The sequence below is a fragment of the Pseudomonas sp. W2-17 genome (assembly GCF_041060445.1).
Lineage (GTDB): Bacteria > Pseudomonadota > Gammaproteobacteria > Pseudomonadales > Pseudomonadaceae > Aquipseudomonas.
In genome coordinates this window covers 113016-227474 of sequence record NZ_JAUFNS010000001.1, presented here as the reverse complement: position 1 = coordinate 227474, position 114459 = coordinate 113016, and the positions used below count along the sequence as shown (strand labels likewise).

At 58.9% G+C, this 114459-nt stretch carries 104 protein-coding genes and 5 tRNA genes (1 of these 109 cut by a window edge); 59 read left to right on the top strand and 50 right to left on the bottom strand.

The genetic code is table 11. The annotated features are described in order from the left end of the window. Positions 1-650: the 5' portion of a diguanylate cyclase gene (locus QWI20_RS01130; RefSeq protein WP_369303787.1), read on the bottom strand. It extends 1015 nt beyond the left edge of the window; 650 of the gene's 1665 nt are visible here — the first part of the coding sequence; the start codon lies at positions 648-650; its stop codon lies off the left edge, out of view. A 348-nt stretch (positions 651-998) separates the two neighbouring features. Here QWI20_RS01130 and QWI20_RS01125 point away from each other — a divergent pair, with 348 nt between their 5' ends. From QWI20_RS01125 to QWI20_RS01105, 5 genes are all read left to right on the top strand, one after another. Then, positions 999-2099 (top strand): DUF2333 family protein, encoded by a 1101-nt coding sequence (locus tag QWI20_RS01125; protein ID WP_369303786.1) that lies wholly within the window; start codon positions 999-1001, stop codon positions 2097-2099. 3 nt (positions 2100-2102) lie between these two features. Then, the gene (locus tag QWI20_RS01120) at positions 2103-2648 is read left to right on the top strand and encodes an NUDIX hydrolase (RefSeq protein WP_369303785.1); all 546 of its coding nucleotides are present in this window, start codon (positions 2103-2105) and stop codon (positions 2646-2648) included. A 163-nt stretch (positions 2649-2811) separates the two neighbouring features. After that, a complete protein-coding gene (locus QWI20_RS01115; RefSeq protein WP_265387285.1) occupies positions 2812-3183 on the top strand; it encodes a translation initiation factor Sui1 in 372 nt (123 codons plus the stop codon). 183 nt (positions 3184-3366) lie between these two features. Continuing rightward, a complete protein-coding gene (gene speA / locus QWI20_RS01110) occupies positions 3367-5280 on the top strand; it encodes an arginine decarboxylase (protein WP_369303784.1) in 1914 nt (637 codons plus the stop codon). Positions 5281-5370: 90 nt separating this feature from the next. Continuing rightward, positions 5371-6264 carry an alpha/beta hydrolase gene (locus QWI20_RS01105; RefSeq protein ID WP_369303782.1) on the top strand — a complete coding sequence of 298 codons (894 nt, stop codon included), beginning with the start codon at positions 5371-5373 and terminating at the stop codon, positions 6262-6264. Here QWI20_RS01105 and QWI20_RS01100 read toward each other — a convergent pair. Further along, complete coding sequence (locus QWI20_RS01100) at positions 6254-7594, bottom strand: MATE family efflux transporter (protein WP_369303781.1); 1341 nt, start codon at positions 7592-7594, stop codon at positions 6254-6256. The two genes, QWI20_RS01105 and QWI20_RS01100, sit on opposite strands and share 11 nt — an antisense overlap. A gap of 516 nt (positions 7595-8110) precedes the next feature. Between QWI20_RS01100 and QWI20_RS01095 the strand changes: the two genes are divergently transcribed. Further along, complete coding sequence (locus QWI20_RS01095) at positions 8111-13036, top strand: alpha-2-macroglobulin (protein ID WP_369303779.1); 4926 nt, start codon at positions 8111-8113, stop codon at positions 13034-13036. Positions 13037-13220: 184 nt separating this feature from the next. Here the strand turns inward: QWI20_RS01095 and QWI20_RS01090 are convergent, their stop codons facing one another. After that, entirely contained in the window at positions 13221-13514 is a 294-nt protein-coding gene (locus QWI20_RS01090) for a hypothetical protein (protein WP_122535324.1), read from the bottom strand. A gap of 197 nt (positions 13515-13711) precedes the next feature. Between QWI20_RS01090 and pbpC the strand changes: the two genes are divergently transcribed. After that, positions 13712-16024 (top strand): peptidoglycan glycosyltransferase PbpC, encoded by a 2313-nt coding sequence (gene pbpC / locus QWI20_RS01085; RefSeq protein WP_369303778.1) that lies wholly within the window; start codon positions 13712-13714, stop codon positions 16022-16024. A gap of 244 nt (positions 16025-16268) precedes the next feature. On the opposite strand, the gene QWI20_RS01080 is transcribed toward pbpC, so the two are convergent. From QWI20_RS01080 to QWI20_RS01055, 6 genes are all read right to left on the bottom strand, one after another. Beyond that, entirely contained in the window at positions 16269-16838 is a 570-nt protein-coding gene (locus tag QWI20_RS01080; protein WP_369303777.1) for a DUF4136 domain-containing protein, read from the bottom strand. 42 nt (positions 16839-16880) lie between these two features. Beyond that, positions 16881-17510, bottom strand: coding sequence for a DUF4136 domain-containing protein (locus QWI20_RS01075; RefSeq protein WP_369303776.1), 630 nt, complete (start codon positions 17508-17510; stop codon positions 16881-16883). Between the two features lie 48 nt (positions 17511-17558). Beyond that, positions 17559-18308 carry a methyltransferase domain-containing protein gene (locus QWI20_RS01070; protein WP_369303775.1) on the bottom strand — a complete coding sequence of 250 codons (750 nt, stop codon included), beginning with the start codon at positions 18306-18308 and terminating at the stop codon, positions 17559-17561. Then, positions 18305-18610 (bottom strand): MazG-like family protein, encoded by a 306-nt coding sequence (locus QWI20_RS01065; RefSeq protein ID WP_369303774.1) that lies wholly within the window; start codon positions 18608-18610, stop codon positions 18305-18307. The genes QWI20_RS01070 and QWI20_RS01065 overlap by 4 nt, the downstream gene beginning before the upstream one ends. 246 nt (positions 18611-18856) lie before the next feature. Then, positions 18857-19714, bottom strand: a complete 858-nt coding sequence (locus QWI20_RS01060; RefSeq protein WP_369303773.1) for a MaoC/PaaZ C-terminal domain-containing protein — start codon at positions 19712-19714, stop codon at positions 18857-18859. A gap of 87 nt (positions 19715-19801) precedes the next feature. Then, positions 19802-21157, bottom strand: a complete 1356-nt coding sequence (locus QWI20_RS01055) for a 3-oxoacyl-ACP reductase (RefSeq protein WP_369303772.1) — start codon at positions 21155-21157, stop codon at positions 19802-19804. 202 nt (positions 21158-21359) lie between these two features. Between QWI20_RS01055 and QWI20_RS01050 the strand changes: the two genes are divergently transcribed. Next, positions 21360-22637, top strand: a complete 1278-nt coding sequence (locus tag QWI20_RS01050; protein WP_369303771.1) for an acetyl-CoA C-acetyltransferase — start codon at positions 21360-21362, stop codon at positions 22635-22637. Positions 22638-22764: 127 nt separating this feature from the next. On the opposite strand, the gene QWI20_RS01045 is transcribed toward QWI20_RS01050, so the two are convergent. Both QWI20_RS01045 and QWI20_RS01040 read right to left on the bottom strand, forming a co-directional pair. Beyond that, positions 22765-23463: a transposase gene (locus QWI20_RS01045; RefSeq protein ID WP_369303770.1), complete on the bottom strand. Its 699-nt coding sequence runs from the start codon at positions 23461-23463 to the stop codon at positions 22765-22767. 430 nt (positions 23464-23893) lie between these two features. Further along, positions 23894-26143 carry a hypothetical protein gene (locus tag QWI20_RS01040; protein WP_369303769.1) on the bottom strand — a complete coding sequence of 750 codons (2250 nt, stop codon included), beginning with the start codon at positions 26141-26143 and terminating at the stop codon, positions 23894-23896. 218 nt (positions 26144-26361) lie between these two features. Between QWI20_RS01040 and QWI20_RS01035 the strand changes: the two genes are divergently transcribed. Both QWI20_RS01035 and QWI20_RS01030 read left to right on the top strand, forming a co-directional pair. Continuing rightward, complete coding sequence (locus tag QWI20_RS01035; protein WP_369303768.1) at positions 26362-27168, top strand: helix-turn-helix domain-containing protein; 807 nt, start codon at positions 26362-26364, stop codon at positions 27166-27168. Between the two features lie 232 nt (positions 27169-27400). Next, on the top strand, positions 27401-28294 hold the full coding sequence (locus QWI20_RS01030) for a PA4780 family RIO1-like protein kinase (protein WP_369303767.1): 894 nt from the start codon (positions 27401-27403) through the stop codon (positions 28292-28294). Positions 28295-28334: 40 nt separating this feature from the next. Here QWI20_RS01030 and QWI20_RS01025 read toward each other — a convergent pair whose 3' ends face one another. After that, positions 28335-29189, bottom strand: a complete 855-nt coding sequence (locus tag QWI20_RS01025) for a hypothetical protein (protein ID WP_369303766.1) — start codon at positions 29187-29189, stop codon at positions 28335-28337. A 252-nt stretch (positions 29190-29441) separates the two neighbouring features. Here QWI20_RS01025 and QWI20_RS01020 point away from each other — a divergent pair, with 252 nt between their 5' ends. Together QWI20_RS01020 and QWI20_RS01015 are read left to right on the top strand one after the other, a co-directional pair. After that, positions 29442-30446: a hypothetical protein gene (locus QWI20_RS01020; protein WP_369303765.1), complete on the top strand. Its 1005-nt coding sequence runs from the start codon at positions 29442-29444 to the stop codon at positions 30444-30446. Positions 30447-30616: 170 nt separating this feature from the next. Then, entirely contained in the window at positions 30617-31564 is a 948-nt protein-coding gene (locus tag QWI20_RS01015; RefSeq protein WP_369303764.1) for a hypothetical protein, read from the top strand. Between the two features lie 117 nt (positions 31565-31681). Here the strand turns inward: QWI20_RS01015 and QWI20_RS01010 are convergent, their stop codons facing one another. Next, complete coding sequence (locus QWI20_RS01010; protein ID WP_192173408.1) at positions 31682-32062, bottom strand: hypothetical protein; 381 nt, start codon at positions 32060-32062, stop codon at positions 31682-31684. A 154-nt stretch (positions 32063-32216) separates the two neighbouring features. Here QWI20_RS01010 and QWI20_RS01005 point away from each other — a divergent pair, with 154 nt between their 5' ends. Next, entirely contained in the window at positions 32217-32417 is a 201-nt protein-coding gene (locus tag QWI20_RS01005; RefSeq protein ID WP_369303762.1) for a heavy-metal-associated domain-containing protein, read from the top strand. A 215-nt stretch (positions 32418-32632) separates the two neighbouring features. On the opposite strand, the gene QWI20_RS01000 is transcribed toward QWI20_RS01005, so the two are convergent. After that, entirely contained in the window at positions 32633-34492 is a 1860-nt protein-coding gene (locus tag QWI20_RS01000) for a DUF4105 domain-containing protein (protein WP_369303761.1), read from the bottom strand. A 72-nt stretch (positions 34493-34564) separates the two neighbouring features. Continuing rightward, entirely contained in the window at positions 34565-35053 is a 489-nt protein-coding gene (locus tag QWI20_RS00995) for a DUF3015 domain-containing protein (RefSeq protein WP_122535346.1), read from the bottom strand. Between the two features lie 280 nt (positions 35054-35333). Here QWI20_RS00995 and QWI20_RS00990 point away from each other — a divergent pair, with 280 nt between their 5' ends. From QWI20_RS00990 to QWI20_RS00970, 5 genes are all read left to right on the top strand, one after another. After that, positions 35334-37766 carry a Lon protease family protein gene (locus tag QWI20_RS00990; protein WP_192173405.1) on the top strand — a complete coding sequence of 811 codons (2433 nt, stop codon included), beginning with the start codon at positions 35334-35336 and terminating at the stop codon, positions 37764-37766. 185 nt (positions 37767-37951) lie between these two features. Then, positions 37952-38284, top strand: coding sequence for a hypothetical protein (locus QWI20_RS00985; RefSeq protein ID WP_369303995.1), 333 nt, complete (start codon positions 37952-37954; stop codon positions 38282-38284). A gap of 171 nt (positions 38285-38455) precedes the next feature. Further along, on the top strand, positions 38456-38944 hold the full coding sequence (locus QWI20_RS00980) for a TIGR00645 family protein (protein ID WP_065987683.1): 489 nt from the start codon (positions 38456-38458) through the stop codon (positions 38942-38944). Positions 38945-38974: 30 nt separating this feature from the next. Further along, a complete protein-coding gene (locus QWI20_RS00975) occupies positions 38975-39280 on the top strand; it encodes a DUF6482 family protein (protein ID WP_369303760.1) in 306 nt (101 codons plus the stop codon). Positions 39281-39363: 83 nt separating this feature from the next. Then, positions 39364-39981: an FKBP-type peptidyl-prolyl cis-trans isomerase gene (locus QWI20_RS00970; protein WP_122535350.1), complete on the top strand. Its 618-nt coding sequence runs from the start codon at positions 39364-39366 to the stop codon at positions 39979-39981. 82 nt (positions 39982-40063) lie between these two features. On the opposite strand, the gene QWI20_RS00965 is transcribed toward QWI20_RS00970, so the two are convergent. Both QWI20_RS00965 and QWI20_RS00960 read right to left on the bottom strand, forming a co-directional pair. Further along, complete coding sequence (locus tag QWI20_RS00965; RefSeq protein ID WP_346626772.1) at positions 40064-40306, bottom strand: hypothetical protein; 243 nt, start codon at positions 40304-40306, stop codon at positions 40064-40066. Between the two features lie 166 nt (positions 40307-40472). Next, positions 40473-41441 carry a polyprenyl synthetase family protein gene (locus QWI20_RS00960; protein ID WP_369303759.1) on the bottom strand — a complete coding sequence of 323 codons (969 nt, stop codon included), beginning with the start codon at positions 41439-41441 and terminating at the stop codon, positions 40473-40475. Between the two features lie 239 nt (positions 41442-41680). Between QWI20_RS00960 and rplU the strand changes: the two genes are divergently transcribed. From rplU to QWI20_RS00935, 5 genes are all read left to right on the top strand, one after another. Beyond that, entirely contained in the window at positions 41681-41995 is a 315-nt protein-coding gene (rplU, locus tag QWI20_RS00955; protein WP_003176051.1) for a 50S ribosomal protein L21, read from the top strand. Positions 41996-42028: 33 nt separating this feature from the next. Then, a complete protein-coding gene (gene rpmA / locus QWI20_RS00950; protein WP_037015434.1) occupies positions 42029-42301 on the top strand; it encodes a 50S ribosomal protein L27 in 273 nt (90 codons plus the stop codon). A gap of 241 nt (positions 42302-42542) precedes the next feature. Next, on the top strand, positions 42543-43766 hold the full coding sequence (gene cgtA / locus QWI20_RS00945) for an Obg family GTPase CgtA (protein ID WP_282367114.1): 1224 nt from the start codon (positions 42543-42545) through the stop codon (positions 43764-43766). Between the two features lie 85 nt (positions 43767-43851). Next, positions 43852-44970: a glutamate 5-kinase gene (gene proB, locus QWI20_RS00940; protein ID WP_369303757.1), complete on the top strand. Its 1119-nt coding sequence runs from the start codon at positions 43852-43854 to the stop codon at positions 44968-44970. A gap of 28 nt (positions 44971-44998) precedes the next feature. Then, positions 44999-45469, top strand: coding sequence for a CreA family protein (locus tag QWI20_RS00935; protein ID WP_369303756.1), 471 nt, complete (start codon positions 44999-45001; stop codon positions 45467-45469). A 68-nt stretch (positions 45470-45537) separates the two neighbouring features. Here QWI20_RS00935 and rpsT read toward each other — a convergent pair whose 3' ends face one another. Continuing rightward, positions 45538-45816: a 30S ribosomal protein S20 gene (rpsT, locus tag QWI20_RS00930; protein ID WP_037015424.1), complete on the bottom strand. Its 279-nt coding sequence runs from the start codon at positions 45814-45816 to the stop codon at positions 45538-45540. 250 nt (positions 45817-46066) lie between these two features. Here rpsT and murJ point away from each other — a divergent pair, with 250 nt between their 5' ends. The 6 genes from murJ to ispH all read left to right on the top strand — a co-directional run bounded on the left by murJ (position 46067) and on the right by ispH (position 53505). Continuing rightward, a complete protein-coding gene (murJ, locus tag QWI20_RS00925) occupies positions 46067-47611 on the top strand; it encodes a murein biosynthesis integral membrane protein MurJ (protein WP_369303755.1) in 1545 nt (514 codons plus the stop codon). 118 nt (positions 47612-47729) lie between these two features. Beyond that, positions 47730-48677: a bifunctional riboflavin kinase/FAD synthetase gene (gene ribF, locus QWI20_RS00920; protein WP_369303754.1), complete on the top strand. Its 948-nt coding sequence runs from the start codon at positions 47730-47732 to the stop codon at positions 48675-48677. Between the two features lies 1 nt (position 48678). Beyond that, positions 48679-51510: an isoleucine--tRNA ligase gene (gene ileS, locus QWI20_RS00915; protein ID WP_369303752.1), complete on the top strand. Its 2832-nt coding sequence runs from the start codon at positions 48679-48681 to the stop codon at positions 51508-51510. Continuing rightward, positions 51503-52015, top strand: a complete 513-nt coding sequence (gene lspA / locus QWI20_RS00910; protein WP_065987672.1) for a signal peptidase II — start codon at positions 51503-51505, stop codon at positions 52013-52015. Before ileS ends, lspA begins: the two co-directional genes overlap by 8 nt. 7 nt (positions 52016-52022) lie before the next feature. After that, a complete protein-coding gene (fkpB, locus tag QWI20_RS00905) occupies positions 52023-52475 on the top strand; it encodes an FKBP-type peptidyl-prolyl cis-trans isomerase (RefSeq protein ID WP_369303994.1) in 453 nt (150 codons plus the stop codon). A gap of 82 nt (positions 52476-52557) precedes the next feature. Further along, on the top strand, positions 52558-53505 hold the full coding sequence (ispH, locus tag QWI20_RS00900; protein ID WP_369303750.1) for a 4-hydroxy-3-methylbut-2-enyl diphosphate reductase: 948 nt from the start codon (positions 52558-52560) through the stop codon (positions 53503-53505). 21 nt (positions 53506-53526) lie between these two features. Here the strand turns inward: ispH and QWI20_RS00895 are convergent, their stop codons facing one another. Beyond that, positions 53527-54030 carry a GspH/FimT family pseudopilin gene (locus tag QWI20_RS00895; RefSeq protein ID WP_369303749.1) on the bottom strand — a complete coding sequence of 168 codons (504 nt, stop codon included), beginning with the start codon at positions 54028-54030 and terminating at the stop codon, positions 53527-53529. A 183-nt stretch (positions 54031-54213) separates the two neighbouring features. Between QWI20_RS00895 and pilV (QWI20_RS00890) the strand changes: the two genes are divergently transcribed. From pilV (QWI20_RS00890) to QWI20_RS00875, 4 genes are read left to right on the top strand one after another with little or no spacing between them, the layout of a single operon-like run. Continuing rightward, on the top strand, positions 54214-54654 hold the full coding sequence (gene pilV, locus QWI20_RS00890; RefSeq protein WP_369303748.1) for a type IV pilus modification protein PilV: 441 nt from the start codon (positions 54214-54216) through the stop codon (positions 54652-54654). Continuing rightward, entirely contained in the window at positions 54651-55352 is a 702-nt protein-coding gene (locus tag QWI20_RS00885; RefSeq protein ID WP_369303747.1) for a PilW family protein, read from the top strand. Before pilV (QWI20_RS00890) ends, QWI20_RS00885 begins: the two co-directional genes overlap by 4 nt. 4 nt (positions 55353-55356) lie before the next feature. Beyond that, positions 55357-55848, top strand: a complete 492-nt coding sequence (locus tag QWI20_RS00880; RefSeq protein ID WP_369303746.1) for a PilX N-terminal domain-containing pilus assembly protein — start codon at positions 55357-55359, stop codon at positions 55846-55848. Beyond that, a complete protein-coding gene (locus tag QWI20_RS00875; RefSeq protein WP_369303745.1) occupies positions 55845-56267 on the top strand; it encodes a type IV pilin protein in 423 nt (140 codons plus the stop codon). The genes QWI20_RS00880 and QWI20_RS00875 overlap by 4 nt, the downstream gene beginning before the upstream one ends. A gap of 3 nt (positions 56268-56270) precedes the next feature. Here the strand turns inward: QWI20_RS00875 and QWI20_RS00870 are convergent, their stop codons facing one another. From QWI20_RS00870 to QWI20_RS00845, 6 genes are read right to left on the bottom strand one after another with little or no spacing between them, the layout of a single operon-like run. Then, positions 56271-56684 (bottom strand): type IV pilin protein, encoded by a 414-nt coding sequence (locus QWI20_RS00870; RefSeq protein ID WP_369303743.1) that lies wholly within the window; start codon positions 56682-56684, stop codon positions 56271-56273. Between the two features lie 11 nt (positions 56685-56695). Beyond that, a complete protein-coding gene (locus QWI20_RS00865; protein WP_369303742.1) occupies positions 56696-61057 on the bottom strand; it encodes a pilus assembly protein in 4362 nt (1453 codons plus the stop codon). Positions 61058-61081: 24 nt separating this feature from the next. Next, complete coding sequence (locus QWI20_RS00860) at positions 61082-61666, bottom strand: PilX N-terminal domain-containing pilus assembly protein (RefSeq protein ID WP_369303740.1); 585 nt, start codon at positions 61664-61666, stop codon at positions 61082-61084. Beyond that, positions 61663-62463 (bottom strand): PilW family protein, encoded by an 801-nt coding sequence (locus QWI20_RS00855; RefSeq protein ID WP_369303739.1) that lies wholly within the window; start codon positions 62461-62463, stop codon positions 61663-61665. Before QWI20_RS00855 ends, QWI20_RS00860 begins: the two co-directional genes overlap by 4 nt. Next, positions 62460-63005 (bottom strand): type IV pilus modification protein PilV, encoded by a 546-nt coding sequence (pilV, locus tag QWI20_RS00850; protein WP_369303738.1) that lies wholly within the window; start codon positions 63003-63005, stop codon positions 62460-62462. Before pilV (QWI20_RS00850) ends, QWI20_RS00855 begins: the two co-directional genes overlap by 4 nt. Beyond that, the gene (locus tag QWI20_RS00845; RefSeq protein ID WP_369303737.1) at positions 63005-63541 is read right to left on the bottom strand and encodes a GspH/FimT family pseudopilin; all 537 of its coding nucleotides are present in this window, start codon (positions 63539-63541) and stop codon (positions 63005-63007) included. The genes pilV (QWI20_RS00850) and QWI20_RS00845 overlap by 1 nt, the downstream gene beginning before the upstream one ends. Positions 63542-63732: 191 nt before the next feature. Here QWI20_RS00845 and thiO point away from each other — a divergent pair, with 191 nt between their 5' ends. Next, positions 63733-64836: a glycine oxidase ThiO gene (thiO, locus tag QWI20_RS00840; protein WP_369303736.1), complete on the top strand. Its 1104-nt coding sequence runs from the start codon at positions 63733-63735 to the stop codon at positions 64834-64836. Here thiO and QWI20_RS00835 read toward each other — a convergent pair. From QWI20_RS00835 to QWI20_RS00810, 6 genes are all read right to left on the bottom strand, one after another. Then, the gene (locus QWI20_RS00835) at positions 64806-65252 is read right to left on the bottom strand and encodes a hypothetical protein (RefSeq protein WP_369303735.1); all 447 of its coding nucleotides are present in this window, start codon (positions 65250-65252) and stop codon (positions 64806-64808) included. The genes thiO and QWI20_RS00835 overlap by 31 nt on opposite strands. Before the next feature lie 14 nt (positions 65253-65266). Continuing rightward, on the bottom strand, positions 65267-65836 hold the full coding sequence (locus QWI20_RS00830; protein ID WP_369303734.1) for a nucleotidyltransferase domain-containing protein: 570 nt from the start codon (positions 65834-65836) through the stop codon (positions 65267-65269). 80 nt (positions 65837-65916) lie between these two features. After that, complete coding sequence (locus QWI20_RS00825) at positions 65917-67257, bottom strand: sigma-54 dependent transcriptional regulator (RefSeq protein ID WP_192173380.1); 1341 nt, start codon at positions 67255-67257, stop codon at positions 65917-65919. A gap of 2 nt (positions 67258-67259) precedes the next feature. Further along, positions 67260-68852 carry a PAS domain-containing sensor histidine kinase gene (locus tag QWI20_RS00820; RefSeq protein WP_369303733.1) on the bottom strand — a complete coding sequence of 531 codons (1593 nt, stop codon included), beginning with the start codon at positions 68850-68852 and terminating at the stop codon, positions 67260-67262. After that, positions 68842-69081 carry a PP0621 family protein gene (locus QWI20_RS00815; protein ID WP_369303732.1) on the bottom strand — a complete coding sequence of 80 codons (240 nt, stop codon included), beginning with the start codon at positions 69079-69081 and terminating at the stop codon, positions 68842-68844. The genes QWI20_RS00820 and QWI20_RS00815 overlap by 11 nt, the downstream gene beginning before the upstream one ends. A gap of 152 nt (positions 69082-69233) precedes the next feature. Then, a complete protein-coding gene (locus QWI20_RS00810) occupies positions 69234-70256 on the bottom strand; it encodes an outer membrane protein assembly factor BamD (protein ID WP_192173378.1) in 1023 nt (340 codons plus the stop codon). A gap of 151 nt (positions 70257-70407) precedes the next feature. On the opposite strand from QWI20_RS00810, the gene rluD reads away from it, so the two are divergent. From rluD to QWI20_RS00775, 7 genes are all read left to right on the top strand, one after another. Continuing rightward, positions 70408-71370, top strand: coding sequence for a 23S rRNA pseudouridine(1911/1915/1917) synthase RluD (gene rluD / locus QWI20_RS00805; protein ID WP_369303731.1), 963 nt, complete (start codon positions 70408-70410; stop codon positions 71368-71370). 8 nt (positions 71371-71378) lie between these two features. Then, a complete protein-coding gene (gene pgeF / locus QWI20_RS00800; RefSeq protein ID WP_369303993.1) occupies positions 71379-72107 on the top strand; it encodes a peptidoglycan editing factor PgeF in 729 nt (242 codons plus the stop codon). Positions 72108-72285: 178 nt separating this feature from the next. After that, a complete protein-coding gene (gene clpB / locus QWI20_RS00795) occupies positions 72286-74850 on the top strand; it encodes an ATP-dependent chaperone ClpB (protein WP_282367068.1) in 2565 nt (854 codons plus the stop codon). 349 nt (positions 74851-75199) lie between these two features. Beyond that, positions 75200-75275, top strand: a tRNA-Asn gene (locus QWI20_RS00790). A gap of 20 nt (positions 75276-75295) precedes the next feature. Then, positions 75296-75372 (top strand) — tRNA-Pro (locus QWI20_RS00785). Positions 75373-75378: 6 nt separating this feature from the next. After that, positions 75379-75454: transfer RNA gene (locus tag QWI20_RS00780), tRNA-Lys, on the top strand. 94 nt (positions 75455-75548) lie between these two features. Then, positions 75549-75625 (top strand) — tRNA-Pro (locus QWI20_RS00775). Between the two features lie 102 nt (positions 75626-75727). On the opposite strand, the gene pstS is transcribed toward QWI20_RS00775, so the two are convergent. Beyond that, positions 75728-76762, bottom strand: coding sequence for a phosphate ABC transporter substrate-binding protein PstS (gene pstS / locus QWI20_RS00770; RefSeq protein WP_369303730.1), 1035 nt, complete (start codon positions 76760-76762; stop codon positions 75728-75730). A gap of 212 nt (positions 76763-76974) precedes the next feature. Here pstS and QWI20_RS00765 point away from each other — a divergent pair, with 212 nt between their 5' ends. Further along, complete coding sequence (locus tag QWI20_RS00765) at positions 76975-78375, top strand: diguanylate cyclase (protein WP_369303729.1); 1401 nt, start codon at positions 76975-76977, stop codon at positions 78373-78375. 98 nt (positions 78376-78473) lie between these two features. On the opposite strand, the gene QWI20_RS00760 is transcribed toward QWI20_RS00765, so the two are convergent. From QWI20_RS00760 to QWI20_RS00745, 4 genes are all read right to left on the bottom strand, one after another. Further along, positions 78474-79772 carry an NAD(P)/FAD-dependent oxidoreductase gene (locus QWI20_RS00760; protein WP_369303728.1) on the bottom strand — a complete coding sequence of 433 codons (1299 nt, stop codon included), beginning with the start codon at positions 79770-79772 and terminating at the stop codon, positions 78474-78476. A gap of 254 nt (positions 79773-80026) precedes the next feature. Continuing rightward, positions 80027-80566 (bottom strand): MOSC domain-containing protein, encoded by a 540-nt coding sequence (locus tag QWI20_RS00755; RefSeq protein WP_369303726.1) that lies wholly within the window; start codon positions 80564-80566, stop codon positions 80027-80029. Beyond that, complete coding sequence (locus tag QWI20_RS00750; RefSeq protein WP_074888345.1) at positions 80563-81192, bottom strand: DUF1780 domain-containing protein; 630 nt, start codon at positions 81190-81192, stop codon at positions 80563-80565. Before QWI20_RS00750 ends, QWI20_RS00755 begins: the two co-directional genes overlap by 4 nt. Before the next feature lie 116 nt (positions 81193-81308). Then, complete coding sequence (locus QWI20_RS00745) at positions 81309-82211, bottom strand: helix-turn-helix transcriptional regulator (RefSeq protein WP_369303725.1); 903 nt, start codon at positions 82209-82211, stop codon at positions 81309-81311. Between the two features lie 348 nt (positions 82212-82559). On the opposite strand from QWI20_RS00745, the gene QWI20_RS00740 reads away from it, so the two are divergent. The 4 genes from QWI20_RS00740 to QWI20_RS00725 all read left to right on the top strand — a co-directional run bounded on the left by QWI20_RS00740 (position 82560) and on the right by QWI20_RS00725 (position 86571). Continuing rightward, positions 82560-83876, top strand: a complete 1317-nt coding sequence (locus QWI20_RS00740) for an MFS transporter (RefSeq protein WP_369303992.1) — start codon at positions 82560-82562, stop codon at positions 83874-83876. A 193-nt stretch (positions 83877-84069) separates the two neighbouring features. Beyond that, entirely contained in the window at positions 84070-84771 is a 702-nt protein-coding gene (locus QWI20_RS00735) for a fumarylacetoacetate hydrolase family protein (RefSeq protein WP_369303724.1), read from the top strand. A gap of 50 nt (positions 84772-84821) precedes the next feature. Beyond that, positions 84822-85586 carry an SDR family oxidoreductase gene (locus tag QWI20_RS00730; RefSeq protein WP_369303723.1) on the top strand — a complete coding sequence of 255 codons (765 nt, stop codon included), beginning with the start codon at positions 84822-84824 and terminating at the stop codon, positions 85584-85586. Between the two features lie 31 nt (positions 85587-85617). After that, positions 85618-86571, top strand: coding sequence for a 2-hydroxyacid dehydrogenase (locus tag QWI20_RS00725; RefSeq protein ID WP_369303722.1), 954 nt, complete (start codon positions 85618-85620; stop codon positions 86569-86571). Positions 86572-86818: 247 nt separating this feature from the next. On the opposite strand, the gene QWI20_RS00720 is transcribed toward QWI20_RS00725, so the two are convergent. Then, complete coding sequence (locus QWI20_RS00720; RefSeq protein WP_369303721.1) at positions 86819-87718, bottom strand: LysR family transcriptional regulator; 900 nt, start codon at positions 87716-87718, stop codon at positions 86819-86821. Positions 87719-87872: 154 nt separating this feature from the next. Between QWI20_RS00720 and QWI20_RS00715 the strand changes: the two genes are divergently transcribed. Further along, positions 87873-88517 carry a hydrolase gene (locus QWI20_RS00715; RefSeq protein ID WP_369303720.1) on the top strand — a complete coding sequence of 215 codons (645 nt, stop codon included), beginning with the start codon at positions 87873-87875 and terminating at the stop codon, positions 88515-88517. Positions 88518-88617: 100 nt separating this feature from the next. Here QWI20_RS00715 and yacG read toward each other — a convergent pair whose 3' ends face one another. From yacG to pilB, 5 genes are read right to left on the bottom strand one after another with little or no spacing between them, the layout of a single operon-like run. Next, complete coding sequence (yacG, locus tag QWI20_RS00710; RefSeq protein ID WP_074888353.1) at positions 88618-88821, bottom strand: DNA gyrase inhibitor YacG; 204 nt, start codon at positions 88819-88821, stop codon at positions 88618-88620. Next, the gene (gene coaE / locus QWI20_RS00705) at positions 88821-89441 is read right to left on the bottom strand and encodes a dephospho-CoA kinase (RefSeq protein ID WP_369303719.1); all 621 of its coding nucleotides are present in this window, start codon (positions 89439-89441) and stop codon (positions 88821-88823) included. The genes yacG and coaE overlap by 1 nt, the downstream gene beginning before the upstream one ends. After that, a complete protein-coding gene (locus QWI20_RS00700) occupies positions 89438-90310 on the bottom strand; it encodes an A24 family peptidase (protein ID WP_369303718.1) in 873 nt (290 codons plus the stop codon). Before QWI20_RS00700 ends, coaE begins: the two co-directional genes overlap by 4 nt. 2 nt (positions 90311-90312) lie before the next feature. After that, entirely contained in the window at positions 90313-91530 is a 1218-nt protein-coding gene (locus QWI20_RS00695; protein WP_192173364.1) for a type II secretion system F family protein, read from the bottom strand. A 2-nt stretch (positions 91531-91532) separates the two neighbouring features. Then, entirely contained in the window at positions 91533-93227 is a 1695-nt protein-coding gene (gene pilB, locus QWI20_RS00690; protein WP_369303717.1) for a type IV-A pilus assembly ATPase PilB, read from the bottom strand. Between the two features lie 220 nt (positions 93228-93447). Here pilB and QWI20_RS00685 point away from each other — a divergent pair, with 220 nt between their 5' ends. From QWI20_RS00685 to QWI20_RS00665, 5 genes are all read left to right on the top strand, one after another. Next, positions 93448-93858: a pilin gene (locus tag QWI20_RS00685; protein WP_369303715.1), complete on the top strand. Its 411-nt coding sequence runs from the start codon at positions 93448-93450 to the stop codon at positions 93856-93858. Between the two features lie 124 nt (positions 93859-93982). Further along, entirely contained in the window at positions 93983-95404 is a 1422-nt protein-coding gene (locus QWI20_RS00680) for an O-antigen ligase family protein (protein ID WP_369303714.1), read from the top strand. 30 nt (positions 95405-95434) lie between these two features. Then, positions 95435-95510: transfer RNA gene (locus QWI20_RS00675), tRNA-Thr, on the top strand. A gap of 193 nt (positions 95511-95703) precedes the next feature. Further along, entirely contained in the window at positions 95704-96939 is a 1236-nt protein-coding gene (locus tag QWI20_RS00670) for a polysaccharide biosynthesis C-terminal domain-containing protein (RefSeq protein ID WP_369303713.1), read from the top strand. Positions 96940-97133: 194 nt separating this feature from the next. Further along, positions 97134-97778, top strand: coding sequence for a hypothetical protein (locus QWI20_RS00665; RefSeq protein ID WP_369303712.1), 645 nt, complete (start codon positions 97134-97136; stop codon positions 97776-97778). 365 nt (positions 97779-98143) lie between these two features. Here the strand turns inward: QWI20_RS00665 and QWI20_RS00660 are convergent, their stop codons facing one another. From QWI20_RS00660 to nadC, 4 genes are all read right to left on the bottom strand, one after another. Then, positions 98144-98638, bottom strand: coding sequence for an Hcp family type VI secretion system effector (locus QWI20_RS00660; RefSeq protein ID WP_369303711.1), 495 nt, complete (start codon positions 98636-98638; stop codon positions 98144-98146). Positions 98639-99072: 434 nt separating this feature from the next. Continuing rightward, on the bottom strand, positions 99073-99201 hold the full coding sequence (locus tag QWI20_RS00655; protein WP_369303710.1) for a hypothetical protein: 129 nt from the start codon (positions 99199-99201) through the stop codon (positions 99073-99075). Positions 99202-99246: 45 nt separating this feature from the next. After that, complete coding sequence (locus QWI20_RS00650) at positions 99247-99477, bottom strand: hypothetical protein (protein WP_369303709.1); 231 nt, start codon at positions 99475-99477, stop codon at positions 99247-99249. Positions 99478-99557: 80 nt separating this feature from the next. Further along, entirely contained in the window at positions 99558-100406 is an 849-nt protein-coding gene (gene nadC / locus QWI20_RS00645) for a carboxylating nicotinate-nucleotide diphosphorylase (RefSeq protein ID WP_369303708.1), read from the bottom strand. A 383-nt stretch (positions 100407-100789) separates the two neighbouring features. Between nadC and QWI20_RS00640 the strand changes: the two genes are divergently transcribed. The 5 genes from QWI20_RS00640 to QWI20_RS00620 all read left to right on the top strand — a co-directional run bounded on the left by QWI20_RS00640 (position 100790) and on the right by QWI20_RS00620 (position 108664). After that, on the top strand, positions 100790-103030 hold the full coding sequence (locus QWI20_RS00640; protein WP_369303707.1) for a DUF1631 domain-containing protein: 2241 nt from the start codon (positions 100790-100792) through the stop codon (positions 103028-103030). Between the two features lie 124 nt (positions 103031-103154). Further along, positions 103155-103703 (top strand): 1,6-anhydro-N-acetylmuramyl-L-alanine amidase AmpD, encoded by a 549-nt coding sequence (gene ampD, locus QWI20_RS00635; protein WP_369303706.1) that lies wholly within the window; start codon positions 103155-103157, stop codon positions 103701-103703. A gap of 15 nt (positions 103704-103718) precedes the next feature. Then, complete coding sequence (ampE, locus tag QWI20_RS00630; protein ID WP_369303705.1) at positions 103719-104555, top strand: regulatory signaling modulator protein AmpE; 837 nt, start codon at positions 103719-103721, stop codon at positions 104553-104555. Positions 104556-104972: 417 nt separating this feature from the next. Next, positions 104973-106382: a putrescine-ornithine antiporter gene (gene potE / locus QWI20_RS00625; RefSeq protein WP_369303704.1), complete on the top strand. Its 1410-nt coding sequence runs from the start codon at positions 104973-104975 to the stop codon at positions 106380-106382. Then, positions 106379-108664, top strand: coding sequence for an Orn/Lys/Arg decarboxylase N-terminal domain-containing protein (locus QWI20_RS00620; RefSeq protein WP_369303703.1), 2286 nt, complete (start codon positions 106379-106381; stop codon positions 108662-108664). Before potE ends, QWI20_RS00620 begins: the two co-directional genes overlap by 4 nt. A 43-nt stretch (positions 108665-108707) precedes the next feature. Here the strand turns inward: QWI20_RS00620 and QWI20_RS00615 are convergent, their stop codons facing one another. From QWI20_RS00615 to QWI20_RS00605, 3 genes are all read right to left on the bottom strand, one after another. After that, positions 108708-108980, bottom strand: coding sequence for a hypothetical protein (locus tag QWI20_RS00615; RefSeq protein WP_074888396.1), 273 nt, complete (start codon positions 108978-108980; stop codon positions 108708-108710). A 239-nt stretch (positions 108981-109219) separates the two neighbouring features. Next, positions 109220-109501, bottom strand: coding sequence for a hypothetical protein (locus QWI20_RS00610; RefSeq protein ID WP_369303701.1), 282 nt, complete (start codon positions 109499-109501; stop codon positions 109220-109222). Between the two features lie 378 nt (positions 109502-109879). Further along, positions 109880-111058, bottom strand: coding sequence for a sugar transporter (locus QWI20_RS00605; RefSeq protein ID WP_192173350.1), 1179 nt, complete (start codon positions 111056-111058; stop codon positions 109880-109882). 392 nt (positions 111059-111450) lie between these two features. On the opposite strand from QWI20_RS00605, the gene QWI20_RS00600 reads away from it, so the two are divergent. After that, positions 111451-111654, top strand: a complete 204-nt coding sequence (locus QWI20_RS00600; protein WP_369303699.1) for a DUF6021 family protein — start codon at positions 111451-111453, stop codon at positions 111652-111654. A gap of 105 nt (positions 111655-111759) precedes the next feature. Here the strand turns inward: QWI20_RS00600 and QWI20_RS00595 are convergent, their stop codons facing one another. After that, entirely contained in the window at positions 111760-112680 is a 921-nt protein-coding gene (locus tag QWI20_RS00595) for a LysR family transcriptional regulator (protein ID WP_369303698.1), read from the bottom strand. A 142-nt stretch (positions 112681-112822) separates the two neighbouring features. On the opposite strand from QWI20_RS00595, the gene QWI20_RS00590 reads away from it, so the two are divergent. Further along, a complete protein-coding gene (locus QWI20_RS00590; RefSeq protein WP_369303697.1) occupies positions 112823-114376 on the top strand; it encodes an MFS transporter in 1554 nt (517 codons plus the stop codon). Positions 114377-114459 lie beyond the last annotated feature (83 nt).

The following is a 114459-nucleotide window of genomic DNA, read 5'->3' as shown; positions in this document are numbered from 1 at the left end:
CGCACGGCCGCAAGGCGCGTGGGTGTGTCCGTCTCGTGATGGCTGAAAAACAGCAGCGGCAGTTTTTGCTCCAGTCCTTCCTGCATTTGTGTGGCGAGCTTCAGGCCCTGGCCCGGGCCACCGAAGTCGACATCCATGACGACGGCGGCGGGCAAGCGCTCGGCCATGGTCATGTGGAAGGTGTCGACGTTTGCGAGCGACTGCGCGCTCAGGCCGAAGAACTCCAGCTGCTTGGCCAGACGTTCGCCGCGTTCATGATCCTGCAGCACGATATAGATCGGCTTGCGCAGGGGCGGCAGGGCGGTTTGCTCAAGGCGGTCGCCGTGCCTGAGGCCGGTTCGGGACAGGCGTTGCATCAGGCGATTGAGGTCGGTGATCAGCGCGCTGCTCAAACGGCCTCGGTTGGCCTCGACGTCAAGCAATGCCAGGTTGATAGCGGTCGCCAGTTGCACATGCTCGGCCTGCTCGAAGCGCTCTGCGAAACGCAGCAGGCGCTGGTTGGCCTCGCCGAGTTCAGCCATGTCCGTTGCCGACCATTCACTTTGCTGCAGGCGTTGCCACACCTCAAGAATCTGGCGAGCCTGATGGATAACGCGCTGGGCAAAGTGGTGTTTGAGCCGGTCGCGGCTCGGATCTTCTGCTTCGGTCATGTGCTGACTTCTTTATAGGGGAAACCCCGATATAAATGCTGGCGCTATGCTAGCACTACTTTTCCCGAGTCAGGATGCCGCAAGTCATTTTCTCGTCATTTTTGACGGTTTTATCCGTCAAATTTCTATCTTTAAACGCGTTTGAGTGTTCGAACCAGTTGGTTCGATTCAAGGCCCGAAGCGTGGCCGCGGATAGCGGGGTAGGAGAATGGATGAGGCGCCTTTGGCCGGGGACGTGCTCGACTCAGCTGCTAAACAATTGCACCTGCCACTACATTCCTGCCAAACGCACCTTGCTGTAAGGTTGCGGTCAGAAGCACTGAATTCCGTGATTGAAAGGACAAGGCCATGCTGGATTGGAAGAAGCGCTCGGGCAGCGCGGGAACTGAACGCGTTGACGAAAAGCCGATGGGCAAGGCGCCTCGGGGTTCTCGGGGGTATTGGGGCGGCCTGTTGTTCAGTCGTGCCGTCGGGGCCGTGGTGGGTATTTATCTGGTGGTCACCGTGGTGCTCGGCATCTGGTGGAGCAGCGAACCGCCCCTGTTTCCGGTCCAGCAGCAGGCCCAGGCCGCCGCACAAAGTGAAGGCAAGCAGATGGTGTTGGGTTACACCACTGTCGAAACCCTCAAGACCGTCGCGTCCACTCTGCTGGATAAACCGGGCGGTTACATTTCCAACGATCGCTCTCCGCCCGGCCTGTGGATGGACAACATGCCGAGCTGGGAGTACGGCGTGCTGGTCCAGGTGCGCGACCTGAGCCGCGCACTTCGCAAAGACTTCGCCCGCTCGCAGTCGCAGTCCGCCGAAGACGGCGATCTGGCGCGCGCCGAGCCACTGTTCAACTTCGACAATAAAAGCTGGGTGCTGCCTTCGAGCGAGTCTCAGTACCGCGACGGCATCGCTGCGTTGAGCCGCTACCAGGCGCGACTGTCTGACCCCAATCAAAAGGGCGCGCTGTTCTACACCCGCGCCGACAACCTGAATAACTGGTTGGGCGACGTGGGCACACGACTGGGTTCTCTGTCCCAGCGACTGTCCGCCAGCGTCGGTCGGGTCAAGCTGAATAGCACCCTGAAAACTGAGGCGCAGTCCATGGTCACGGTTAAACCGGGCGAAGTGCCGCAGGTTGACGAAGAAATCGTTGAAACCCCATGGATGCAGATTGACAACGTCTTCTACGAAGCACGCGGTCAGGCCTGGGCGCTGTCACACTTGCTGCGCGCGATCGAAGTCGATTTCGCCGATGTTCTGGCGAAGAAGAATGCAACCGTCAGCGTGCGTCAGATCATTCGTGAACTGGAAGCCTCGCAAGAGCCGATCTGGAGCCCGATGATCCTCAACGGCAGCCCGTTCGGCATTTTCGCCAACCACTCGCTGGTCATGGCCAACTACCTGTCCCGTGCCAACGCGGCGGTGATTGACCTGCGTCAGCTGCTGTCCCAAGGCTGATCGATGAGTGTTTCCGATCAAGAGGCCGCCCACCGTGCGGCCTCCGATGCCGAGCTGATTGCCTGGGTCGATCGTCACGATCAGTTCCTCGGCGCGCTGCCTCGGGCAGAGCTGCGTGAGCGCGGTCTCATCGGACGTGGCACCTATATCCTCCTGTTCAACTCGGCTGGCGAGTTGTGTGTGCATCGACGCACGCTGAGCAAAGCGATTTATCCCGGCTATTGGGATGTGGCGGCGGGCGGTATGGTGCAGGCCGATGAAAGCTACGAGCTCTCGGCGGCGCGTGAACTGGCGGAAGAGCTGGGCGTCTCCGGTGTGCAGCTTGCGGCTCATGAGCGGTTCTTCTTTGATCAGCCGGACAATCGGCTGTGGTGCGCGGTGTTCTCGGCGGTCTGGGACGGGCCACTGAACCTGCAGCCGGAAGAAGTGCTGGAAGCGCGCTTTCTTAGCATCGACCAAGTGCTGCGCGAAACCACTGAAAAGCCTTACTGCCCGGACTCGTTGGCCGCCTTGAAGCGCTATTTGGGAGGCGTCGCAAATGTCCCGTAAATTGGCGCATATTTGCACTTAGCATCAGCGCCTTTTGCCGTTACACTGCGCGACTTTTCACGCCGGACCGCCCTTGCGATCCGGTAGCGCTGCCCCTGCCTGAGTGGGGCTTCGCGGTCGGTTCCTGCCGGCCAGACTTCGCTCCTCAACAAGAGGATTGCCGGTGGCCAAAAAAGCCGCATCCTTCGCCGCCCTCGGTGGCCTGGTATTTTCAACCGATGCCGGTCGGCATTGTCCCGACTGCCGTCAGCCTGTCGACGCCTGCACCTGCAAAAGCACGCTCATCCCGGAAGGTGATGGCATCGCCCGCGTGCGCCGTGAAAGCAAAGGCCGCGGCGGCAAGACCGTCACGACCGTCACCGGCGTTCCGCTGGCCGAGGACGCGCTCAAGGACCTGGCAAAGACGCTCAAGCAACGTTGCGGAACCGGCGGCGCGCTGAAGGATGGCGTGATCGAGATCCAGGGTGACCACGTCGAAACGCTGTTGGCCGAGCTGGTCAAGCAGGGTTTCAAGGCGAAGAAGTCGGGCGGTTGAGCCGTCTGTTTCGAGCCCGTTGATTTTTGTCGTCGGTCTGGCCGCATTCATCCCGGCAAACTCTGCTGCACAATGCGGGTCTATTGCCCCACAGCGAGCAGGCGCCAAACCGTCATTTCCACGCTCTACACTGCGCCCAGCCGGTCAGGCCGGGGCTTTATGACTTTTCTATAGGGGACTTTGATGTCCGTACGACGCACACGCAAAGACGATGGCAGCCAATGGACCGTGGCAGACAGCCGCAGTGTCTACGGGATCCGTCATTGGGGGGCCGGTTATTTCGCAATCAATGAAGCCGGCCGCGTTGAAGTTCGCCCCAACGGGCCGACCAGTTCGCCCATCGATCTTTACGAGCAGGTCGATCAGCTGCGCAAGAGCGGCTTGTCCCTGCCACTGCTGGTGCGCTTCCCTGACATTCTGCAGGACCGCGTGCGCCAGCTGACCGGTGCGTTCGACGAGAACATCGCCCGCCTGGAATACCAGAGCAAATACACCGCGCTGTACCCGATCAAGGTCAACCAGCAGGAAGCGGTGGTGGAAAACATCATCGCCACGCAGGACGTTTCCATTGGTCTCGAAGCCGGCTCCAAGCCTGAGCTGATGGCCGTGCTGGCGCTGGCGCCGAAGGGTGGCACCATCGTCTGCAACGGCTACAAGGACCGCGAGTTCATTCGTCTGGCCTTGATGGGTCAGAAGCTGGGCCACAACGTCTTTATCGTCATCGAGAAAGAATCCGAAGTCGAACTGGTCATCGAAGAAGCCGCCGAGCTGAAGGTCGCGCCGCAAGTGGGTCTGCGTGTGCGCCTGTCGTCCCTGGCGTCGAGCAAGTGGGCCGACACCGGCGGCGAGAAGTCCAAGTTCGGGCTGTCCGCCGCGCAGTTGCTGTCGGTCGTCGACCGCTTCACCAAGGCAGGCCTCGATCAAGGCATTCGTCTGTTGCACTTCCACATGGGTTCGCAGATTGCCAACCTGGCTGACTACCAACACGGTTTCAAGGAAGCGATTCGCTACTACGGTGAGCTGCGCAACCTCGGCCTGCCGGTGGACCACATCGACGTGGGTGGCGGTCTGGGTGTGGACTACGACGGTACGCACTCGCGCAACGCCAGCTCGATCAACTACGACATGGACGATTACGCCGGTGTCGTGGTCGGGATGCTCAAGGAGTTCTGCGACGCGCAGGGCCTGCCGCATCCGCACATTTTCTCGGAAAGCGGCCGTTCGCTGACCGCGCATCACGCCATGCTGGTGATCCAGGTCACGGACGTCGAGCGTCACAACGACGAAGTGCCGGAAATCACTGACAAGGAAAGCCTGCCGGAAACCCTGCAGTGGCTGATCGATCTGCTCGGCCCGACCGACATCGAAATGGTCACCGAGACCTACTGGCGTGCCACGCACTACATGAGCGACATCGCTACCCAGTATTCCGACGGCAAGATCACCCTGGCGCAAAAAGCCCTGGGCGAGCAGTGCTATTTCGCGGTGTGCCGTCGTTTGCACAACTCGCTGAAAGCTCGTCAGCGTTCCCATCGTCAGGTGCTCGACGAACTCAACGACAAGCTGGCCGACAAGTACATCTGCAACTTCTCGGTGTTCCAGAGCCTGCCGGACACCTGGGCGATCGATCAGGTGCTGCCGATCATTCCGCTGCATCGTCTGGACGAGGAGCCGCTGCGTCGCGCCGTGCTGCAAGACCTGACCTGCGACTCCGACGGCAAGATCAATCAGTACGTAGACGAACAGAGCATCGAGACCAGCCTGCCGGTTCACTCGTTGAACGAGGGTGAGGATTACTTGCTGGGCGTGTTCCTGGTCGGTGCGTATCAGGAAATTCTGGGCGACATGCACAACCTGTTCGGTGACACCGATTCGGTGAACATCTATCAGAACCAGGATGGCAGTGCATATTCGGCCGGGATCGAGACCCACGACACCATCGAAGACATGCTGCGTTACGTGCACTTGTCGCCGGAAGAACTGATGACCCATTACCGGGACAAAGTCGCCAGCGCCAAGATCACACCGCGTGAACGCACCCAGTTTCTGGACGCATTGCGCCTGGGCCTGACGCGGTCGTCCTACCTGTCGTCGTGATGATGTAGCTACTCCAATAAACGGGCCCTTGTGGCCCGTTTTCGTTGTCTGCACAGTCAGGCGTCCTTCACGGTTCCGGGAGCATGAACGATGATCAAACTGGCGCTCAAGGCAGCGTTCGCCGCCTGGCTGATGACCCTGTTGATGGCCTGCACGCCGTTGAAAGTGCTGAACGCATTCACTCCAAGCAGCACGTTCAGCAGAACGTCCGATCTGGCGTACGGCCCGGACCCGCGCAATAAACTCGACATCTACACGCCTAAAGATGCAGCGCCGCACGCGCCGGTCGTCGTGTTCTTCTATGGTGGCAGCTGGACCAGCGGATCGCGGGGTGACTACGCCTTCGTCGGTGAGGCGCTCGCGTCCCGGGGCATCGTTGCCGTGCTGGCGGATTACCGGTTGTACCCGCAAGTGCATTATCAGGAGCTGCTGCAGGACAGTGCCCAGGCGGTGGTCTGGACCCGCGCGCACATTCGTCAGTTCGGCGGTGACCCGGCGAAGTTGTATGTGATGGGCCACAGTGCCGGGGCCTACAACGCGGCAATGCTGGCCCTCGATCCGCAATGGCTGGCTGCAGCGGGCGCCACGCCTTCCATCATCAAAGGCTGGATCGGTCTGGCCGGGCCCTATGATTTCCTGCCCATCGAAGACGCAGAAGTGAAGCCGGTGTTTTACTTCCCGAATTCGCCACCCGACTCCCAGCCGATCAACCATGTCAGCGCAGCGTCACCGCCGGCGCTGCTGATCGCTTCCGCCGACGATACGGAGGTGAACCCGCAACGCAACACGGGGGGCATGGCCAGTCGTTTGCGCGCTGAGGGCGTGTCAGTGCGCGAGGTGTATTTCTCTCGCACCAGTCACCGCACGCTGGTGGGTGCACTTGCCCGCCCGTTGCGCAGCTTGGCGCCGGTGCTGGAGGAAGTTGTAGCGTTCATCCACGCCCAGGATCAGGCGCAGGTGTCGAGCGCTTCGATCAGCCACTGAACCAGGCGCCGCTGCGGTTGAGCTTAAACGCCAGATACCCCAGCGTCAGCGCCCTCAATGCCATGAACAGCAAAAACACCCGCCACAGACCGTGATTGCCAAACCCGCTTGCCAGCCAGGCGAACGGTGCGGTGATCAAGGCCGTGACAACCATCGCGTTGCGCATCTCGCGAGCACGCGTGGCGCCGATGAAGAGGCCGTCGAGCAAATAACTCCAGACCGCGACAAAGGGCAGCACGGCGAGATAAGGCAGATAAACGAAGGCGATGTCACGCACTGGGGCGATGTCGGTCTGCATCTCGATGAACAGGTGCCCGCCGAGCAGAAACAGCCCCACAAACGCGACGCTGCAGATCAGCGACCAACCTCCGGAGACATTCAGCGAGCGCCGCAATGCCTCGCGATCCCGTGCGCCGATGGCGTGTCCGCAGAGGGCTTCAACGGCGTGGGCCAGTCCGTCCAGCGCATGTGCCATTAGCAACAGTCCGTTGAGCAGCAGCGCATTGGCGGCCACGGTCGCATCGCCCAGTCGCGCGCCTTGCACGGTGATCAAAAAGAACACCGATTGCAGAATCAGGCTGCGAATGAAGATATCGCGATTGACCGTGAGCAGCGGCCGCCAGCTCTGCCAGCGCTTGAGTGCGGACACTGCCAGCTGTCCCGGGTATGCGCGCAGACCTCTGTGGGTAAGGGCAAGGCCAAGCAATGCGCCGGTCCATTCGGCGATGACCGACGCACGGGCGCTGCCGACCACGTCCCAGTCCAGGCCCATGACGAACCACAGGTTCAGTGCGATGTTGACCAAGTTGGTGGTCAGCAGAATCGCCAGCGGCGCTCGGGCGTTTTGCAGCCCGAGAAACCAGCCTACCAGCGCGTAACTGGCCAGTGCGGCAGGTAAGCCGAACAAGCGGGTATGGAAGAAGTCGCGGGTCAGCTCGTTAAGGTCGTCCGAAGGCTGCATCATCTCCAGCGCCAGGTGCTGGAACGGCAAGCCGATCAGCCCCAGCAGCACGGAAAATCCCATCGCCAGCAGCAAGCCCTGCAACAGCACCTGGCGCAGCGCCGCGCCATCATTGCGGCCGGCGGCCTGGGCGGCAAACCCGGTCGTGCCCATGCGCAGGAAACCCATGGCCCAAGCGAGGAAGCTGTACAGCGTGCCGCCGACCGCCACCGCGCCAAGTTGGTGGGCGTGGGGCAGGTGACCGATCACCGTGCTGTCGACCAGTGAAACCAGCGGCACGGAGATATTAGACAGGATCATCGGTGCGGCCAGCGCCCACACCTGCCGATGCGTCGCGCGCTGACGCCAGTCGTTGAAGAAGTTGGACATGAAGGCTCCCGGGCAAGCGCGCGAGTGTAGCGATGACGACGCGTGAATGCAGGACTTCTGCATTCCCCCATATTGGGGCGCACCCTGGATATCGAGCCGACCCCCGATCATGTGGGAGCTTGCTCGCGAAAGCGTCAGTACATCCGACGCATCTCTATCTGTAGTGAAAATGTCTTCGCGAGCAAGCTCGCTCCCACCCGTCCTGGGGTGTGCTTGAGAACTCGAGCCGACCCCCGATAGTGTGGAAGTGAGCTTGCTCACGAAAGCGTCAGTACATTCAGCGCATCTCCATCGGGAGCGAAAATGCCTTCGCGAGCAAGCTCGCTCCCACCGGTGCCCGAGCGTGGCCGAGAATTCGAGCCGACCCCCACAAGGGTTGGCTGCAGCCATCGTTGAGTTTTCCTCCCTGAGAACAAACGCACAAACCCACGGTCTATCTGCGCGCCGCGCTTTACGATTGCAAAAGCGGTGCTATAACTTCTGCTCCCTCATCGCTGCCGTCCAAATGAGTGCCTCATGCTAAACAAAGGATTGTTCCTGGCCTGCGCGCTGGTACTGCTCAGTGCCTGCGATTCGTCTTCTTCCGATAAACCCGCGCCTGCCGTTGCCACCCCTCCTGCTGCCGTGGCCTCTTCAAGCGCCGAGTCGGCGAAGCCCAAACCGGCAGTGGACATTCCTGCGCTGAGCAAGCGCTACGCCGGCCGTGAGTTGACGGTGGTGGACGTCTCCGAAGTTCAGCTCGATGGCGCCAGCACGCTGTCGTTGAGCTTCTCGGTGCCCTTAAACCCCGATCAGAAATTCGCTGAAAAAGTGCACTTGGTCGACAGCAAGGATGGCAAGGTGGATGGCGCCTGGGAGCTGTCGGACAACCTCATGGAGCTACGCCTGCGTCACCTCGAGCCCAAGCGCAAACTGGTGCTGACCATCGACCCGGGTCTGGTGGCGGTGAACAACAACACCCTGGCCGCAGAATATTCCGCACGGCTGGAAACGGCTGACCTCCAGGCGACCGTGGGTTTCGCCAGTCGCGGCAGCCTGCTGCCCACCCGGCTCGCTGAAGGCCTGCCGGTGATCGCGCTGAACGTTGATAAAGTCGACGTCGAATTCTTCCGCATCAAGCCTGAGTCACTGCCTGCGTTTCTTGGCTCCTGGGAAGGCTCGTCCAGCCTTGAGAGCTACCAATCCAAAGAACTGCTGCCCCTGGCCGATCTGGTCTACAGCGGCCGTTTCGACCTGAACCCTGCGCGCAACACCCGCGAGACCGTACTGCTGCCAATTTCGGGCCTCAAACCGCTGCAGCAGCCGGGCGTTTATCTCGCCGTGATGCGCGCCTCCGGGACCTACAACTACACGCAGCCGGCCACGCTGTTCACCCTCAGCGACATTGGTCTGTCGGCGCACCGTTACGCCAATCGCCTGGACGTCTTCACTCAAGCGCTGGAAGGCGGCAAAGCCCTGAGCGGCGTTGACGTCGAACTGTATGACGAGAAGGGCCGCGTGATCGGCCAGGGCAAGACCGACAACGCTGGCCACGCCGAGCTGCCATTGCCGGCCAAGGCTGAAGTGCTGCTGGCGCATCAGGGCGAGCAGACCAGCATGCTGCGCCTGAACAGCGCCGCGCTGGATCTGGCGGAATTCGACATCACCGGGCCCAAGGCCCACCCGCTGCAATTTTTCATCTTCGGGCCGCGCGATCTCTATCGACCGGGCGAAGTGGTGCTGCTCAACGGCTTGCTGCGTGACAGCGACGGCAAGAGCGTGAAACCTCAGCCGATCACTGTGGAAGTGCGTCGCCCGGATGAGCAGGTCAGTCGCAAGTTCGTGTGGGACGCTGACGCCACCGGGCTTTATCAATATCAACTGCAGCTGTCGGAAGAAGCACCGACAGGTCGCTGGCAACTGGTGTTTGATCTGGGTGACGGCAAGCCGCAGCTGTATGAATTCCAGGTCGAGGACTTCCTGCCGGAGCGCATGGCGCTGGAACTCAAGGGCAGCGACACCCCGCTGGCGCCCGATGCGCCGTTCGATGTGGCGATTACCGGTCGATACCTCTACGGCGCACCCGCGTCGGGCAATCGCCTGAACGGTCAGCTGTATGTGCGTCCTCTGCGGGAAGCCGTGCCCGGTCTGCCGGGTTATCAGTTTGGTTCGGTGACCGAGGAAGACCTCAAGCAAGACCTGGAGATCGAAGACAGCACGCTCGATGCCAACGGCAAGCTCGACCTGAGTATCGACAGCCAGTGGGCCAAGGCCCGTTCACCGCTGGAGCTGGTGCTGCAAGCCAGTTTGCAGGAGTCGGGTGGGCGTCCGATCACGCGGCGACTGACCCAGCCGGTCTGGCCCGCCGATGCGATGCCGGGGCTGCGTGGTTTGTACGACGGCGAAGCCACCGACGGCGACGGGCCGGTTGAATTCGAAGTGCTGATGGCCGACGTCCAAGGCCACAAGCTGGCCGCCGACAACCTCAAGGTGCGGCTGGTGCGCGAGCGCCGCGATTACTACTGGAACTACTCCGACAGCGATGGCTGGAGCTACCACTTCAACGAGAAGTTTCTCAACCTGTCCGAAGAAACCCTGAGCGTGAAGAAGGACTCGACGGCGAAAATCAGCTTCCCGGTGGAGTGGGGCCCTTATCGCGTCGAAGTCGAAGATCCAGCCACCGGCCTGATCAGCAGCGTGCGTTTCTGGGCCGGTTATCGCTGGCAGGACAATGCCGAAGGCGGCGCTGTGCGTCCCGACCAGGTCAAGCTGGCGCTGGACAAACCGGCCTATGCCGACGGCGACACCGCGAAAGTGACGGTCACGCCGCCGTCTGCGGGCAAGGGCTATCTGTTGGTGGAATCGAGCGAAGGGCCGCTGTGGTGGCAAGAGATCGATGTGCCCGCAGAAGGCAAAACCTACGACATCCCGGTGGACAAGAAGTGGGCGCGGCATGACCTTTACGTTAGCGCGTTGGTGATTCGTCCAGGTGAGCGCAAGGCCAACGTCACGCCGAAACGCGCCGTGGGCGTGCTGCATCTGCCGCTGGACCGCTCGCAGCGCAAGCTGGCGCTGACGGTAACAGCACCCGAGAAGATGCGGCCCAAGCAGCCGCTCAAGCTGAAGGTCAACGCGAAAAACGCCGACGGTACGGTCCCGAAGAGCGTGCATGTGCTGGTCGCTGCGGTGGACGTCGGCATTCTCAACATCACCGAATACGCCACGCCGGATCCGTTCGCGGCGATGTTCGGGCGCAAGGAATATGGCGCCGATCAACTGGACATCTACGGGCAGTTGATCGAGGCCGGGCGTAATCGTCTCGCCAGTCTGGCCTTCGGCGGTGACGCGGCGCTGGCCAAAGGCGGCAAGCGGCCGGAAACCAGCGTCACCATCGTCGCCCTGCAAAGCGCGCCGGTGACTCTGAACGAGCAGGGCGACGCGGAAGTCAGCGTCGACATCCCGGATTTCAACGGTGAACTGCGGATCATGGCCCAGGCCTGGACCGACGAGCGCTACGGCATGGCCGAAGCCAAAACCGTGGTGGCGGCGCCGCTGATTGCCGAGCTGTCGGCGCCCCGATTCCTGGCGGGTGGCGACCAGACCAAGGTGGCGCTGGACCTGTCGAACCTGTCGGGCAAGGCGCAGAAGCTCAACGTGCAAGTCGTGGCTGAAGGGCAGTTGAGTCTGGCTGAAGGCGACGGCTCCAAAGCCGTCAGCCTGAATCAGGGGCAGCGAACCACGTTGCAGATTCCGGTCAAGGCGTTGGGCGGTTTCGGTCAGGGCGTCATCCGGGTCACGGTCAACGGCCTGGACCTGCCGGGTGAGAACCTGCCGGCCTTCAGCCGCGAGTGGACCATCGGCGTGCGCCCTGCGTACCCGGCGATGCTCAAGCAATACCGCGCAGTGCTCAAGGATCAGGCATGGAGCCTGCCGGACGGCGCGCTTGAGGCGTTCGAACCAGCGGGACGCGAGGCGCTGCTGTCGGTGTCGAGCCGTCCGCCGTTGAACCTCGGCGAACAGATCCGCGCGCTGAAAGCCTACCCCTACGGTTGCCTGGAGCAGACCACCAGCGGCTTGTACCCGTCGCTGTACGCTGACGCCGCAACGCTCAAGCGTTTAGGCCTGCAAGGCGAATCCGATGCCGACCGCAAGCGCAAGATCGAGCTGGGCATCGAGCGATTGATCGGTATGCAGCGCTACAACGGCAGCTTCGGCCTGTGGGCGGCGGACGGCGAAGAGGAATACTGGCTGACCGCGTACGTCACCGACTTCCTGCTGCGCGCCCGCGACCAAGGCTTTGCCGTGCCGCCGGATGCGCTGAAAAAGGCCAACGAGCGCCTGCTGCGCTACTTGCAGGAGCGCAATCAGATCGAGGTCAATTACAGCGAAAACGCCGATCACACCCGTTTCGCCGTGCAGGCCTACGCCGGTCTGGTGCTGTCGCGCAGTCAGCAGGCGCCGCTGGGTGCGTTGCGCAGCTTGTTCGACCGCCGCAGCGATGCGCGATCGGGTCTGCCGCTGGTGCAGCTGTCCATCGCGCTGGAAAAAATGGGCGACAAACCCCGCGCCGATCAGGCTTTGCTTGCCGGGCTCGCGGCCGGTCGCAAGGCCAACGACTGGCTCGCCGATTACGGTAGCCCGCTGCGTGATCAGGCGTTGATTCTGTCGTTACTGGAAGAAAACAAACTGGCGCCGGACAGGGTCGAGGAGCGGCTGTTTGCGCTGTCCGATCAGGTCGCGGCGAACCGCTATCTGTCGACCCAGGAGCGCAATTCGCTGTTCCTCGCCGGTCGCGATCTGCTTGGCAAGCCGGAAGGCAAATGGGCGGCGACCTTGACCAGCGGCAGCAACAATCGCGAACTGAGCAACGATCAGCCGGGCGTCAAGCTCGACAGTTCGGTGCTGGCCGCGCCGTTGACGGTGCAGAACACCGGTGGCGACACGCTGTACCAGCAGATGACGATTTCCGGTTATCCGTCGCAGCCGCCTGCGGCCGGGGGCGAGAACCTGTCTATCAGTCGCGACTACTTGGGTATGGACGGCGAGGCGCTGAATCTCAATGGCTTGAAGAGCGGTGAACTGGTCCTGGTGCACCTTGAGATCAAGGCCAAGGAGCGCGTGCCGGATGCGTTGGTAGTGGATCTGCTGCCCGCAGGTCTGGAGATCGAAAACCAGAATCTGGCGCAGAGTTCGGCGAGTCTGGAAGACGCCAGCGAGTCGGTGAAGCAGTGGCGCGAATCGATGGAAAACGCTGGCGTGAAGCATCAGGAATTTCGCGGCGATCGTTATGTGGCTGCGGTGGATCTGGAGGGCTTCAACACCGTGCACCTGCTGTATCTGGCGCGGGCTGTAACGCCGGGCGTGTACCGCGTGCCGCCGCCGCAAGTGGAGTCGATGTATCGGCCGAACTGGCAGGCATTGGGCGAAGCGCCGGCGCAGTTGGTGGTGAAGGGCAAGAAGTAGTGATTACGCTGATGATCGCTCCCATGTTAAGGGGACTGATTTATTTACAACGCTTCACCGTAAATTAATCTGTCCCCGGCCTCCAATCGGGGACAGATTAATTTTTCAAAAAAGCCCGAAAAATAAATCAGTCCCCTTGTGCATGGATCGTGGGAACGATCATTCAGGGCGGGTCACGCGGACATCAATGAATAATCCAGCTCAACAGCCACAACCCCAGGAACAGCCAGATGATCCCCATGATGATCGAGGCGCGCATGAAGGCGCGGATCGCTGAATACAGCAGCATCAGCCCGACGACCAGGGCGACGATGCTGACGATTGAAGTGTCCATGCCCAGCGTGCGCGACAGGCCGTCAACGAAATTGCCGCCCGCGTGAGTGAACATGTTGAACAACCAGCTTAAGCCGTCGACGACGAAGCGGATCACGGCGCCAATCACTTGGCCGAGCCATTCGAAAACGCTTTCTACCTGCATATTTGCTTCCTGATGAGGGACGTGGACCAAAAACGGCACTGCTCGCTTTGGCTGTCGATTGTCCGGGCGAGTTCCCTGTCGGGTAAAGGCTTTCTGTGAAGATCACGCGATTATTGCGGCGAAGGAACCGCCCGGGATTCACAAGTCCATTGTGGGAGCGAGCTTGCTCGCGAATGGGACGACGGTGTACTCGCGTTTTGGCCTGGCTCATCCGCAGCCTGCTTATCGTGTGTCTGCTGCTCTGGCTCGCCGACCGGATATGGCCGCTGCCCTTGCCCAAGGATGATCTGGCCCGCGTGGTGCTCGCCGAAGACGGCACGCCACTGTGGCGATTCGCCGATGCCAATGGCGTCTGGCGCTACCCGGTGACGGTCGATCAGGTGTCGCCTTATTACCTTGAGGCACTGTTGACCTACGAGGATCGCTGGTTCTATCAGCATCCCGGCGTGAACCCCATGGCTTTGGCGCGCGCGGCCTGGCAAAACCTCGCCGGCGGCCACGTGGTGTCCGGCGGCAGCACGCTGTCGATGCAGGTGGCGCGTTTGCTCGACCCGCATTCACGCACGCTGGCGGGCAAACTCCGGCAGCTGTGGCGCACCGCGCAGTTGGAATGGCACCTGTCCAAACAGGACATTCTGGTGCTGTACCTGAATCGCGCGCCGTTTGGCGGCACGTTGCAGGGCGTCGCCGCTGCCAGTTGGGCGTATCTCGGCAAGTCCCCGCAGCAACTGACCCGTGCCGACGCGGCGCTGTTGGCGGTACTGCCCCAGGCGCCGAGTCGTCTGCGCCCGGATCGCCACGCACAACGTGCACAGGCCGCGCGGGACAAGGTGCTGCGGCGTCTGGCCGAGTTCGGCACGTGGCCTCAGAACGCGGTCGACGAAGCGCTGGAAGAACCGCTGCTGCTTGCGCCTCGCCAAGAGCCGAGTCTGGCGCCCTTGCTCGCCCGGCGCTTGAACCGCCCGAATAGCCCGCCGCTGATCCGCACCACCCTGGACGCCGGCCTGCAGCGTCGTCTCGAAGACCTGCTACTGGGCTGGCGCGCGCGTCTGCCCGAGCGTACGTCCGCCGCGATCCTGGTGGTGGAAGCGCAAAACATGGCCGTGCGCGCGTACGTCGGCTCGGTGGACATCGGCGACGCGAAACGCTTTGGTCATGTGGACATGGTCAGCGCGTTGCGTTCCCCCGGCTCGACGCTCAAACCCTTTCTCTACGGCAAGGCCATCGACGCTGGGCTCATCCATTCCGAATCGTTGCTGCAGGACGTGCCCCGGCGCTACGGCGACTATCGTCCCGGCAATTTCTCCTCGGGTTTCAACGGCGCGGTGGCGGCGAGTTCGGCGCTGTCGATGTCGCTCAACCTGCCGGCGGTGCAGTTGCTGGAAGCCTACGGGCCCAAGCGCTTCGCCGCCGAGTTGCGCAACGGCGGCGTGCCGTTGACCCTGCCGCCCCTGGCCGAGCCCAATCTGGCGCTGATTCTCGGTGGCGCCGGCAGTCGGCTGGAGGATCTGGTCGGCGGCTACAGCGCTTTCGCCCGGGGCGGGCGCAGTGCGGACATTCGCTTGCAGCCCGATGACCGTCTGCGTGACCGGCCGATGATGTCGCCGGGGGCGGCGTGGATCATCCGGCGGATTCTCAGCGGCCAGTCACGGCCTGACCTCGACCCCCATGCCGAGCTTGTCCAGCGGCCGCAACTGGCCTGGAAAACCGGCACCAGTTACGGTTTTCGAGATGCGTGGTCGATTGGCGTGGGGCCGAGGTTTCTGATTGGCGTGTGGATCGGCAGGCCGGATGGCACGCCGGTGCCCGGACAGTTCGGACTGGCCTCGGCAGCGCCGCTGATGCTGCAGGTTCACGATCTGCTGGTGAACCGCGATGCCCAGCGCAACATCCTGCCGCCCGTGTTGCCGGTGCCGCTCAACGTTGGCGTCGCGGCGATCTGCTGGCCGCTGGGGCAGCCGATGAGCAAGAGCGAACCGAACTGTCGGCGTCAGCGTTTCGCCTGGACCCTCGACGGCACGACGCCGCCGACCTTGCAGCCGACCGATCAGCCGCTGGGCTTGGGGCTTATGGAGAAAGTCTGGCTGAACGACAAGGGCCTGCGCGTCGCGGCAAGTTGTCCACAGGCTCAACCTAAAGAGATCGCCCTCTGGCCGGCGCCGCTTGAGCCTTGGCTGCCGAAGACTGAGCGGCGCGAGGCGCGTTTGCCAGACGTCGACCCGTCATGCCCGCCCCAAGGGTTGAGCCTGGCGCCGCCGTTGTCCGTGGTGGGGGTGCGAGAGGGCGATCAGTTGCGGTTGCCGGCTGGCAGTCAGCAGCTGTTACGCCTCAAACTGTCGGCGCTGGGCGGAAGTGGACGGCGCTGGTGGTTCATCGACGGTACGCCGGTCGGCGACACGGCGAGTCAGGACAGCTACACCCACACCTTCACACGCCTGGGGCGGTACCAACTGAGCGTGCTGGATGAAAGCGGGCAGACCGCCCGGGTGGAATTCAGTGTGGTGGAGTGAGGCAGGGTTTTGGACTCTGTCTGCGGGCGCTCAACTGGGCGCAATCCACTGTAGGAGTGAGCTTGCTCGCGAATGGGCGGTACATCCACTAAAGATTCAGCGGCTGTGATGCCGTCTTCGTGAGCAAGCCCACTCCCACAGGGGATGCGTCTGCTGCGAGTAAGTGCAGTGTCAGAAAACACTGCAGATGCATCTGCTGAAGCGCGGACCGTGGGAGCGAGCTTGCTCGCGAATGGATCAACCCTCAATGCGGCGGATATTGCTGCAGGATTTTCTGCACCGTCTGGCGCAAAGCCTGTTCGCGCGCAGCAGGGTTGGCGTTGCCTTCACTGACCATCTGCTCGGTGCTGCCACGCCAGACCAGCTTGCCATCCTTGCCGTCGAGCATGTCGATCTGCAGTGTCGAGACTTTGTAATCGATGTTGCGCGTCTCGGTGCCGATCGGGCCGCCCCAGTAGCCGCCCCATGGATTGCCCCAATAACCGCCACCGCCGCCATAGTTGGTGGTGACCGTCTGCTGGCGGTTTTCTACGATGAGCCATGCCTGCAGTTGAACGTCCGCTTTCACGCCGGGCCCCGCTATGCGCAGGCCGCGCTGCTCCAGTTGCTCGCCGACCGCCTGGCGAATGCGCTGCTCGGTGAGGTCACTTTTGATGCGCGGATCGTCCGGCTGATATTGCAAGCCGGGCTCCTTCCACGCCCACGACCGGTAGGCACCGAAATCGCGCTGGGCGTCGAAGTCGCGGTTGACCCGATCGGTCTGGCAGGCGCTGAGGAGCAGGGCGACACAAAGGACAGCAATGCGGCGATACATGGGTTTCTCCAGCGTGAAAACAAAACGCCAACGGGCGTGAAATCAGGACGGCGGGTAAGCCGTCAGGGCTTGTTGTACGGCCTGGCGCAGGGCTTTGGCGCGTGCTGACTGATCGCCGCCACTGGCGGTTTCGGCGCTGGCGCTCCACACCGGCTGGCCGCTGCGGGCATCGAAGAGACTGATGCGCACCACAACGACCTGCTCTTGATACGTGCGCACGATCGGTACGCTGGCATAACCGCCGTAACCGTTGCGGTAGCCATTGCCACCGTAATAACCCACACCTGAACCGCCGTAGTACGGATCGTAATAGTCATCGCGCACCTGACGAATCCGGGTCTCTGCATGGGCATCGGCGGCGACGCGCAGGTCTGCCGCCTGCGGGTTCTGCGAAGGCCGCAGACCGCGTTGATCCAGCCCGTTGCTGACGGCTTCAGCCAGCTGAGCCGAGTCAGCCCATAGGGTGCCCGGTGGCAACTGGTCGTTGAGCCAGGCCCAGTTGCGATAACGGCCGTAATCGCGTGGTGCCGCAGGGTAAGCGCTCATGTCGATGGCATTGGCGGCGTGAGGCGGCGCCGGTGGAATGGCCGCAGAAACGGCACGATAAGGGTTGGGACTCTGGCAGGCGGCAAGGCCCAGGCAGAGGGAAAGCAAAGCGAGACGGCGTTTCATGAGGGTCTCCGCAGCGAGTGTTAAGCAGCGTGTATCAACCAGCGTGGGTCAGACAGCCCGGCACATCCAGTGCAGATAGCGTCCCAGCCCGGCGAATGCCGGGTGACGACGGTGTGCGAGTTCCATTTCCAGCAAATCCGCAAGGTCGACTTTGGCCTGAAACTCGACCGGCATGTAGTCGTGAAAAACCCGAATGCCACTTTGCGTTTCGACTCGCCACAGGGAGCCAAGTTGCGCCGCCAATTCGCGGGGATCAAGCGGCTCCTGCGGGGTCAGGCTCTGTTTTTCGCCGGCCAGGGTGTTCTTGCGCATTTTACGGAAGTGGCCCTTGAGCAGATTGCGGTAAATCAGCGCGTCGCGGTTATAAAAAGCCAGTGACAGCCAGCCGTCGGGCTCGGTCAACTGATGCAGTACCGGCAGAATCGTGAACGGCTCGTCCAGCCATTCCAGCACCGCATGGCAGATCACCAGGTCGTACCGCTCGGTCAGAATATCGGGCAGTGCTTGCCACGGCGCCTGAATGAAGTTCGCCGTCTGCCCCGCGTCGGTAAAGCGCTGACGAGCGCCTTCGAGCATGGGTGCGGCGGGTTCGGCCAGCGTTACGTTATGCCCGCGCTCGGCCAGCCACAGCGACATGTGCCCAAGCCCGGCGCCGATGTCCAGCACGCGCAACGGACGATCCGGCAGGCTTTCGATCAGGTCAGCTTGTAGCACCGCCAAACGGATCGCACCCTTGGCGCCGCCGTAAATCTTTTCAGCGAAGCGCGTCGCCAGTTGATCGAAATGACGGTCACTCATTGGCTGAACCGCCGTTCGCCGTCCGCCAGTTTGGCGCGCACCACTTCATCCATGTCCAGACCCAACTCGCTGCACAACAACAGCAGGTACAACACGATGTCCCCGACTTCCTGCCCGGCGTGGGCCAGCTCATCTGCGGGCAGCTGACGTGACTGCTCTTCGGTCTTCCACTGGAAGATCTCCACCAGCTCGGACATTTCCACACTGGCTGCCATGGCCAGGTTTTTCGGGCTGTGAAATTGCCGCCAGTCGTTGTTATCGCGAATGCGATGCAGGCGTTGAGTGAGTTCGTCGAGGTTCATGGGCGGCTCCTGAAGGTGCGTAGCTTCAGGGGGATAGGCGATTGATGCAAGGGGTGCTGATCCACGCGGGACGCAGCTGATTGACATGCGACGGTGGTGGAGCGATTCCCGGCTAAAGCCGGTCCCACTTAACAGCCTGCGCCCCAACTTTACTGACACGACCCACGCTTTTTAGTGGGACCGGCTTTAGCCGGGAAGGCGACAGATGTCACACCGCAAACAACTGGCGCACGATAGGCGCAGCCATCACTCTGTCGCAGGCTGCCAACTCCCCACCATATGCACGATCCCTTCTGCACCTTCCAGCTTGAACTGCCCATGTGACCCTGCCGCGCTGGCCGACAGCGTCACGCCGCTCGGCAGCCGGACCGGCTTGTGAAACTCCACAGAGATCTGCACATTCGACGCCGGCAGGTGATCTTCAAGCGCAGCCAGCGCGCGGCTTTTTATCCACAGTCCGTGGGCGATGGCCTTGGGAAAGCCGAACAGCCTGGCGCTGCTGTCACTCAGGTGAATCGGGTTGTAATCACCACTGACCTTGGCGTACTGACGGCCAATGTCCGACGGCGCCGACCACGTCGCCAGTTCCGTCATCGGCAGCGGCACGGGTTCATAATCATTTTCGATCTCGCCGTCCACCTTGACTCCCCGGCACAGCATCGTGCTCTCTTCCTCCCACAGCAGGCCCAGCGCATCCTCGATCTGGGTGATCAGGCTGAACGTCGCGCCTTTGGCGTGGGGCTTGAGGTGGCCGACACGCACGCTGACCTGAACCTTGATCACGCTGCCAAGGGGCCGACGAATGCTGATCCGGTTATGCAGGTGGACCAATCCGAGGAGCGGGAAGGGAAAGTCCTTGTCGGTGAGCAGCTTCATTTGCAGCGGGAAGGCCAGCACATGGGGATACGTCGGCGGCAGCAGACTGCCGGGCACGAAGCCGCAGACATGGGCAAACGCTTTCACCTTGTCCGGATCCACCGACATCCAGCACCGCAGGCCCTGATCCGGCAGTTGCGTGCCGCTGACCTTGCGCCGCAGCGCCGCTTGCATGAACAGACCGGGCAGGGCCGGTGGCGTGTCCAGATACCGCCAGTGCGCACTCATCGAGCTTCTCCTGTGGTCATGCTGCAGATCAGGCACGCCTCGGATCGACGGGGCGGCTATTCAAACAGTGTTCTTCTTAATGCCGATTCAGGCGCCGAGCACGCTTTGGCCGCACACCCGCAGCACCTGGCCGCTCATTGCGCCGGAACCCGGTTGACCCAGCCACGCCACCGCTTCCGCCACGTCTTGCGGCTGACCGCCCTGGCCCAGTGAACTCATGCGTCTGCCCGCTTCGCGCAGGGCAAAGGGCATATGCGCCGTCATGCTGGTTTCAATAAAGCCCGGAGCCACGGCGTTGATACTGATGCCCCGCGCTTTGAGGGTCGGCGCCATAGCCCTGGCATAGCCGATCAAGCCGGCCTTGCTGGTGGTGTAATTGGTTTGCCCACGATTGCCCGCCAGACCGCTGATCGACGCCAGCAGAATCACACTGCCATTCTCGTGCAATGCGCCGCTGTCGATCAGCGCCTGGGTCAGCACCTGCGGCGCATTGAGATTCACGTCGAGCACCGAGTCCCAGAAGTCCGCAGGCATGTTGGCCAGGGTCTTGTCCCGGGTGATGCCGGCGTTGTGCACGACGATATCGAGCCCGCCGGGGAGGTGTTCAATCAATTGAGCGGCGGCGTCCGGTGCGCAGATGTCCAGGACCAGCGCCTGTCCACCAAGACGCGCAGCCAGCGCATCGAGATCGGATTTAGCTTGGGGCACGTCCAGCAAAACGACCTCTGCACCGTCGCGAGCCAAGGTTTCCGCGATGGCCGCGCCGATGCCTCGGGCTGCGCCGGTTACCAAAGCTTTGCGCCCGGCAAGCGGACGGGTCCAGTCCTGAACCTGTTGCCCGCAGGCACTCAGGCGAATGACCTGACCGGAGATGAACGCGCTCTTCGGCGACAGGAAAAAGCGCAGCGCGCCTTCCAGTTGGTCCTCGGCGCCGTCCTCTACTTGCAGCAGCTGAACCGTGCCGCCGTTGCGCATTTCCTTGGCCAGCGAGCGGCTGAAACCTTCGATGGCTTGCTGCGCGCTGGCGACCAATGGATCGGATTGAGCATCCGGCGCGCGTGCAAGAATCACGACGTGAGCGCTGTTAACCAGATGACGCAGGATCGGCTGGAAGAACTCGCGCAACTGACTCAGCTGAGAGGTGTGCAGCAGCGTGCTGGCGTCGAACACCACGGCCTTGATCTTCGCGCTCTGCTCGGCATTCCAGGGGTGGGCGCCGGTGACTTCGCCGCCATGACTGAGCAGCACATCGGTCAGGCGCGGCGCGAAGGTGCTGACTCGCTCGGCCAGTGGCCCCGTGCTCAGTAACAGCGCGCCCTCCACCGGACGCAGACGCCCCGCCTGCCAGCGCTCCAGACGTGCCGGCGCTGGCAAACCGACGGCGCCGACCAGCTTGCGACCGAGGTCGGAGTTGACGAAGTCAATGTAGCGATCGGATGCCATGGAACACTCTCCTTGAGTCTGGGTTCAAATCAGTGGACCGCATGGGCGGGTAATAGGTCCTACGCTATCAGCTGCCAAATCCTGTAGGAGTGAGCTTGCTCGCGATTGCTTTTCGTCAGGCGGCACACAAACGCTTGGCCTGCTGCGGTCGTGCTTTTGCAACCCATGCCCGCAAGATCCAAAAAAGAGAAAGGAGATTTCGATGACTCAGACAAGACGCGTGGCCATTGTCGGCGGCAATCGCATTCCGTTCGCACGCTCCAACGGCGCGTATGCCACCGCCAGCAATCAGGACATGCTGACCGCTGCGCTGGAGGGTCTGATCGAGCGTTTCAACCTGCATGGCCTGCGCATGGGCGAAGTGGCTGCCGGCGCGGTCCTCAAGCATTCCCGTGACTTCAACCTCACCCGTGAATGCGTGCTCGGCTCAAGGCTTTCGCCACAAACGCCGGCCTACGACATTCAACAGGCTTGCGGCACCGGGCTCGAAGCGGCGCTGTTGGTGGCAAACAAGATCGCCCTCGGCCAGATCGAGTGCGGCATTGCCGGCGGCGTCGACACCACGTCTGACGCGCCCATCGGCGTCAACGAAGACCTGCGGCAGATCCTGTTGCAGGTCAATCGCAGCAAAACCACCGCCGACAAACTCAAGGCGCTGACGCAATTGCGCCTGCATAACCTTAAGCCGGAGCTGCCGCGCAACGGCGAACCGCGCACCGGTTTGTCGATGGGCCAGCACTGCGAATTAATGGCGCAAACCTGGAACATTCCCCGCGACGCGCAGGACCAACTGACGCTGGAAAGTCACCAGAAAATGGCCGCCGCCTATGCGGAAGGTTGGCAGGACGACCTGCTCACGCCGTTCCTTGGCCTGACCCGCGACAACAACCTGCGGGCCGACGCCAGCCTGGAAAAACTCGCGTCGCTCAAGCCTGCATATGAGCGCAGCGCCAAGGGCACACTGACGGCGGGTAACTCGACGCCACTGACTGACGGAGCCTCACTGGTGTTGCTCGCCAGCGAGGAGTGGGCGCGTGAGCGGGGCTTGCCGATTCTGGCCTATTGGCGAGATGGCGAGGCCGCCGCCGTGGATTTCGTGCGCGGCAACGAAGGCCTGCTGATGGCCCCGGTCTACGCCGTCCCCCGCCTGCTGGCGCGCAACGGCCTGACGCTGCAAGACTTCGATTACTACGAAATCCACGAAGCGTTCGCCGCGCAGGTGCTGTGTACGTTGAAGGCGTGGGAAGACCCGGAATACTGCAAAACCCGCCTCGGGTCGGACGCGCCGCTGGGCTCGATCGACCGCAGCAAGCTCAACGTCAAAGGCAGCTCGTTGGCGGCGGGGCATCCGTTTGCTGCGACCGGTGGACGGATTGTGGCGAACCTGGCGAAATTGCTGAGCAAGAGAGGGGCAGGTCGCGGGTTGATATCGATTTGTGCGGCCGGTGGCCAAGGCGTGACGGCGATTATTGAGCGATAAGGTTTTTAGGGGGAACTGATCCAGGGAGTTCTTGATAAAGAGCGCTGTTTAAAGGGGACTGATTTATTTACAACGCTTCACCGTAAATTAATCTGTCCCCGTCTACCGCGATCAAATCCGTCCCTGTTTAATTACCCAAATCATGCGCGGGCCGCCCCCGCCCTCTGTACTCAACCCGCCTCCCTAGCACCCGTTCAACGTCCTCAGCAAACTGCTTTCCCCCGGTCAATTGCCCCCTTTGCAGCGCATCCCGAATCAGCTTCAGCTCGCCGTCGGCAACCGGCGCCTCAAAAAACGCCCGATACGCCTGTTGCCGGCCAAGCTGCGTCAGCCCCAGTAACTCGTAACAGGAATGAACATCCAGCCAGTCATCCTGTGCATTCGTGGTGAGCCGCAACCCAAAACTCGACCATCGATAATCTTCCACGCGTTCAACCATTCCGGCCCGCACAGGGTTGAGTTCGATATAGCGACAGCACGCCAGCAAATATCCATCGGACTGAACGACGCTGGATTTATAACGACTTTCCCATAACGTTCCAGACCGACCCTCCAGCTTATTACGATAACGCGTCATGCGCGCCGCCAGAGTTTTCATCAACTTCCCCAGTCCCTCAGTGCTTGAAGGAGCGAGCAATAAGTGCACATGGTTGGTCATCAGGCAAAAAGCAAAAACCTTTACGTCAAAAACGTTCTTCAGTTCCCGAAGATCATCCAGGTAACGCGCAAAATCGTCCTCATGGGCAAAAACCATCTGCCGATTATGGCCGCGCTGGACAATATGATGTGGGTGACCTGGCAAAACGACACGAGCAATGCGGGGCATGGCTGATCCTCCGTCCTTGGGAAGGATCAGCGTAGCCGTGGTGGGTGTGGGCGACCTGTGTGCGAGGGGGCCAATTGGTTGCAACGTTTGTAGCGAGCAGTGAAGCAAAGGGCTGATCGTGACATGGGGGCGACGCAATGAGACGGCGAGGCAAGGTGACAGGCAAGGGGACTGATTTATTTACAGCGCTTCATCGTAAATTAATCTGTCCCCGATTTTAATAAATCAGATCCCTTAATTTACTGCAAGATAGCTGCGACGTGCTCGAAGCCATGGATTCCCAAATGTGCAAACGCCGGGAAGATCGTGGCTAAGGACTGCATCAGGGGACTGATCAATTACAGCGCTTCACCCTAAACTGATCTGTCCCCGCTATAAAAAAATCAAACGCGCCTACCCTCCGCTATTTTAGGATTTTTCAAATGCAAATTTATCTGGCGTCTCGCCATACGATGTTGTCCAGCACAACAGTCATCTGCATTTCTACGCTGCCCGAAAGAATGGGTTTGGAGTTGAATGTAATACGGTTTATATCTATGTGGTCAAAAGCCAGTGTTTGATCTGACATTTCGTTCAAGACAACAATCTCTTTCTCTTCCGAGCTATAGCAAGTGGCTGTACATTCATTAGAACTTCCTCTCACGCTTATCTGCATTTCAACATAGGAAGGTTTCGGTTCGGTTTTGAATATCATTTCTGCTGGGAAGTTCGCCCCCATCCATTCGCTCTGAAGTGATATGGCCTTAGTTTTGTTCCAAAGTTTGATCTCATGTTTTAGGTTGGTGGAGGTGCCCGCAGGGCCGATAAAATTCCAGTTTTTAGTTACAAATGTGGCTGCAAATTGTCCAATCGGATATTCTTCAAAATTTTCCGATCCTGAACCGCTTCCTTTACCTATGGGAATCAATTGCAATTCCAATAGCGGAAAGTCATTAGCGCCATAGAGTGAATCGCTGCCATCTAGCTGAACTTTTGCCGGAAACTCTATCGTTGCGATGTCAGGAAATTGATCCAGATTGGCCCTGCTGATTAAACTGCTAATGCCCCTCGTGTCTTCACCGGGTGCGACCTGATGCTTGTCCAAAATAGGGTATGTGGCCGTGCCGTCAGTCATGTCAAGCCAAACTCTTTGCCCTTCTTTAATAAACGGCCATGGCTCAATAATAATTTCTGCATCACCGGTAAACGTCGACAAGTCCAGCACGCCCAATGTTCCATCGGTTGCCTGTGTAACTTTTGGCATTTTGAAATCTCCTTCCATGAGAGGCAACACATTCAGTTTGAGCGCGGGTGATGGCGACCACAGTGTGCCGCGCCGGACCGCATATTGAACATCAATGGTCTTACCCACTACCGGCCCAATCTCTGCGGGTGGAACAGTGAAAGTAATTGTCGCGGCGCCGTCCTGCCAAAGTACCGCGTCACCTTTGCCGTTCCAGAGCAGCGCGATGACGTCGCTTAGTAGCGGGTTTGGGTAGCTGATCTGAACAGTCACGCCGTTGATCACACTTATTGGAACCAGCACGCCGGCAGTCGCTTCGAGGACTGCTGGCAGCGGTAACGTTAGCGTCGCAGCCGTGACGTCGTACGTCGTCAGCGGAGAATTCTGCGTGCCGCCGCCCACCTTGATCACCTGATAACTCAACTGCAGCGTGCCACCGCCCAGCGGGTCCAGGTTCAGGCGAGGAACGGCGAACGTCACCTCGCCCGTTTCGCCACCCGCCTGCACGGTGTACTCGTCGGGGTAGTTGATCTGTGCTCCCGTTGCGCTGGTGCCGACCCATGACAACAAAATCCGGTCCCCGGCCGCTTGCCCCATATACGCGGGGGCGCGGACGACCACCGGGTCGCCGATGACCACGCTCAGGTCGACGACATCTCCCACCGCACCAACCAGTTCCAATGCGTTGAGCGCGTACGCCGGCGCGCTCTTGATTTGGTAAGTCTTGACAGGAAATGGCTGACGCGGCGGTCCTCCATCAAACGACACTTCCAGCACCAGCGTTAGTTGCGAGCCATCGGTAAGCCCCTGCAGATAACTCAGCGGAACCGTGGCGACTTGTGCGCTGGCACTGGCAATTTCATACCCTTGCCAATCGGGCAAGTTCAGATTGCTGGAGCCTTCAAGCCGCATCCACATCTTCTGTTTAACCGCGATCAGTGGCCAGGCGCGTACAAAAATATCGGCGTTGGTTATCAACCCCTCGACGTCCAGAACGGCCCCTACCGCCTGAACGATCTGCGGCTCGGTGAGTTGATCGAGGGGAATCAGGTGCACGACCAGATTGAGCGTTTGTGAGATAGCCGGGCCAGTATCCTTCACCACGACATAGGTCACCTCCACGGTTTTGCCGACAGCCTTCGCCACCTCTTCCTTGGGCACCTGGAAGGTGACTTTAAGTTCGCCGCTTCCGTTCTGCGGCACAAAAGTGTTGTTGCCGTTGAAGGTCAAGCCAATCACGTCGGTAACCAACATGGTGGGGTAGGTCACCTCCACACTGAGGCCAGAAGGGTCTGCCAGATGTGGGTTCAGCAGCACCCCGCCTGGCGCGGAAGGGACGTTGGGTGCAGGGAAGTCCGGGTTTCGTAGGGCGGCTGCCTTCGGATTCGAGCTGCCGGAACTCGCTAAAGCCAATGTCTGTGCGAGGAGTGCTCTTTGTTCTTCGGTTATCTGGGTCATTGCGGCGGTCCTTGGCTTGTCCACGTGGTAGAGCGTCATCCGTGGAGACAGAGTGCCGCGCGATATGCCGTGTTGACTACTGTCAGAAATGACAGTGACCATTTGTTCCCTTTAATTCTGCTCATTCAATCCAAGGTGTTATCAGGCGTTATCGCGGTGGGTTATTGATGTTATGAGCAATACATCTATAACTACCGTCTTTCACCATAGGCCAGTCCATGCCCACCACCGGACACACCTCCCCGCGTAACCCGGAGACCGAGCGACAAGTCCCTTCGCTTGAAGACCTTCCACGCCCGCTCTACGCCCGTGCCGAAAGCCTTGGCGCGGGCTCCTGGACACCAACTCACCGCCACGACTGGGTGCAGTTTTCCTACGCCATCAGTGGCGTACTCGGCGTGCACACGCCCCATGGCAGTTTCTTCGCACCGCCGCAGTGGGGCGTGTGGATTCCCGCCGGGCTGGAGCATGAAGTCGTCACGTCCACCCGCGCCGAGATGCGCAGCCTGTATGTGCGCAAGGACGACTGCACCTGGGCGCCTGATCGCTGCCGGGTGCTTGAAGTTACGCCGTTGGCCAAAGAGCTGATCAAGGCGTTCTGTCAGCTGCCAGCGGAGTATCAAGAGGGTCAGAGCGCCGAGTCTCGGCTCGTTCAGGTACTGCTTGATCAACTGGCGAACCTGCCGGAAGTCGGGTTCTCTTTGCCGCTGCCTCGTCATGCACGCCTGCTGTTGCTGTGCGCGGAGCTCGTCGAAACGCCGGATCAAGCGGTCACCCTGAATGATTGGGCGGCGCGTTTGAACATGTCGGAAAAGACCCTGACGCGATTGTTTCAGCGCGAAACCGGCTTGAGCTTTCGGGGCTGGCGGCAGAGGGCACGCCTGCTGTCTTCACTCAATGCATTGGAGGAAGGCGTGAGCGTTACGAGCACGGCGCTCAATTGCGGTTACGATTCGACGTCGGCTTTTATTGCTGCTTTCAAAGGGCTGTTCGGGAGGACACCTGGCGAACTGTTTCGCGGATGATGAGTGAAGATTGTCTGGTCGCGTTGTTTCCGCTCGTCGATAAGCGCTGCAGTACTGCGATCGAGCGCTGCAATTATGCGTCGGCACGAATGCTGCTTGGCCAAGTGTCAGGGATATCGTGAGACCGCTGGCATACAGTCAATCGACCTGACCCCCTACTCGCTGGCAGAAGATTGCCGTATAACGAGCAACAATCGCGTGTTTGGCAACGAAGGACCCCCAATAAAAGCTGATGAAGACTCCTAAACGCATTGAACCCTTGATCGAAGACGGTCTGGTGGACGAGGTGCTGCGCCCGCTTATGAGCGGTAAAGAGGCAGCTGTTTATGTGGTGCGCTGTGGCAATGAGCTGCGGTGTGCCAAGGTTTACAAGGAGGCCAACAAACGTAGTTTCCGTCAGGCAGCGGAATATCAGGAAGGCCGCAAGGTCCGCAACAGCCGCCAGGCCCGCGCCATGGCCAAAGGTTCGAAGTTCGGGCGCAAGGAAACCGAAGACGCGTGGCAGAACGCCGAAGTTGCGGCTCTATTCCGTCTGGCAGGCGCCGGCGTGCGTGTGCCCAAGCCGTACGACTTCCTTGAGGGCGTACTGCTCATGGAGCTGATCGCCGATGAATACGGTGATGCCGCGCCGCGTCTGAATGACGTGACGCTTGAGCCAGATCAGGCGCGCGAGTACCACGCGTTCCTGATTCAGCAGATCGTGCTGATGTTGTGTACCGGTCTGGTGCATGGTGACCTGTCCGAGTTCAATGTGCTGCTCACGCCCACCGGCCCGGTCATTATTGACTTGCCGCAAGCGGTGGATGCTGCGGGCAACAACCATGCGTTCACGATGCTGGAGCGCGACGTCGGCAACATGGCGTCGTACTTCGGCCGCTTTGCGCCTGAGCTTAAAGAAACGCGCTACGCCCGTGAGATGTGGTCCCACTTCGAAGCGGGCACGTTGTCCCCAGCGACCGTGCTGACGGGCGAATTCGCTGATCCGGACGAGATTGCCGACGTCGGCAGTGTGTTGCGCGAGATTGAAGCGGCACGACTGGATGATGCAAGGCGCCAGGCCGCGCGGACCGCGGACGATGCACCGCCGAACAAGTCCGAAGAACCGCCTCCGCCCTGGATGCAGTAATCGACCCAGAAGAACCCCGGCCACGGCCGGGTTTTTGCTTTCACACCGATGCTACTCTGAGCAGTTGCGAGAACAGGTAGTGAGGGTCTCCCGGATTGACCCTTACATTGCAATTGAAAACTGCCGGTTTTCCCCTGTTTCGAGCTAGCCAAGATGGATCAATCTTGAAGTTTAGATGAGGGTCGCTACCAAACGCAGGCGTTATGTCTGCGGACCATTCATCACCATCAGCGCCAATGGCGCGAACGCCAGCGGTGCTGTCGTCATTGAACTGGGGCTGCTTTTTTACCCGCAGATTATCGTGTCCATCGTTGATGGTCGGGGCATCCACTTGGAATGAATGCCCTTCTACGGTGAGGAGGAGTGTCAACGAGGTAAAAGTCTCTGTGTCGGGCGGGCGTTTTACGGTGTAGTAAAGAGATGCGTTGTGGCCTATGACATCAATGACCTCATATTTCGATATCGGAAACGGTTGCAGCGACGGTGGGCTTCCCACCGTCTGGATGGGTGAACCAATAGTGATGTTCCGACCCACCCAATACACTTTCACGGTATCGCCGGACTTCATATTGTAGTCAGGAACGATACAGTGAATAACATCGTTTACCTGGTAATAATCCAGGCGCTCCCTGTTATCCGCAACCAAGGTTGCCTCCCTCACATGAGGTGCCACCAGATTCATCGCTGCCTCGGTCACCGTAATACGCCACTCATTGGAGCGACCTGTGCTGGTGCGCGCGGTAAATGTGTGCAAGCCCGGTAGAAGATTTCGGGCGTTGAATGACCAAGTTGTACCGTCACTTGTAGCGGTGCCCAGCAGGGCTTCGCCGTCGTAAATATTAATCAGGTCAACGTTTTGTGACGATTGGCCATTAGAAGGTGTGGGCAGATTCATGAACAGCTCCTTGGCGGTTTGCAAACTATAAGGTGAGAAGTGGAGGCTAGTAAGAGGGATTTAAACCGTCAAGTTTACGCATCGTATTTATTTTTTCTTAGTATTTGGTCGCCTGTCTCTTATAGGTTAATAGTTTTGTCTTGCCCAGGTGCAGTTGCCAAGTGGCTAGAGCTATTTGCGATAAGCGCTGCATGGATTATTTCGAAGCGGTATCGATCACTGTCATATGTGTCAGTTGGCAAAGCCCGTCTAGTGAATGATGCTGGAACGGCCGAATATCATTTTTTGGCATGGATTGCCGTTGTTTATCATCAGGAGATCAACATGAATAGATTCAGGTCTTTCGCCCTTGCATTTTTCTATATCGGACTTGTCGCATGTGTAAGCGAGCAGCCTTCATCAAACGGGCTCCACGGTACTGATCCTCGCATTACGCAGAGTCCGGCTATTCAGCAAGACACGGGCGAAGATGTGGCGCGACATCTAGAAGATCGGTACAGCAAGACAGCTGCAGATTGCGGAACGCCTTCACAGCCTTCCTTTCTATGCAATGGAGTGATGATTAGAGGCACCAGCAGTGACCCGACTTACCACGTATGGGAGAACAGTGCGGCTTCTATTGAAAAGGGTGGCGTCTCTATCTCCTATTTAAGGTCGGACGTTAATTACAATAAGCTCGCCTACGGGTATAACAACGGCTATATCTTGACCGCTTATTTTTATGCGGCTGAGAAACTGCACCCCGAGGTGCTGTGCCTCTTTCCGATCGATGCGGGTACCTCGGCCCGTACAAACAAGGGATGTGGTGATTACCCTGGTTATGCCGGTAGCGGCCCCTGCCATCTACAGGGCATTACCACCGCAACGGAGTGGTGGACGCATTACAACTCACACGCCAGCAGTCGCCATAGCTACCAATGCGGATTTGATGTTACCGATGCCAGAAACTCGGCGGCAGGGCCTGCCTTCGCTGCGGGATTGGCGGCAATGGGTTTGATGGGGGCTGAGTCGTTTAGAGAGCAGAATGAGCTCATCCTTGCAGTCTGGGGAAATGGATTGGGCAAGACCCTTCCGCTTGAAGCGTTTTTCTACGTGGCTGGCCTGCCTGGATTGACTGTCGCACAACGTAATCAGCTCGATCTCAGTAATACCGATGGGGTATGGATACCCGTGATAAAGCTCACACTTCCGGCGAGTGAAGGGGGCAAGGCGACATTTACTTACAGTGCAGGAGATCAGGCTATTACGAAGTTGTAGTCATCATCGATTAATCCTGATGTTAGGTGACAGATCTTTGGCTGAATATTTGACGGAGTGTTCAGTTTTAAGTTGTTTCATAGCAGCTTGTGGCGTAACGAAACCGAGAAGGTGCAATGGTCTTTTTGGGTTTTTCTAGAAGTTGTCGTGTTTTGGCTTTGGAGGCCATTATGAGAAAGATTAATAAGGTGGCGTTTTTACTTGTGTATGCCGTCCTTGCTGCTTGTGTCGGTGAGCAAAGATCGGGCTTCGATACAGCTCAGCGTCCTATTCCGCATGTCGCGCACCGCGCTACGATACAACAAGACTCTGGGGAGGACGTGGTCAGGCATCTCACCAACCGTTACGCCGACACAGCTGCAAATTGCGGAGCGCTGTCGCAACCAGCGTTTTTGTGTAATGGGGTAATGATCCGCGGTACGAGCAATAATCCCGGTGCGTATCACGTATGGGACAACAGTCCAGCGAGCATTACACGGGGCGGCGTGTCCGCGTCTTACTTAAGGTCTGACGCTAACTTCAGGGGGTTGGCTTATGGGTACAACAACGGATACATCTTAACGGCTTATTTCTTTGCGGAGGGGAAATTGCATCCTGAGGTGCTGTGCTTATTTCCCGTGGACGCAGGCACGGGGAGCAGGGCGGACAGGGGGTGTGGTGAGTATCCAGGGAGAGTGGGCAGTCGGCCCTGCCACTTACAGAACATTACAACTGCAGCGCAGTGGTGGGCTCATTACACATCATTTGGCGATTCACACTACTCACAGTGCGGATTCGACGTCCGCGACGATCGAAATAACGATGCAGGCCCCGCGTTTGTTGCTGGATTAGAAGCAATGTCTTTGATGGGGTCTCAGGCTTTTATATTAAATAACGAGCTCGTCCTGGCCGTCTGGGATAGCGGCTTGGGTAAAACATTACCGCTTGAAGCGTTTTTCTACTTGGCAGGCTCAGCCGGATTGCCTGTCGCTCAGCACAACCAAAGCGATCTTATAAATACTGATGGAGTCTGGATACCGGTTATCAAAATTACCCTCCCCACTACCGCAGCCGGCAAGGTGACGTTTAGTTATAGCGCCGATGAGCAGACGCCTCTCTCCCCCCCAGTCCAGGGATGAAGGCTACATAACGTAGTCTTCCGACCATGTCCCCGCTTTCCGCTGACCCATTCGCTTTGCGTGAGCTTACGCGTTGGGTCAGTTGTTATTTGGGCATTGATGTCACCCGGAGGCGATTCAATAATTCAAATCCGCTTTCTTCAGGTACATACCGTTTGGTCCGGACGCAATGCGGTATTTCAGAACGTCGCCCGCATTGATGTGCAGACGCGTGTTGTTCTGCGCTTCGATGCCTGGCGAGCAGCCCGGCGTCTGGCCCGGCAGTACACGCAAGCGCACTGACACATCGCCGGCGGGCAAGTTGAAAGAGCGAGATTCTTCCTGATACAGGCGGCCGACGAGCTGGTCCTGCATGAAAATCCCGATTTCGCAGGAAGTGGAGACCTCAAGGCGCTCGCGGGAAATGATCAGCACGCCATAGTCCTGATCGGCGTGCGCCCAGGATGCGCAGGCCAACAGGCCGGCGAAACCTGCAATACGAAAGGCTGACCAGCGCATGGCTGATTCTCCTGATATGACGGTTGTAGGTGCACTCTGGCTGAGAGTGCGGATATATGCCAGCCCGGCAGATCCATCGGAAACTTGACCTTGCCCCGACGGGAAGGTCTTAGATGGCGTCATCAGGTTTTCCAATGAGACGAGGAGGCAGTACATGCAGGTATTCAACGTTCAAGGCATGACCTGCGCACACTGCGTGCGTGCCGTCACCAGCGCCATCCAGAGTGAAGACCCTGCGGCGCAGGTGCAGGTTGATCTGGCGAAGGGAGAGGTGAGCGTGCAAAGCCAGCTCGGGTCTGAGCAGGTCGTCGGGCTTATTGAGGAGGAGGGCTATACCGCAACGCGCGCTCAGTAGGACCGGCTTCGGCCGGGAAAGCGTCAGGGGTTGCTCCGCAAAAGTTGATGCTGACCCGACCGGCCTCTTCCCGGCTAAAGCCAGTCCTACCAAAACACCGCGTACACCTGTGGGATCGGCTTAGCTGGTCCCACTCAAACGCCGTGGACATCTGTAGGACCGGCTTCAACCGGCAAAACGTCGGGCATCACACTGAAAAACCAGAAACCCATCACTCAATAGTGATACCACTTCAGCTCCAGCATCACTTCATTCACCGGCGAGGTCAGCTGGCTGAAATCCCGCTGCGCACTGAGCCGCAGGCCGAGGTTGCGCGACAGCTCCCATTGTTGATTGAGGCTGATGTTGCGCCGCACTTCGCCATTGGTGAAGTAATCGCCCTTGGTTTCCAGGCTGAAATTACCCAGCGGATTGCGCCACAGCACACCGGTATTGAAACCCGCCGCTGGCGAAATCAACGCGGAGAAATCGTTATTGTGCTCAACCCGCACGGTGCCCAGTGCAAAGCCCAGCACGTCATCCCCCAACTTCCACGTGCCACCCGCGCCACCGTTGACGTGGCTCACCAGGTTCTCGTCGCCGTGCTTGCCCAGCACCCGCTCAAGGCCGCCCGCCACCTGCCACGACCACGGCTGCAACAGCTCGTTGCGCGGTGTTAGCGAACGGATGGTCGCCAGATCGAGCCGCTGCACCTGCCAATGGCTGTCTTCGTATTGACGCAGCTTGAGCTGCAGAATCTCGATCTGCGCGCCCAGCGGGAAGCCGTACGCGTTGTCATTCAGATCGTGATACGCCATGCGCAGGCCGTATTCGGCGAACGCCTTGTCATCCCGCGTGCCCGCACCCAGTTGCCACGTGCGCGACTCATGCCCGTCTTCCGGTAGCCCAGGGCGCTCAATCTCTAGCGCAGGCGGCGGATTGGTGCTGATTGCGCGCAGCAACTCATAGCTGCGTTGCGCGCTAGTGGGATCACGCTCCTGGCCGTTGGCGCGATACCGCTCCAGCCTGTAGGCCGCGTCCTGAATCAACGCGCGACGTTCCTTCGGCAGTGCGGTGTAATCGGCACTCTGCATCAGCTTCTGGTCCGCACTGACTTTCAACACCCATTGCTGCTCGTCGTGGTTCAACGGCTCGGCACGGCTCAGCAGCTCGCGCTCCCTGGACGGGCGATAGTCGATCTTCTCCACCAGACCCGCTTCCTTCACCGCGCGCACGGTGTCCGTGGGAATCGCCGTCAGACGAAACTGCGGCGTCAGGTCCAGGCTAGGGCGAGCCACCTGAAGCAGCTCAAGCAAACGGTAGGAGCAGTTTTCATCGAAGAAGAAATACCCGAAGCGGATCTGTTTGAGTTCCCACACGTGCTCGACCATGCGCCGGGTTTCTTCCGGTGTCAGATTGAGGCGGTATTCCCACAGGTCGCGGTTTTCCAGGCTACGGTACTCGGAGAGTTTTTCCTGGTACGGCACCAGAGCGAACAGGCCTGGGTAGCCGCCCGCCAAGCCTTTCCATGCGTACAAAATGCTGTTGTCGGAGCCCTCGATGTAGGCGCCAAAATTGATTGCGTAGCTGAGCAAAGCGGTCTTGTTCGCCTGCACGTCCGCCTGATCGATGCGCAGCAGGGTGTGCCCGAACATGGAGGACGGGCTGTTCAGGTACGCCGCCGGGAAAATCAGCACAGTGCTGTCCGGGGCCACATCGGAAAACCACTTGTTGAATTCTTTGCAGTCAACCGCAGGCAGATCGGTCAGCTTCAATTCGTCACGCAAAAAGCGCGTGCGGGAGGGGTAGACGCATTGCGGGTGGACGTTTTCCTGGCCTTGGGTGACAGGACGGTAGATCGCCTCAAGCGTCGCGGCCAGCTCGGATTTGGGATCATGGGCGCCGTTCTGAGCGAGGAAGAACTTCGGGTCATCGACATAACTGCGCCAGCCCCCCAGCTTACCGGCTTCGTAGTGACCGATGGAGATCCAGAATCTGGAATTGGCCAGTTGCTGCAAACGATCATTGTCGACGTGAGGCGCGGCGTACAGCGGGGCGCAGACACAGAGCACCAGCCAGGCAAGGCGTTTGAGCATAGATTGGCAACTAGTCAGAAGTGGGCAGGGCGGAGAACCTGCCTTCCGGGGAGGAAGGCAGGCGGCACGACTTTAAGCTTGGGTCGCGTATTTAGCCAGAGTCGGATCGTTCTTCAGGACGTCGATGGTGTTGGTGTGAACATCTTCAGCAGTGGCGTCAGCCTTGGTGAAGATCTGCTGATAGTGCTCGTGGGTGACTGCGGCGAAATGCGCACGGTCTTCCGGTGCAACGCCCAACACGACCGCGTACGTGGTCAGTGCTTCGCCTTGGCCCATGGCCATGTCTTTGGAGAGCTCATCCATCATGCCGTTCATGGCAATCCAGGACTTGCCGCCGTAAGTCAGCGCGCTGTTGGTGGAGCAGCCGTTGGTGCCCGAGGTCATGCCGAAGGTGGCGTTGCCCGAAGTACCGTTGGTGGTGGAAGCGAGGAAGTGAGCGGGAGTACCGCGTTGACCTTCAAACAGCATGTTGCCCCAACCGCAGTCCGGACCGCCAGGAGCTTGAGCCATGGCGTTGATGGACACAGCGGCGAAGAGAGTACCAAGAAGAATCCGTTTCATAGCTTTAGTCTCTGTTATTTCAACCAAGGGTCGGATTCCTGGCCGGTAGGGCGCCAGGGCGAACCGGTTATTTAAATTGTTACCGGTCGCGCAAGTTGGAGTTTAGGCACGATATGAACGTTCCGTGAGGAATTGCACATTGTTGCGTGTAATCCGCCTCCGCCGGGTGTGTAGGCCGGTTCCTCATACGGAAAAGCGATCAGGCGGTTCATGCCTTGCCAGTGCGGTGCGGCGAGCGCCAGAATGCGCCCATCTGCCCCGCCTGATGTAAGGATGTCCGATGCCCGATTCTGTTGCTGCCAGCTTGCGACTTGCGCCCGAAGCGCTGACCCGTCCCTTTTCCGCTGAACAGTTCAGCTTCACGACAACCAACGATCTGGAACCCTTTCGCGGCGTGCTCGGCCAGGAGCGCGCGGTCGAAGCCCTGCAATTTGGCGTCGCCATGCCGCGCCCCGGTTACAACGTGTTCGTCATGGGCGAGCCCGGTACCGGCCGCTTCTCCTTCGTCAAGCGCTACCTCAAGGCCGAAGCCAAGCGCATGCAGACGCCGTCGGACTGGGTGTACGTCAACAATTTCGACGACGCCCGTGAGCCGCGCGCCCTTGAACTGCCGCCCGGCAGCGCCAGTGCGTTCATTGCCGACATCAACGGACTGATCGACAACCTGCTGTCGACGTTTCCCGCGGTGTTCGAGCATCCGTCCTACCAGCAGAAGAAGAGCTCGATCGACCGCGCCTTCAATCAGCGCTACGACCGCGCGCTCGATGTCATCGAACGTCTTGCCCTGGAAAAGGACATCGCGCTGTACCGCGACAACACCAACATTGCATTCACTCCGATGCTCGAAGGCAAGGCGCTGGACGAGGCCGAGTTTTCGCAATTGCCGGAAGCCGAGCGCGAGCGTTTTCACACCGATATTTCGACGCTGGAAGAGCGGTTGAATGAGGAACTCGCCAGCCTGCCGCAGTGGAAGCGCGAGTCCAACAACCAGATGCGTGAGCTCAATGAAGAGACCATCATCCTCGCGCTTCAGCCTTTGCTGGCACCGTTGTCCGAGCAGTACGCCGAGAACGCAGCGGTGTGCGCCTACCTTCAGGCAGTGCAGGTCAACCTGCTCAGGACCGTGGTCGAGCAATTGGTCGACGACAGCAAAACCGATGCCCAGGCGCGCAAGCTGCTCGAAGAGCAATACTGCCCAAGCCTGATGGTCGGGCATTCCGCCAGCGGTGGTGCGCCGGTGGTGTTCGAGCCACACCCGACCTACGACAACCTCTTTGGCCGCATCGAATACAGCACCGATCAGGGCGCGCTATACACCACCTATCGTCAGCTGCGACCCGGGGCGTTTCATCGCGCCAACGGCGGTTTTCTCGTGCTCGAAGCCGAGAAGATGCTCAGCGAGCCGTTCGTGTGGGACGCCCTGAAGCGCTCCCTGCAATCGCGCAAACTGAAGATGGAAGCGCCGCTGGGCGAACTGGGTCGTCTGGCCACCGTGACCCTGACCCCGCAAACCATCCCGCTGCAGGTCAAAGTCATCATCATTGGCGCACGGTCGCTGTATTACACGCTGCAGGACCTCGATCCGGACTTCCAGGAAATGTTCCGGGTGCTGGTGGACTTCGACGAAGACATCCCGATGGTCGACGAGAGCCTGGAGCAGTTCGCCCAGTTGCTTAAAACCCGGACCTCGGAGGAGGGCATGGCGCCCCTGACGGCAGACGCGGTTGCACGCCTTGCCACGTACAGTGCGCGTCTCGCCGAGCACCAGGGGCGCTTGTCGGCGCGCATCGGCGATCTGTTCCAACTGGTCAGCGAGGCGGACTTCATCCGCAGTGTGGCCGGTGATGAGCGCACTGACGCCGGGCACATCGAGCGTGCACTGAAGGCAAAGGCCACCCGCACCGGTCGTGTGTCGGCCCGAATTCTCGACGACATGTTGGCCGGCATCATCCTGATTGACACCCAGGGCGCGGCGGTCGGCAAGTGCAACGGGCTGACGGTGCTGGAGGTGGGTGATTCGGCGTTCGGTGTACCGGCGCGCATTTCGGCTACGGTCTACCCGGGCGGCAGCGGCATCGTCGACATCGAGCGTGAGGTCAACCTGGGCCAGCCGATTCACTCCAAAGGCGTGATGATCCTCACCGGTTACCTGGGCAGTCGTTATGCCCAGGAATTCCCGCTGGCCATTTCCGCGAGCATCGCGCTGGAACAGTCCTACGGCTACGTCGATGGCGACAGCGCTTCCCTCGGCGAGGTCTGCACGCTGATTTCTGCACTGTCGAAAACCCCGCTCAAGCAGTGCTTCGCCATCACCGGCTCGATCAACCAGTTCGGTGAAGTCCAGGCGGTCGGCGGCGTCAACGAGAAGATCGAAGGCTTCTTCCGGCTCTGCGAAGCCCGAGGTCTTACCGGCGATCAAGGCGCGATCATTCCCCACGCCAACGTCGCCACGCTGATGCTGGACGAGCGCGTGCTGCAAGCCGTGCGCGCGGGCCAGTTCCACGTGTATGCCGTGCGTCAGGTGGATGAGGCGCTAAGTCTGTTGGTGGGCATGCCGGTCGGTGAAGCGGACGAGGACGGTCAATTCCCCGATGATTCGGTCAACGGCAGGGTGGTGGACCGTCTGCGCGACATCGCTGAAATGCTCAGCGACGACGACCTCAAAGAGCTCGAAAAGGAGGCGCCACAATTACAGCCCGAGCTGAAAAGCTAGGCCTTTGACGTCAATGAAACGGGGCGCTTGATGGCCAAATGACCATTCGGCGCCCTTTTCGTTTTCGCGCTTTTCCAACGGGGTAGTTGTTCGATATTGTCGGGTTGCAGCAGTTGTCAAAGGGACTGACGCGTTTCCTTCGTTATGCGAAGGAGATGAATACTGCAATCAATAAGGAGCTCGCCATGCCGCGCAGCCTCTGCCTTACTCGCCAATGCCTGGGTCTGGTGACCCGAATCGAATGTGTTGTTCGCCCGCTGTCAGGCGATAAAGGAATGTGGACCTTGTTGTTCGCCTCCGGGATGTCTGGCGAACAGCCCTCCGCACTCAAGGCTCAGGGGCCGTTTCATGGACCGGTTGCTGCCGAATCGGTCCTTGATGCCATTGCCGAAAGCCTCCTGCTGCATGGCTATCAAACGGCGGAGGAGATCCCGATCTGGGGGCTTCACCTCCAGGGGGAGCTGCGAAGAATCAACAGCGACGCCGCCGTGGGTCAGCGGACGTCTCCCGCCAACTGACCCCTTCGTTTCGAGGCGCTCCGCGTCTGCTTTCTACGGTCAGCAGACGCGGATTTGTCGAGCTTTCCCCTTGCCCGATCGGGCGTTATTGTTTCAACTCTTTTCGCGGTGGGTTGTGCTAATCGGCCTTCGTCCTATACTCGCGAGCTTTTAAATTATCAGTGAGCTTCAATGGAACGTTTTATCGAAAATGCCATGTACGCATCGCGCTGGTTGCTGGCGCCGATCTACTTTGGGTTGTCTCTGGGGCTTCTCGCTTTGGCGCTGAAGTTTTTCCAGGAAATCTTCCACATCATCCCCAATGTCTTCGCGCTGGCGGAATCTGATCTGATCCTGGTGTTGCTGTCGTTGATCGACATGGCGCTGGTTGGTGGTTTGCTGGTCATGGTGATGATTTCCGGCTACGAGAACTTCGTGTCCCAGCTGGATATCGACGAAGGCAAGGAAAAGCTCAACTGGCTGGGCAAGATGGATTCTTCGTCGCTGAAGATGAAAGTCGCTGCGTCCATCGTCGCGATTTCGTCCATTCACCTGTTACGGGTGTTCATGGACGCCAAGAACATCGAGCCGCAATACCTGATGTGGTACGTCATCATCCACATGACCTTCGTGGTCTCGGCCTTCGCGATGGGCTATCTGGACAAGCTGACTAAGCACTGATCGACTTGCTGCAACCCGCGAGGATTTGCCATGAACCTTCAGGAACTCATTTCCCACGCCAACACCGGGGGTGTTGAAGAGCTCAACCTGATCTCCATCGAAGGCGGCATTTACTTGCTGGAAGCCAGGATACAGGGCGTCGCGCATCGTTTGGTCGACGCGCAGAACAAGGCATTGCACCTGCGTTCTGTCGAGCACGCGCGCGAGCTGCTGCAGCCGGTTGCGCCGATGCCGTTCAATCTGGTCCACGCCGTGGTTCACGACGAGATGTGCGGCGTGAGCGACGACCTGAATCAGGACGTCAAAATCCCCCTGGCTTTTCGATCCGCCTGGTAGAGGTTACGGGTATTGCGCTTTGTGCTAGGCTGCCCGGCCTTTAAATACGGGCGCCCCAGGGCGCTCTTCAGCGGAGCAGTCTCATGTCCGAAGTCAATCTGTCCACCGACGAAACCCGCGTCAGCTACGGTATTGGCCGTCAACTGGGCGACCAACTGCGTGACAACCCGCCACCGGGCGTCGACCTGGACGCTATTCTGGCTGGCCTGACCGACGCTTTCGCCGGTAAGCCGAGCCGTGTTGGCCAGGAAGAAATGGGCGCGAGCTTCAAAGTCATCCGCGAAATCATGCAAGCCGAAGCTGCAGCCAAAGCTGAAGCAGCGGCTGGCGCAGGCAAGGAATACCTGACTGAAAACGCCAAGCGTGATGGCGTGACCACTCTGGCCTCCGGTCTGCAATATGAAGTGATCACCGCGGGCGAAGGCGCTCAGCCGACCCGCGAAAGCAACGTGCGCACTCACTACCACGGGATGCTGATCGACGGTACTGTGTTTGACAGCTCCTACGATCGTGGCGAGCCGGCTGAATTCCCGGTGGGCGGCGTGATTCCAGGCTGGACCGAAGCCCTTCAACTGATGAAGGCCGGCAGCAAATGGCGTCTGTACGTTCCTAGCGAATTGGCCTACGGCGCTCAAGGCGTTGGCAGCATCCCGCCGCACAGCGTTCTGGTCTTCGACGTCGAACTGCTCGACGTTCTGTAGGGTTTTGTAGCGAACGCTTCACGCTCGACAGATGCCGAGTCAGCCCCGCGCTGGCTCGGCATTGTCGTTTTAGCTGTTCTCATTAATGCAGTTCGCTGGCCGGACGCAACGCCCGCGCGTAGCAGAACAGAAACAGACTCCGCACCATCTCCTTCTGAACGCCGGGTTCGCTTGAGCTCAGGCTGCTGACATCCAGATCCCCCTGATCGCGCAACTCGTCGAGCGCCTCTTCCTCCAGCACTGCACAGACTTTGCCCGTCTCGCGATCCAGGATGCGAAGGTAGGGCTGTGGGCGATCAAGCCAGGCATCAATCAGATACGTCATGTGATTCTCCTTGAGTGTTTCAATGAGAATAATTCTTATCTGAGGAATAGCAAGGATCTATTTGAGATTAATTCGCATTAGGGTGCGAGGTCTATAAAACGGTCCAGAATCGCAGGCAACAAAAAGCCCGTCACGTGGACGGGCATTCGGTGGAGCAGGGCAGCGGTCAGTGCGTGCGCGCGACCGCAAACTCACTCAGCTCGACGAGGGCGTCGCGGTAGATGCTCGGCGGCAGCACATCCAGGCAGGCAATGGCGCGAGCAATGTAGTCGCGTGCAAGCTGGGCTGTGTACTCGAGGGAGCCTGACTTTTCCACAGCATCGCGGATGCTTTCGAGATCTTCCAGGCCGCCCTTCTGAATGGCCTGACGAACCAGCGCAGCTTGTTCAGGGGTGCCTTCACGCATCGTGTAGATCAGCGGCAGGGTAGGCTTGCCTTCGGCGAGGTCGTCGCCGACGTTCTTGCCGAGGGTTTCGGCATCACCACGATAGTCCAGCAGGTCGTCGACCAGTTGGAAAGCGACCCCCAGATGATCACCAAAGGTGCGCAGCGCTTCGCTTTGCTCGGGACCGGCATTGGCCAGTGCGGCGGCGCTGTGGGTCGACGCTTCGAAGAGCATCGCGGTTTTGCCGCGGATGACTTCCATGTAGGTTTCTTCGGTGGTGCTGGCGTCGCGCACTTTGGACAGCTGCAACACTTCGCCTTCTGCGATGACCCGGGTGGCCTTCGACAGAATCTGCATCACCTGCATCGAGCCCAGTTCGACCATCATCTCAAACGAGCGCGAATACAGAAAATCCCCTACCAGCACGCTCGGTGCGTTGCCCCACATTGCGTTGGCGGTCGAGCGGCCACGGCGCATGCCGGACATGTCGACGACGTCATCGTGCAGCAGGGTCGCGGTGTGCAGGAATTCGATGGTTGCGGCCAACAGGCGCAAGTCATCACCGCCAGAGCCCAGCGCTTTGCCGCACAACAGAACGAGCAACGGGCGCAGGCGTTTACCGCCAGCAGAAGTGATGTAGTCGCCGATTTTGGAGACCAGCGGCACGCGCGATGTCAGCTGCTTCTTGATAATGTGGTCGACGGCGGTAAAGTCGTCTGCCACAGCGGTGTAGAAGGCTTGGGGTTGCATCAGCGAGACGTGCTCCAGAAGGGTTGCGCGGCATGCTAGGTTGCAGGCCCCACCCTGTCAAGGCGTGACATAACGCAGCTTGCAAGGCGTTGATCGCTTGCGTACAATCGCGCACCCTAACTTCCTGGGCAGCACCTGCCTTACGCAATTGCATGTCGGCCTTCCAGCCTTGTGCAGCCATGCCAGCCAATACCTCTTCCTATAAAGAGCTGGGTGAGCAGGATTATCGGAGATACACCATGTCTTATGCAGTAATCGTTACTGGCGGCAAGCAATACAAGGTCGCCCCAGGTGAATACCTGAAGATTGAAAAACTGGAAATCGCTACCGGCGAATCCGTTACTTTTGATCGCGTTCTGTTGGTTGCCAATGGCGACGACGTGAACATCGGCGCTCCAGTTGTTGCAGGCGCTACCGTTGTGGCTGAAGTGATCTCCCAAGGTCGTCACGATAAAGTCCGCATCATCAAGTTCCGTCGTCGTAAGCACCACATGAAGCGTATGGGCCACCGCCAGTGGTACACCGAGATCAAAATCACCGGTATTCAGGCTTAATTTCAGCCTAATCCTCACTAGGAGAATTGACTCATGGCACACAAAAAAGCTGGTGGTAGTACCCGTAACGGTCGCGATTCAGAAGCCAAACGCCTTGGCGTGAAGATGTATGGCGGCCAGGTTATCGTTCCGGGCAACATCATCGTGCGTCAGCGCGGCACCCAATTCCACGCTGGCTACGGCGTTGGCATGGGCAAGGATCACACCCTGTTCGCTAAAGTCGAAGGCGTGATCAAGTTCCAGGTTAAAGGCGCCTTCGGTCGTCGCTATGTAAGCATCGTGCCAAAGACTGAAGTCGCGGCATAATCTTGCGTTCAGGGGGTGTGAGGGCCTGACCTTCACGCCTCCTGAGCTGAAAAGCCCTGTCGATGACAGGGCTTTTTCGTTTGTAGAAGGTCCTGTTTCTGGTGAGTCTCTTGCAAAGCTGTTTGTGTGGGCCGTTGTGGTGTGAAGTCGCTGGTTTTTGATCGGTATCGCAACGCTCATCTTTGCAAGAGCCTTATGAATCAATGTTGTTTGCTCGTCTTTGTGACGGGAGGCGTGCGCTATGAAATTTGTTGATGAAGTATCCATTCGAGTAAAGGCCGGTGATGGCGGTAACGGTTGCATGAGCTTCCGCCGCGAAAAATTCATCGAGAACGGTGGTCCCAACGGCGGTGATGGTGGTGACGGCGGCTCGATCTACATGATCGCTGACGAAAACCTCAACACCCTAGTCGACTACCGCTATACCCGCCACTTCGACGCCGAGCGCGGTTCGAACGGCGGCAGCACCGACTGCACCGGTCGCAAGGGTGAAGAGCTGGTGTTGCGCGTGCCGGTCGGCACCACCGTGATCGACGCTGGTACCCAGGAAGTCATCGGCGACCTGACCAAAGCGGGCCAGCGTCTGCTGGTGGCTCATGGCGGCTGGCACGGTCTGGGTAACACGCGTTTCAAATCCAGTACCAACCGTGCACCGCGTCAGACCACGCCGGGCAAGCCGGGTGAGCAGCGTGACCTCAAGCTGGAGCTGAAAGTACTGGCTGACGTCGGTCTGCTCGGTTTGCCGAATGCCGGCAAAAGCACGTTCATTCGTTCGGTATCGGCTGCCAAGCCAAAGGTCGCTGATTACCCGTTCACTACGCTGGTGCCGAACCTGGGTGTTGTCAGTGTCGATCGCTGGAAAAGCTTTGTCATCGCCGATATTCCCGGCTTGATCGAAGGCGCTTCCCACGGTGCCGGTCTGGGGATTCGCTTCCTCAAGCACCTGGCGCGTACGCGTCTGCTCCTGCACCTCGTCGACATGGCGCCGCTGGATGAAAGCAGTGCGCCGGATGCCGCCGAAGTCATCGTCAACGAGCTGGTCAAGTTCAGTCCTGCGCTGGCCGACCGTGATCGCTGGCTGGTGCTGAACAAGTGCGACCAGATCCTCGAAGAAGAGCATGAAGCCCGCAAGCAGGAGATCATCGATCGTCTGGAGTGGACTGGCCCTGTCTACGTGATCTCGGCCATCGCCAAAGAAGGCACCGATCGCCTGACCCACGACATCATGCGCTATCTCGAAGACCGCGCTGACCGTCTGGCCAATGACCCGGCCTACGCTGCCGAGCTGGCTGAGCTGGATCAGCGCATCGAAGATGAAGCCCGCGCTCAGTTGCAGGCGCTGGATGATCAGCGTGCCTTGCGCCGTAGCGGCGTGAAGAGTGTGCATGACATCGGCGATGACGATTGGGATGAGGAAGATGTGGAAGACGAAGATGGTCCGGAAATCATTTACGTCCGCGACTGATCGACTGAAGTAAACTACGACGCCGCTCTTGAAGCGGCGTTTTAGTATCTAGAATTCGGACTCTCTGGCTTAAGGTTGAAAGATCATGCGGAGCAAGGTGACAGGTGCCCAGCGTTGGGTGGTGAAGATCGGAAGTGCGCTGCTGACAGCGGACGGCAAGGGTCTGGATCGCAACGCGATGGGTGTTTGGGTCGAGCAGATGGTGGCCCTGCATGAGGCGGGTGTCGAACTGGTCCTGGTGTCGTCCGGCGCGGTAGCGGCCGGCATGAGCCGTTTGGGCTGGACTGCGCGACCGAGTGCCATGCATGAGCTTCAGGCCGCTGCAGCAATCGGTCAGATGGGTCTGGTGCAGGCGTGGGAATCCAGCTTCGCCGAGTATCAGCGGCACACCGCACAGATTCTGCTCACCCACGACGATCTGTCCGATCGCAAGCGCTACCTGAACGCCCGAAGCACGCTGCGCACCCTGGTTGAGCTGGGTGTTATTCCTGTCATCAATGAAAACGACACGGTCGTCACCGACGAGATCCGTTTTGGCGACAACGATACGCTGGCGGCGCTGGTGGCCAACCTGGTGGAAGCCGACCTGTTGGTCATCCTGACCGACCGTGACGGCATGTTCGATGCTGACCCTCGCAACAATCCTGAAGCGCAGCTCATTTATGAGGCGCGCGCCGATGATCCTGCCCTTGATGCTGTGGCGGGCGGTACTGGCGGTGCGCTGGGGCGTGGCGGCATGCAGACCAAATTGCGTGCTGCGCGACTCGCCGCCCGTTCCGGGGCGCACACCGTGATTGTAGGTGGCCGCATCGAGCGCGTTCTGGCGCGTCTGAAGGCCGGTGAGCGTTTAGGCACGTTGCTGTCCCCGGAGCGCGAAATGCTCGCGGCTCGCAAGCAGTGGCTGGCCGGGCATTTGCAAACCCGTGGCACGCTGGTGTTGGACGAGGGCGCTGTGAGGGCATTGACCGAGAGTCACAAGAGTTTGTTGCCGGTCGGCGTCAAGCTGGTGCAGGGCAGCTTCCGTCGTGGCGAGATGGTCGTGTGCGTGGCGGCTGACGGTCGCGAGATCGCCCGGGGTCTGAGCAATTACAGTGCTCTGGAAGCGCAGAAGATCATTGGCCTGCCCTCTGACGCCATCGTCAAGGAACTGGGTTACATGGCTGAGCCTGAGCTCGTGCACCGTGACAACCTGATTCTGGTCTGAAGTGCATTATCAAAAGAAGGAAGCATACATGCGAGTCATGAAAGGGCTGGTAGGCGCGTTGCTGATGCTGCCGTTGCTGGCGTCAGCTGAAGAGATCGGCCAGGTATCCACCGTGTTCAAGATGGTCGGTCCGAACGATCGGATCGTGGTCGAAGCTTTCGACGATCCCAAAGTCGAGGGCGTGACGTGCTATCTGTCCCGCGCGAAAACCGGTGGGGTGAAGGGCGGGCTGGGTCTGGCTGAAGATCGTGCCGAGGCGTCCATCGCTTGCCGGCAGGTCGGTCCCATTCATTTCAAGGAGCAATTGAAGGACGGGGACGAAGTGTTCAAGGAGCGAACCTCGCTGGTGTTCAAGACCATGCAGGTCGTGCGATTCCTGGACAAGAAGCGCAACACGCTGGTGTACCTCGTCTACAGCGACAAGGTGATCGAGGGCAGTCCGCAAAACGCCGTGACCGCGATCCCGATTCTGCCGTGGGCGCCTGCTCCCGCGCCTTGATGCTGAAGTGTCAAATCGAAGGCAATAAAAAACCGACCCTGAGGTCGGTTTTTTAACAAGCGAATCGCTTAGGCTGCAGCAGCAAGGTTCAGAGCCTTGATGTGGCCATTCAAGCGACCTTTATGGCGAGCAGCTTTGTTCTTGTGGATGATGCCTTTATCGGCCATACGGTCGATAACTGGCACGGCCAGAACATAAGCAGCTTGCGCTTTTTCAGCGTCTTTAGCGTCGATGGCTTTAACTACATTCTTGATGTAGGTACGAACCATGGAACGCATGCTGGCGTTGTGGCTGCGACGCTTCTCAGCCTGTTTTGCACGTTTTTTGGCGGAAGGTGTGTTGGCCACCGTCGAGCTCCTCGAAAGACTTGGGAAATAGCTAACAAAATAGGCCGCGAATCATGCCGATGAGATTGACGCTTGTCAAGGGCAGTTGATGCGTTCCGCTGAGTGGTCGCAGTGTGGTGCCGAGGTGATTTCTTTCCGGCGTGCGACCTGTAAACTCGCGGGCTTTGGCTCTGAGCTGTTTTGCGGCGCGGAGTATCGCATATATGGAACGCGCTTTGGCGCTTCCTTTGGTCAGGCGTACAACCTTTCGATGAATCTACTCAAATCGCTTGCCGCCGTTAGCTCTATTACGATGCTTTCGCGGGTGCTGGGCTTTGTTCGCGATACCATTATCGCGCGCGCATTCGGCGCCGGCATGGCTACTGACGCCTTCTTTATTGCCTTCAAACTGCCTAACCTGCTGCGCCGGATCTTTGCCGAGGGCGCCTTTTCCCAGGCATTCGTGCCGATCCTGGCGGAATACAAAAGCCAGCAGGGCGAGGAGGCAACCCGTACATTTGTTGCGTATGTCACCGGCTTGCTGACGTTGGCGCTGGCGATCGTCACTGTGCTGGGCATCGTGTTCGCACCTTGGGTCATTTGGGCGACTGCGCCGGGGTTTGCCGACACGCCGGAGAAATTCCAGCTCACCTCAGACCTGTTGCGGGTGACCTTTCCTTATATATTGCTCATCTCGCTGTCTTCGCTGGCTGGCGCGATCCTCAATACGTGGAATCGCTTCTCCGTTCCGGCGTTCGTGCCGACGCTGCTCAATCTGGCAATGATCTTCTTCGCCTTATTCCTTACGCCGTATTTCCACCCGCCCGTGATGGGGCTGGGCTGGGCGGTGCTGGCGGGCGGGCTGCTGCAGCTTCTCTATCAGCTGCCGCATCTGAAAAAGATCGGCATGTTGGTGCTGCCGCGACTCAACCTGCGCGACACCGGGGTCTGGCGGGTGATGAAGCAAATGCTGCCGGCCATGCTCGGGGTGTCGGTCAGTCAGATATCGCTGATCATCAACACGATCTTCGCCTCGTTCCTTGTCGCCGGATCGGTGTCGTGGATGTATTACGCCGACCGTTTGATGGAATTGCCTTCCGGCGTGCTGGGCGTGGCGTTAGGGACGATTCTTCTGCCGATTCTCTCGAAAACCTATGCCAGCCGGGATCGCCACGAATATTCGCGCATTCTCGACTGGGGCCTGCGCCTGTGTTTCCTGCTGGTGCTGCCGTGCACCCTGGCGCTCGGACTGCTCGCCGAGCCGCTGACGGTTTCGCTGTTCCAGTACGGCAAGTTCGACGCCGTAGATGCTGCGATGACTCAGCGTGCGCTGGTCGCTTATTCGGTCGGGCTGCTGGGCATTATCGTGATCAAAGTGCTGGCCCCCGGTTTTTATGCTCAACAAAATATTCGCACGCCGGTGAAAATCGCGATCTTCACCCTCATAGTGACTCAGCTGTTCAACCTGCTTTTCGTCTACGTCATTCATCTGGCCCACGCCGGTCTGGCGCTGGCGATCAGCGTGGGCGCGTGCCTCAACGCCTTGCTGCTGTTCTGGCAGTTGCGCAAGCAGGACCTGTTTCAGCCGCAGCCAGGGTGGCCGGTGTTTTTGGGCAAGCTGATTGTCGCCGTGGCGGTGATGTCCGGCGTGCTGCTGGGCCTGATGCATGTGATGCCCGCCTGGTCGGACGGTGAGATGCTGCAGCGATTCCTGCGCTTGGGCGGGCTGGTGCTGGCAGGTGTCCTGGCGTATTTCGGCACCTTGTTGGTGTTGGGTTTTCGGGTCAGGCATTTCGCCCGCAAGGCGATCCTGTAGGATCAGTCGTCGTTTTCTGCCGGTTAACGTCGATTGTTGCGGTTTGCCCGGATGTGTCGCCTGTCGTTGACGGCGGTGTGTGGTTATAATCGGCCACTTTATGAGCAAGAAGCGCGTTATGCAGCTGGTTCGAGGCCTTCACAATCTGCGCCCGCAGCACCGGGGCTGCGTCGCCACCATTGGCAATTTCGACGGTGTTCACCGGGGTCATCAGGCTATCCTGGCGCGCCTGCGTGAGCGTGCCGTCGAGCTGGGCCTGCCCAGCTGTGTGGTGATCTTCGAACCGCAACCGCGCGAGTTCTTCGCTCCCGAGACGGCGCCGGCCCGCCTCGCACGACTGCGTGACAAGCTCGATCTGCTCGCCGCCGAAGGTGTTGATCTGGTGCTGTGTCTGGCATTCAATCAGCGCTTCAGCAGGCTCAGTGCATCCGAGTTTGTCGACACCGTGCTGATCGATGGCCTGGGCGTGAAGCATCTGGAGGTCGGCGACGACTTCCGCTTTGGCTGCGACCGGATCGGTGATTTTGATTTCCTGCAGAACGTAGGCGCGGAGAAGGGCTTTACCGTCGAAGCGGCACAGACTGTCGAGATCGACGGCTTCCGCGTCAGCAGCACCAAGGTGCGCACCGCGCTGGCCGCCGCAGACTTCAAACTGGCGGAGCACTTGCTGGGCCGCCCGTTCGAGATATCCGGCCGGGTGCTGCATGGCCAGAAGCTGGCGCGTCAGCTGGGTACGCCCACCGCCAACGTGCAGCTCAAACGTCGTCGCGTGCCATTAACCGGTGTCTATCTGGTCAGCGCGCAGATTGACGGCAAGGTGTGGCCGGGCGTCGCCAACATTGGCGTGCGTCCCAGCGTGGCGGGCGATGGACGCCCCCACCTGGAGATTCACCTTCTGGATTTTACCGGCGATATCTATGGCCGGCGTTTGACGGTGGTATTCCACCAGAAGCTGCGTGATGAGCAGCGCTTTGCCTCCCTTGAGGCGCTCAAGACGGCGATCGATGCGGATGTCGCTGCCGCTCGTGCCCACTGGCACGACCAACCGCTAAACTTTAGAGCCTGAAATGACCGACTACAAAGCCACGCTTAATCTTCCGGACACCGCCTTCCCGATGAAGGCCGGCCTGCCCCAGCGCGAGCCGCAAACTCTGCAGCGCTGGGACAGCATTGGCCTGTACCAGAAGCTGCGCGAAATTGGCAAGGATCGTCCCAAGTTCGTGCTGCACGACGGGCCTCCGTACGCCAACGGCAATATCCACATCGGTCATGCGGTCAACAAGATTCTCAAGGACATGATCGTTCGCTCGAAGACCCTGTCGGGCTTCGACGCGCCTTATGTTCCGGGCTGGGATTGCCACGGTCTGCCAATCGAGCACAAGGTCGAAGTCACCCACGGCAAAAACCTGCCTGCGGACAAGACCCGCGAGCTGTGCCGTGCCTACGCGGCCGAGCAGATCGAAGGGCAGAAAGCCGAATTCATTCGTCTGGGCGTGCTCGGCGACTGGGACAACCCGTACCGCACCATGGACTTCGCCAACGAAGCCGGGGAAATCCGCGCGTTGGCAGAAATGGTCAAGAACGGCTTCGTCTTCAAGGGCCTGAAGCCGGTCAACTGGTGTTTCGACTGCGCCTCGGCACTGGCTGAAGCGGAAGTCGAATACCAGGACAAGAAATCGTCCACCATCGACGTGGCCTTCCCGGTTGCCGATGCCGACAAGCTCGCTGCAGCCTTCGGTCTGCCTAGCCTGAGCAAACCTGCTGCCATCGTGATCTGGACCACCACCCCGTGGACCATCCCGGCAAACCAGGCGCTCAACGTTCATCCAGAATTCACCTATGCGCTGGTCGATACCGGCGAGCGCCTGCTGGTGCTGGCCGAGGAATTGGTCGAGTCCTGCCTGAAGCGCTGGAACCTCGAAGGTTCGGTGTTGGCGACGGCCGAGGGTTCGGCGCTTGAGCTGATCAATTTCCGTCATCCGTTCTACGATCGTCTGTCGCCCATCTATCTGGCCGACTACATCGAGCTGGGCGCGGGCACCGGCGTGGTTCACTGCTCGCCGGCCTATGGCGTCGATGACTTCGTGATCTGCAAAGCCTACGGTCTGACCAACGACGACATCATCAGCCCGGTGCAGAGCAACGGCGTGTACAGCCCGTCGCTGGAGTTCTTTGGCGGCCAGTTCATCTTCAAGGCCAACCAGCCGATCATCGACAAGCTGACTGAAGTCGGCGCGTTGCTGCACACCGAAACCATCACCCACAGCTACATGCACTGCTGGCGCCACAAAACGCCGCTGATCTACCGCGCCACCGCGCAGTGGTTCGTCGGCATGGACAAGCAGCCGACGTCGGGCGACACACTGCGCAACCGCGCCGTGAAAGCCATCGAAGAAACCAAATTCGTCCCGGCATGGGGGCAGGCGCGCCTGCACTCGATGATCGCCAACCGCCCTGACTGGTGCATCTCCCGTCAGCGCAACTGGGGCGTGCCGATCCCGTTTTTCCTGAACAAGGAAAGCGGCGAGCTGCACCCGCGCACCGTCGAGCTGATGGAAGAAGTCGCCCAGCGCGTCCAGCAGGAAGGCATCGAAGCCTGGTTCAAGATGGACGCTGCCGAGCTATTGGGTGACGAAGCGCCGCACTACGACAAGATCTCCGACACCCTGGACGTCTGGTTCGATTCCGGCACCACGCACTGGCATGTGCTGCGCGGCTCGCACCCGATGGGCCACGAAACCGGTCCACGCGCTGACCTGTACCTGGAAGGCTCCGACCAGCACCGTGGCTGGTTCCACTCGTCGCTGCTGACCGGTTGCGCCATCGACAATCACGCGCCGTACCGTGAATTGCTCACCCATGGTTTCACCGTGGACGAGAACGGCCGCAAGATGTCCAAGTCGCTGGGCAACGTCATCGCGCCGCAGAAAGTCAACGACACGCTGGGCGCCGACATTATGCGTCTGTGGGTTTCGGCGACCGATTACTCCGGCGAAATGGCCGTCTCGGACACCATCTTGCAGCGCAGCGCCGATGCGTACCGTCGCATCCGTAACACCGCGCGCTTCCTGCTCTCGAACCTGACCGGCTTCAACCCGGCCACCGACCTGCTGCCAGCCGAAGACATGTTGGCACTGGATCGCTGGGCCGTGGATCGCGCGTTGCTGCTGCAACGTGAGCTGGAAGAGCATTACGGCGAGTACCGTTTCTGGAACGTCTACTCGAAGGTGCACAACTTCTGCGTGCAGGAATTGGGCGGCTTCTACCTCGACATCATCAAGGATCGCCAGTACACCACCGGCGCCAACAGCAAGGCTCGTCGTTCCTGCCAGACCGCGCTGTTCCACATCTCCGAAGCGCTGGTTCGCTGGATCGCACCGATCCTGGCGTTTACCGCCGACGAGCTGTGGCAGTACCTGCCGGGCGAGCGTAACGAGTCGGTCATGCTCAACACCTGGTACCAGAACCTGAGCGAGCTGCCAGAAGGCTTCGAGCTGGACCGCGCCTACTGGGAACGGATCATGGCGGTGAAAGTCGCGGTCAACAAGGAGATGGAGAACCTGCGCGCGGCCAAGGCCATTGGCGGCAACTTGCAGGCTGAAGTCACGCTGTACGCCGAAGACGCGCTTGTAGCGGATCTGTCCAAACTGAGCAACGAGTTGCGTTTCGTGCTCATCACCTCGACAGCCAGCGTCGCGCCTTTTGTCAGCGCGCCAGCCGATGCGGTGATTACCGAAGTGGCCGGTCTGAAACTCAAGGTCGTCAAATCCGGCCACGCCAAGTGCGCGCGCTGCTGGCATCACCGCGAGGACGTCGGGGTCAACCCTGAGCATCCGGAAATCTGCGGTCGTTGCGTCGACAACATCAGCGGTGCAGGCGAGGTTCGTCACTATGCCTAATGCATCGGCTGGCCGTATGGGCCGACTGGGTTGGTTGTGGCTGAGCGTGCTGGTGGTGGTCATTGACCAGGCCAGCAAGTTCTACTTCGAAAACCGTCTGGAGTTGTACGAGCAGATCGTCATCCTTCCTGACTACTTCAGCTGGATGCTGGCCTACAACACTGGCGCTGCGTTCAGCTTCCTGGCCGACAGTTCCGGCTGGCAGCGCTGGCTGTTTGCGCTGATTGCGGTCGTGGTGAGTGGGGTGCTGGTGGTCTGGCTCAAGCGCCTGGGGCGTGACGAAACCTGGCTGGCGATTGCCCTTGCCCTGATATTGGGTGGGGCGCTCGGCAATCTGTATGACCGAATCTTCATCGGCCATGTCATAGACTTTATCTTCGTGCATTGGAAAGAACACGGCTTCCCGGCCTTCAATGTCGCGGACAGCGCCATTACCGTTGGCGCGATCATGCTGGCTCTGGACATGTTCAAGAGCAAGAAAACCGGAGAAACCGTCAATGACTGATCAGTTGATGACCGAACAGGCTGCACAGGAAACACGCATCGGTCAGAACACGGAAGTCACCCTGCATTTCGCCCTGCACCTGGAAAACGGCGACACTGTCGACAGTACGTTCGACAAGGCCCCTGCGACCTTCAAGGTCGGCGATGGCAGCCTGCTTCCGGGCTTTGAAGCGCTGATTTTTGGCTTCAAAGCGGGTGACAAGCGCACGCTTCAGGTGCCCCCTGAAAACGCTTTCGGTCAGCCGAACCCGCAAAACCTGCAGGTCATGCCGCGTTCGCAGTTCCAGAACATGGAGCTGTCCGAAGGGCTGCTGGTGATCTTCAACGATGCGGCGAATACCGAACTGCCGGGCGTGGTGAAAGCGATAGACGATGATCAGGTCACCGTCGATTTCAATCACCCGCTGGCGGGCAAGACGTTGACCTTCGAAGTGGAAATTTTCGAGGTGAAGGCACTCTGAGCACCGCCAGAGCGCTTGGCCCCGGCACTGTTCGGGGCCTTTTCGTTTATATGTTTCATTGCGCGTAGACACGAGGCACATCATGCAAATCAAACTCGCCAACCCACGAGGCTTCTGCGCCGGGGTGGACCGTGCGATCGAAATCGTCAATCGCGCGCTGGAAGTGTTTGGCCCGCCGATCTACGTGCGCCATGAAGTGGTTCATAACAAATTCGTGGTCGAAGACCTGCGCAGCCGTGGCGCGATCTTCGTCGAAGAGCTCGAACAGGTGCCGGACGACGTCATTGTGATTTTCAGTGCCCACGGCGTGTCACAGGCGGTGCGCACCGAGGCGGCAGGTCGCGGCCTGAAGGTGTTTGACGCCACGTGTCCGCTGGTGACCAAAGTGCATATCGAGGTCGCACGCTACAGCCGTGATGGCCGCGAGTGCATCCTCATCGGTCACGCCGGCCACCCTGAGGTCGAGGGCACGATGGGCCAGTACGACGCCAGCAACGGCGGCGCGATCTATCTGGTCGAAGACGAAGCGGACGTTGCCAATCTCCAGGTGGGCAACCCCGAGAACCTCGCTTTCGTGACCCAGACGACGCTGTCGATGGACGACACCAGTCGTGTGATCGACGCCCTGCGCGCGCGATTCCCGGCCATTGGCGGTCCGCGCAAAGACGACATCTGCTACGCCACGCAAAACCGCCAGGATGCGGTCAAGGTTCTGGCCGACGAGTGTGATGTGGTGCTGGTGGTCGGCAGCCCGAACAGCTCCAACTCCAATCGCCTCCGTGAACTGGCTGAACGCATGTCGACTCCGGCCTACCTCATCGACGGCGCTGAAGACATGCAGCGCAGCTGGTTCGACGGCGTTGGACGCATCGGCATTACCGCCGGTGCTTCGGCGCCTGAGGTGCTGGTGCGTGGCGTGATCCAGCAGTTGCACGCTTGGGGCGCGACCGGCGAAGACGAGTTGGCTGGGCGCGAGGAAAACATCACCTTCTCGATGCCGAAGGAATTGCGCGTCAAGTCGCTGCTGTAATCCGGTCATCCTGTCACCGCATCATGCGCAGGGCTCGCTGCCGAAACCTTCGGATCGCAGCGTGACCCTGCCGGTCACCGCAATCGCCAATTGATATTGACTGACGGGTGAGTCTTTTAGACACACCGCCAGCGTCCCGTTGGCGTTGTTCAGCAGCCGCCCCGTGTTATCAAAACCTATCCGCGCAGCCACTTTGCTGTTGCCGACGACCCTGACATTTCGGTGGCTGACGAATTCGGCCAGTGAAAGCTCGCCCTCGTCCCTGAACTGGTTGCGGTTGCTGTCAACGAACACATTCCAGCCTCGGCTCCAGTCGTTGTCCAGCGCCTGCATCACCACCGGCTGACTGCGCAGAATCGCCTCCGTGCGAGCCATTCGTAGCCCGCTGGCCAGTTGCTGAGCCGTGTCCTGACGTCGTTGAGAATCGATCATTTGCCCGAAGGCGGGAATCGCCAGCGTGGCGACGATGCCGACAATCACCAACCCTGCCAGCAGTTCAATCAGCGTCAATCCTTGCTGTTTCACGAGCGTCTTCCTTTGAGTGCGGCGCTCAAGCAAACACCCGCTCAGCCGCCCTGACAACTGGGTCGATTGTCAGCCGGTATGTCCGCAAGCCGCCGTTACACATCCTCCGGGCAAACCGCCGCGCATCGGCTTCACTGGTGGCTGCACAGCGGATGGCAGAGGTGGACGATGCGAGGGAAGACGATGCAATCAGGGATGACATTGATCGAGGTGTTGGTCGCGTTGCTGATCTTCAGTGTCGGCATATTGGGCGTGGCGATGTTGCAGCTCAACGCCCTGAAATATACTGACAGCTCGATGCGCAGCATGCACGTCAGCTTTATCGCCCATGACCTGTTCGAGCGCATCCGCGCCAATCCCGGCGCCAGTTACACGCTGGCTTCGCTGAGTCAGGCACCAAGTTCCGGCAGTCTCGCCGTCCCTCGCCAGCAAGACCTTTACGACTTCGCGACGCAGTTGAAACGCGCGGTCGGCGACGACGCCGAGGCATCGATTGCGGTAGCGGGATCGAGCGTGACCCTTACGTTGAAGTGGGACGATTCCCGTGCCAGGCAGGAGGCCGCGCAACAGCAAACGCTTACGCTGACTGCCGATGTTTCTGCTGAGCGGGGCGCACGGCCATGAAGACTCTGGAGAGGGGATTTGGCCTCGTCGAAGTCATGTTGGCGCTGGTCCTGGGGTTGGTGATGTCGCTGGCTTTGGCGCAGATATTCATCAGTTCAAAGAGCAGCTATGCCAGTCAGACATCGTCCGCCAGCCTGCAGGAAGACGCACGATTCGTGCTCAGCAAAATGGTCCAGGAAGTGCGGCTGGTGGGGATGTTCGGCTGCCTGGGGAAAGTCGATGACACCAGCGCCGGCAATGGCTTTTCCAAGGCGTTTGAAGAGCCGATCCACTGGGACGCCAGTTCTCAGACGCTGACCCTCGCCACGGCCGGAACCGCGGAGGGCGGCGGCTGGTCGACCTGGGTCATTCACACTGACTGCGTGTCGTCCGCCACCGCGTACTCCAACGGCCGGGCGCCTCGACTTGCCGTGGATGAGACCGCCATGCCCATACACCGGCAGGTCTATCGCTTCAACAAAGCACGCAATGAGCTGTCGCTGAACGGCCAGCCTCTGGTCAGTAACGTTCGCGCGTTCAGCGTGTTGTTCGGCGTCGCCGGATCGATCAATGACCGCTCCATCTCGCAGTACGCCGTCACTGCCGATCCCTCGCTGATCCGCAGCGTACGGCTGACCCTCACCCTGTTCGACCCCGCAGACCGGGCCCAGGAACAGACCCTTGATGTTGTCGCTGCCATCCGTAATCGACTGGGGTAAGTGCATGAACGTGAATGCACAACGTGGTGCGGTGTTGATCGTCAGCCTGGTGTTCCTGTTGCTGCTGACCCTGTTGGCCACATCGTCGATGCAGAACGCCACGCTCCAGGAAAAAGTGGCCGGCACGCTCAAGCGGCGCGATGCATCGTTTCAGTCGGCGGAGACAGCGCTGCGCATTGCGGAAGCGAAAATCGTGGCACCGGGTTTTTCCCTGCCGGCCTGTTCGTCGCCAGCGAAATGTTTGCCACCGCCTGAAGCGTTGACCCTTTCCAGTAGCGCAGGGGGCGGGTCCTCGGGCGTGGATTGGTTCGCAACACGGGGTGGTTTCTATGGCGTTCAGCATGTCGGCCGAACCGACCAGCCGGCTGGAGGCGCAGACGGTCAGCTCTGGAACTTGTACCGCGTGACGGCCATTGGCATCGAGGGCGACTCACGCACCGTGCTCGAAAGCATCCACACCCAGGAGCGTCGCGTCATGTGGCGGCAGCGGCAATGAACAGAAACCGCGCCGGTTTCACCCTGATCGAATTGCTGATTGCCATCGCCATCGTCGCGATACTCGCCGCCGTCGCGTACCCGCAATACAGCGAATACACCCGGAAAACCCGCCGCTCCGAGATCGCTGGTGTGCTGGTTGAAGAAGCGCAGAAGCTGGAGCGGTTTCATTCACGGGCAGGGCAATACTCGGACGTCAGCGGGCCGCCGGCGTTTAGTCATGAGGTGTTGGTGGGGAATGCGTTCTATCGGATAGGGGCAGAGCGGAAAGAGCGGGTGTTTACGCTGACCGCGTCGCCGATTGGCGGCGGGGTGATGGGAGGGGATGCCTGCGGCAGCTTTGTACTGGAAAACACCGGCAGGCGCGACAATCTCGGAATGTCGGGGGCTGCCAGTGTGGCGGGGTGTTGGGGGCGATAATGTTTATTTAAAGCAGTCGGTGCCGGCAACTGAGGTTGGGGTCTTGTTCCCGAGTTGGTCAATAGCTAACGATCCGCATACATCTTGCATTTGCGGCCCCAGCGGTGCGGCTGTAAACGTATACGTGGTCGGCGTCGCAGCCAGGCTAAGCTGGTATTTGCCAGTTTGTGAGAGCGGCGGCGTGCTGGTAATACCCAAAGCCGCAAGACTGGCTGAATAGTTATTGTTTTGAGCGTAGTACCGCTCCATTCGCGCCACGGCGTCATTGAGCATCGCAATGCCTTCTGATCGATATCCGCGCTGAACGTACTTGGTGTACGCCGGGTAAGCGATTGCCGCCAGAATCGCGACGATGGCAACAGTAATCATCAGTTCGATCAGCGTGAAGCCGCGTTGGGAGCGGGTTGAAAAATGCATTGAATACAGCCTCATTGAGTAAATGGAATAACACGCCAGTTCTGGCGGCCATTGAAGGCGGTTCCGGTGTTGACGGCGGTAGTCTCGCCGCTCGAATCAGTCGCGTACTTCTGACCGCCGATGCTGCCGACGTCTACGCCCCCGGCACTGATGCTCATACCGCTGACGACCGTGTCGTTATAGTTGTCAGCGCTTGAGATGGTGCCGTTTCGGCGGAGGTTGAATACAGTAAAGGTCGTACGGCCTCCCGTGGTCGGGTCAAGGCCGTATAGCCATCCTGTAACGCCTGGGCTGCAGACGTCGGTGACAGGCGTTCTCGTCGATGCAAACACCACACTGCCGCTGAGGACCAGTGGGTCGACCAGCCGCTCACCCAGCAGCGTGTTGCCCATGGCAAGGTCGAGATACCAGCCCGACTTGGCGGTCCAGTCCACAGTGTTATTGCTCACGATGCGGACATCGTTACTGGTACCTGCAAAACTGACGTTGTTGGCCTGAGATGTAATCGTCTGAGCCTGAAGGCTGCCCCGCGTTAACGTCGGCGTTGACGACGCTGCAGCGCCCACCGTTTGTTTATCCCAGATGCCGTACAGGGTCTGAAGGTCGGTGCTGGCCTTATCCGCCGTCGCGAAGTAGCGACCCGTTCCGAACAACACGATCGTTCCCGCTGCGGTCGGGTGGGCCACGACCGTAGGCGGCGCGGTAATGGACTGCACGGCGGCCCCGGCTGTATCGCTCGCGGTTGCGGTGTAGAGCGGTTTGTTGCCAAACGCTACTTTGTAGTTACTCGCTGTGGCGTTTGCCGTCAGCGAACTTGCGATCAGGTCAAAGCGCCACAGATTGCCAAGCAGGTCCCCGGCGTACACGTAATCTGCATAGCCGTCGGCGTTTGCGTCCAGCACCACGGGAGAAGACAGCCCGTTGTTGCCACTGACTGATGTGGTCAACTTGCTGATCGTGGCGCCGGTGGCGGCGTTGAGGATGAACAGCGACGCAGTGCCGTTGTTGCCGTTGTAGCCATTGCCGACAATGACACCCCAGTCCCCGGAGTGCAGCTTGGCGATGACAGGAACGGAAAAGCTCGAGCCAAGGTCCACGTCGTTCTGTGATGTGAACTCCCAGAGCAGGCTGATGCTGTCAGGATTGGTGACGTCCAGCGCAAAGATTTCCCGTCCACCAGCACCCAGCGTACCCACCAGAATCGTATGCCAGGCACTGCCGAAGTAGACGTCCGCAACGACCGGAGTGCTGTCAACGAAGAAACGGTGCAGGGCGGAGTTGGAGTTGTAGTCCTTGTTGGTCAGCGCGTTGAGGTTGGATATCACTGCCGTGGGAATGAAGGCGAACTTCTCGACGCCGGTCAGCGTATCGAATGCGTGCAACATTCCATCATTCGCGCCTACGTAGATTTGCCCTCGGCGCGTCGACTGAGTGGTATTGAACGCCGCATAAGTGCCGCTCTGTCCATTAAGTGTGTCGGCGACGGTTGCATCGTAGAGCGCTGTGTCCACCACCACTGGCGAGGAGTTGACCAAGTCACCAATGAGCGATGCGCGGCGACGATACGTGGACGTCGCCTTACTGGTGTCACCTTTCACGAAGTCCACCTGGTCGGACGTGAGTGTCGTCTGCAAGTTGATGCCGGCGTAAATACGGTTAGCCAGGTTGGCATACGTAAAGCTCTGGAGGCCGTTGGTTGTCGTGCCTGCCATCTGGATATTGCGCGAACTCCAGGTAGGCACCACCTGCGAGGCCGACCAGTTCTGCACGCTGCTGGTGCTGCCATCCGTTTTATTGATCGTTGTGGTTGTCTTGATCAGGTCGCCGCTCCAGGTGGCGACGTTCAGGCTGTTCAAATACGTTGCGGACGCGTTGCTGGTGCCGAGCGCGGGGACCACTGCAGGTGTTGCCACTGAGTTGTTGGTTTGCAGGATCTGGTTGAAGGCCGCGTCGAGCTGTTGCTTGAGCGTCGAGGCATTGGTCACCAGAAAGTAATTATTAGGTGTTCCCGACTTTGTAGAATCCCATTGCCCGGTCACTGGCAGGCTGCTGCTGGTGTTGGTCGGGCCGCCGAAACCGCCCCACTTGGCCGCGTACCACAATGGATCCTGCAGGTTGGTGATGGAGGTCGTTGGCGAGGCAACGAATCTGCGGGTATGTGTATCGCCACGGGATGAAGGCGATACGGCCTGGTTTTGGTCTTTGCGTCCCGGCAGCAGGTCGGCGATGTTGTTACAGGTCGCAGTGGATGTAGCGCATGCACCGGGAAGTCTCGTTCCGGGCGTGTCCAGCGAGTAGTGAAGGTTGCCGGCGGCCCCCCCTGTCACTTCCAGATAAATGCCGTCGGTGGTGGTGCCGGAAATGGTATAGCCCATGTGCGATTCGGCGCCCGATACCGAGTAAACGGTCTGCAGCGTGACATCCAGAGAGCCAAGGGCATTGACCGCGACGGTATAGAGCACGATGCCGTCCATGTCGTAGTCGCAACCCTGACCGCAGTCGTCGAATACCACCCTGAAAACAGCCTGCGCTCGGCCGCCGTTAATATTGGCGTTGGTGGGCTGACCGGTCATGTTGTACAGCGAGTCGATATAAAACCCGGTGATTTGCTCAGTGATGCCGCTGCTGGCCACTTTGCCAAACGGGACCAGCGTGATCGAGCCCGTACCGACGGGCATCTGAATACGCGGCAGTGTCGACGAAAGTGCGATGGAAAAGGTCTGGACCTTCTGATTGCCCAAAGAAGTAATCGGGTTGGTATTGGCGTAATAAGCCACCGCCGCTGCGTTGAACGTACCTTCTTTGGTAGGTTCCTCCGGCAAGCCCCTGATGTTACCCAGACTGGACGCAACCTTCGCAGTCGGCGCCTGGTCGCTGACGCCGAGTGTCTGGCCGATATTTATGTTTTTGCTGCCGCCGACATCAGTGTTCCAGATCGTCTGGCCCAGCTTGCTTACGTCCAGATTGGTGAGTGCAGCAGAGGAGCCCGGCGCGGCGCTTATTGTGTAAGTGCTACCCGGTAAATCAGAGTCATAACTGGGGGTGACGTCACTAAATAGCGTCTCGAATGGCTTGGAGCAACTTGGATAAGTCGGCGGGGTCGCGGCGGAATTGGGACTTGTGGAATACGGGTTACTCCACGTGGTAACGCTCGTCAGACTCAAGCCCCCGCTCGTGTCTGCGTTCCCAGATTTGTAATTGGCAGTTGGGGTGGTTTCGCCGCTGAAGTAACGCATCGTCTCGAACATCATTTCGCCAAGCGGATTCCCCCAGTTAGGGCAGTTGGCGTTCGGCATCGGCGTGACGTAGATATTGCAACCGGTCGTGCTCAACCTAAGCCCGTCCAGTGTGCCGATGATGGCGCTTTTTACGTAGTTGCCGTTCTTGTCCGGAGTGCCAAATATGCCAGTCGAGGCATCGATCTCCGCTGAGAAACTGCCCATCGCTTTACGGACTACGCCGCCCTGGATGTTGTTCTGATAAGTTCCTGTAACCAGCCCGAAATACATCTGGTTGCCTTCACCGTAGTCGTGAAGAATACCGGTGGGTTTATAGGTACCATTCGGATAAAGCTTGCAGTTGCTTTCGATGTATTTGGCCTTGCACACCTCCACTCGAACTTGATAATCGGTAGGGGAGACGTTGACGTCCTGAAAGTTGATATCGGTAGCCCTGCTGCCACCTTGGGTCACCTCGCGGGAGACCCACCCAAATATGCGTATGTTCGACACGTTGGATAATACCCGGAGGAGCGGAGCGCTGCTCTGGGTGTTATTGGCGAACAGGGTGTAATTGCCGGCGCTTGGGTTGGACAACGGGGTGTAGTCAGAGAGGTCATACCCATCGACGGTGCGACTGGAATATTCCTTACCCCACGTGTGAGCATCGGTCGAAATATAGGCGCGCGTCAGAATTGTCTGGGACGCCGTATCGACCTCGCGATACCCGCCATACAGCACTTTGCGTAACGCATCGGCGCGTGAGGTTGTCAGGTAGTTGAGGTAATCACCGCTCCAGTTGCCGGGGCACTTCTTCAGGTTGGCAACAGTGGTGTTCGAGGAGGCCGTGAAGTAGCTGCCGTTATAGGTGTAACACGTAAGCGAGTCGAAATAGCCCAGATAGGTGATCGAGGGCTTGTAACGAATATCGATGGAACCGTCCCCGTCCAGGTCCGAGGCATCGTTATAGGCAGGGAAGAACAACTTGTGGTCGCGGCCCACTACCAGCATGTTCAGCGGCGGCACGGAGTTGTTCAAGAACAGTGGCAGTTGCGCGGGAACCTGACTCACGGCAGCGTGCGCCACGCCAAGCGGCAACAGGATCAGGCATGCCAGTGCAACGATGAAACTGCTGAGCGTGATTGGCTTATTCATGGTCGTTCGCTGTCTGGCAGGCACTTAGGAATCGGAAACGGCAAAAACCGTGCGAAGAATGACGCGTTGCGTGGTCGCGTCGCTGGAGCACCTGACGTTGGATGCGCAAGCAGTGATCTCGTAGTAGTGACGGCCGCAGTCCCTGGCCAGAAGCCCACAGTTGTTCTGCGTCTGACCATCCAGAAACCTCAAATCGATCACATACCACTCAATTTCAACGTTATTGCCGGTGACTGGATTGTATTGATAGGTGGTGACCAGATTGATATTGGCGCTGTTGGCAGCGTTGAATGCGAGGGGATAATCGCCATTCACCAACGTAGCCGCGTTTGGGGTCGGTATGCAGGGTTTGTTCGTATTGCCGGCCGCCGCTGTACATTGCCATTGGTTAATGCTCAGTTCACCAATTCGCAGGCCCGCTTCCGCGGCATTGGTCAGGGTCTTCTGCAGTCTGAGGTTGCCGGTGATCCGGGATTCGAGCGACACCCCGCGCATGCTGGAAAGGGCCAGCAACGTGATGATCAGCAGCATCATCAATGCCACCAGGAGCGTGGCGCCGTTCTGGTCGCGCATTTGCGCGCGCTGAAGAATTTTGATTGAGTTCTTCATGGCATCTGATTCCGGACCATGATGGTCCCCTGCACGATTTGATAAATAGCTTTCGTATCGTTGTAGTTGGTGCCGTAGCGCCCGTTCCAGTCTTTCAGCGCAAGTGAAATATCGGTAGTGCTGTCACGAATCATAGGGCTGCCGGGGCTCTGCATCAGCGCGCTGTAGCGGACCGCCGCAATGGTGCCAGTCGGTGCGGTCGTGCTGAATGTGCTGACAGCTTTCGGGTCCGACGGATCCGATCCATATTCAAAGCGCAGATCCTGAACGCCGCTCACCAGTTGTTGAGTCGCGGCACCGCTGGTGCACGTAATGGCCTTGTTGGCAGAATCAAAATCAATCCTTTCAACAATTTTCGGGCGCACAGTGGTCGGCACCGACCGCGCCGAATAGGGCGTGGTTATATTGTTCTGGTCCCCCGCTGCAAGAGCGGCGCCTTGGCAGGTGACATCAAGCTTGCTGGTGGCCTGATATTGAATGCACAAGGACGATTCGGATAGCGCTACGACGGAGGCACCCTGGGGGAAATTGCAGCCATTCATGGAGTTGTCAGAGGGAATCACTGCGCCCAGGCTGCTGCGATATCCTGCCTTCAGCAGTTCCTGGCTCAGGATGGCCAAGGTGAACCGGCCGTTTTCCTGATTGCCTATCTGTGCCTGCTGGAATAGATAGGTCCGCTGGTTGCTGATGAAAATCTGAGTCACGCCGAGGATCAGAAATAGGCCGATGACCATTGCGACCATCAGCTCGATCAGTGACAGGCCTTTCTGCCGGTGAGGTAAGGCGTTCACTGTCATTTGATGCGTGTCCTCAAGCGGTAGGTGCAGGTGCCTGCCGTCGTGATACTGGCGCCGGTCATGCAGTCCGTGGCGTTCTTGACCGTCCAGGCAACCTGAATCTCCAGATCAACGTTCGTTGTGCTTGAGGTCGTGCAGGCCGATACGTCGCCTGGCGAGGGTGTCTTGCAGATGTAGAAGCTATTAAGGGTGTCGGCGCCTGGCAGCAGCGTGGTGGCACGTGCTGCCCAGCAACCGATTTGCTCGGACAGCGCTGACGGTGAGGGGGTGCAGTCCGAGGCGGGGGCCGGAAACGAGGCGCCCGGCGCCTTCAGGCATGAATTGGCGGTGGTGCAATCCGCGGGTGCGCTGCGAATGATTTCGACGAGATCGTCCACCAGCATGATCGCGGTATTACGCTGAACAGAATCCTGAGTGTAGGGAATGGCCTTGCTTTGCAGGGCAACCATGCCAAGCACGCCCACCACAGTGATGAGCAGGCTGACCAGGACTTCGATCATGCTGAAACCCGCTGATCGACCGCGCAGGAAGCTACCGTTCATCAGCAGCCTCCAGGGCGCGTCGAGGCGGGAGGTGTGACCCGTCCGCTGGACTGCACGGAGATAAATTGCGGCGTAACGGAGGCGTCATTGGCGTATGAAACCTGGAAGCAGGTGGTCGCAGATGACGTGCCGGTCGGCGAGAAAACAATACTGCCCACTGCGGTTGTAACGGTGATACCGGCTTGCAGCCCCGAGGCGCCGATTTGTCTAAGCGTCTGCTGATTCGTGGCAACCGAGAGCGCCCCCGCCCAGTTGGTGCTGCTGTTTCCAGGCGCCGTAATCGTCACAAGCGTGCTCCGAGTCACCGCTTCGCCCCGAGCGTATTGCAGCAGGTCATACAGCTCATCGGCCCCGGCCCTCACGTTACTGCGGTGAATCAAGCCAACGAAACTCGGCACCGCAATGGCCGCGAAAATACCGACGATTACCACGGTCACGATCAACTCGATCAACGTAAACCCGCCGCTCACGCCCTTGTCAGGACATTGCCAGCTGCGACGCGGATTCGGGCGCGTTAGACCAGAGCTGAGATCCATCAAGGAAATTCCATTTTTTGCGTTGAAATATGGTGATACTACCCAGCTCCGAAGTCGCTAAGTAGTAGATGTCCGGGAATTTTCGGCGGACCGGTGGCATACAGTATTTCTTCGGCCGCTTTCGCGTCAGGTTGATTGCTATCTGACGGGCGGACTGCGGCGCATATTATCCGTGGGTGGTTGGGTTCAGCATGTCCAGGCAACACATCATTATCATCGGCGGAGGCGTCATCGGCCTCCTGACCGCCTTCAACCTCGCCTCCAAAGTCCGAAGCGTAACGCTGCTCGATCGCTCTGAAGTCGGCCAGGAATCCTCATGGGCCGGCGGCGGCATCGTGTCGCCGCTCTACCCATGGCGCTATAGCCCGGCGGTAACGGCACTCTCGCACTGGTCCCAAGATTTTTACCCACAGCTCGCCGAGCGCTTGCTGGCAATGACCGGCATCGATCCGCAAGTGCACAAGACCGGCCTTTACTGGCTGGACCTCGACGACGAAGCAGAGGCGCTCGAGTGGGCTGCGCGTATGAATCGTCCGCTGACCTCAGTGGACATTTCTGCGGTCTACGATGCCGTGCCGGTCATGGGCGGCGGTTATTCGAGAGCGGTGCACATGGCCGACGTCGCCAACGTGCGCAACCCGCGCCTGGTCAAGTCGCTCAAAGCGGCACTGCTGGCGCTGCCCAATGTGGTGATTCGCGAGCACTGCCAGGTCATCGACTTTGTGCGCGAAGGTGATCGCGTGCTGGGCGTTACGACGGAGGAGGGCGATGTGCTCGGCGACAGCGTGGTGCTGGCGGCGGGTGCGTGGAGCGGCGATCTGCTCGGCAAACTTGGCCTTGCGCTGCCCGTTGAGCCGGTCAAAGGGCAGATGATTCTCTACAAGTGCGCCGCCGACTTTCTCCCGAGCATGATCCTCGCCAAGGGCCGTTACGCCATCCCTCGGCGCGACGGGCATATCCTCATCGGCAGCACGCTCGAACACGAAGGTTTTGATAAGACACCCACTGAAAATGCTCTGGAAAGCCTGAAAGCCTCGGCGATCGAACTAATCCCCGCGCTGGCGGACGCGCAGGTGGTCGGGCACTGGGCAGGGCTGCGGCCGGGATCGCCGGATGGCATTCCTTTCATCGGTCCGGTGCCAAATCATCAAGGCTTGTGGCTCAACTGCGGCCACTACCGCAACGGCCTAGTGCTGGCGCCGGCTTCGTGTCAGTTGCTGACGGATTTGCTGGTGGGGGAAAGGCCGATTATTGATGCGGCGCCTTATGCGCCAGAGGGGAGACTGAAACCATGAGCGGCCATCTCCGACGCCAGTAGGCCTCGAAGTGCTTCGGTACTCGTGAGTAGCTCCGCGAGCAGCGCGTCATCGATATCCATGTAGCCTTCGTATTCAGCGAGGTTTCTGCGCTCGTGGCAAAGCGCAAAGAGCCTTACCCGCACTTTATCCAGATTCAGCGTGTGTGGAAGGCACTGAAACAGGAGATAGCGGCGGTCTGACCGGTATCCTTTCAGGCGCATTGCCGCCAGCGCCAGTGCGTGTGCAGCGTTATAGGCCAGATCAAAACGGCTGGCGTATGAAAGCGCGGAATTATGAGCGTCCAACAGCCTATCAAGCGCCGAGCGGACCAGTCCGATACATTCGTTCTTGTCAGCAGGCTCGGCTTTCAATCCGCCGGTACGTACCAAGTTCGCCAAAGGCTCGTTGCCCATTCCGTGGGTTCTCCCTAATCGCTTCCGATGATGTCGATCTTTTCCTGCTCTGCCACTCGGGTCACAAAGCTGTTGCCGGTGGCGAGCTTCGCTTTCCAGTCCGACGGCGTGTAGAGCGTCGGGTTGATGGGTCTGCCCAGCATCTCTTCGAGCGGGATCATACGCTCCATCACTTCGCTGTAGCTGACGCCTTCACCGATCAGCATCAGATCTATGTCGCTGGATGTGTTTGCGGTCCCTTTCGCAACCGAGCCGTAAATAAACGCTCGCTGAATCTGGTCTGCGAAAGGCAACAACTCCACTCGGAGGTGATCGGCGATGCCGAATGTTTTGCGCACAAGGCCAACCAGTTCGGGGTACACCGGACTTTCAGGATTCGCCTGATAATGGATTTGGTTGCCTTGGCGGGTTGCGGTCAGCAAACCTGCTGAGTGCAATTTCTCCAGCTCACGAGTTGTGCTGCCTTTGCCGACCTGGGCCCAGCGACTGATTTCGTTGGTATAGAAACTCCGCTCCGGATTGCCGAAGAGCAGGCCCAGCACTCGTTGCTGAGTCGTGGTGAAGAGCGCATCGCCGATGTTCATAGGGATTTGTCTGGATAAGTCCCAAAAAGGGAACGATAGGTCCCTTTTTGGGACTTATCAAGCGTACGTCGTCGAATCCATCACTCCAGCCCTAACTTCTTCAACCGATAACGCATGGACCTGAAGGTCAAATTCAAACGCTGCGCGGCCGCCGTGCGATTCCAGCGGGTTTCTTCCAGCGCTTGCAGGATGAGCTTGCGCTCGATGCTTTCCAGATAGTCTTCCAGGTTATCGATGTCGGCCAGGCTCGGGCCATCCTGCTCGGTGGGGCGTGACGGCTCGGCCAGGCGCAGGTCTGCGGTGTTGATCTGATCGTCTTCGCACAGCGTGTATGCCCGCTCAAGCATGTTTTCCAGCTCGCGCACGTTGCCGGGAAAACGATAGCCCTTGAGCGCCGCCAGCGCGTGGGGCGGGAGGAGGGTGGCAGGCTCGCCGGCGGATTCAGTCAGGCGACGCAGCACGCTGTTGGCGATCTCTTCGATGTCTTCGCGGCGCTCGCGCAAGGGCGGTACGCGGAGCTCGATGACGTTCAGCCTGTAGTACAAATCCTGCCGGAAACGCCCGGCGGCCACTTCCTGATTGAGGTCCTTGTGGGTGGCGCACAGCACGCGAACGTCCACGACTTGCTCCTGCTGGCCACCGATGGCGCGAACGGATTTTTCCTGGATCGCGCGGAGCAGTTTCACTTGCATCGCCAGCGGCAGATCCGCCACTTCATCGAGAAACAGCGTCCCGCCATTGGCGACCTGAAACAGCCCGGGTTTGTCTTCGTGGGCCCCGGTAAAGCTGCCTTTGCGATGTCCGAAGAATTCGCTTTCCATGAGCTCTGACGGGATTGCGCCACAGTTGACTGGCACGAACGGCTGCTCGGCACGCGGGCCTTGCTCATGAATCAACCGGGCCACCAGTTCTTTGCCGCTGCCCGATTCGCCGCTGATGTAAATCGGCGCCTGGCTGCGGGCCAGTTTGGCGATTTGCTTGCGCAGCGCCTGCATCGGTGGCGAGCTGCCGAGCAGGCGGTTATCGATGCGGTTGTCTTCAGCAGGCGCAATACGCAGGCGCAGAGCGCTCGTCACAAGCTCACGCAATCGCGTCAGGTCGACCGGTTTGGTCAGAAAGTCGAACGCGCCGGCTTTCAGGGCATGGATCGCTGTGTCGAGGCTGCCGTGGGCGGTGATCATCGCCACCGGCACCTGGTTGTGGCGCTTTTGAATGTGCTGCACCAGCTCCAGGCCATTGCCATCGGGCAGGCGCATGTCGGTCAGGCACAGGTCGAACGCTTCGCGGGCCAGCCACTCTTGGGCTTCCTTGACGTTTCGCGCGCTGCGGGTGTCTAGCTTCATCCGTCCGAGCGTGATTTCCAGCAACTCACGAATGTCCGGCTCATCGTCGACGATCAGAATTTTTTGCCGTGGGCTCATGTTCAGCTCAGTTTGAACGGATGGGCGAAGGTAATTCGCATGCAGCTTGCGCCACCTTCCCGTGGTGTGTAATTGAGGCTCGCCTGATTGCTTTCGCACAGTTCGCGCGACAGGTACAGGCCCAGGCCGGTTCCTTTGCTTTCGGTGGTGAAGAAGGGCTCGAAGATTTTCGCGAGATGCTCCTCGGCAACGCCCGGCCCGTCGTCGAGAACTTCCAGCGTCGGCAGTTCGCTGAACGGTGCTTGAAACAACCTTAGCCAAACTTGCGCGTGTTCGTGCAGCTGGCCGCTGTAGCGCAAACCGTTTTGCACCAGATTGCTCATCACCTGCTGTAACTGTTCCGCGTCCATCTGCGTACTGAGCACGCCTGCGCCGATGTCCAGATGCACGCTTTGATCCGCCGTCAGCTCATCGCGAAGTTCGCGGACGAAGGCCTCGAGCCACTGCTTGAGATCGAGCAGATGGGGTTCGGTCTGACGTCGACGGGACAACTGCAGAACGTTCTCGATCACCAGATTCATCCGCCGCGATTGATCGTGAATGATCTGACTGAGACGCCGGTCCGGAACGGTCAGTTCCTCGGATTCCAGCAGCAGTTGGGCGGCATGACTGATGGCGCCCAGCGGGTTGCGGATCTCGTGGGCGATACCGGCGGTCAGTCTGCCCAGCGCGGCCAGTTTGAGCTGCTGGGCCTGTTGGGAAATCTGCGACAGGTCATCGAGAAATACCAGCGTGTGGCGATGACTGCCGCGCGTCAGGGCGATGAACCCCGGACGCAGCACCGGGCCGATGGCCGAAGTGGTGATGCTGCGCGGTGCCATGGACGGGTTGGCCATCCACTGACCCAGGCGCTCGACCAACTGCGGCGAATAGGCGTCGACGATCTCGCCCAGCAAGCGTTCGTGGCCCAGCAGATTCAGCGCGCTCTGGTTGGCGAGCAGCACCTTGTGATCTTCGTCGAGCACCAAAATGCCGGTCCGCATGCGCTGCAAAATCAATGCGTTGAGCTCTTCAAGGTTGTCGACGTCAGCGGCGCGACGTTCGGCGATGTCTTCGCTGAGCTGCAGGCGGCGCGCTAGGGCCTGGACCAGCAGGGCCGCCGCAAAGCACAGGGCACCCAGCGAGCCGGCCTGCACGAAATGATTGGCGGCAGAGGGCTTGTGATAGCTGATGTAGAACGTCAGGTAAATGATACCGATGGCTGACAGCGCGGCAATCAGCAGCCCGGTTCGTTTGCGCAGCAGCACATTGCTGATCGCCACCGACGCAATGATCAGGTTGCCAATGCCGCTCGGCGCGCCGCCCCCGGCATAGAACAGCGCCGCCAGCATCAGCGTGTCGGCCATGGCCAGAGAGAACAGTTGCCCCTGGCGGCTTGGACGTTCGAGCAGCACCACGACGAGGATGTTGAACACCAGATACAGCCAGCAGCCGATCCGGAACAGCTCCATATCGGCCAGCTCCAGCAGTTCGGCATCCAGGCTGCTGGAGATCAACAGCACCAGCAGCACGCCAATGCTCAGACGATAGAGGTGATACAGCCGCAGGATGCGTTGGGCCTGAGGTGTCGTCAGCGAAAGGCTGTCAGCGGTCACGTGCAGCGGGGCCCTGCAAACGGTGCGCTTCGGTGCAATACCATTTCTGGTCCTGATTTAGCGCGCGATCTTGAGGGACATGCACGCCACATTGCGCGCAACGCACCATGGGCGCAGCGTCGAGTTCCGGCGTTGCGGGTTTCGGGCGTGGGGCAGAGCCTTTGGTCAGGCGTTTGAAAAACCAGATGGCCGCCACGATCAGGGCGATCCACATAATCAAGCGAATCATGTCTGTCAGCTTATGAAGTGAAGAGCGCGCAGTGTAGCCAAGCGGGTGTCGGGCGCACAGTCATCTCCATCGCCGGATGCTGTCGGAAAACGGTCGGGCATGAAAAAAGGCCCCGAAGGGCCTTTTTCAGCTGACGCTTGGCAGGGACCGAATCAGTCGAACAGGCCAAAGGTCATGTAGCTGAAGATCGAGCGGCTTTTCGGCGTGCCGTCGTCGTCATTGTTTTTCTTCTCTTCGTCAGCCGACTGGTTCTCAGGCAACAGGTCGGCAGGGATGGCTTCCTTGGCGTCCTGATACTGCTTGATCACGTCCTGGTTGGCGCGGGTTTGTCCTGGCGGCAGCGGCGGACGGCTTTCGATCAGGCCCAGCGTCGCCTTGGACAGCCACGAGCGGTTGTCGGCTTCTGCCGTGCGCGCTTCGAACTTGCCGTCGACCAGTTGCGGGTGATCTGGATAGTTAGTTTTCAGGACTTGCAGGCTGGTGTCCGCCAGGTCGTCCAGGTGCAGACGCTGATAGGCCTCGACCATGACCGCCAGGCCGTCACCGACCGATGGGGTTTCCTGGAAGTTCTCAACCACGTAACGACCGCGGTTGGCTGCTGCGACGTAGGCCTGACGGGTCAGGTAGTAGTCGGCAACGTGAATCTCGTAGGCCGCCAGCAGGTTGCGCAGGTAAATCATGCGCTGCTTGGCGTCAGGGGCGTAGCGGCTGTTCGGGTAGCGGCTGGTCAGCTGGGCGAACTCGTTGTACGAATCGCGAGCGGCGCCCGGGTCACGCTTGGTCTGATCCAGCGGCAGGAAACGGGCGATGATGCCGACGTCCTGGTCGAAAGAGGTCAGGCCCTTGAGGTAATAGGCGTAGTCGACGTTCGGGTGTTGCGGGTGCAGACGAATGAAACGCTCTGCCGCCGACTTGGCAGCTTCGGGCTCGCCATTCTTGTAGTTGGCGTAGATCAGCTCGAGTTGCGCCTGGTCAGCGTAGCGACCGAACGGATAACGCGACTCCAGCGCCTTGAGCTTCTCGGTGGCGCTGTTATAGCTGTTGTTGTCCAGATCGGCCTGCGCCTGCTGGTACAGCTCGACTTCACTGAGGTTTTCGTCGATGACTTCTTTCTTCGAAGAACAGGCAACAGTAAGTCCGAGGATGGCTATCAGCAGCAGGTGTTTCACTTGCATGGCGGCTTGCGTCCCTATAACGGTCTGCTGTCTTGCGCAGGACCGTCCTGTTATGATGGGCGCCCCGTGGAACCCCCGGGACAAAAGACGCCGTATTTAACCACAAGCGCACAGCCGAAACCAAAGGCCCGTGCCACCTCCTAGTTTGAGCATGTCTGAGATCATAGAACTCCGCGCAGAGGTGCCGTCCGAAATGGGCGGTCAACGCCTCGACCAAGTCGCCGCCCAACTATTCGCAGAGCACTCGCGCTCGCGCCTTTCCGCCTGGATCAAAGACGGTCGCCTGACTGTGGACGGAGGCGCGTTGCGCCCGCGTGACATCGTGCATGGCGGCGCCGTTCTGCTCCTCAAAGCCGAGCAGGAAGCCCAGGGCGAGTGGATCGCGCAGGACATCGAGCTCGACATCGTCTACGAAGACGACCAGATCCTGGTGATCAACAAGCCGTCCGGTCTGGTTGTGCATCCGGCAGCGGGTCACGCTGACGGCACCCTGCTCAACGCCTTGCTGCACCATGTGCCGGACATCATCAATGTACCGCGTGCCGGCATCGTGCACCGCCTGGACAAGGACACCACTGGCCTGATGGTGGTCGCCAAGACCATTCAGGCGCAGACGCAACTGGTCACCCAGCTGCAGAATCGCAGCGTCAGCCGCATCTATGAGTGCATCGTCATCGGCGTGGTGACCTCGGGTGGCAAGATCAACGCACCGATCGGTCGTCATGGTCAGCAGCGTCAGCGCATGGCGGTCATGGAAGGCGGCAAGCCTGCCGTCAGCCATTACCGGGTTCTGGAGCGTTTCCGTTCGCACACCCACGTGCGGGTGAAGCTGGAAACCGGGCGTACCCACCAGATCCGTGTGCACATGGCCCACATCAACTTCCCGCTGGTCGGCGACCCTGCCTACGGCGGTCGTTTCCGGATCCCGCCTGCGGCCAGTGTCACCATGGTCGAATCGCTGAAACATTTCCCGCGTCAGGCGCTGCATGCGCGTTTCCTTGAACTGGATCATCCGACGACCGGTAAGCGCATGAGCTGGGAATCACCGCTGCCAGACGACTTTGTCTGGTTGCTGACGCTGCTCAAGCAAGACCGCGAAGCGTTCATTGGATGACTGAGGGCGTGACGGACTGGCTGATTCCCGACTGGCCTGCGCCGGCGGGTGTCAAAGCGTGCGTCACGACGCGATCGGGCGGAGTCAGCGCGGCGCCGTTCGACAGCTTCAATGTGGGCGATCACGTTGACGACGATCCGGCAGCCGTTGCGCACAACCGTTCCGCACTGACCTCGCGCCTGGATATCCAGCCTGCATGGTTGAAGCAGGTTCATGGCGTCAACGTGGTCGAGGCCGCGCCGGCAGATGTGCCTCAGGCTGATGCCAGTTGGAGCAGAGCGGCGGGCGTGGCGTGCACCATCATGACGGCCGATTGCCTGCCGGCACTGTTCTGCAACAAAGCGGGCACTCAGGTCGCCGCTGCCCATGCGGGCTGGCGCGGTCTGGCGGCGGGCGTGCTTGAGGCGACGGTGGACAGTTTTGCCGATGCGCCGTCCGACATTCTGGTCTGGCTCGGCCCTGCCATCGGGCCGCAGGCATTTGAAGTGGGTCCGGAAGTGCGCGATGCCTTTATGGCGACGCACCCCGAGACGGCCGATGCGTTCGTGCCGAGCGCCAACGCAGGCAAGTTCATGGCCGATATCTACCAGTTGGCTCGCCTGCGTCTGGCCGCCCACGGCGTGACAGCGGTGTATGGCGGAGGTCTCTCGACCTACAACGATGAGCGATTCTTCTCCTATCGCCGCGGCGCACGCACCGGACGGTTCGCGTCGCTTGTCTGGCTCGAAGCCCGGTAGCCTCCGCCGCGCTCCGCACTAATTCCCTCTGAATGCCCTCCTTCAAGCTAATGTTGATCCATGTCAACCCGTCAGCGCTTGAATCCTGCCTAATCGGCCGCATGTAAAGAGCCATCTGGCAGGTTTTCTTTATTAGGTGTGTTCATTACTCCGGCCTGCCCATATAGGAAGGTGACCCATGCGTATTGACCGTTTAACCAGCAAATTACAACTCGCTCTCTCGGATTCTCAATCACTGGCGGTGGGCCTGGACCATCCGGCCATTGAGCCTGCGCACCTGATGCAGGCGCTGCTTGAACAGCAGGGCGGTTCGATCAAGCCTTTGCTGCTGCAAGTGGGCTTCGACATCAACAGCCTTCGCACTGCGCTGACTAAAGAGCTCGACCAACTGCCGAAGATCCAGAACCCGACTGGCGACGTGAACATGTCGCAGGATCTGGCGCGCCTGTTAAATCAGGCCGATCGTCTGGCTCAGCAAAAAGGCGATCAGTTCATCTCCAGCGAACTGGTGTTACTCGCCGCGATGGACGAGAACAGCAAGCTCGGCAAGCTACTGCTCGGCCAGGGTGTCAGCAAGAAAGCCCTGGAAAACGCCATCAGCAACCTGCGTGGCGGTGATGCTGTCAACGACCCTAACGCGGAAGAATCCCGTCAGGCGCTGGACAAGTACACCGTCGACCTGACCAAGCGCGCCGAGGAAGGCAAGCTTGACCCGGTGATTGGCCGCGACGATGAGATCCGTCGGACCATTCAGGTGCTGCAGCGTCGGACCAAGAACAACCCGGTGCTGATCGGTGAGCCTGGCGTGGGTAAAACCGCCATCGCTGAAGGCCTTGCCCAGCGCATCATCAACGGCGAGGTGCCGGACGGCCTGCGTGGCAAGCGTCTGCTGTCGCTGGACATGGGCGCGCTGATCGCGGGTGCGAAGTTCCGTGGCGAGTTCGAAGAGCGCCTGAAAGGCCTGCTCAATGAACTGTCGAAGCAGGAAGGGCAGATCATTCTGTTCATCGACGAACTGCACACCATGGTCGGTGCCGGCAAGGCCGAAGGCTCGATGGACGCCGGCAATATGCTCAAGCCGGCGCTGGCCCGTGGCGAGCTGCATTGCGTGGGCGCCACGACGCTCAACGAGTACCGCCAATATATAGAGAAGGACGCCGCTCTTGAGCGTCGCTTCCAGAAAGTGCTGGTGGATGAACCGAGTGAAGAGGACACCATCGCCATCCTGCGCGGTTTGAAAGAGCGCTATGAGGTTCACCACAAGGTGGCGATCACCGACGGTGCAATCATCGCGGCAGCCAAACTCAGCCATCGCTACATCACCGATCGGCAGCTGCCGGACAAAGCCATCGACCTGATCGACGAAGCGGCCAGCCGCATTCGCATGGAGATCGACTCCAAGCCGGAAGTGCTCGACCGTCTGGAGCGTCGTCTGATCCAGTTGAAGGTAGAAGCGCAGGCGCTCAAGAAGGAAGACGACGAGGCTGCGATCAAGCGTCTGGAAAAACTCCAGGAAGAGATTCAGCGCCTTGAGCGGGAATACGCCGACCTCGAAGAAATCTGGACTTCCGAAAAGGCGGAAGTGACCGGTTCTGCGCAGATTCAGCAAAAGATCGAGCAGTCTCGCCAGGAACTGGAAGCAGCGCGGCGTAAGGGCGACCTCAACCGCATGGCTGAATTGCAGTACGGCGTGATTCCCGATCTGGAACGCAGCCTGCAGATGGTCGACCAGCACGGCAAGCCGGAGAACCAGCTGCTGCGCAGCAAAGTGACCGAGGAAGAGATTGCCGAGGTCGTGTCCAAGTGGACCGGCATTCCTGTGTCGAAGATGCTTGAAGGCGAGCGTGACAAGCTGCTGAAAATGGAAGAGCTGCTGCACCAGCGCGTGATCGGCCAGAACGAAGCGGTCGTCGCGGTGGCCAACGCGGTGCGCCGGTCGCGTGCCGGGCTGTCGGACCCTAACCGCCCGAGCGGCTCGTTCATGTTCCTCGGCCCAACCGGCGTGGGTAAGACCGAGCTGTGCAAGGCGCTGGCGGAATTCCTGTTCGACACCGAAGAGGCGATGGTGCGGATCGACATGTCCGAGTTCATGGAGAAACATTCCGTGGCTCGACTGATCGGCGCGCCACCAGGCTATGTTGGTTACGAAGAGGGCGGCTATCTGACCGAAGCGGTACGCCGCAAGCCTTACTCGGTCATCCTGCTGGACGAAGTCGAGAAAGCACACCCGGACGTCTTCAACGTCCTGCTGCAAGTGCTCGAAGACGGGCGTCTGACCGACAGTCACGGGCGTACGGTGGATTTCCGTAATACCGTGATCGTCATGACCTCCAACCTGGGCTCGGCTCGCATTCAGGAGCTGGTGGGCGATCGGGAAGGGCAGCGCGCGGCGGTCATGGATGCGCTCACCACGCACTTCCGTCCGGAGTTCATCAACCGGGTCGACGAAGTGGTGATCTTCGAACCGCTGGCTCGCGACCAGATCGCCGGCATCACCGAGATCCAGTTGGGCCGTCTGCGTCAGCGTCTGGCGGAGCGCGATCTGCGCCTGGAGCTGTCCACCGAGGCGATGGACAAGCTGATCGCCGTCGGCTACGACCCAGTGTACGGCGCGCGTCCGCTCAAACGAGCGATCCAGCGCTGGATCGAAAACCCGCTGGCTCAGTTGATCCTGTCGGGTGGCTTCATGCCCGGCACCAGCATCAGAGGTACGGTGCAGGACGACGAGATCGTCTTCGGCTGATCCGCGCCTCTATATAGAGGCGCAAAAGGGCTCTCCTGGTGGGAGCCCTTTTTTATGCGCCGTGATTTATTCACTGAACCGCAGATTTTCGGGGGCTTGAGGACGATCCGCAAAAAAATCGCAAATCATTGTCTTGAAAGCAATTTAGAGGGTTGACAGGTGTTTCTGGAAATGTAGAATAGCGCGCCTCAGAGACGTGAACGCAGCGATGCAAACAGGTCGAAGAGGCTGAAAATGCGGTAGGTTCAGTGAGGTAAATGCCAGATTCGTCTGGTGAATATTTACTGAATTTGTTGTGTTGAAGCACGTCAAACGCTGCATCTGAAATTGATAGATTTGAAAAGATCGTTCCGTGATAGCTCAGTCGGTAGAGCAAATGACTGTTAATCATTGGGTCCCAGGTTCGAGTCCTGGTCACGGAGCCAATTTCAAGAGGTAGTACCGTCGGGGTATAGCGCAGTCCGGTAGCGCGCCTGCTTTGGGAGCAGGATGTCAGGAGTTCGAATCCCCTTACCCCGACCATTATTTGGGTCGTTAGCTCAGTTGGTAGAGCAGTTGGCTTTTAACCAATTGGTCGTAGGTTCGAATCCCACACGACCCACCATTTTTGACCTGGCTTCATCGGGTTGGATCTTAGGGAGTGACGCCATTCGCGTCACCCGCTCTGAAAATACCTTAGGGTGTTTTCAATGTTTCAACGGGGTATAGCGCAGTCCGGTAGCGCGCCTGCTTTGGGAGCAGGATGTCAGGAGTTCGAATCCCCTTACCCCGACCATTTTTGCCCCAGCTGTATCCGGGCAGAAAATACCGCTTAAGCGCCACTCGCGCTGAAGCTACAAAAAAGCGTCCTTCGGGACGCTTTTTTCGTTTCTGGTATTTACTGAGCCTTGGGCGGGTTAGCCCAGTAAGCCTCGATCTGGTTTTTCAGGTCATCGGGGATCGGTGCGAAGTCCAGCGAGCGTGCGTGTTCCTGCCCGCTCTCCAGCGTCCAGCGGAAGAAATCCTGAACAGTCTTCTGCCGGTCAGCGTCTTTGGGTTGCTTGTACATGACGATGAACGTCGCGGCGGTAATCGGATAAGCGTTTTCCCCCGGCGCGTCGAGCATCGACAGGTCAAAATCCTTCGCGTTTTTCCAGTCTGCTGTGGCCGCTGCCGCCTGAAAGCTTTCGGTGCTCGGCGTCACGAACGTGCCGGCAGCGTTCTGCAACAGCCCATAATTCAACTTCTGCTGTTTGACGTAGGCGTACTCGACGTAGCCGATCGAGTTCGGCACCTGCTTCACGTACGTCGCAACGCCCTCGCTGCCTTTGCTGCCCATGCCCACCGGCCACTTCACCGAAGACCCCGCACCGAGCTGACTCTTCCATTGCGGACTGACCTTCGCCAGGTAACTGACCCAATTAAACGTGGTGCCGGAATCATCCGAGCGATACACCACGCTGATGTTTGCGTCAGGCAATTTCACGCCCGGGTTCAAGGCGGCGAGGGCCGGGTCATTCCATTTGCTGATTTTGCCCCGGTAGATGTCGGCCAGCACCGGGCCTGTGAATTTCAGCGTGCCCGGTTTGACTGAGGCGACGTTGATGACCGGGACGATGCCGCCGATCACCGAAGGAAACTGCTGCAGGCCCAGCGCTTGAAGGTCAGCCGAACTCATCGGCCGGTCAGTCGCCCCGAAATCCACAGCGCCTTCCTTGATCAGTGCAATGCCCGCGCCGGAGCCGACGTACTGGTAATTGACCTTGATCTGAGTCTTCTGGTTGTAATCGGTGGCCCACTTGTACAGCACCGGATAAATGAACGTGGAGCCGGCGCCGGTGACCTCGGACGCTGCGCCTGCCGTGGCGGCCATGGATAGATTGATCGCGATGCCAAGGCCTGCGGCCAGCATCAGTCGGGAGAGCTGCAACATGGATGACTTCCTGTAATCAAGCGACATCGGGGTGAGATGCGTTGATGGGATCACAGCAAGCAGCACGTTTTTATGACAAGGCGTGACAGAATTTCTTCGTCGGCAGGTTGATCAATCGCGACGGCCAAGCCCGTTATTAACACGTCGCTCCCGGTGCGGATTCATGAGGCCCGGTATAGACTTCAGGCAGTCTTTTCAGGATCGGCCGTAATATGAAGTCGCCAACTCCTCCATTCGAGCAACAGCGACTTGAAGCGCTGCATCTTCTCGAAGTACTCGACACGCCGCCCGAGGTCGCGCTAGACCGGATCACTCGTCTGGTGGCGCAAGTGCTGAACGTGCCGATTGCTCTGATATCGCTGGTGGATCAGGACCGTCAGTGGTTCAAGTCCCGAGTAGGGCTTGAAGCGACAGAGTTGCCGCGGGAGGTCGCGTTCTGTGCGCACGCCATCCTTGAGGCCACCGAGCTTGTGGTGCCCGATGCCGCCGAAGACGCGCGTTTCTGCGACAACCAAATGGTCACAGGCGATCCCCATATCCGTTTTTATGCTGGCGTACCCATACGCACCAGCCAGGGCTTTGCCGTGGGCACGCTTTGCGCCATTGACGCGCAGCCCAGAATCCTCACCCCAGACGAGCTGTCCATCCTCCACGACCTGGCCGAGATCGTCAGCCGGGAAATGCAGCTGCGGGAAAACCTGATGCTGACGCGGATTCAGAAGAATCGCTCCGAGGCGTTGTTTCAGGCCAGTGAGGCGGGCTATCGATCGATGTTCGAGCTGGCGTCGGTAGGCATTGCGCTGGTCGCGCCGGATGGTGGCTGGATCAGCGTCAACGCCGCGCTGTGCGATGTCCTTGGCTACGCGCCCGATGAGCTCAAGCACCTGACGTTTCAGGACATCACCCACCCCGACGATCTGGGCAGCGATCTTGAGATGTTGCATCAGCTGAGCGTCGGTGAAATCAACAGCTACCAGATGGAAAAGCGTTACCTGCGCAAAGACGGCAGAGCGGTTTGGGTCAATCTGAGCGTTACGAAGAAGCTGTCCGAAGCAGGAGAGCTGGAATATTTCATTTCGATCATCCAGAACATTCAGGCGCGCAAGGAGCTAGAGCAGGAGGCCCGACATGACTCCCTGACCGGTCTGCACAATCGCCGCGCGCTGGACTCGCTGTTGCCTATCGCTCAGGCGCGGGCGGATCGCTCCAGATTGCAAATGGCGCTGATGTTCATTGACCTGGATGGATTCAAAGTCATCAACGACAGTTACGGGCACGATGCCGGTGATGATCTGCTGCGCGCTATTGCCACACGTTTGCAGAGCTGCATCCGCAGGACCGACAGCTTGGTGCGGCTGGCCGGTGACGAATTCATCGTGATTCTCGAAGGCATCACGCCGGGTGTGGAAGAAGCGCGCGAGGTGGCCCAGAAACTCCTCGTCGCGATTGCACAGCCCCTCACGATCAAAGGCGATGTCATTTGCAGCAACGCCAGCATCGGCTTTTCCATGTACGAACCCGGCTCCGGGAAGGCACCGGATGAACTCATGCGCGAAGCCGACCGCTGGATGTACAAGGCCAAGCATCTGGGCAAAGGGCGGGTGATGCCGTAACGGGCGCGCACTCTCGCGCCTGCCCGGTAAGGCGGGTGTCTGGAATGAGGGAGGGATGAGGCCCGCCGCATTGGTGCGGCGGGCCTTGAGGACCAGCCTTAGTGCAGCTTCATCCGTGGCTCGGTGCCGCGACCGATTCGGCTGCCCAACATGAGCATCAGCGTGCGGAACATGCCGTACAGCGCCATCTGGTGCATGCGGTACAGCGAGACGTAGAACATCCGCGCCAGCCAGCCTTCGAGCATGACGCTACCGGTCAGGTTGCCCATCAGATTGCCGACCGCCGAGAACTTCGACAGCGAAATCAGCGAGCCGTAGTCCTTGTAGCGATACTCCGGCAGCGTGCCGCCCTCGATGCGCAGCTTCAGCGATTTCACCAGCAACGATGCCTGCTGGTGCGCCGCTTGGGCGCGGGGCGGGACGTTGCGGTCGGTGCCTTTCTGCGGGCAGGCCGCGCAATCACCGAAGGCGAAGATATTGTCGTCGCGGCTGGTCTGCAGCGTCGGACGCACTTGCAGCTGGTTGATGCGATTGGTCTCCAGGCCAGCGATGCCCTCCAGAAATGCCGGCGCGCGGATGCCCGCCGCCCAGACCTTCAGCGTTGCAGGAATCACCTGACCGGTCGCAGTGACCAGACTGTCAGCCGTCACCTCGCTGACCGCCGAATTGGTCAGCACCGTGACGCCCAGTTTTTCCAGCGTCTTGTGCACCGGTCCGCCAATACGTTCCGGCAGGGCAGGCAAGACGCGCGGGCCCGCCTCGATCACCGTGATGCGCAGATTTTCCGGCTTGATCTGGCCCAGCCCGTAGGCCGCCAGTTCGTGGGCCGCGTTGTGCAGTTCCGCAGCCAGCTCGACACCCGTGGCCCCGGCACCGACGATGGCGACGTTGATCTCCTCGGCCACATCCGTCTGGCTCGCGTGGGCGCGCAGATAACGATTGAGCAATTGCTGGTGGAAGCGCTCGGCCTGCTTGCGCGTGTCAAGGAACAGGCAGTGTTCTGCCGCGCCTTTGGTGCCGAAATCATTGGTCGTACTGCCCACGGCAATCACCAGTGAGTCGTAATCCAGGCTGCGCGCCGGGACCAGCTCATTGCCGTTTTCGTCGAGGATCTCGGCCAGGTGGATCTGCTTGTTCTCCCGATCCAGGCCGGTCATGCGACCCATCTGGAACTGAAAGTGGTTCCACTTGGCTTGTGCCACGTAATTCAGCTCGTCCTCATAAGAGTTGAGCGAACCGGCGGCCACCTCATGCAGCAGCGGTTTCCAGATGTGGGTCAGGTTGGCGTCGACCAGCGTGACGCTGGCGGTGCCTTTCTTGCCCAGGGTTTTACCCAGGCGGGTAGCCAGCTCCAGACCGCCAGCGCCTCCGCCGACAATCACAATACGATGGGTCATGGGGATATCTCATAAGGCTTAAGGAATTCTGTGTCAGCGCAATCCGCGCGAGCGCAAGGCAGCTCATAGCGTCAGATGGCTCTGTAAATGGCTCAAAAAGGGCCCGGTCCGAGCACCCCTACAAGGAGCCGCCAACGCCAAAAAGGCCGGCGCTCGGCTTGGGCGGGGGGCTCGAATGTACGTTTCGACACGCGCGGTGTCGGCAGGTTTCAGGCGGCTGATCATTTGACCTTATTTATCAATACTGACCCGGATCAGGAAACGGCGCTGTTGGCTGCGTTAAAGTTCTGGACGTTCGTTTCGATGGGCTCGATACACAAAACATCATCCAGACGCACGATGCCGCTTTGTATCACCCGCGCGGTGATTCCGCCATGGCCGCGAACGGCCTGGAAGATGCCATGGCCGAGACGCTGCTCAAGGCGCGCGCAGGGTTGGCACCAGCCGGTGGTTTCGAAGATCGCCTGACCGATGCGGAAGCGTCGGCTTTTCAGGCTGAACAGGTTGATGCCGCTGATCACGATGTTGCGTCGCAGATCCTGTGGCAACACCGGGTTGTCCTCGGCCCGGCCCATCAGCGAGCTGACCACGGCGAAATGCTCCCACTGGATCAGCGTCACCTGTCGGGCATTGCGCGGCCCCGGGCGGGCGTGATCGCCCGTCAGGCCTGCTTCGCGGCGGGCTTCCACGGCGTCCAGTTCAACCATCTCGCCACGGGATTCCGGGCGCACGCCGATCCAGCGTACGCGGCCGCGCTGGGGTACATCGGCGATCAATTCCTGCAACGGACTCATAAACTGATTCCCACATCAAAAACCACGCTGCGGCCCAGATTGGTCCGCAGGAAATCCGGGGCATCCGGATGGGCGAACAATACCCGGGCGAAGGTCGGCCCGACCAGCGAGAGTGATCGCCAGCCCTGACGCAAGTACTCGGTAGGCGGAGGAAAGTGGCTGTTCAGGTCGAGCACCTCGCGCTTAAGGCTGGCGAAAGCAATGATGTCCAACTCGCCCAGATCCAGCCCGCGCTCTTTGTAGTTGTGAGCCTTTTTTCGCAGGGTTGGCGCCAGGCGCCGCAGCAATTCGGCAGCGGGGATGCGTTTGGGTTTGGCTTCGCGCCGCACCAGCTGGCTGAGGGAAAACGCGCTGCGTCGGCGTTGCAGTTCTTCGCGCCATTCATCGTTCAACCGACGGCCTTCGTCCAGAACAAAGAACACTTCAAAACATGCGTCGCGAAACAGTACGTCCGGCGGCTCTTGCCCGGCAGGCAGGAAGTCGTCGGTGCGATGGGGAATGTTCAGGCCCTGCAGCAACCGTTCGCATACCCAACGCTCGCGCTCCCACTTGCGCGCATTGGACAGAAACGCATTGGCTTGCTCGGCCTGGCTCGTCAGAAGACGCAGATAGTCGGAGTCATCCATGGCGCCAAGCTTAACGCTCTGGAGGGGAGAAGAAACACTGGGGCCGAGATAAAGTTGGGCGGGCCAGCGGTTGTCTTCTCAAGGATCCACTCGGCGCGGGAACAAGGGGCTGCGCGCTACAAATCCCGCTGCTTTCTGAACTGCCCCGGCGGCATGCCGTGGGCGTGGCGGAAGCGCCGCGAGAAGTAGGCCTCGTCGGCAAACCCACACAACCTCGCCACTTCCCCCACTGGCTTGCTGCCGTTGAGCAACAACGTGCGCGCCAGATGCATGCGCCGTTCCAGCACCAGCTCGCTGAAGGTCTTGCCGACCTCCTTGCGCAGCCAGTGGGTCAGGTAGTTGGGCGACAGAAACGCGGCCGAGGCAGCTTTTTTCAGGCTCAAGTCCGGGTCGTCGAGGTTTTTGCGCACGTACTCCGACATCCGCGCCAGTGCGTCGCGGCGGCTGCGCTCGGAGGCGTTGTCATCGGCCAGCAACTTGATCGGCTCGGCGTACAGCTGGCAGACCGTGCCGATCAGTTGCAGGAGGCACCCTTTGAGCACCTCCCGCGTGCCGAACTGCCGGTTGGCGTCCAGCTCACGCATGCGGCCCAATAACTGCTCGATCTCGGCAAAGTCAGCGGCACCCAAGGTGAAATCCAGATGCTCCTGAAATCGAAACGGCGACAGCTCCGGGGCGAGGGCGATGGCCACGTCTTCGAGGTCCAGCGGGTCGCATTGCAGCTGGGGCAGCAGGAAGGTCTGGGCAAAGTTGATCAGCAGAAAATTGCCCTCCGGCGGATGCGGGATCAGATGCAACTTGTGCGGCAGGATGAACGCCAGCGTGTTGCGCGGGAAGGGCCGCACCACGCCGCCAATGTGCTGCACGGTGTCGCCGCCGAGGTTGATCTGAATCTGAAAATACTCGTGCCGATGGGGCGCGGTCTCCGGTTTGCCCTCGGTTTTGCCGCGGATGTAAAAGTCCGGCCGCTCACTGCGCTGCTGCATTCCGTAGGTGGGTACGCGATTGACGGAATCCATCGAGTGCTCCTCGTCTTGTGTTTCTTATTGTCGGTCGTCGTATGACTAAATCCAAAACTTTCATCAGGGAAGTGGCGAGTCGATTTGTCCAAGAATGTGTTTACCGCTCACGTTCTATAGACCGCTCTGGCACAGGCATTTGCGCCTGGACTTAGTTGCCATTCGCTGTTTTAGCACGCCCGTAGTTTTTTGGACAATTCATTACGGGCCTCTTTTGAAATCCAAAAACGTTCTAAGCATCGTCTTGTTTAAAACCGGTCGTACGATAACTTGGGGGTGCACGTCATCACTCGATACCAATAAAAACAATGAGGAATTCTCATGTCGAGCAACCCTGATATTCAGGCGATGGATGCCGTCGTGGCCGCTCCTGCCACTGCCGCTCCCGCCCGACCTATGACCCACCGTCGCTGGTTCATGCTGTCGCTGTTGCTGATCGCCACGATCATCAACTACGTCGACCGCGTCAACATCTCCATCGCTGCGCCTTTCATGGCCAAAGACCTCGGTCTGGACAAGGTCGAGATGGGCCTGATCTTCTCCGCTTTCGCCTGGACCTACGCCTTCGCCCTGGTGCCCGCCGGCTTCATCGCCGACCGATTCGGCTCGCGCTTTACCTACGGCGCGTCACTGATTTCGTGGTCGGCGGTCACGGTGTGCCAAGGCATGGTCGGCGGTTTCGCTTCACTGTTCGGTTTGCGTCTGGCCATCGGCGCGATGGAGGCCCCGGCGTTCCCGGCCAACAGCCGCGCGGTCACGGTCTGGTTTCCGGCGCGGGAGCGGGGCATGGCCAGCAGCATCTACGTGTGCGGCCAGTATCTGGGCACGGCGCTGTTCACCGGCTTGTTGCTGTGGCTCGCGACGACCTATGACTGGCGCCACGTGTTTTACAGTACCGGAATTATTGGCATCGTTTTCGGGATGGCCTGGCTGTACTTGTACCGCGATCCAATGAACTGCAAGAAGGTCAGCAAGGAAGAGCTGGCCTACATCGAAGACGGCGGCGGCCTGGTCAAAAGCAGTCAGGAGCGAAACACATTCAAGTGGGCGCAAATCGCCGAGCTGCTGAAATACCGTCAGGTCTGGGCCATCTGCCTGGGCAAGTTCGCCAGCACCTCGGCGCTGTACTTTTTCCTGACGTGGTTCCCGACCTATCTGATTGAAGAGCGGCATTTGACCATGGTCAAAGTCGGCATCTTCGCGGTGCTGCCGTTCATTGGTGCCACCGTCGGCGTACTGCTGGCAGGGTTTATCGCCGACTGGATGATTCGTCGCGGCTACTCGCTGTCCTTCTCTCGCAAGCTGCCACTGGTGGTGGGTTCGGCGCTGGGCATGTCGATCATGCTGGTCAACTTCACCGACTCCAATGAAGTCTGCATCGCGCTGCTCACAATTGCCTTTTTCGCACAGGGCATCGCGTCATCCTCTTGGGCGGCCGTGTCGGAAATCGCACCCAAGGAGCTGATCGGTCTGACCGGGGGCATCACCAGCCTGGCGGCCAATATCGGCGGCATCGTCACACCGATTGTCATCGGGCAGATCCTGCACGTCACCGGCAACTTCGCCTGGGCGTTCTGGTTCATCGGCGGGGTCGCGTGTATCGGCACGCTGTCTTATTCACTGTTGCTCGGCCGCATTTATCGCATCGAGCTCAAGGCCCGGTAACCGCTCAAGAATGTGTGTGTGAACTTATGCCGTACCGGGCAGAGGCGTATGCAAATACGCCTTTTTTAATGCCGGCGATATTGAGTTTTTTAGTCCAGCGCAAACACGGTTTTGTCCAACTTTCCCGCCGTTTGATCCCGTAGTCTGAAATGCATCTGGCTGGGTCGAGCGTCTTTCGGTGATAAGGAATTCCATGAACAACTTTGTATTCGAACCTCCCCGAGTCAGCAGTCTGCCGGTACATGGCAGTGATGCGCGATTCCCCATTGGCCGGGTGTTTTGCCTGGGCCGTAATTACCAGTGGGGCGGCTCGCAGGATCATGCAGCCAGTGCCGAGCGCGAGGTCCCGGCGTTCTTCATGAAGCCGGCGACGTCGGTTGCGGACGCAGTGGGCGAGGTCGCGTTTCCGACCCAGACCGAACAGTTCTGCCACGAGATCGAACTGGTCGTCGCCATCGGCAAGGACGGCTATGAGATCGACGTCGAACACGCGCTGGACCACGTATGGGGATACGCCGCAGGCCTTGATTTGACCCGCCGCGATCTGCAAATGGCCGCCAAGGCGGTGGGCAATCCATGGGAGCCGGCGAAGGCGTTCGACGGCTCTGCGCCGATCACGCCCATTCGCCCGGCAGGCCGCGACGGTCACGCGCGACAAGGCGCCATCTGGCTGAGCGTCAACGGCGTCGAGCGTCAGCGTTCCGACCTTGACAGCCAGATCTGGTCGGTGAGCGAAGTCATCAGCCAGCTTTCCCACTCCGTCACGTTGCGCGCCGGCGATCTGATCATGACCGGCACGCCGCCCGGCGTTGCTGCGCTCCAACCGGGCGACGTGATCAACGGCGGCATCGACGGCGTCGGCGAATTTGAAGTGAGAGTGGGTGAGCGTCGCTGAGCGATTCACCCAGAACCGCAGCATTTTGATGAGCAACAAGGAGAATAATAATGACTGATCAATCCGTTTCGAAAATTGCTCTGGTTACCGGCGCTGGCAGTGGCATCGGCCGCTCGGTCGCATTGGGCCTGCTTGAAGATGGCTTCAAAGTGGTGGTGACCGGGCGTCGGCTGGAACCCCTCGAAGAACTGGTGGTGCAAGCGGGCAAGCAGGGCGGCGAAGCGTTGGCGGTGTCGTGCGATGTGCGAGATCCGGCCAGCGTCGATCACCTGTTCGCGACGATCGAGGAGGTGTATGGCCGCCTCGATCTGGTGTTTAACAATGCTGGCGTCAACGCCCCCGCCGTGCCGATGGACGAGCTGCCGATCGAGAAGTGGCTGAGCGTGATCGACACCAACGTGACGGGCGTTTTCCTGTGCAGCCGCGGCGCGTTTGGCCTGATGCGCAAACAGTCGCCCCAAGGAGGCCGGATCATCAACAACGGTTCGATCTCCGCCCATGTGCCACGCCCGTTCACCGGGCCGTACACCGCCAGCAAGCACGCGGTACTGGGCCTGACCAAAAGCCTGGCCCTGGACGGTCGCGAATTCAATATCGCCTGCAGCCAGATCGACATCGGCAACGCGCTGACCGAGCTGTCGGTGCGCATGACCAAGGGTGTGCGTCAGGCCAATGGTTCGACCGCCGTCGAGCCGATGATCGACGTCAAACACATCGCCGATGCCGTGCGTTATATCGCCGCGCTGCCGCTGTCGGCCAACGTGCTGAACATGACTGTCATGGCCACCAACATGCCCTTCGTGGGCCGTGGTTGATCCGTCCGAATTCGAGATGAGCGAGATACCGATGAAACCTGAAATCCTCCAGCTGAGCCCGATCCTTATCCCTGACATCAACGCGCGGCTGAACGAGCTGTACACCGTTCGCCCGTACTTCCAGCAGGCCGACAAGGCGGCTTATCTGCGCGAGCACGGCGCCAACATTCGCGGCGTGGTGACTGGCGGCCACACCGGCATCACCCGGGAAGTGATGGAGCAATTGCCGAACGTGGAAGTCATCGCGGTCAACGGCGTCGGCACCGACGCGATTGATCTAGCCTACGCGCGGGACCGTGGCATTCGTGTCTCGGCCACCATTGGCGCGCTGACCGAAGACGTCGCCGACCTTGCCATCGTTTTGCTGATTTCCGCCTGCCGCGGGCTGTGCACAGGCGACCGTTATGTGCGCTCCGGCGCATGGGCCAAGACCGCGACGCCGCTGGTGCCGCTGCCACTGGCGCGTCAATTCAGCGGCATGCGCATCGGCATCGTCGGCATGGGCCGGGTAGGGCGGGCCGTCGCCACCCGAGCCGCAGCGTTCGGCTGCCCAATCAGCTACACCGACCTCAACGCCATGGGCGATGTGCCTTACACCTTCGTCAGCGATCTGGTCGAATTAGCGGCGCAGAGTGATGCGCTGATCGTTGCTGCAGCCGCGGACAAAGCCAAAGGCATTATCAACACGAAGGTGCTGGAAGCGCTGGGCGCGCAGGGGTTTTTGATCAACGTGGCGCGGGGCAGTCTGGTCAATGAGCCGGACCTTGTTGCGGCGCTGGAAGCGGGATCAATTGCTGGCGCGGGGCTGGATGTGTTCGCTGACGAGCCCCATGTGCCGGATGCCCTGTTCGCCTTGGAAACCGTCGTCCTGCAACCCCACCGCGCCAGCGCTACCGTTCAAACGCGGACGCGGATGGGCGAGATGGTGCTGGCGAGTCTGGCGGATGGCCTGGCGGGGAAAGTGCCGGTGGGGAGTGTGGTTTGAGCGGCGTGATTGGCTAAACCGAAGCGCGTCGCTCGCAAGGCCGGTGTTCCAGACGCCAGAGATGCAGCGGATGTTCCTCTCTCTTCGCGAGCAAGCTCGCTCCCACAGGATCGGCGCCGTACCAGGAATCCCGGGCTGAGCACGGACCTGTGGGAGTGAGCTTGCTCACGAAGCCGGCCTTCCAGCCGCTGAATATTCAGCGAATGTACAAGTCTGCTCGCGAGCAAAAACTCCCCGCGTATTTTTGTCAAAACGCCCCCGACTCAACCGACAGTTCAGCCACCAGAAAATCAATAAACGCCCGAGTCTTCATCGGCACCCGCCGGGACGAGGGATACACCGCGTTCACCGTAATCGGCGGCGCTTCCCAATCGCACAGCACCGGCACCAGTCGCCCGTCCGCCACTGCGCGCTCGATGATGAAATTGGGCAGCAATGCGACGCCCATTCCCGCCACCGCGGCCTGCGCCAGAATGTCACCGTTATTGGCGTGCAACGGACCGCTCACCGTCACCCGCTGGGTTTCCTTGCTGTTGTACAGTTGCAAACTCACGCCGCTCTGCAGATAGCCGTAGCTCAGGCACTTGTGGTGTGCCAGATCCTTCGGCGTTTGCGGCGTGCCCTCGCGCGCCAGGTAATCGGGCGAGGCCACCATGATCCTCGGCGCCGGGGCCAGTGAGCGCGCGATCATCGACGAATCCGGCAGGCTGGCAATACGAATGGTCACGTCAAAACCGCCCTTGACCGGATCCACCTGCTGATCGCTCAACACCACTTGCAGTTCGACGTTCGGGTGCAACTCATTGAAGCGCGGAATCAGCGGCCCCAGACGACTCAACCCAAACGACATCGGCGCGTTGACCCGCAACACGCCGCGTATCTCACCCATCCCGGTCCGCGCCCGTTGTTCGGCTTCGTCCAAGGATGCGATGACATCTCGACACGCGTCGTAGTACTCGGCGCCTGCTTCCGTCAGATGCAGGCTGCGCGTGGTGCGCTGCAGCAGTTGCACGCCGATGGCCTCTTCCAGCGCCTGAATCTGCTTGCTGACTTTCGAGCGCGGCACATCCAGCGCGCGGGCTGCTGCGGCAAAGCCATTTGCGCCCACCGTCGCGACAAACGCGCGCATGCATTCGATACGATCCATGACCGTCCGTGAATTAGAAACAATGAGTCCCGATTCTATGGGATTGTTCCTTAAGCAGCCAGTCCGTAAATTCACTCCCAAGCCAGCCGCCAAGCAACCAGCGCAGCGGCTAACCCATAACGAACCCACTGCTGACTACTCAAGGAATCTACCCATGTCCATCCGCGAACTGCTGAACCCAACCAACGCTGCTCTGATCCTGATCGACCACCAGCCGCAAATGGCCTTCGGCGTTCAGTCGATCGACCGCCAGACGCTGAAGAACAACACCGTCGGCTTGGCCAAAGCCGCCAAGATATTCAACGTGCCGACCATCTACACCTCAGTCGAAACCAAAAGCTTCAGCGGTTTCATCTGGCCTGAATTGCTGGCGGTGTTCCCGGATCAGCAGCCGATCGAGCGCACGTCGATGAACTCGTGGGAAGACAAAAAGCTGGTGGAAGCGGTCAAGGCGACCGGCCGCAAGAAGCTGATCATCGCCGCGCTGTGGACCGAGGTCTGCCTGAACTTCCCGACGCTGGACGCGCTGGCTGAAGGCTACGAGGTGTACATCGTCACTGACGCTTCCGGCGGCACGACTAAAGAAGCCCACGACATGTCGGTGCAGCGGATGATTCAGGCAGGCGCCGTGCCGGTGACCTGGCAGCAGGTGTTGCTCGAGTTCCAGCGCGACTGGGCACACAAGGACACCTATGAAGCGGTCATGGAACTGGTCCTGGAACACAGCGGTGCTTACGGCATGGGCGTCGACTACGCCTACACCATGGTTCACAGCGCGCCGCAGCGTAAATTGGGCTAAAACACTCGGCTATAAAAAAAGCTTCGCGATTTAGGTCGCGAAGCTTTTTTTGTTTTTGCGATTTAATACGCGTCGCTGGCCATCCGGCCGCTGAGTTAAATCAATGCTGACGAGGGTCGAGGTCACCCGAAAACAGCTCGTCTTCAGCATCCGGCGCAACCGGAATCGCATGTTCTTCCGACGCCCAGGCGCCCAAGTCGATCAACTTGCAACGGTCTGAACAGAACGGCCGGAATTTACTCTCCGGCGTCCATTCCACGGGCGCTCCGCAGGTTGGGCAATCGACGGTCATTGGTTGGCTCATCATTGGCCTCCACGCAAAGTTAAATAAAAGTGATGCAGACGCTCGACTTCGCTTTTCAGCCAGGCCGGGTCACGGTCATTGACGATCACATCATCGGCCCGGCTCAAGCGCTCCTCGCGACTGGCCTGCGCCTTGAGAATCGCCCGCACCTGTTCCTCGTTGGTCTTGTCGCGCAACACCGTGCGCTCGATCTGCACCGATTCCGGCACATCAATGACCAACACGCGCTGCACCATCTGGTGCTGAGAAGTCTCCAGCAACAGCGGCGACACCAGAATCGCGTAAGCCGATTCGGCGCGCGCCAGGTCCTGACGGATCTCCTCGCGGATTAGCGGATGCAGCAGGCTTTCGAGCCAGACCCGCTGCTGCGGATCCTTGAAAATCAGCTCGCGCAGCGCGGCTCGATTCAACGTGCCATCGTCTTGCAACACGCTGGCGCCGAAGTGCTCGGCAATCTGCCCCAAGGCAGGACGCCCGGGTTCGACGACCCAACGGGCAACGTTATCGGCGTCCACCAAGTGCACGCCCAGCTCCATGAAGCACTGAGCCGCCGCACTCTTGCCGCTGCCGATGCCACCGGTGAGGCCGAGAATCCAGGGTTTTGACGCAGGAGAAGTCATCTGAAACCGGCGATCTGCAAATACGAAGTGGTTATTTGATCACCCCAGAGCAAAGCGATCCACCCCGCGAGGGCCAGATAAGGACCGAAGGGGATCGGCGTGCTGGTTTCGACATTGCGCAAGCGCAGCAGAATCAGGCCCAACACCGCCCCGACAATCGACGACAGCAGAATCGTCAACGGCAGAATCTGCCACCCGCCCCAGGCCCCGAGCATTGCCAGCAACTTGAAATCACCGTAACCCATGCCTTCCTTGCCCGTGATCAGCTTGAACAGCCAGAACACACACCACAACACCAGATACCCCGCGACCGCGCCCCACAGCGCATCGGTCAGCGACGTGAACAGCCCAAACGCATTCACGATCAGGCCCAGCCACAACAGCGGCAACACGATTGCGTCCGGCAGAAGCTGGTGATCGGCGTCGATTAGACTCATCGACAACAACCCCCACGTCAGCACCAGCATCGCTGCTGCCTGCCAACCGAAACCGAAATGCCAGGCGATGAAGGCTGAGAGTAGGCCACACGCCAATTCAACCAGTGGGTAGCGCTTGCTGATGGGGGCTTTGCATTGGGAGCACTTGCCGCCGAGGAACAAATAACTCACGACGGGGATGTTTCCCCACGCGCGGATTTTGTGCGAGCAATGCGGGCAGCGGGAGTGGGGGAGGATGAGGTTGAAGGTTTCTGTTTGTGGCTCGGGGGGAAGGTCGAGCATTTCTCGGGACTGGGTTTTCCAATCGCGGATCATCATCTTTGGCAGGCGGTAGACGACGACGTTCAGGAAGCTGCCGACGAGCAGGCCCAAGACGAGCGTGCATAGGACGAAGGCCAGCGGGGAGCTGGCCAGGAGGTCGAGGAGGGGCATGGTTAGACGACACTGCCGAGTTTGAAGATTGGGAGGTACATAGCGATAACAAGCCCACCGACTATGACACCAAGAAAAGCCATGATCAGGGGTTCCATGAGGCTGGTAAGACTATCGACCATATTATCGACTTCTTCCTCATAGTAAGTGGCAACCTTGTCTAGCATTGAGTCCAAAGCCCCGGACTCCTCACCAATAGCAGTCATTTGCACCGCAAGCATGGGAAACACCCCAGTACTACGCATAGAAAAATTTAGCTGCATGCCGGTGGACACATCTTGCTTGATCTTATTAACTGCGTTTTTAAATACGATATTGCCCGTGGCCCCTGATACGGAATCCAAGGCCTCTACGAGCGGCACGCCGGCGGAAAAGGTCGTGGAAAGGGTTCTTGCATAGCGAGCTACTGCAGATTTGTAGAGTAGCGGACCGATCACTGGGATTTTGAGTACGGCACGATCGACCCAGTTCCGAAATTTTTCTGAGCTTTTATGAATTCGCTTCAAACCTAGATAAAGTGCTACTAAAGCGGCGAGTATTATGTACCAGTAGCCCTGTACGAACTCTGAAAGATGAACAACCATCAATGTGAATGCGGGAAGTTCGGCGCCAAAGCCTTCAAATATAGACTGAAATTGCGGTACAACTTTTACGAGAAGTATAGCGGTTACGACGAAAGCGACCACAACAACCGCAATGGGGTAACTCATTGCTTTTTTGATTTTTGACTTAAGAGATTCTGTTTTTTCTTTATACGTTGCTACGCGATCGAGCAGCGTCTCCAGTGCGCCAGCCTGTTCACCCGCGTCCACAAGATTGCAATATAAATCATCAAAGTATTCGGGCTTTTGACGAAGCGATGTCGCTAAGCTGTGGCCGGAGGCGACGCTCTGTTTGATGTCGTCCAGCAATTTTCGCATTTTCGGGTTTTCCGAACCCTCTCCGATGATTTCAAACGACTGTAATAGGGGTACCCCGGCTTTCATCATGGTTGCCATTTGACGCGTGAAAAACGCGATATCCAACGGTTTTATTCTTTTCCCGCCGCCAAGTATTGAAATAGATTTCTTTCGAACCTTTGTAGGGTTAATTCCTTGTTTTCGCAGTTGGGCCTTGACGAGCGCAGGGTTATGTCCGTTGAGCTCGCCATTGACCTTGTTGCCTTTCTTATCGAGCCCTTCCCAAGTAAAGACGCTGACTTTTACTGCTTTGATCGCCATCGTTAGTCCTTGGTTACCCTATTGATTTCTTCCAGGCTGGTCAGCCCATGCATGGCCTTTAGAAGCCCGGAGGTACGCAGGTCGTTGTAACCGTCTTTGCGCATTTGTGTCGCGATATCAATCGAGTTGCCTTCCTCCATAATGATGCGTTCCAGTGCAGGAGTGTTTTTCACGACTTCATATATGCCGACTCGCCCCTTGTATCCTGCGTTGCAATGCTCACAGCCTACCGGGGAGTAAAGCTTGAAGCTGCCGATACGGTCCTCGGGGAATCCCTCAGATAGCAAAGTATCCCGCGGTACCGAAATTTCCTTCTTGCAGTGAGGGCATAACTTTCGAGCAAGGCGCTGGGCAATGATCAGGTTAATGGCGGTGGCTATGTTAAATGCCGCAACGCCCATGTGATGCAGGCGGGTCAGGGTCTCGGCTGCACTGTTGGTATGCAGCGTGGATAGGACCATGTGGCCGGTTTGCGACGCTTTTATCGCTATCTCGGCAGTCTCCAAATCACGGATTTCGCCCACCATGATGACGTCAGGATCCTGACGTAAAAATGCTCGAAGTGCTTGAGAGAAATCCATTCCTTGTCTGGGGTTGACGTTGACCTGATTAATACCTTCCAGGTTGATTTCCACTGGGTCTTCTGCGGTGGAAATATTGATATCTGTGGTGTTAAGGATGTTAAGCCCTGTGTAGAGCGATACGGTTTTGCCAGAACCCGTCGGCCCCGTTACCAAGATCATTCCCTGCGGCTTGCTCAACGCCTCCAGATACAGCGCCTTTTGTTCTGGTTCATAGCCAAGCGCATCAATTCCCATTTGCGCGCTGGTGGGATCTAGGATCCTCATTACGATTTTCTCGCCCCATAGCGTAGGCAGGGTATTTACTCGAAAGTCGATGGCTCGGTTTTTTGATATACGGAGCTTTATTCTGCCATCTTGTGGTCTGCGGCGCTCTGAGATATCCAATCCCGCCATTACTTTGAGCCGCGCGGCGATGCGACCTGCCAGCTGGGTCGGCGGCTTTGCCACCTCATGCAGAATACCGTCAGTACGTAGACGTACTCTAAAGATCTTCTCGTATGGCTCAAAATGTAGGTCCGACGAACCTAACCGGATAGCGTCCATTAACATTTTGTTCACGAAGCGTACGACTGGCGCATCCTCAGCGTCGACCTCACCGAGCATCGTCTCCTTGCTATCGGAGGTAGTCTCAATCTCTAGACTCAGATCAACATCGGCCATCTCGCCGAGGCCGGTGCTAGTATCGAAAAACTTGTCAATGCCCGCCGTCAGCTTATCGTCTTCAATCAGGATAGCTTCAGTGGTCAGGCCGGTACTGAACTGAATGTCGGTGATCGCTTGGTGGTTGGTAGGGTCCGAAACCCCTACGAATAGCTTGTTACCGCGCCGCCACAGTGGCAGAGCATGATGCTGGCGGATCAGCTTCTCGCTAACCAATCCTCTAGGCTGACTATCTTTGTCGAGGTTGGTCAAATCCAAGAAAGGCAGGCCGAATTGGTCGGAAGCCATTTCCGCAAGAACCAGGCTATTGACGAGCTTACTTTGTACGAGGTAGCTCACCAGCGAAAGCCGGTCTTTTCGTGCTTGCTGGTACGCCTGCTGAGCTGTTTTTTCGTCGAGTAATTCAGCGACGACGAGCTGTTTAGCTAAACCGGTTAGGACGACATCAGTCATTACAGCCACCAGATACGGACAAGGCTTGTTTATAGCGCAGTCAGGCAAGGCTGCCAATCAACCTCCTGCTAGTGACAATAAATGTCACATTCTGCCCAGAATCCAGACCCTACGTACTTTTCATTCATAGCAACGGCTCAATCTTTGCCATAGCGTTTGTTGGCACGGCAAATGCTTGATCCCTAAGCGTGATCTAATAATTGACGGTGGAGAAGTCGTGATGAACTCACAGAAAGGTTTTACTTTGATCGAACTGATGATCGTGGTCGCGATCATCGGCATCTTGGCAGCAATCGCGCTGCCTGCTTATCAGGATTACACAGGTAAATCGCAGTTAGGGGCGGCGCTTGCTGAGATCAATCCGGGCAAAACATTGGCTGAGACTAGAATCAACGAAGGCTCTGCGGCGACTACCTCTGCCGCTGATATCGGCCTGACCGCTTCGACTACCCGCTGCGCAACCACTGTATCGGTCGGTACCGACGGCGTCGCTAGCATTGTTTGTGGCATTAAAGGCAACCCGGCTGTGAACAGCAAAACGGTAACGCTCGCGCGCAGCGCTGCTGGCGTGTGGAGTTGCACAAATACGACTAAATACTCTGTGTCGGGCTGCAATGGTTCTGGTACCTAAAACACTTTGTAATGACGGCCGGTTACTTTAGCGGTCCGTACGTCAAATGAACCCGGCCCACATAGGCCGGGTTTTTATTGCTTTCAACAATGCTTGATACGCAGAGGTTCCGATGCGAGAGGCTATGAGTCGAGGATTTCTTTTTTCCACAGGTTTGTTTTTCTTTCTGTTGATCGCGCCTGTGACGCTGCAGGCTTTCGGGGACCACGATTCGCAACGCATTTTCCAGCTTGCCATCACTATCGTGCTATTGGTGATGACCCTGTTCGGTCCCTCGGTGCGGCCGCAAAAACTTCTCCATCTAAGGTACGTCCAGGTAGTCACGATAACGTTGTTAGCGCTTGCATACACCTCTATCACGCTCGCAAATCAGCCGGCTTGGAGCCTCGCGGAGTTAGCCCTGATCACGAGTTGTATCGGCTCCAGCCTGATAATAGGCCAATGGCGGCGCGAGCTAGGCGAGGGGTTGGACCGTTTATTTTGGATGCTAGTTGTTATCCTCTGTAGCTTGAAATGTGTTCAGTTTGGTGCGGCATTATGTGCTGCGTTTACGAGCGGTTTCCAAACTTTGGATACAGACGTTCTTCTGGACGGCTTCTCAAACAAACGCTTTTACGGACAGTTTCAAACTTTTACGCTTCCTCTGTTAGCGTTTCCTTTGTTAGCCGTGATTACTAAGCCCGCGACAAAAAAGTGGGCCTTTATGCTCCTCTGTTTCTGGTGGGTGATCGCCATCTGCGGCGGAACGCGGGGCACTTGGCTAGGCATGGCGGGAGCTGGAGCAGTGTTAGCGTTTTGCGGCATCCAAGGTCGGCGCTGGATTGGCTGGCAGGTGCTCGCAGTGCTCGCCGGGCTAGCAACGTTTTGGCTGCTCTTAAGCGTATTGCCGAGCAAGTTAGGTATTGAAGTAGTGAATTTTGCGGGCGATAGGCTAAGCACTTCGCTGTCGGCTCGTGACATTATTTGGCACCAAGCTTGGGAAATGATTAATGAGCGACCACTGCTTGGTTTCGGCCCTATGCACTTCGCCGACATCCCAAATCCCGTAGCAGCACATCCCCACCAAGCTATCTTGCAGTGGGCTTGCGAATGGGGAATCCTTTCCACGCTGTTGGTGATGTGGCTAGTTTCTAAGGGGGTATGGGCTACGTTCCGTGAGATTCGTGTCAACCACCGGTCAACTGAACCCGTGAACGCATTGCGAGTCTGTCTGTTCGCGAGTTTGATTGGCGCGTTGACTCAGTCAATGGTCGATGGCGTTATTGTAATGCCTTACTCGCAGTTGTGGCTCGCCATTGTCGTGGGCTGGCTGATCGGCATCCATGAATTTTCGCCTGAGCCCAAGGCGGTACGGGCATTTGCGCGGCGAGGATGGGTCGCATTTTTGACTTTGGCGGTCGCTTATCTTGGCTACATAACTGTTCGTGATGCGCCAGATCTTAAACAGCGGGAGCAGGCTTATATCCAAGAGCATGGCGATCGATTCCAGCCTCGGTTCTGGATGCAAGGAGTCATTGCGCAGCCTAGTGGCCGCTTGTTGGAGTAAATAAATGCTGCTAATTTCTCCATTAGTAACGCCGAAATAGCTCAGTCGGTAGAGCAGCGCACTCGTAACGCGAAGGTCGTAGGTTCGATTCCTATTTTCGGCACCATTTCTTGTCATCGGTCGCACAGAAACCCAAAGCTCAACGAGCATAATCGTCAACCCGAGCATCGCTACGGTCTCACGACCCTCCTCCGCAGTTATAAAGAAGGTCGGTCCGTGTCACTTCCATCAAATAGCTCCATCTCTCCGATCTGCCCGACTCGCCAGCCTCGCAGCTCTTGCCATAAGGTGTATTTGCAATGGAGCTAGCGCCGAGAGCAGCATTCATCAAGCAGGTTGCGCCGCTGGCAATGCAGTGGGGCGTGACGGCTTACTCCGCTGCAGTCTCGTTGGGCCTTTCGGTCCTGTTCGCGCGGAGCATGGGTTCAAGCTCGTTTGGGCATTACACCTACATCTATGTGCTGGTGACTGTTCTTGTACTGATGCAGGACGCAGGGTTTAACGTTCTTCTGATGCGTGAGCGTGCGTCGCCATCCGCTGCTCTAAGCACACGTTACTCAGAACTACCAAGCACTGCGCTGACGCACCTCCTGGTAACCACTTCGGTTTTCATGTTGCTGGCTGGTGCATTGCATCTCTGGGTAGACGGGCCTGCTCTCATGGCCGGCATCTTTTGCTTCGCCATGATCACTCTCACGCAATGGCAGTCCTCCTGGTTCAAAGGGGCCGGAAATTTTGAGCGAGATGCTCAATTTCTTTTTTATGGCAGGACGGTCAGCGCCTTGTTTGTACTTGGTTCGGTACTCATTGCTGGCGCTGCCCCGGTGTCGATCTTTCTCGCGTGGGGGCTGGGTCTTGGGCTGACGCTCGCATTCCACTTCAAGCACTTCCCTCCACTGCGCCGAATTGAGTGGAAGGTTCCGGTTTGGGCCTATCGCAGCTCGGTGAGTTTCTTCGCGGTCGGCCTCGCTACGACTCTCTATCACCACATCGACATCGTTATTCTCCGGCACCTGCTGGGAGAAGTGCCTGCGATTGGTCAGTATGCGGTAGCGACGCGGATTCAAGACGGCCTGATGGCGCTGGCTACGCCGGTGGCTCTGATGCTGTTTCGGAGAATGAGAATACTGGCGGTAGGTGGCGACGAGAGAAGCCGATTTAGCCGCAACTCTGTGGTTGGAGCGGCGTTCGTCGGTTTGCTTTTGGCGGTGGGCGGGTGGATCTTTGGCCCTTGGGTGGTGGGCGTTTTGTTCGGGAGCGCTTACTCAGAAGGGGCTCACACCATAATTCGGCTACTGTTCACCGGCCTGATTTTTGCGCTTCCGAACTACGTGATGGAACAGCATGCCATCGCTACGCAGCAGGAACGATGGTTTGCAAAAAGCTTAATCGCTGCAGTCACTGTAAACGTCGCCCTGAACTTCGCCTTGATTCCGGTGATAGGCGTTGCTGGCGCGGCCCTTGCAACTCTCTTAACAGAGATCTGCCTTTGCACTACTCTTTGCTGTCGGCTGCGCCGCATGTTGTTCAGCTAGTTACTCCCAGTTGGTGAAGTGCTCTAAGCTGTGTCCGACGCGCGGACCATGTCCCGATGTTGAATGCGGTAGGGCAGAGAGACAGCGAATCGCATACAGATTCATATGGACGTATCCCACCGTAGTTCAACGTAAGCAATTGAGGTGTGACCGGTGTATAGTGTGCCCTGTTAGCTGAATCAAGGACGAGCCAGATGGATGAGTTTTGCGATACGGGGTCCAATAGTAGCCCGACATGGGGGCTTCTCGACGTCATGATGTGGAAGGTTGTTCCAGAGCCTTTAGGTGGTGGTCGGGGCTATATACAGCGGTTCAAAGATGCCTGGGTAGTCCACAACAAGCTAATCATCAAAGCGACTGCGCTTAAATACGCACTTCCCGTCGAACTTGTAGCCGGGGTTTGCTGGATTGAAACCGGCGGTGATCCCAACTTTATTGATAGAGTGGCTTTTGAGGTGCGTGCGTTCGATCACATTGGTAATTTTTCAACTGTGATTACTAACCCGCCGTCAAAAACTAGCTTCGGTTGGGTAAGTATTCAACTTAAAACCGCCGCACTGACAATAGGCTTAGATCCGGAGCAGATGGATGTAAGCCAATTACGGAGTTTGTCTTACTGTCTTGAGCGCGATGTGTACAATATTGACTTGGCTGGCAGGCATTTGCGGATGCTTGCCGATCACGATGGTTTTACTTCCATTGGGTTAGATGAGGTTAGAGTGATTGGTGCTCGCTACAATAGGGGGATGGCTTTGTCGTTAGATAAAATAAAAGACAACACTAGATACGGAGACTTCATCGTAAAAAACTGGCTTCGGTTTAGCCAGCTTATGATGTGACCATTATGAGTAAAAGCAGAAATGTATTGCGCGTTATTTTGTACGTCCTCTTTTTCGTTCTCTTGTTCATGTACGCGTTATTTCATGGGTCCAAGTATGACTGGATGGACTCGCTAGACCCTGCGCAAAGCCCCGCAGGCGTCTTGGTGGAAGATGATTCTAGCAATCGGTCAGTTTTCCGGGGCGTTATTCTCGCGCTGGTAATAGGAGTGCAGTTAATTATAGTTTCTAGATGCTCTAGGCTGGAGGCGGCGCTGACAGCAGCTTTGCTTGCGTTAACAGTGATAGCATTCTGGTGATTCCAACGTCCGCCAATTACATTGGCGGACCATGCGGAATTTGCTCAGTGGCTATTGCCTATATGTCTAGGCGAATGGCTTATTTGCTGTCCGATCCCAGCCGCCCGATACGATGCCCGCACTTCCCCCGTCAACACGTCGCTGTTGTGTATATTCGAACTTGATACGGCCGTAATTTAGAGTAATGGCTTCTACAGGCAGGCCCGCAAATTCGGCGCCTTGACCACTCACCGTAGAGATCAATACTTCTTCTAAAACAATATCCAGGTACTTAAATTTTTCAGCACCTGCCCGGTGTATGCGAATAGTCACCTGTTCAATGTGCGAGCCTCGGCAACACAATTCAAATAATTTGGGTGTCGCCCGGTCAATATATTTAGTAACGCGGAAGTCTCCTAAGCTGACCCCTCCTGCTGATGCCCCACCGTTGGAACTGGCAGACTGACTAATCGACTGGATAGCATCGTAGTGATACGAGAGTAGCTCGACCCAGCCCTTGTGATCAGCATCAAGTGATTCTCCTTCAACACCGTTTACCTGCATGAATGCGTCGAATGACATATCAGCTCCCTGCTCTTGACTGTTGGAGAGCGAATCCTAACTTATGATCCTCACCATTGCCAGCCATGTGACCGCACCCAGTCCCAAGCCCTCGTAGGAAAGTGAGCGTGCACCCTCAGTGTGCGAAATCACATTGCAGTCTCACAGATATCACTGTGAGGCCTATGTCGCGCTATTGGCGGGGGAGTGCCGCTCCAATATAAGTCAGCAAACCGAATAGTTAATTTCCCGTATTGGGATAACTGATTCGAGTTTGCAACCAATCTGGTTATCTGAATTGGCCTCGTGACAGTGAAGTGCGATCTCGCAGTGGGCAAAACTCCATTCGAGACGGTACTGCTCTGTGTTGAGATGCTCGGCTTGATTAAACGACGGCACAACCCGGTCTTAAGCACCGGGCTTATTCGTATCCAACATTCGCATCATTCCGCCAATCAACAGATCCCCGGCGGAATCCCGTCCTTATTGAAATCCTTCAGCCGCTCCTTCTCTTCTTCAGTCGAGTGAGCCGGAACGTCCTTTTCAGGTTGTTCGTTCTCGTCAGGTTTCTTCTCGTCAGCCATCGTCATTTCCTCATCTGCCCTATCAAAAACCGAAACCCAAAACGCTCAAGCCCAAACCGCCGTCTCGCTGTTGATCTGTGCCAGAGAGGTAGCGTTGCTCTGTCTCTGATGATGCAGGTCTTCACGCATTTTGGAAAAATTTAGCGGCTTCGACGGTAGCTGCCTCAGCACAACATCCGAGATCAGGTATTCACCGCAGTCACGGCAGACAACCACCTGACCACCTTGCGTCGACTCACGCTGCTCAGCTTCTGCTTGGCACAGATAACAGTTCATGCTGGTTCTCCCTATGAAGGTAATAACAAGCAGAGCCCGAGCACCCGTCGCAGTTCAACCTTTAAGACGCTGCCACGATCTCAGAGACTCAAGCGCATCGACAAATCCACAGCCTTCACATCCTTAGTCAGCGTCCCAATTGAAATGTAATCAACGCCAGTCTCAGCAATGGTGCGCAAAGTCGCGTCCGTCACACCACCACTAGCTTCCAGCTTGGCGCGACCCGCAGTGAGGCGCACAGCCTCACGCATATCGTCCAGGCTCAGTTCATCAAGCATGATGATGTCGGCGCCGCCGTCGAGGGCTTGCTTGAGTTCGTCGAGGCTTTCCACTTCGATCTCCACGGGCTTGCCCGGCGCGATTTTGTGCGCGGCCGTGATGGCTTCCGCAATGCCGCCACACGCAGCGATGTGGTTTTCCTTGATCAGGAAGGCGTCGAACAAGCCGATGCGATGGTTATGACAGCCGCCGCAGGTCACGGCGTATTTCTGCGCCATTCTTAGGCCGGGGAGGGTTTTACGGGTGTCGAGCAGTTTGACCTGAGTGTCCGCGACCATGTCAGCGTAGTGCTGCGCGCGGGTGGCAACGCCTGACAGCAGCTGCAGAAAGTTGAGAGCGCTGCGTTCGCCCGTCAGCAGGGAGCGGGCGGGACCTTCCAGGTGGAACAGCGCTTGATTGGGCTGCACGCGATCGCCGTCAACAATCTGCCAATGCACGGCGACGCGCGGATCAAGCTGACGAAAAACAGCATCGACCCACGCCGTGCCGGCAATCACTGCAGCGTCCCGGGAAATGACGGTGGCCTTGGCCAGTCGCTCCGCCGGAATCAGCTGCGCGGTGATGTCGCCACTGCCTACATCCTCCAGCAACGCACGGCGCACGTTGGCTTCGATTTCGGCAGTGAGGGCGTCAAGACGTAGGTTTGGCATATCAGGCTCCACGGACTAAGTGCGCCGAGTATATGGCAGACGCGTGTACCAACCTACGTACGCCAGGTGTCCAGTCGAATGCATAACCTGCACTTTGTCGGTTTTTTCCTCGCTTATGCGACAGAGTGTGATTTTGATGGTCTATCGCTGCACATGTCCCTTCGCCGCCTTCTATTATTCCAATAAGGCGAAGAGTCCGCTGGCGAGCGGTCCTGATTTACCTGATACTTTCGCCTTGTATTTGACGTCATAGCGTTGACGTTAGCCTGCAACATCCCCAGGGATAAAATTTTGAGATCCGTCCGAATGGAGTCGAGTCTTCGTTCGCCGCGGGGTGTAGCTGTTGTTAAAGCAGTTGTGTCGACGGTGTGAAGGAGTCCTTGATGCAGAACGACGGTAACAAAGTGGTGCCCTTGAAGGCAGGTGCGGATCATCCCGGTTCCTCGCCTGTCGCTCGGCTGCCCGTCGTTCTGCTTCAGGTTCGCGACCGGGCCGCCCAGCAACTGAAGGAAAGCCTGCAGACGCTGTTCGACAATGCCGACGACACGCTCTTCGAAATGGCCGACCGTGCTCACAACAACGCCGAGCAGAACATCTTTTTTGAAGCTATGCGCGACTTGCGTTTGAAGCGCAAAAGCATCGAGCGCAATTTTCTCGACAAGTTCTTTGAAGCATTCCTGCGCCTGGGCCAGTACGAAGTGGCCGAGCCCCCGATGCCCGAGCCCGTTTCCTACGACAAGCTTGCGCTGGTCCATAACGATGATCTCGAACGCACCGTTGCGGTTGACGCGATGGTGGTCAAGGTCATGAGTCGCGACGGTATCGCCCTCGGTCAGCTGACCACACGTTTGAACGTACTCATCCCCCAGCCGTTGACCGACGAGACCAATCCGTTGGGTCCGACGCTGCTGTGCGACTATTTCCTGCAAGCCGGGCGCAGTCTGGGCGTTGAAATCAAGGTGAAGCTGATCATTCTCAAGCTGTTTGAGAAGTACGCCTTGAGCAACGCCGATCAGCTTTATGAGGAAGCCAACCAGTTGTTAATTTCCGCAGGTGTATTGCCGGAACTGAAGGCGCTGCCGTCCCGTCGCTCGACTGATCGCATCGCCAGCGCGCCGCCTTCGAGCGAAGCCGTTCGTGCTGACAACGCCGCTATTCTTCAGGCGACGGAAAGTCTCGATAAAAGCGTGCAGGACGTGTTTTCCGCGCTACAGGAGTTGCTGGTGCACGTGCGTGGACATCTGACGCCGCGCCCTGATTCGGTCACCGATGCGCGCCCAATCTCCAGCCAGGACTTGCTGCGTCTACTGTCCCACTTGCAGCAGTACGTCCCGAAAGTCGAGGAGAGCGACGATTTCGATCTGCGCGCTCAGCTCGAGCAGCTGATCGGCCGGGTCAGCGCGAGAAGCGGCAAGTTTCGCGTCGTCGGGACGATGGATGAGGACGTTATCAACCTCATCTCGATGCTGTTTGAATTCATCCTCGATGACCGCAACCTGCCGAGTTCGCTGCGTGCGTTGATCGGTCGTTTGCAGATTCCGATGCTCAAGGTCGCGGTCATCGACAAAAGCTTCTTCAGCCGCGGCAGCCACCCCGCGCGCCGGCTGCTGAACGAAATCGCCTCCGCGGCGCTTGGCTGGGGTGGTCGCGATGACACCCAGCGCGACTCGCTCTACGCCCGCATCGATCAGATCGTCCAGCGCCTGCTCCACGACTTTGTCGATGACCCGGCGATCTTCACTGAACTGCTGGTGGATTTCCTGGCCTTTACCAGTGACGAACGTCGTCGCAGCGAACTCCTTGAGCAGCGCACCCGTGACGCCGAACAAGGCCGCGCATTGGCCGAGTTGGCCCGTCAGCGCGTGCAGCAGGCTTTGAACGATCGCCTGCTCGGCAAGACTCTGCCGCAGGTGGTTGTTCGCCTGTTGCAGGAGGCTTGGAGCAAGGTCCTGTTGCTGACGTGCCTGAAGCACGGTGATCAGTCGAGCGAATGGGCTTCAGGCCTTCAGGCCATGGACGATCTGATCTGGAGCGTCGAGCCCCATGATGAGCCGGAAGCGCGACAGCGTTTGCTCGAGCTGGTGCCGGGGCTGCTGAAGTCCCTGCGCGACGGCTTGAGCAGCGCCGCTTTTGATCCGTTCGCCACCAGCGAATTCTTCAGTCAGCTCGAAGTGTTGCACGTTCAGGCGTTCAGCCATGTAGCGCGGACGCCAAAAGATGATGCGGAAGGCGATCAGCCCCAGTCCGCTAACGGCCCCACGATGATGGCGGTGGTGGAGGAGATCGTGCTGGTTGGGCCGGGCGAGCAAATTCAGAACGAACCGTCGATGCAACTGCCTGCTGATGACGAAGGTTTGTTGCAGGTCGAAAAGCTTCGTCTTGGCAGTTGGGTCGAGATCCAGGAAGACGAATCCCACAAGCTGCGTTGCAAGCTGGCGGCGATCGTCGAGCCGAGCGGGCGCTACGTGTTCGTCAATCGCACCGGCATGAAGGTGCTTGAGAAAACCCGTATGGGCCTTGCGGTGGAATTCCGTCGCGGCACGATTCGTGTTCTCGACGATGCCCTTCTGTTCGACCGCGCGCTGGAGTCGGTGCTGGGTAATCTGCGCAAGCTCAAGGGCTAAGCGCCAGATAGGTCCTACGACTTCTGCCTGCGAATCTGTGTGACCTCAACGTAGATTCGCCATCCACATCCTTTCCTGTCGCGGGCATACTGCGCGCTGTCGTTTCACGCCCTAAGGACTTCCCATGCATCTGGACCCTGCCACCGGCTGGTGCCACGGCGCGCAGCATTGCCCTTCACCCAATTTCAATGCCCGGCCGGAAAACGAAATCTCGTTGCTGGTGATCCACAACATCAGTCTGCCGCCCGCGCAGTTCAAGACCGGCAAGGTCCAGGCATTCTTCCAGAACCGGCTGGACGTCACAGAACACCCCTACTTTGAAGGCATCGCCGAGCTGCGAGTGTCTGCGCATTTCTTGATTGAGCGCGACGGCGAGGTGACGCAATTCGTTTCGTGCCTCGACCGTGCCTGGCATGCGGGTGTGTCGGTGTTCGAGGGGCGCGAGACGTGCAATGATTTTTCCATTGGCATCGAGCTCGAAGGCACTGATGATCAACCCTTCGCCGACGCGCAATATGAGGCGTTGATCGAGCTGACCCGCCAGTTGCAGGCGGCATGGCCGGCGATTAGGGGGCATCGCATATGCGGTCACAGCGATATCGCGCCGGGGCGCAAGACCGATCCGGGTCCGTGTTTTGACTGGGCGCGGTTTCGTGCCGCCCTGGACGTTTGAAGTGAGGAACAGCTAATGAGTTTTCTGGTTTTGCTGCTGGCGGTCTGGATTGAGAAGTTCTCGGCCCTGCGCCAGCGTATTCAGCGCGACGGGCCATGGCTCAATCAGTTGAGCCGGCTGGAATCCAACCCACGCTCGGCCAAACGGCCGTGGTGGATTTTGATGGTGACGGTAGTGCTGCCTTTGGTGGTCCTCGCCTTGGTATTGGTGATTGTCGGCTCGGTGGCCTATGGCTGGCTCGCGCTGCCGATCCATTTGCTGGTGCTGATTTACAGCCTGGGCCGTGGCGACGTCAAAGCCACACTCGGCTCGTTCCGGGACGCCTGCCGTCGTGGCGATCAGGAAGCAGCGGTGCTGGTTGCCGAACGTGACCTGGGTGTCCAGGCCGAGAACGAAGAGCAGCTATTGGGCGGCGCTCAAACGTATTTGCTGTGGCAGATCTACCAGGGCTTCTTCGCAGTGATTTTCTGGTACTTCGTGCTCGGCCCGGTTGCCGCGTTGGCGTACCGCTTGCTGGCCCTCGCTTCGGAACACGGCAAAACCCCGGCGCTGGTCGAACGTGCGACCCAGGCAAGGCACGCATTTGACTGGGTGCCGGTGCGGTTGCTGGCGGCCAGCTTTGCGCTGGTCGGAAACTTCGTCGCCGTCAGCCGCGTGATGCTCAGCGAACTGCTCAACTGGAACATCAGCGCTTCTCACCTGATCAGCAAAGTCGGCTGCGTCGCCGGCGAGGTCCCCGCGCCAGTGGTGGGCGTCGAGGGCGTCAACAGCCTGGATGTATTGTGGGAATTGCTCATCCGCTCGGCCATCGTCTGGTACGTCGGCTTTGCGCTGATCACGTTGTTTGTTTAAAGCCGTGCCAGATCTCCGTTTACCCGGCAGCTGCGCAGTCGCGCAGCCAACGCCTCTTAGGTGGGAGTGAGCAAGCTGGCCCCATGGTTCGATTGGCCTCCAAATCAGCGTCTGCAAAGTGAGGCCATTCAATCCCTGATCGTAAAAATGATCTTCATAGCCTAGACGCTATTCGTCATCCAATTGATATAGATCAATGACCCTCTTATTTCTGACGCTATCCTCTTTTGCCTCCGGTCAGACGCCGCCATCCCTCTGAACTAACAGTTCTTTCCAACGTTATTCGACCTTCCAAAAACATAACTAGCCCAAGCAAAGATGGCTTGTCGCCAGCAACTAGCGTCCGGCTGTTTCTTGATTAACAAGAATCCTTTGCTATAGCTAAACCCTCTCACTTCCTCCTAATAGGGCAACGGAATGTCAGTCGCTAAGAAAATGAGCGTGGGTCAGCTCACGATGTTGACTGCGGTCAACATGCTGGGATCCGGCATTGTGTTGTTGCCCACCAAGCTCGCCGAGGTCGGTGGCATTTCCATCCTTTCCTGGCTGATCACGGCCACCGGCTCGCTGGCTCTGGCCTACGCCTTTGCGCGATGCGGCATGCTCAGTCGCAAGACCGGCGGCATGGGCGGTTATGCGGAATACACGTTCGGTAAATCGGGTAACTACATCACCAACTACACATACGGGTTATCGTTGTTGATTGCCAACGTGGCGATCAGCATCACCGCAGTTGGATATATTCAGACGCTTTTCGATATCAAGTTGGGTTCGCTTGAAGTCGGCCTGGCGACCATTGCTCTGTTATGGATTACCACGTTTGCCAACTTCGGCGGCGCGAGTATTACCGGCAAGATTGGCGCGGTGACCGTATGGGGCGTTATTGCGCCCGTCGTGCTGGTTTCGACCATTGGCTGGTTCTGGTTTGACAGCAGCACCTATGCGGCAGGATGGAATCCCCACGACAAGACCTGGTACGAGGCAGCGGGCGCGTCGGTGGCGATTACCTTATGGGCGTTCCTCGGTCTGGAGTCGGCGTGTGCCAACGGCGATGCAGTTGAAAACCCCGAGAAGAACGTGCCCATCGCAGTGCTCGGTGGGACCCTCGGCGCAGCGGTGATCTATATCGTGTCGACCAACGTCATCGCCGGTATCGTCGACAACGCGGAACTGGTTTCCTCAACCGCGCCGTTCGGGCTGGTGTTCGCCAAGATGTTCAACCCCATGGTCGGCGACATCATCATGGGGCTCATGGTCCTCGCTTGCATCGGCTCGCTATTGGGCTGGCAGTTCACGGTGGCACAGGTGTTCAAAAGCTCGGCGGACACTGGTTACTTCCTGCCGATCTTTGCCAAAGCCAACAAGCATGGCGTGCCGATCATCAGCATGTTGATCCTGCTGGCCATTCAGACTGCACTGGCGCTGTTGACCATCAGCCCCGACCTGGCCAAGCAGTTCGACACCTTGGTCAATCTTGCGGTGGTCACCAATCTGGTGCCGTACATCCTGTCGATGGCGACGCTGATGACCCTGCAAAAGGTCTCCAACGTACCGCCGCAAAAAGCCCTCATCACCAATATCGTGGCCGGCATCGCGACCGCGTACAGCTATCTGGCGCTGTACAGCTCCGGTGCCGAAGCGTTGATGCTCGGCGGGGTGGCGACCATCGTCGGCTACACCCTGTTCGGTTACGTCAACACCCGCCTGATCCGGCTCGAAGCGCTGAACAACAGCGTGCCCACCCAGACCGTCGCGGCGCAGCACATCGTCGGCGAGCCGATCCCCGTCAATAACCTGAAGATGGCCAACCTGGAGACTCGACCATGAGCGACAACAGACACTTGCTCGGCATGCTGGCGCTGTTGGTCAGTAGCCAACCCGACAAACGCAGCGTATTCGGCCGGGCCCTGATCCAGCTGATCAGCGACGTGGAAGACCGCGCCATCAGCGTGCTGACCTCCGAAAGCCTGAGCGACGCGAAGTCGATCCTCAGCTCCGATCCGGCGATCCAGTGTGTGTTGCTCAGTTGGGAAATGGACAGCAGCGACGACCATAAGGAATGCATCGATCTGCTCACCACCTTGCGTGAGCGCAACACCCGTGTGCCGGTGTTTCTGATCAGCGATCGCAGCACGGCGTCGAGTGTGCCGCTGATCGTCATGCAGCACGCCGATGACTTCATCTGGCTGCCCGAAGATACCAGCCGCTTCCTCAGCGGACGCATCATGGCGGCCATCGAGCGCTATCGTCAGGCGGTGTTGCCGCCGATGTTCGGCGCGCTGCTGAAGTTCGCCCGCAGCTACGAATATTCCTGGCACACCCCGGGTCACGCCGGCGGCACGGCCTTTCTGAAAAGCACCGCAGGCCGCGCGTTCTACGAGTTTTTTGGCGAGAACCTGCTGCGCTCCGACCTGTCGATTTCCGTCGGCGAACTGGGCTCGTTGCTCGACCACAGCGGCCCGATCGGCCAGGGCGAGCGCTATGCGGCGAAGGTATTCGGGGCCCACCGCACGTACTACGTGACCAACGGCTCCTCGATGTCCAACCGCGTGATCCTGATGGCCAGTGTGACCCGTGATCAGATCGCCCTGTGCGACCGCAACTGTCACAAGTCCGCCGAACATGCGATGACGCTGTCCGGTGCGATCCCGACCTATCTGGTGCCCACACGCAACCGCTACGGCATCATCGGCCCGATCTTGCCGCAGACCTTGAGCGCCGAGAGCGTCAAAGCCGCTATTGCCAGCAACCCGCTGGTCAAAAGCCACATCGACCCGACGCCGGTGCATGCCATCGTCACCAACTCCACGTACGACGGCCTGACCTACAATGTCACCCGCGTCGAAGAGCTGCTGGGCCAGAGCGTTGACCGGCTGCATTTCGACGAAGCCTGGTACGGCTACGCCCGGTTCAATCCGCTGTACAAAGACCGCTTCGCCATGCACGGCAGCCCGGATGATCACGATTCCTCCAAGCCCACCGTGTTCGCCACGCAGTCGACCCACAAGCTGCTCGCGGCGCTGTCTCAGGCGTCGATGATTCATGTCCGTAACGGCCGCAACCCGATTCCCCATGGGCGCTTCAACGAGTCCTACATGATGCACGCGTCGACCTCGCCCAATTACGCGATCATGGCGTCGTGCGATGTCAGCTCGGCAATGATGGAAGCGCCGAGTGGCCAGATTCTGACCAACGAATCCATCGAAGAAGCCGTCGCGTTCCGTCAGGTTATTTCGCGCATGCAGACCGACATGCTGACCCGCGACGACTGGTTTTTCTCCTGCTGGCAGCCGCCTACAGTGCAGGTCGGGGCTACGGCGATTCCGTTTCACGAAGTCGATCCGGTGCGGCTCAAGACCGATCCGAATTGCTGGGTCTTGCACCCCGACGAGGTGTGGCACGGCTTCGGCGACATCGAAGACGGCTACTGCATGCTCGACCCGATCAAGGTGTCCATCCTCAGCCCGGGCATGGGCGACGACGGCAACTTGCTGGACTTCGGCATTCCGGCCTGCGTGCTCAGCGCCTACCTGGGGCATCAGGGCATCGTCGTCGAGAAGACCACGGACTTCACCATCCTTTTCCTGTTCTCCATCGGCATCACCAAGGGCAAGTGGGGCACGCTGGTCAACGCGTTGCTCGACTTCAAACGCGACTACGACACCAATCTGGAACTGGAGCTTTGCCTGCCGGAGTTGCTCACCGCGAATCAGCAGCGCTATGCCGGCATGGGGTTGAAGGATCTGGCGGAAGCTATCTTTGCCGCGATGAAGGAGACCAAGACCACGGCGGCCATGTCGAAGGCGTTCGGCACGTTACCCAAGGCGGAATTCAGCCCGGTGGAGGCGTACGAGAAGTTGGTCAAAAACGAGGTGGAGCAGGTCACTCTGGAGGAGGCCGCCGGGCGTATTGCCGCGACGGGCATCGTGCCGTATCCGCCTGGCATCCCGCTGTTGATGCCCGGGGAAAACGCAGGGCCTGCGGACGGGCCGTTGCTGGCCTATCTTCGGGCGCTGGAAAGTTTCGATCGGTCCTTCCCCGGCTTCACCCACGACACCCATGGCATTGAAAGCGAAGCGGGTGTTTATCGGATGCTGGCGTTGAAATAGCTTCGGCGTTAAAACGGGGTGAGCCGTCTGGCCCAGCTCCGGCTCAGTTACTCTGGGCCTTTTGCAGCGCTTGCTGCGTTAGCGCCACGCATTCGCGCCCGCCGTCATCGTTGTGCCGCGCCAAAGCCGCTTCGGCGCGGTGCACGGTGGTGTCGATATCGCTTTTGACCGCGTCGCTGAGATTGGGGTTGGCGACTTTCGCGTCACGAACCTTGCTCAGGTTCATCTGGCACTGATTGTTGTCGTCGTTGGCATTTGCCGCGAAGGGCAGGGCACAGGCAGTCAGGAGCAAGCCGGCGAGCAGGGCGTGTTTCATGTGGGTTTCCGCAGAAGTAAGTGTGTGGCTCGTTATCGGTACGAGCCTTGCGCATCAGACCTCAGATTCCGGATTTCCGCCAGTGGGTGCCAAGGCAAACGCGACTATCGCTGGCCGACATAAACTCCGAATGGAGTTCTTTGCAGGGATCAGGCAGATGCTCGCAAAAGAAAAGCCACCCGTGTCGCCAAGGTCGGGGTTACCTGGCTGCAGGGGTGGCAATAGGCGAAAAACTCTATTTACAAGCTACGCGACTGAACTGACTGTCGAGTTCGACGTGCAGGTCGTGGCTCTTCAACTTCCAGCAAGTGCATGGCCAATACGTCAGTCAAAAACCGGAACTGATCGTTGAAGCCCACCACCTCGTTGCTGAAGTGGTTTTCCGCCGAAGGCATCATGAAGCCGCCGAAGCGATTGTCCTCAATGAGACCGTGGCTATTCTTGCGGGCGATGACATGTTGTGAGTAATAGTTCTTCCCGAATGCGGGAAAACTTACGTGCAAAGTGACGTCTCGGGTCATGTCGATTGCTCCGCATCTAACAGAAAATTGAAAGCGTGAAAGGTGCTGATAAGTGTCAGCTACTTGGCCTTAGTTGGCCGGTGCCACAACACGACTGTCCTCATCGTCCGCGGTCATTACAACCGATCCCAGATCGAAGAGTTTGAGGGCGACGACGTAGCTGGTGAGAGCTGCGAGCGTCAAGCAAGTAAGGAGATGAACGATCATTTTTCCTGCCCTCGGTTCGTGTTTGGGTGTGAGGGCGATGGTACGCCCATCAGTTTTGAGCGGAAGGCATTCGCGGGAATGTTGGTTATCGATGGGAATGATGGAGGTGAGCGCTGTGGGCGCAGCAAACGCACTCAAGTATGTCTGCTGCTTTAATCCTGTGGTTTGTCACTACGCCCGAATGGTTTCGCCATACCGATGCGTCGCCAGGCACGCCAGCAGCAAGCCACTGATCGCGACCATCCCGCCCACCAGACCGATATTAGCCACGCCAAGCTGGCTGATGACCACGCTGCCCAGCAGTGCGCCGCCGCCGATGCCAATGTTGTAGATGCCCGAATGCAGTGCCATTGCCACGTCCGTGGCATCCGGCGCCATCGCCAGCACCTTGGACTGCATCACCAGACCAAAGCACATGATCGCCATGCCCCAGACCACACTCAACGTACCCATCGACGAGGCATTGCCGGACAGCGGCAGCAGCAGAATCAGACACGCCGCCAGCGCGCCGATCGCGGTGATCAGCAGGCCGCGCGGGTAACGGTTGTTGTAACGGCTGAAGATCACCGACCCCACGATCCCGGCACCGCCAAACAGCAACAGGATAACCGTGGTCATGTCGCCATTCATCTTCGCCACGATCTGTGCGAACGGTTCGATGTAGCTGTAGGCCGTGAACTGCGCAGTGACCACCAGAGCGGTCAACAGATAAAGCGACATCAACGCCGGGCGCTTGAACAGCATTGGCAGGCTGCGCAACGAACCCGAGTTCTGGCTCGGCAGCAGTGGAAGCGATTTCATCAGCACCAGAACCGTAAGGCCCGAGGCAATGGCAATCGCCAGGAACGTTGCGCGCCACCCCAGCGCTTCGCCCAGCATGCGACCCAGCGGAATGCCGAGCACCATCGCCAGCGCGGTGCCAGTTGCAAGGAGGCCGAGGGCTTGTACCTGCTTGCCCTCCGGCGCCACTCGCACGGCCAGCGATGCGGTGACCGACCAGAACACGGCGTGGGCCACTGCGATACCGACGCGACTGACCAGCAGCATGCCGAAGCTCGACGACAGGCTCGACATCACATGGGCGGCGATGAATGTCAGAAACACAAACAACAGCAACTTGCGTCGCTCGATGTTGCGGGTCAGCAGCATCATCGGCAGAGAGGTCAGCGACACGATCCACGCATACACCGTCAGCATCAGGCCAACCTGCGCGGTGGTCATGTCGAAGCTGTGGCCGATGGCACTCAACAAACCCACCGGCACAAATTCCGTGGTGTTGAAAATGAAGGCCGCCAGGGCCAGCGCGATGACGCTTAGCCAACTTCCGGTGTGTGCGTTAGTGGTATTCATTAAAACGAATGCCCTCCTGAAAAATTCGGTTGGCCGCTTCCCCAACAAAAACGCCGACAAGCAGGAAGACCGCTCGAGGCGTTTGCCTGGGCGGTGCATGCGGTCAGCTGAATATTATGAGTATGGGGAGATGCGACGAGATGTTACGGATTCTACGCCGTTGTAAACGTTGTCACAACGCAGGTCCGGGTTGAGAGGGGCGTTCATTTGTCGCAGTCGTGGTGTAGCGCTTGCGTTGAGCAGCGGCGACAGAAGTGGGGCGTGATGAGATCCGCTTTCAACCTGAGGCGCCGCGAACGAAACCGCCCGTCTAATCCGGGGCACTTGGCGGGCTCAGGGGATTCTGATGATTATGGTGCGGATAACTCGCACGTAAACGAGGAGATTGAATCATGGCTAACGACACTTCGCTTACAGGGACCTCCACGCACACGGATCCGGACAAAGAGCTTGGCTTCAATGAAGAGTCGCCCGATGTTTCCGATCCGCAGGTAGACCCAACCGAGCCCGCGCGGACCGAGAATGACCCGGTGACCCAAGAGCCCACCACTCGCCGGGGTAACGATGAGCCGCTGCCGGGGAAGGGCGGGGTTTGATCGACTCGCGCTGAATCCAGAAGCCCTGCTGACTTAAGCGGGGCTTTTTTATGCTGAATGTTGGCGAGATGCTGTGGCGCTGTGCTTGCAGGTCGTCGTGGGTTCTCAGGTGTTAAAGGATTCGATGCCCACCTGTGAAACAGCAAATAGATGCTCGGCAGCGAAGTCCACGAAGACCCGGATTTTCGGTGAAAGATGGCGGCTGGAGGGCCATAGCGCCCAGAACTGCCCTTGGTCTTCGCTGTGGCCGTCGAGCACCGTTTCCAGCCGCCCTTGAGCGACAGCTTCGCGCGCCAGGAAGTCCGGGACAAATGCGATACCGTGCCCATCCACCACCGCCATCAGCATGGCTTCCATATTGTTCAATGTCAGGGCGGTTGGCAGGCGCAACTGCGTGAACTGTGGGTCCGAAGACATACTCCAGTCCATTATTTTACCCGTCGTGACAAATCGGTAACGCAGGCACTCGTGATGTTCGAGGTCACTGATAGTGACGGGTCGTCCCTTACGCTGCAGATAGTCAGGCGATGCGCACAGGACGAACTTGAAAGGCCCCAGTTTTCGCGCCATCAACTTGGAGTCGGCCTGGCCGCCGCTGCGAATCACCACGTCAAAGCCTTCATCGATCACATCGACCAACTGGTCGTTGAAGTCCAGTTCCAGCTCAATCTCCGGATAGGTTTTGCGGAACCGCGTCATATGGGGCAAGAGAAAGCGATATCCGATCGTGGGCAAGCTCACGCGTAACTTTCCACGGGGCTCCTGTGTGGCATGGGAAAGCATCGCCCGGGCATCTTGAAGGTCGTCGAGGATTTTTCGGCAGCGTTCGTAAAACAACTGTCCCTCCGCCGTCAGGCTGACTTTGCGGGTGCTGCGGTGCAATAGACGCACGTTCAACGATGCTTCAAGTTTTGCGACGTTTTTGCCCACCGCTGAGGCAGAAATTCCCAATGCTCTGGCGGCGCTGATGAAACTGAGTACCTCCGCGGTTTTCACGAATGAGGTCACACCACTAAGACTGTCCACAAATCGATTGCATCCTTTTGGTTCGCTATAAGTGGAATAAAAGCCCGTTTATCTTCGATTGTATCCTAACTAGAGTGTGCGAACGATTACTCGCCTCAGCCAGGACAGCACCGATACTTCACGATATGCAGGGAATGACTTAATGAACCCAGACACCGAACTGCTCCCGGCCCATGGCCGGCACTCCATCCTGGCTGCAATTTGCCTGGCAGCCTTAGTGTTGCCCATGAGTTTTACCGGCGGTGCAGTGGCCACCCCTTTCATTGGTCAAACGTTTGATGCCCATCCCACGGAACTGGCGTGGATCACTAATGCCTTCATGCTTAGCTTCGGCAGCCTGCTGATGGCTGCCGGCACCCTTGCCGATCTTTACGGACGCAAGCGACTATTCATGTGCGGCATGGCGTTGTTCGCGCTGGTGTCAGTCCTGCTGGCAGCGGTCCCCAATATTATTTGGCTGGACCTGCTGCGTGGTGTGCAGGGAATCGCCGCAGCGGCAGCCTTGGCCAGCGGTTCAGCGGCACTTGCCCAAGAGTTCGATGGACATGCAAGGACTCGCGCTTTCAGTCTCCTGGGCACCACTTTCGGGGTTGGCCTGGCTTTCGGTCCTTTGTTGTCGGGGTTGTTGATCGAGTATCTGGGCTGGCGCGCAATTTTTCTGTGCACCGCCCTAATCGCCATCCTTTCTTTGATATTTGCCGTGCCGAAAATGCGCGAGAGCCGCGACCCGCATGCTCGACGCCTGGATACGCCTGGCGTGCTGATGTTTTCCGGCCTTCTGGTTATGTTTACCACTGCCGTGATCCTGGCGCCTGATCAAGGCTGGAGTTCGCCGGTCATCCTTGTGCTACTTGCTGCGTCAGCAGTCTTTTTGCTGCTTTTCATCATCGTTGAAAATCGGGCGAAACATCCGATGCTGGAACTGCAACTCTTTCTGTTTCCACGCTTTGTCGGTGTGCAGATATTGCCGATCGGCACCTGCTACTGCTACATCGTCTTGATCGTATTACTGCCGTTTCGGTTTATCGGCGTGGAAGGGGCCAGTGCATTTGAAGCGGGGCTGATGATGTTGGCACTTTCCGCGCCGATGCTGGTTGTCCCGATCATTGCCGCATCTCTCACTCGCTGGTTGTCTGCGGGCGTGCTCTGCGCAATCGGCTTCGTGTTCGCAGCGGCCGGCCTCTACTGGCTAAGCACCATTCCGGCGTGTGCACATGCGCAGATCATCGTAGCCATGCTGCTGACCGGTATTGGTACAGGGCTGCCATGGGGTTTGATGGATGGTTTGTCGATCAGCGTGATCCCAAAGGAGCGGGCGGGGATGGCCGCTGGTATTTTCAACACAACACGGGTTGCCAGCGAAGGTGTTGCTCTGGCAATCACAGTTGCTGTGCTGACGGCCCTCGTCGCTCATCATCTCAGCATCAGTGACTCGGTCAAACTGTCCCCTGTTGATTATTCAACTATTGCGCAGCGCTTGGTCATGGGTGATATCCAGCACGCGAGTACCGAGGCCAGCCAAATCCCGATGACGATATTGCGCTCGGCCTATACCGCAGGGTTCAGCACGTTGTTGCAACTGTTGGCGATGTTCACGCTGTTCACTGCAGCTGTGGTCTTTCTGTTCCTGGGGCGACAAAGCGAAATCAGCGCTGAACCCGCGCCCGATGTCGTCCGCTTCTCATCGGAAACCTGAAAGTTGTTCTGGAGCCATGCCTGATGTCGGCTAACACACACTTTACGCCGCTGATTCTGGCGGGCATTGCATGGGTCATCAGC

Coding starts and splice junctions, on each gene's coding strand:
- QWI20_RS01125 (WP_369303786.1), top strand. CDS start 999: ATGCTGGATTGGAAGAAGCGCTCGGGCAGCGCGGGAACTGAACGCGTT.
- QWI20_RS01120 (WP_369303785.1), top strand. CDS start 2,103: ATGAGTGTTTCCGATCAAGAGGCCGCCCACCGTGCGGCCTCCGATGCC.
- speA (WP_369303784.1), top strand. CDS start 3,367: ATGTCCGTACGACGCACACGCAAAGACGATGGCAGCCAATGGACCGTG.
- QWI20_RS01105 (WP_369303782.1), top strand. CDS start 5,371: ATGATCAAACTGGCGCTCAAGGCAGCGTTCGCCGCCTGGCTGATGACC.
- QWI20_RS01100 (WP_369303781.1), bottom strand. CDS start 7,594: ATGTCCAACTTCTTCAACGACTGGCGTCAGCGCGCGACGCATCGGCAG.
- QWI20_RS01095 (WP_369303779.1), top strand. CDS start 8,111: ATGCTAAACAAAGGATTGTTCCTGGCCTGCGCGCTGGTACTGCTCAGT.
- QWI20_RS01090 (WP_122535324.1), bottom strand. CDS start 13,514: ATGCAGGTAGAAAGCGTTTTCGAATGGCTCGGCCAAGTGATTGGCGCC.
- QWI20_RS01080 (WP_369303777.1), bottom strand. CDS start 16,838: ATGTATCGCCGCATTGCTGTCCTTTGTGTCGCCCTGCTCCTCAGCGCC.
- QWI20_RS01075 (WP_369303776.1), bottom strand. CDS start 17,510: ATGAAACGCCGTCTCGCTTTGCTTTCCCTCTGCCTGGGCCTTGCCGCC.
- QWI20_RS01070 (WP_369303775.1), bottom strand. CDS start 18,308: ATGAGTGACCGTCATTTCGATCAACTGGCGACGCGCTTCGCTGAAAAG.
- QWI20_RS01065 (WP_369303774.1), bottom strand. CDS start 18,610: ATGAACCTCGACGAACTCACTCAACGCCTGCATCGCATTCGCGATAAC.
- QWI20_RS01060 (WP_369303773.1), bottom strand. CDS start 19,714: ATGAGTGCGCACTGGCGGTATCTGGACACGCCACCGGCCCTGCCCGGT.
- QWI20_RS01055 (WP_369303772.1), bottom strand. CDS start 21,157: ATGGCATCCGATCGCTACATTGACTTCGTCAACTCCGACCTCGGTCGC.
- QWI20_RS01050 (WP_369303771.1), top strand. CDS start 21,360: ATGACTCAGACAAGACGCGTGGCCATTGTCGGCGGCAATCGCATTCCG.
- QWI20_RS01045 (WP_369303770.1), bottom strand. CDS start 23,463: ATGCCCCGCATTGCTCGTGTCGTTTTGCCAGGTCACCCACATCATATT.
- QWI20_RS01040 (WP_369303769.1), bottom strand. CDS start 26,143: ATGACCCAGATAACCGAAGAACAAAGAGCACTCCTCGCACAGACATTG.
- QWI20_RS01035 (WP_369303768.1), top strand. CDS start 26,362: ATGCCCACCACCGGACACACCTCCCCGCGTAACCCGGAGACCGAGCGA.
- QWI20_RS01030 (WP_369303767.1), top strand. CDS start 27,401: ATGAAGACTCCTAAACGCATTGAACCCTTGATCGAAGACGGTCTGGTG.
- QWI20_RS01025 (WP_369303766.1), bottom strand. CDS start 29,189: ATGAATCTGCCCACACCTTCTAATGGCCAATCGTCACAAAACGTTGAC.
- QWI20_RS01015 (WP_369303764.1), top strand. CDS start 30,617: ATGAGAAAGATTAATAAGGTGGCGTTTTTACTTGTGTATGCCGTCCTT.
- QWI20_RS01010 (WP_192173408.1), bottom strand. CDS start 32,062: ATGCGCTGGTCAGCCTTTCGTATTGCAGGTTTCGCCGGCCTGTTGGCC.
- QWI20_RS01005 (WP_369303762.1), top strand. CDS start 32,217: ATGCAGGTATTCAACGTTCAAGGCATGACCTGCGCACACTGCGTGCGT.
- QWI20_RS01000 (WP_369303761.1), bottom strand. CDS start 34,492: ATGCTCAAACGCCTTGCCTGGCTGGTGCTCTGTGTCTGCGCCCCGCTG.
- QWI20_RS00995 (WP_122535346.1), bottom strand. CDS start 35,053: ATGAAACGGATTCTTCTTGGTACTCTCTTCGCCGCTGTGTCCATCAAC.
- QWI20_RS00990 (WP_192173405.1), top strand. CDS start 35,334: ATGCCCGATTCTGTTGCTGCCAGCTTGCGACTTGCGCCCGAAGCGCTG.
- QWI20_RS00985 (WP_369303995.1), top strand. CDS start 37,952: ATGCCGCGCAGCCTCTGCCTTACTCGCCAATGCCTGGGTCTGGTGACC.
- QWI20_RS00980 (WP_065987683.1), top strand. CDS start 38,456: ATGGAACGTTTTATCGAAAATGCCATGTACGCATCGCGCTGGTTGCTG.
- QWI20_RS00975 (WP_369303760.1), top strand. CDS start 38,975: ATGAACCTTCAGGAACTCATTTCCCACGCCAACACCGGGGGTGTTGAA.
- QWI20_RS00970 (WP_122535350.1), top strand. CDS start 39,364: ATGTCCGAAGTCAATCTGTCCACCGACGAAACCCGCGTCAGCTACGGT.
- QWI20_RS00965 (WP_346626772.1), bottom strand. CDS start 40,306: ATGACGTATCTGATTGATGCCTGGCTTGATCGCCCACAGCCCTACCTT.
- QWI20_RS00960 (WP_369303759.1), bottom strand. CDS start 41,441: ATGCAACCCCAAGCCTTCTACACCGCTGTGGCAGACGACTTTACCGCC.
- rplU (WP_003176051.1), top strand. CDS start 41,681: ATGTCTTATGCAGTAATCGTTACTGGCGGCAAGCAATACAAGGTCGCC.
- rpmA (WP_037015434.1), top strand. CDS start 42,029: ATGGCACACAAAAAAGCTGGTGGTAGTACCCGTAACGGTCGCGATTCA.
- cgtA (WP_282367114.1), top strand. CDS start 42,543: ATGAAATTTGTTGATGAAGTATCCATTCGAGTAAAGGCCGGTGATGGC.
- proB (WP_369303757.1), top strand. CDS start 43,852: ATGCGGAGCAAGGTGACAGGTGCCCAGCGTTGGGTGGTGAAGATCGGA.
- QWI20_RS00935 (WP_369303756.1), top strand. CDS start 44,999: ATGCGAGTCATGAAAGGGCTGGTAGGCGCGTTGCTGATGCTGCCGTTG.
- murJ (WP_369303755.1), top strand. CDS start 46,067: ATGAATCTACTCAAATCGCTTGCCGCCGTTAGCTCTATTACGATGCTT.
- ribF (WP_369303754.1), top strand. CDS start 47,730: ATGCAGCTGGTTCGAGGCCTTCACAATCTGCGCCCGCAGCACCGGGGC.
- ileS (WP_369303752.1), top strand. CDS start 48,679: ATGACCGACTACAAAGCCACGCTTAATCTTCCGGACACCGCCTTCCCG.
- lspA (WP_065987672.1), top strand. CDS start 51,503: ATGCCTAATGCATCGGCTGGCCGTATGGGCCGACTGGGTTGGTTGTGG.
- fkpB (WP_369303994.1), top strand. CDS start 52,023: ATGACCGAACAGGCTGCACAGGAAACACGCATCGGTCAGAACACGGAA.
- ispH (WP_369303750.1), top strand. CDS start 52,558: ATGCAAATCAAACTCGCCAACCCACGAGGCTTCTGCGCCGGGGTGGAC.
- pilV (WP_369303748.1), top strand. CDS start 54,214: ATGCAATCAGGGATGACATTGATCGAGGTGTTGGTCGCGTTGCTGATC.
- QWI20_RS00885 (WP_369303747.1), top strand. CDS start 54,651: ATGAAGACTCTGGAGAGGGGATTTGGCCTCGTCGAAGTCATGTTGGCG.
- QWI20_RS00880 (WP_369303746.1), top strand. CDS start 55,357: ATGAACGTGAATGCACAACGTGGTGCGGTGTTGATCGTCAGCCTGGTG.
- QWI20_RS00875 (WP_369303745.1), top strand. CDS start 55,845: ATGAACAGAAACCGCGCCGGTTTCACCCTGATCGAATTGCTGATTGCC.
- QWI20_RS00870 (WP_369303743.1), bottom strand. CDS start 56,684: ATGCATTTTTCAACCCGCTCCCAACGCGGCTTCACGCTGATCGAACTG.
- QWI20_RS00865 (WP_369303742.1), bottom strand. CDS start 61,057: ATGAATAAGCCAATCACGCTCAGCAGTTTCATCGTTGCACTGGCATGC.
- QWI20_RS00860 (WP_369303740.1), bottom strand. CDS start 61,666: ATGAAGAACTCAATCAAAATTCTTCAGCGCGCGCAAATGCGCGACCAG.
- QWI20_RS00855 (WP_369303739.1), bottom strand. CDS start 62,463: ATGACAGTGAACGCCTTACCTCACCGGCAGAAAGGCCTGTCACTGATC.
- pilV (WP_369303738.1), bottom strand. CDS start 63,005: ATGAACGGTAGCTTCCTGCGCGGTCGATCAGCGGGTTTCAGCATGATC.
- QWI20_RS00845 (WP_369303737.1), bottom strand. CDS start 63,541: ATGGATCTCAGCTCTGGTCTAACGCGCCCGAATCCGCGTCGCAGCTGG.
- thiO (WP_369303736.1), top strand. CDS start 63,733: ATGTCCAGGCAACACATCATTATCATCGGCGGAGGCGTCATCGGCCTC.
- QWI20_RS00835 (WP_369303735.1), bottom strand. CDS start 65,252: ATGGGCAACGAGCCTTTGGCGAACTTGGTACGTACCGGCGGATTGAAA.
- QWI20_RS00830 (WP_369303734.1), bottom strand. CDS start 65,836: ATGAACATCGGCGATGCGCTCTTCACCACGACTCAGCAACGAGTGCTG.
- QWI20_RS00825 (WP_192173380.1), bottom strand. CDS start 67,257: ATGAGCCCACGGCAAAAAATTCTGATCGTCGACGATGAGCCGGACATT.
- QWI20_RS00815 (WP_369303732.1), bottom strand. CDS start 69,081: ATGATTCGCTTGATTATGTGGATCGCCCTGATCGTGGCGGCCATCTGG.
- QWI20_RS00810 (WP_192173378.1), bottom strand. CDS start 70,256: ATGCAAGTGAAACACCTGCTGCTGATAGCCATCCTCGGACTTACTGTT.
- rluD (WP_369303731.1), top strand. CDS start 70,408: ATGTCTGAGATCATAGAACTCCGCGCAGAGGTGCCGTCCGAAATGGGC.
- clpB (WP_282367068.1), top strand. CDS start 72,286: ATGCGTATTGACCGTTTAACCAGCAAATTACAACTCGCTCTCTCGGAT.
- pstS (WP_369303730.1), bottom strand. CDS start 76,762: ATGTTGCAGCTCTCCCGACTGATGCTGGCCGCAGGCCTTGGCATCGCG.
- QWI20_RS00765 (WP_369303729.1), top strand. CDS start 76,975: ATGAAGTCGCCAACTCCTCCATTCGAGCAACAGCGACTTGAAGCGCTG.
- QWI20_RS00760 (WP_369303728.1), bottom strand. CDS start 79,772: ATGACCCATCGTATTGTGATTGTCGGCGGAGGCGCTGGCGGTCTGGAG.
- QWI20_RS00755 (WP_369303726.1), bottom strand. CDS start 80,566: ATGAGTCCGTTGCAGGAATTGATCGCCGATGTACCCCAGCGCGGCCGC.
- QWI20_RS00750 (WP_074888345.1), bottom strand. CDS start 81,192: ATGGATGACTCCGACTATCTGCGTCTTCTGACGAGCCAGGCCGAGCAA.
- QWI20_RS00745 (WP_369303725.1), bottom strand. CDS start 82,211: ATGGATTCCGTCAATCGCGTACCCACCTACGGAATGCAGCAGCGCAGT.
- QWI20_RS00740 (WP_369303992.1), top strand. CDS start 82,560: ATGGATGCCGTCGTGGCCGCTCCTGCCACTGCCGCTCCCGCCCGACCT.
- QWI20_RS00735 (WP_369303724.1), top strand. CDS start 84,070: ATGAACAACTTTGTATTCGAACCTCCCCGAGTCAGCAGTCTGCCGGTA.
- QWI20_RS00730 (WP_369303723.1), top strand. CDS start 84,822: ATGACTGATCAATCCGTTTCGAAAATTGCTCTGGTTACCGGCGCTGGC.
- QWI20_RS00725 (WP_369303722.1), top strand. CDS start 85,618: ATGAAACCTGAAATCCTCCAGCTGAGCCCGATCCTTATCCCTGACATC.
- QWI20_RS00720 (WP_369303721.1), bottom strand. CDS start 87,718: ATGGATCGTATCGAATGCATGCGCGCGTTTGTCGCGACGGTGGGCGCA.
- QWI20_RS00715 (WP_369303720.1), top strand. CDS start 87,873: ATGTCCATCCGCGAACTGCTGAACCCAACCAACGCTGCTCTGATCCTG.
- yacG (WP_074888353.1), bottom strand. CDS start 88,821: ATGAGCCAACCAATGACCGTCGATTGCCCAACCTGCGGAGCGCCCGTG.
- coaE (WP_369303719.1), bottom strand. CDS start 89,441: ATGACTTCTCCTGCGTCAAAACCCTGGATTCTCGGCCTCACCGGTGGC.
- QWI20_RS00700 (WP_369303718.1), bottom strand. CDS start 90,310: ATGCCCCTCCTCGACCTCCTGGCCAGCTCCCCGCTGGCCTTCGTCCTA.
- QWI20_RS00695 (WP_192173364.1), bottom strand. CDS start 91,530: ATGGCGATCAAAGCAGTAAAAGTCAGCGTCTTTACTTGGGAAGGGCTC.
- pilB (WP_369303717.1), bottom strand. CDS start 93,227: ATGACTGATGTCGTCCTAACCGGTTTAGCTAAACAGCTCGTCGTCGCT.
- QWI20_RS00685 (WP_369303715.1), top strand. CDS start 93,448: ATGAACTCACAGAAAGGTTTTACTTTGATCGAACTGATGATCGTGGTC.
- QWI20_RS00680 (WP_369303714.1), top strand. CDS start 93,983: ATGAGTCGAGGATTTCTTTTTTCCACAGGTTTGTTTTTCTTTCTGTTG.
- QWI20_RS00670 (WP_369303713.1), top strand. CDS start 95,704: ATGGAGCTAGCGCCGAGAGCAGCATTCATCAAGCAGGTTGCGCCGCTG.
- QWI20_RS00665 (WP_369303712.1), top strand. CDS start 97,134: ATGGATGAGTTTTGCGATACGGGGTCCAATAGTAGCCCGACATGGGGG.
- QWI20_RS00660 (WP_369303711.1), bottom strand. CDS start 98,638: ATGTCATTCGACGCATTCATGCAGGTAAACGGTGTTGAAGGAGAATCA.
- QWI20_RS00655 (WP_369303710.1), bottom strand. CDS start 99,201: ATGGCTGACGAGAAGAAACCTGACGAGAACGAACAACCTGAAAAGGAC.
- QWI20_RS00650 (WP_369303709.1), bottom strand. CDS start 99,477: ATGAACTGTTATCTGTGCCAAGCAGAAGCTGAGCAGCGTGAGTCGACG.
- nadC (WP_369303708.1), bottom strand. CDS start 100,406: ATGCCAAACCTACGTCTTGACGCCCTCACTGCCGAAATCGAAGCCAAC.
- QWI20_RS00640 (WP_369303707.1), top strand. CDS start 100,790: ATGCAGAACGACGGTAACAAAGTGGTGCCCTTGAAGGCAGGTGCGGAT.
- ampD (WP_369303706.1), top strand. CDS start 103,155: ATGCATCTGGACCCTGCCACCGGCTGGTGCCACGGCGCGCAGCATTGC.
- ampE (WP_369303705.1), top strand. CDS start 103,719: ATGAGTTTTCTGGTTTTGCTGCTGGCGGTCTGGATTGAGAAGTTCTCG.
- potE (WP_369303704.1), top strand. CDS start 104,973: ATGTCAGTCGCTAAGAAAATGAGCGTGGGTCAGCTCACGATGTTGACT.
- QWI20_RS00620 (WP_369303703.1), top strand. CDS start 106,379: ATGAGCGACAACAGACACTTGCTCGGCATGCTGGCGCTGTTGGTCAGT.
- QWI20_RS00615 (WP_074888396.1), bottom strand. CDS start 108,980: ATGAAACACGCCCTGCTCGCCGGCTTGCTCCTGACTGCCTGTGCCCTG.
- QWI20_RS00610 (WP_369303701.1), bottom strand. CDS start 109,501: ATGACCCGAGACGTCACTTTGCACGTAAGTTTTCCCGCATTCGGGAAG.
- QWI20_RS00605 (WP_192173350.1), bottom strand. CDS start 111,058: ATGAATACCACTAACGCACACACCGGAAGTTGGCTAAGCGTCATCGCG.
- QWI20_RS00600 (WP_369303699.1), top strand. CDS start 111,451: ATGGCTAACGACACTTCGCTTACAGGGACCTCCACGCACACGGATCCG.
- QWI20_RS00590 (WP_369303697.1), top strand. CDS start 112,823: ATGAACCCAGACACCGAACTGCTCCCGGCCCATGGCCGGCACTCCATC.